The organism is Psychrobacter halodurans (genome assembly GCF_017498075.1).
GTDB lineage: Bacteria > Pseudomonadota > Gammaproteobacteria > Pseudomonadales > Moraxellaceae > Psychrobacter > Psychrobacter celer.
Map to the genome: position 1 here is coordinate 57,672 of NZ_JAGBKN010000002.1, position 115,343 is coordinate 173,014.

Genomic DNA, 115,343 nt, shown 5'->3' on the forward strand with positions numbered 1-115,343 from the left:
TGGCTTGCTATTATACCTAAAGTAGCAAAATCTTCCTAAACATTCGGCCCAATCAAACACTAAATCTACCTAAATAAAGGCAAATACCTCATCAAAACCCTGAGCTAATGTGCGCTTACCCGTATGACTTTTCTATCAAGTTACTGGTATTGCGTATTTAATTATATAGGGCGCGCGCCTTTATCACAGGCCTTCTTACACATGACCAACGTACTGTCAATATAGCTTTACCATCATGCTGTCATCGATGCACGCTAAAAACACATGGCGCTTGCGATGCTGTTTGTAAATGTAGGTTGCGCCGTTAAGAAGCCAACACGCCTTAGTCAATAAAAAACACCACCTAATAACTAGGTGGTGTTTTTTTTACAGTATCTGTAAAAAACCATGCAATTATAAACGATTAACCTGCTTGGTCAATCAACATATTACGCAGATGACCAATTGCTTTGGTTGGATTCAAGCCTTTTGGACAAACTGACACACAGTTCATGATACCGCGGCAACGGAACAAACTAAACGGATCGTCCAAACGTGCAAGACGCGCTTGCGTATCACCATCACGGCTATCAGCCACAAAACGATAGGCGTGTAGCAATGCTGATGGACCTAAGAACTTGTCAGGGTTCCACCAGAATGATGGGCAACTGGTCGAACAGCATGCACATAAGATACATTCGTACAGGCCGTTTAGTTTTTCGCGCTGCTCAGGTGATTGCAGACGCTCTGTCGGCGGTGCTGGCTGATCGTTGATTAAGTACGGGTGTACTTTTTCGTATTGCTCGTAGAACTGGTTCATATCGACGACCAAATCACGAACCACAGGCAGACCTGGTAAAGGACGGACGGTTACTTTTTCTGGCAAGGTGTTCATGTTGATAAGACATGCAAGACCGTTTTTGCCATTGATGTTCATGCCATCAGAGCCACAAATGCCTTCGCGGCAAGAGCGGCGGAAAGTGAGGGTCTCATCTTCTTTCTTTAGGCGTAATAACACGTCAAGCAACATACGATCTGAGTCTAACAGCTCAATCGTATAGGTTTGCATGCGCGGCGCTGCGTCCACATCAGGATCGTAGCGATAGATTTCGATGGTGCGAGTACCTCGGCTCATAATGCTAAACTCCACACATAGGTGATGGCGGGCATACAAAGACTGCAATCTCGTGGCGCTAACGACTGATTTATCGTTAGCGCGGGCAAGTGCATGTAGCTGGCGGTCACCTTTTAATAAATGAATAAGGGATAAAACGTTTGCGCAGTTTATATATCGAGTATATATCAGGCGCGGCGTCCAATATTAGTAGACGCGGACTTTTGGCTCGATATAGTCGACTGTCAACGGCACTTTACGAACTGGCTTATAAATGATGCGGTTGCCTTCAGAATACCACAAGGTATGCTTCATCCACTCGTGATCGTTACGGCCATTTGGTGCGTAATCATCATCCTCTGGGCGATCGTAGTCAGAGACACTGTGCGCGCCGCGGCTTTCGTGACGATGCGCCGCTGAGATCATTGTGGCTTTCGCAACTTCGTATAAGTTTGCCACTTCAAAGGCCTCGATACGAGCGGTGTTAAAGACTTGTGATTTATCAGCCAAGTGGATCTTGTCGATTTTTTCACCCAATGCCAAGATTTTTTCGACACCTTCGTCCATGATGGCTTGGGTACGGAATACGCTGGCATGTTTTTGCATGGTAGCGCGGATTTCATCAGCGACATCTTGCGCGTTGTAGCCTTCAGTAGACTGCTGCAGCTTGTCTAGGCGACGCATGGTGAAGTCAAGCACACGTGGATCTAATGGCTTGTAGTTGTGGTCGGCATGATGGAACTCATCAACGATGTGCTTACCAGCCGCGCGGCCAAATACCACCAAGTCAAGAAGTGAGTTGGTACCTAAGCGGTTGGCACCATGGACACTGACGCACGCACACTCACCGATGGCATAGAGGCCTTTCACCACGTTGCCTTTAGCGTATAGACCGTCTTCATCGGTACCCGCTTCTAGATCTGGTACGATGACCTGACCATGAATCGTGGTTGGAATGCCGCCCATCATATAGTGAATGGTCGGGATAACTGGAATTGGCTCTTTGGTGATGTCGACGTTGGCGAAGTTTTTACCGATCTCAAACACTGACGGTAGACGCTTCATAATGGTATCGACACCTAGGTGCGTCATGTCCATTACGATATGGTCAGCGTTCGGACCACAGCCGCGGCCTTCTTTGATTTCTTGGTCCATCGAGCGCGATACAAGGTCACGAGGCGCTAGGTCTTTGACCGTTGGCGCATAACGCTCCATGAACGCTTCGCCATCTTTGTTACGCAAGATAGCCCCTTCACCGCGGCACCCTTCGGTCAATAGTACGCCGGCACCATGTACGCCCGTTGGGTGGAACTGCCAAAACTCCATATCTTGTAGCGGGATACCAGCACGCACGGCCATACCAATACCGTCACCTGTGTTGATATAAGCGTTGGTAGACGCGGCGAAAATACGGCCTGCACCACCTGTCGCTAGCACGGTGATTGGTGATTGGAAGACAGCAATGGTACCAGTTTCTTGCTCAATCGCCACCACACCGTTGATGTTGCCATTTTCGTCTTTGATCAAATCAAGCGCGATCCACTCGATAAAGAACTCGGTGCCTTGCTCTAGGTTTTTTTGATACAGCGTATGTAGCAAGGCGTGACCTGTACGGTCAGCTGCCGCACACGCGCGTTGTACCGCTTTTTCACCATAGTTTGACGTATGACCACCAAATGGGCGCTGATAAATCGTGCCATCTTCGTTACGGTCAAACGGCATGCCCATGTGCTCAAGCTCATAGACGACTTTTGGCGCTTCACGGCACATATATTCGATCGCGTCTTGGTCACCTAACCAATCTGAGCCTTTTACGGTGTCATAAAAGTGAAAGTGCCAGTTATCGTTACTCATGTTACCCAAACTTGCACCGATGCCACCTTGGGCTGCGACGGTGTGCGAACGGGTTGGGAATACTTTGGTCAAAACTGCAACCTTCATGCCTGACTCAGCCAAATGCAGTGAAGCACGCATTCCTGAACCACCACCACCGACGATGACGGCATCGTAGTTTAGGGTCTTAATATTACTAATGGTATTATCTTGTCTAGTTGCCATTACGGTTTTCCTAATGCCTGTTAATGCTTAGAAGTAAATAAAAAGGCTATCTGTCCTGTGTCTGTACACCAATACTTATTTTCTCAGTGCAGCTTACCTAAAGCATATGACACATCTGGCCTTTAACCACTTAATTTGCATATCTATCGTTATACTGGGCTGAGCGGTATTATGCTCGGCGGCTTATTTATCGAGCGCCCTATCAGCGCATTTGTCTTTTTAAACATAAAATATTAGACATAAAATAAACAAGCAGCCAAACCCAATGCTATGACTATTTTCGGCTATGTATGAATGGCAGTGATAACCAAGCTATCAATCACGTTTACAGCCATCCATTTTTATCGATATTTTGGCGTTACCACCCAATCTGGGTGCTCACCTCATCATTAAACAGCAACGACACCAAAGCCATTACCCCAAAAAATCATGATGCCCCAAAATAGAAAGACTAAAATAGAGATAATCATCAAAGTCTGTAATACCAAACGCAATCTTGGCGCGCTCTCACCCATCTTGCCTGAGGTGATATAGTCAGTGAATACAGTCCACATACCTACCCAAGCATGGCCTGCAAGTGCCACCACAGCGACCAAGCTAAACAGACGCATCGGTAAGCTGGTCATAAATGATGACCACTCAAGATAGGTAACATCGCCATGGGTCAAAAAGAAACCCAGCAACACCACACTATAAACGGCCAAAACGACCGCGCTGATACGCTGGACAATCCAATCACGTGAGCCTGAACCTGTCAGACCAGTTGCGCTTTTGATTCCTGAATCATTTTTAATCATTAGAACATCACCCATACAAATGACGCGACAATTAAAATCGCTGCAATCACAAAACTGACCTTAGATGCGGCGCGGCCAGATTTTAGCTCTTCGTTCATGCCCATATCAGCAAATAAGTGCTTGATGCCCATCACAAAGTGATAAGCAATCGCAGCCACAAATATCCATGCTAAAAAGCGCACAAGTACGTTGTCAAACACGGTCTCAAAACTCTCAGGCGACGCCAATGAGTTCTGTAGTAACCACAGCATGACAGGAATCAATAAAAATAAAATAATGCCAGAGATACGATGCAAGATAGAAGCGATCGCAATCGGTGAGCGATTAACGCTAATCACTTGGCTTAAAGGCAGATCAATAGGTCGGTTGCTTTTCACAGCGGGCATCCTTTTTGCGGTTATACTCCTGTATCTGCTATCAACGCATGACATAGATCGGGATTGTGTCAATTAAGCGTATAGCAACACACGAGACGAATAAAGTAAGGAAGAGCTAGCTGACTTCGTTTAGTTTGTGCTAAAGGTGAAGAAAGAATCATGTGGTAAGGTATTGATACTTTGTCTACGACTGCTCGGTTTACAACTGCTTGGCAAACAGATCGGTCAAACAACCTGTCTATTATACAACAAAGAAAATAAACATGAGTAAGATCGATTAACTAGTCTATTTTTACTGGTCGCACTTATCACAAGATAACCGTGTTTTGTTATCTTGCGATTGTGTTATCTATAAGGGTGCAAACCTGACGCTAAGTGTTTAAAAATAGAACAGTTAACAAGAACATTCAAACCATCGGTTGGGTTTGGGTCTATTGACATTGTCCAGCTGTAACCAAATATGAATACCAGTATGAATAGAGAAGCTCTAGACGACACTATATCATGACCACTTATCAATTCGCACAAAACTCGTGCCAGTTAAGTAGCTGCAATTATAAAATGACTGGGCGATAATTACAAATTTATCCATTATGTGGTAAAAAAGGAACAATCAGTTCACAATACAACAGCGTTTTGTCTTATCAAACATAGCGATACGGCCAGCAATCCTAAAAAAATTTGCCGCACGTACCTTGTCCGCCATATCCATACTGCCAGCTTGCACAGACAAATCATCTCGCCAATCGTGGATACCGAGTCTGATACTTATAAAATCCAAGTGACATCACAGCGCGTCTTTGCCACCAATAAAAAGTAAGATTTGCGGCAAAATAACCAATCAGACATATTTTGATACAAAAATTACAGTGAATAAACACGACTAAACCGTGCCAATTGACGGCATTGATGGTAAAAGTCTTTTCAAATCGCAGGGAATTGCTGCTAATATACCCAGCATATTAAATGCGTTAAATGTATTTTGACCGTTTGACTGAGCATGGCGCGAGGGTAAGCGCCTGTAGTAATCCTGGGCGCGAGGGTATGCGTCTATAGTAATTTTATTCTAACAAGTTAAATCAATGGAGAGCAATTTATGGCTGACACTAATGCCAAACTAACCGTCAATGGTGAAGAATACGAACTTCCTATCATCAAAGGTACTTTAGGGCGCCCAGTTATCGATATTGCTGCTCTACAAGACTCAGGCTTTTGGTCTTATGACCCAGGTTTCAAAGTAACCGCTCCTGTTGAGTCAAAAATTACCTATATCGACGGTGGTAAAGGTGAGCTGTTGCACCGCGGCTACCCTATCGACCAGTTAGCAAACAATGCTGAATACCTAGAAGTGGCCTATGCCTTGATTCATGGCGACTTGCCAAACGCCGAGCAAAAAGCGGACTTTTTTGAAAAAATCCGTAAGCACACAGGCGTACATGACCAATTACGTAAATTCTTTGAAGGCTTCCGCCGTGACGCGCATCCAATGGCGATTATGGTGGGCGTTGTGGGTGCCTTGTCAGCGTTTTATCATGACAACCTAGACGTCAGCAACGAAGAGCACCGCGAAATCACTGCCATTCGTCTGATCGCAAAAATGCCAACGCTTGCGGCGATGAGTTATAAATACTCGCAGGGCGAACCGTTCATGTATCCACGCAACGACTTTAGCTACGCGGAAAACTTCTTGTACATGATGTTTGCCACGCCTGCTGATGTGGACTATGAGCCAAACGACGTGGTCACCCGCGCGATGGACAAAATCTTCACCTTGCACGCAGACCATGAGCAAAACGCCTCGACCTCTACTGTGCGCCTAGCTGGCTCAACGGGTGCCAACCCTTACGCCTGTATCGCCGCTGGTATCGCCGCCCTTTGGGGTCCATCACATGGCGGCGCCAACGAAGCTGTGCTTGAGATGCTAGATGAAATCGGTACTGTCGAAAACGTGCCAGCATTTATGGAAAAAGTGAAGAGCCGTGAAGTGAAGCTCATGGGCTTTGGTCACCGTGTTTACAAAAACTTCGACCCACGCGCCCAAGTCATGAAAGAGACCTGTGATGAAGTACTCGGCGCACTAGGCATCAACGATCCTAAGCTTGAACTGGCCATGGCACTAGAAAAAATCGCTTTAGAAGATCCGTTCTTCGTTGAGCGTAACCTGTATCCAAACGTTGACTTCTACTCTGGCATCATCCTAAAAGCCATCGGTATCCCAACGTCTATGTTTACTGTCATCTTCTCATTGGCGCGTACCTCAGGCTGGATCAGCCACTGGTTAGAGATGCACAGCGCACCGTTCAAAATCGGTCGCCCACGTCAGCTATACACTGGCGAGACGCATCGTGACTTTGTCAAAGTAGAAGACCGCAAGTAATCTGCTTAGATACGGCATGTGTATAAAATAATCATAAAAAATCCCGCTATATGCGGGATTTTTTATGGTCGATAGATAAGCACTTTGATGCTGGCTGTCGCCGTTATAACCTGAGCGATGGATTTTTATTCAAATGCTTCAAGCGTTTTTTCGTACTTGGCAATTTGCTCATCATAACCCTTGATGGTCTCGTTAAACTTGGCCATAAGCGCTTCAAACTCTTGTTGTTGATTGAGCTTCATTTGCTGCATATCGATGACTTGCTGCGCCTCTATCTGCTCCCAAACCTGATGCTGAATGATAAGACGTGCCAGCGCCGGACTTTTGGCACTGAGCCTACCTGCAATCTCAGCATGCTCAAACAATTGCGGCACCAAAGTCGCTATGTTTATCAAGGTATCTACCTCGTCAGCGCTCAGCGGCGTGATCACTGGCTGATAAAGTGCCGCCGTTGCCTGCTGGTAGCTGTCGACGATCTCATCTTCTGTTTGCATGACAGGCTTGCGCGGCTCGAGGCTAATACGTTTGAGGACGGTCAAATCGCGCTCGCCCACTTCTGTGCTGGTATTGATGTCTGCTGCTGCCTCATCGCCACGCTCACTATTTTGAGCCGTCGCGGCGGCATTGGCATTAGCACTGATATTAGTATTAGAGTTAGCATTAGCATCGACGTTGCTATCGTTATCGGCAGGCGCGGCGTCACCGCTATTTGTCGTATTATCGCCTGCTGTCTCCGCACTATTTAACAATAAGTCTTCTGCGCTTTGGGGCGAGTCTGCCGCTTGCAGCGACTCGTACTCGGCTTGTAGCCGGCGCTGCAGCCTTTGCATTTGCGTGACAAAAATTGGCTCAAACTGCTTGATACGCGCCGCCGCCGATTCACTTTGTGGTACAGGCTTGCTGTCTTCGCTAGCTACTTGCTCAGTCGCTTGGCTATCATCGACGACAGGCGCGGTCTCGGTCTGCTGTTGGCAGCCGCCGAGTAGCAATGCACCACTCAACGTCGCAGCCAGTATAGTCGTGGCAGCATATTTACTATTAGGTGATGGTGTTTTATTCATATGACTATCATGAGCGGTATCATGACCCTTTGCTTTATCTGGTAAAAATTTATACATCAGAGTACATATCCTTTGTTGACGTAAAGACGCAAAACAATGAGTTGACGCAAAATAATAAAAGGTAGGCGTATCACCGCTATCCGATGCTGGCGATACTGTGCTAGCGTCTGGCTCATAAACCTCTCATAGCACCATTTAGCATACTTTTATCATAGTGGTTATTGATGCTAATAAGAAGCGTCAATTGTGAACGGAGTGTCGAGCTGGCGACATTGACAGTAGATTGATGACAACAGTAGACTTGTGGCATTAATCATATAACATCAGACTCCAGAAGCGGTCGTCAAAAACGGTATACAGCGCTCAAAATCACGGCAGTCCTGACCACGCTGGCGGCGGACAAAATAGTCCTGCACCATACGCGCCTGCTGCTCGATACCATATTTAAAAAAGGGCTTGCCTACTGTAAATACGTAGTCATAACGCCGATCAACCAACGCCCCGCGTACTACCTTGATACCCTGCTGTAGCTGCCAAACGTGCGTTAGCTCATGTATCAGCCAACTTTGCTTACTTAAGGAGGATTGGCTAAAATCTGTAATCCAGTCTGCTGGGTGAAAGTAAATATGACCATTGGGGCTGACAGCATAATGTCTAAGCACCCACCATGCTGTTTTTAATTGCACATCCTCCAGCCGAATACTGTCACCAAATACCGAGCGTGCCAGCGCAACCTCACCTGCGCTCAGATGGCGCGACCGTCTCTTTGGGCGCTGATGACTTGATAAACGCCGCGCTTGGCTCAATAACTGCTGTATGGTCTCACGTATCATAAACAATCAATGCCGTTATGTAGGTGCATAATATAAGTACCGTATAGGATAAGTGCCGTTATATAAGATATAAGTGCCTAGATAAATACCTAGGAAGTACCAGTGCTTTTATAACTGGTGCTGTCTTATTTGTTTAATAAGGCTTTTGACATAAGAATAAAAGCCGCGAAGACATAAGTTATACATTAGGGTAAGGAGTGCTAGGATAGTGCTACGCGTCATTGATATCCTATGACATATAGTCGATACATTTTAATTTGATACTGAGCCTGTGCTTTTATATTGACTATCCTTTTGCCGCCCCATTGATTAACGATAGAGAGTGTTATGCCGCCAAACTTTCATGCCGATACCCCGCTTGCCCAGCGCATGCGCCCAGCGACGCTCGATGCCATCATCGGTCAAGAGCATCTGCTGTCAGCTGGGGCACCGCTACGACGCTTGGTCGAGCAAGGCCATCTGCCCTCCATTATCTTGCACGGTGAGGCAGGCATCGGCAAAACCACCATTGCTATGCTATTGGCTGATGCCGTGGGCCGGCCGTTTCACGCGTTGTCGGCACTCAATACGGGTGTCAAGCAGTTACGCGAAGTGCTGGAGACTAAAGGCTCGTTGAGCTTTGAGTCGCCGGTGGTGTTTATCGATGAGATCCACCGCTTTAACAAAGCGCAGCAAGATGCCTTACTTGGCGCGGTCGAGTCTGGGGATATTACCTTGATTGGGGCAACTACCGAAAACCCCTCATTTAGCGTCAACAATGCTTTGCTATCGCGTTGTCAGGTTTATCGTTTGGAGCCACTGACACCCGAACAAATCGCCGCCGTATTGCAGCGCGCCATTTCAGAAGATAGCATTTTCAAAGACTTGGCCGTGGATTTGCAGGCACAAGACACCATTAGCCAACTGGCGCACGGCGATGCCAGAAAGGCACTTAACCTGCTAGAGCTGGCCATACAAACGGCGGATACCAGACAATCGCCGCTGATCATCGATGATGCGCTGGTCGCTCGCGTCGCGCAAACGGCGCTGGTACGCTATGACAAAGACGGCGAACAGCATTACGATATTGTCTCAGCCATGATAAAGTCCGTGCGCGGCTCCGACCCTGATGCGGCGCTCTACTGGATGGCGCGGATGCTGGTGGGCGGAGAGCCAGCTGAGTTTATCGCGCGGCGCTTGGTCATCTTGGCGAGCGAAGATATCGGCAATGCTAACCCCAATGCCCTACTCCTCGCTGATGCCGCCCTGCGTAGCGTTCAGTCCATCGGTATGCCAGAGGCGCGCATTATCTTAGGACAAGTGGTGGTGTATCTGGCGACCAGTGCCAAAAGTAACAGCACTTATAAAGCGATAAATGCGGCGATGGCCTTGGCAGAAAAAGACGCCTCTCCCGTACCACTACATCTGCGCAATGGCGTGACCAAATTGATGCGACATCAAGGCTATGGGCAGGGCTACGCCTATCCACACGACTATCCCAATCATTATTATCCGCAGCATTATCTGCCAGATACGCTGCTGGGTACGCGCTTTTATTATTTTGCTGATAATCAGCGCGAGCAGCACAGCAAACAGTTTATGGACTGGCTAAAATCCCAATCTGCCAGTAACTCTTAAAACCTACCCGTTTATTAGTAATACTGAACGCTGTTTTTGACAGACTTCGGGATATAGTTTGGAGATGGGGCAGCACGATAGGATGAAAAGCGTTAAAATGTCCTCATAATGATATATAAGCAATGAGACAATCGTGCCTAGCGTCCGTACCTATAGCCGGGGCGTGCCCATCATCGAATAAATGTAGCCAGCGGCGCGTTGCCTAATCACAACAGCCTATGGCGTCAGCGGCTGTTACAATAGGCGGATCATGCTATATATGTTACCTCACACCTATCTACACATAATAAAATATTGAGACTTACTATGAGTTTAAATACCATTCCTGAGATTATCGAAGACATCCGTGCTGGAAAAATGGTCATCTTGATGGATGATGAAGACCGCGAAAACGAAGGCGATATCATCATGGCCGCCACCCATGTACGCCCTGAAGACATCAACTTTATGATCACCCATGCTCGCGGCCTAGTGTGTCTGACCCTATCGCAAGCGCGCTGCCAACAGCTAGCACTACCGCTAATGTCTGATCGCAACGAAGCAAAGTTTAGCACCAACTTTACAGTGTCTATCGAAGCGGCTGAAGGCGTCACCACAGGTATCTCAGCGGCTGACCGTGCGCGCACTATTCAGGCTGCGGTCTCTGCATCAGCCAAACCCGAAGACATCGTACAACCTGGCCATATCTTCCCTATCATGGCACAAAACGGCGGCGTCCTGCACCGTGCCGGCCACACCGAAGCAGGCTGCGACTTGGCTCGCCTAGCAGGATTGGAGCCTGCAGCAGTCATCGTCGAGATTATCAACGCTGATGGTACGATGGCACGTCGTGACGATCTTGAAATCTTTGCCAAAGAGCACGGCATCAAGATGGGCACAATCGCTGATCTGATCAATTACCGTATCGCCAACGAGCAAACGGTAGAAGAAGTAGAGACGCGTCCTTTTGAGACCGAGCATGGGACTTTTACCTTGCACCGCTTCCGTGAGTTTGGCGCTGAAGAGACGCATTTGGCGTTGGTCAAGGGCGATGTCAGCGAAGGCGTCAGTACTGTCCGTGTCCATGGCTTCCATCCGCTGCGTGACTTGTTTGCCGCCAAAAACGATATGACGGGTCGTAGTGGCTGGAGCGTACAGTCAGCGTTGGAAGAAATCAGCGCCTCGGAGCGCGGCGTGCTGGTTTGGATTGGTAGCAATCAGCCCGTTGATCTAGGCGATGCGCTGGATAAAGCGGCGGACAATCAATCGCAATCAACCATCACCCAGCAGCCGTATCGTAGCATCGGGGTTGGCGCACAGATTTTGCGTCATTTAGGCGTGCGTGATATGCGCTTATTGTCATCACCCATGAAGTTTTATGCACTATCAGGTTTTGATCTAAACGTAGTAGATTTTGTGCATGCACCCAAGCAAGGCTAGGCGCTGTGATCGTTATTTAATCACTATTCGATAGTGATTAAATAGCCTTATCAATCATAAAAAAAGCACGCTTATAAATTGAGCGTGCTTTTTTTATGTGCAAGTAATTTTTATAAAAGTTGACGCTCAAACCTCAGGCGTATGACCAACGGTCGCTTCTAATGCCAATAGGCGCGTGCGCTCGGCGCTGCTCCACGGCAATTTGTCTTTGCCAGCGCTGTCCAAACGCACCACCACCGCCTCAGCCGTCGCCACTACCAAACTTTGCGCCGTACTATAGTAACTATACTCCATCACGATACTGGTACGGCCCAAGCGCTGGCAGCGCACCCCTAATAACAAAGTATCAGGGTAAACCACAGGACGCAAATACTGACAGCTTGACTGCGCCAATACCGTCACCATGCTGCCATCAAACATGCCTAATGCCTGCAGATAAGCAATACGCGCTGACTCAGCATAACGATAAAACACCACGTTATTTAGATGGTTAAAGGCGTCCATCTCGCCCCAGTGAATCGGCTGATGATGGATAACGGGATAGTGAGCCAGCTCAGTCGGCAGAGGCTCATTAACTGTCGGTAAATCGGTTGGTAGAGAGCGGTTCATAAAGTATCCTTTTTTATCATCCTATTTTTTATTATTTGGGTGTGTCTTATCGTCAAGCACCCAGCACTAGCGCTGCGGTTTGGCTAAGACTTGCGTGGTCAATAGCGCCGTGGGCTTGGGTGCTTCGGCAATCAATTGATCTAGCCAATTTATCACCTCTGCCACGTCGTTGGGGGCTTGCATCATCGTGATATTGGCCGTTTGATCTGACGCTTGCGGGTTGACCGTCTGTTTCTGCCGCTCATCAGCGCTTGGTGTGAAGGTTATGAGCTGTTTGCGTGCCTGCGACAGATAACTGATGAGCTGCCCACGGTCGCGCATATTGCTGGCTTGCATGGCCAAATTGAGCGTCATAATGGTCTCGTGGATGGCCAGCTGCCTACGGGTCAGTGCCTCCTTATTTTTAGCTGTGTCTTCAGCTGAGTTTTTATTGTCCTTGCTACCCTCTTTATGATCGTAACGCTCATGGCGCTGCAAAAAGGTTTGGATGTTTTGCATGGCCAAGTTATGCATCTGCCATGGACTTGGCTGCGCGCTTTGTGCTTGTAGGCGCTCAATGTCTTTTAGCAGGCTTTGCTTAATCACCACCGTCAGCGCAGGGGCAATCTCATTACTGCTTTGCGACAGCTGCCAGTGTAACCCCCGCAGCAAATCAATCGCCGCGCTATCGTTGTTATCCACCAGCAGCCTATCCACCGCTTTTATTTGAATACGTAGTAAATCCAGCTGATTTTGCGCTTGGCTACTGGCTGCCACGCGCGGCTCAGGTAGGGTCTGCTGACTCATGGCAAACAAGCGATCATCCATCTCGTTTAAACGGCTGATGACTTGCTCGTTACTTTGCAGACGCTCGTGAACACTCTGCTCAAAACGCTGCTGGCTGATATATAACCAGAGTAAGGCGGCGATAAGCAATAAAATCGTCAGCCATTGCAAGCGTATGAGTAGCATATTTGCTTGCCGGCGCTGCTGAATAGCAGAAGGGTCCTTGGATGAAGACTCAGGGTTCATAGACATAGTACAGCACCGTTACTGGTAGATTGGGTCATGGTTGTCGCAAGCCGTATGAAACATGAAGACGCATCCTGATGACAAAACAGCCATATCCTAGGCGTATCAAGCACTGATCGCAGCCAGTATGGTGGCTGGTGCCAAATCCTCCACCCGCCAGTAGCTCAACTGCTCATCGGCCACCATATTGGCCAAGCGCTCACCTAGCACCACATAAGCAAAGTCCGACAGCTTGAGCTTGGGCAACCCATCAGTCCCTGTACTGTCTGCCAATGGCTGCTTTACAGTATCCTTAGCACTCGTTTCATCAGTTGCTTGTCGCTTACCTTGACTGACCACTTGCCGCCAATGCTCAAAGGCGGTGGCACTACTAATGATAACGACCGGTTTTGACTGTTTGGGTATAGGCTTTGGATGCTGAGCGGTGCTTGGCGCTGCTGGTTCTGCAAGTTCTGGTGCTGATGCTAATGTTGATGATGGAGAGCTAGGCAAAGAAGCGGCCGTAGCAAACTGCTGTAACCACTGGTTGTATTGCCTACAGGCCTCATGAGGCATGATACGCTCGTACCAAGCGATACTATCGATATGGACACCGCGCGCTTGTAACGTGTTGACCAATAAACGGCGGCCACCAAGACCGCGCCATACCAACAGCTTGTCCCCTGCTTGCAAGCTGTCGATCTCTGGCATCGCAAGCATGCCTTCATTATTGGCCACGCGCGGCTGCAGCACGTGATAGCTTGCCGCCTTGATTTTTGCCTCATTTAAGACCGCAGCTGTCGCTTCTCCTACCGCAATCAAGTGACTGGGAGCGCTGAGGGTTTGCAGCTCGGTGGTTTTTTGGCTTTCATCATTTTGGTTATCACCATTCGTCTCAGAGTGCTGGGCATGGCTCTCGCGGGCAAGCGCTTGCCAAACCGCTAGTCCCGCTGCTGCTGCCGTAGGACTGACGATGACCAGTGCCTGATAGTCGCCTGCAAACCACTGACGCATCAGCGCCATGTCCACATCTGTGGTAGGACGCGGCTGTAGCGTCAGCATCGGAATCTCTACCACGCTTAGACCCGCAGCTTGTAGGTGCTGCGTCAGCGGAGCGGCACGCTCTACCGGTCTGGTATTGATGACCACGCGCGTAGGCGCTGATGGGGCCGCACTCTTATGCCGAGCGGTAGATGTTGGATGAGATGAGGTAGATGACATAGACGTACCATGACAAAAATCGAAAGAAATAAAGAAGTCGCAAACCTGTCTTAATTACTGGCTTGCAGCTTAGACGGCGGTATCTGCGTATTATTTGGTATCATAAATCGCTGATAAAATAGCGCCTGCGCCATCTGCAAGTAACATATCAGCCACATCGATACCCAGCTGATTGGCCTGAGCTTCTTGCTCGTCTTGGTTACCAGTTAAGGCAATGCGTTTTTCTGCTTTTAGCAGCTCGCTACCATCGGCCTGCCCCACGCGCCCGCGCAGCCACAATATGTTGCCGTCGTCATTGTTGCCATTTTCGGTATTTTTCGCACGGTCATCCTCGGTCTCGTCTGCCATTTGCAAGACCGCATAGGCTGCGATCGGTACCTGACAGCCGCCTTCTAAATGACGGTTGAGGGCACGCTCAGCAATCAGGCGAATACGCGCTTTATTATCATTTAGCGGCGCCAATAGCTGCAATACTGCATCATCGCCCTCGCGGCACTCAATCGCCAACGCTCCTTGCCCAACCGCAGGCAGACAAGCATCGATATCCAGCTCACCGCGAATACGCTCGTCCAGCTCAATACGCTGCAAACCACTGGTGGCCAAAATAATCGCGTCATACTCGCCTGCGTCCAATTTGCTCAAACGGGTACCAACGTTACCGCGCAGGGTTTTGATTTGTAGATCTGGGCGATAAGCCTTGATTTGACACTGACGGCGCAAGCTTGAGGTGCCAACGACAGCGCCTTGCGGCAACGCATCGATACTATCGTATGTATTGGATACAAACGCATCGGTCGGGGCGGCGCGCTTGCAGTACACCCCCAACGTCAAACCTTCAGGCAGCTGCATGGGCACATCTTTTAGCGAATGCACGGCGATATCTGCGTCTTTATTATAAAGCGCTTGCTCAAGCTCTTTGACAAACAAACCTTTGCCGCCAATTTTTGCCAGTGGCGTGTCCAAAATTTTGTCACCCTTAGTGACGATTTTTAGCAAATTAATCGTCATCTCAGGATATAGCGCCAACAGACGATCGCGGATATGCTCAGCTTGCCATAAGGCTAATGGGCTTTGGCGCGTGGCGATGTTTAAGGTAGTCAAAGCAGGTTGCTGCAGATTGCTCATAAAAGGCCTCAATAAGTTTGATATACAATATCAGTGCGAATCATCTCTATATGAAACGATACGGTCGATTTGCCACAAAAATGGGCGCTATCACTCGTTGATAGTAAACGCTGACGCAAAAAAATACCCCTATTTAAGCATAAATAAGGGTTTGATGATATGGGATGATTATTTCTCTACAAAAACAGTCAGTTACAGACAGCGTTTTACATGCTTTGGATTTTATCACGTAAGGCTGGCAGGTGGCGACGACTCACCGCCAATGTCTCATCGATGCCTTTAAAGCGCACTTGATATTGGCCGGCATCCAAGGTTTCTAAGTAGTCCAAAAAGCTCAGATTGATAATGGCATTGCGATGGACGCGAAACAACCGGTCTTCAAACTCTTGCTCAAGCTCTTTTAGTGTCTCATCAATCAATACGATACCATCCTTGTGACGGACTTTGACGTATTTTTGATCGGCAGTAAAGTAGTAGATGTCTGTGAGTTTAATCAATTCGACGCCGCGATGGGTACGAGCGGCGATATGCTCACGTATTGGCCGCGCTGTCGGGTCCTCAAGCTTACGGATTTCGTTGAGCTGGGCGGCGTTTAGAGTTTTGGCTTTGTTTAGCGCCTCCAGCAGCTCATCTTTGTTGGCAGGTTTGAGCAAGTAGCCGATGGCATTGGCTTTAAGAGCAGCAATAGCATAGTGATCGTAGGCGGTGACAAAGATAATGGCTGGCGGATGCTCAAGCTCGTTTAGCGCTTGCGCACAGCGCACCCCATCCATCTCAGGCATACGAATGTCTAATAATATGATATCTGGCTGCTGGGTTTTGACAGCGACAATGGCTTCTGCCCCTGTCGTGGCTTGTGCCACCACCTGATGGCCTGACTCTTGTACAATTCTGACCAAACGCTCGCGCGCCAATGGCTCATCATCGCAGACTACGATCCGCATGCAAACTCCTGTCTTAGGACATACTTAATACGATTTAGTGAAATAATTCATCAACCTACTATCAATAATAACACTAACGCCCAAGGACTTAGCATAAAAAAATGTTTGATTATTGCAGGTATTTTAAACATTTAATGTAGGTCTGGCCGCGCTTATTGATCGGTCAAATATATAGTAGATATTGACGATTATCGTGCCGATTATAAACTGTATGGTGCAATAATTGTGCCATACTTTATATTAATCGTATTGAACAAAAGTTTGTATTATTAATAAATATCTATTGATAATCGCTAGCTTACAGATAGCTAGATGACAGACCACTATATCCCGACGTCTTGTAGCGGATAATCAATCAAGGTAATGATTTGACTGTTGGTCACTTTGCTTCTGATATCGGCGCTTTGGCCAAAGTACGAGCGCAGACGCTCTGCTTGGATATAAAAATTCATGTGCTGGCGCAAGTCATGATTGATCATCAAAGTTTTTTTGGGGAGCTGGACGCTGATGGTGATGGTGACGCGGTGCTCATACCAAGTGACTTTGATATGAATAAAAATCGTCTCTGTGGTCATTTCCACCACGTTAAGGAGCATTTTTTCTAGCACACTTTGCAGCGTCAAAGCGGTGATGACCATGTCATACATAATGTCTTCATCTGGCAGTTGCCAAGTGACATCAAGCTTGTCAGATAGCCGGCTAGACTCGATGGCCAAATAGTGCTCACACAAAGCGATCTCTTCTTCAAAGCTGATCTCACGCGCGCCACTAAAGCTGGCGCGAAACAGCGCTGAGACGTGCTGTAGTAACTGGGAGGCGCGTTCTGGATTGGACTCAATCAGCGATACCAGAGTGTTGATGGTATTAAAGAAAAAATGCGGCGTGATACGGGCTTTGATTAAGTCGTTTTGGGCGTTTAGTTTGTGCTCAAAGGATTGATTCAGGGCATTCATCTCACGATAACGGCGCAAAAAGTACAACAAAAACACCAAGGTAAAACCGCCTGCAAGGATTAAGTCAAAAATCACTTCTAACACGAAATTTTGTAGGCTGTATTCGTGCCAGCCCATGTTTATCATGACCAGCAAGACCAGCACCATAGAGACAGCAGAGGCCAGCATAAGGATGGCGAGCACATACATACTGACCTTGGGTATGCTCATGCTCTTAAAGACAGGGCGCAGATAATCGATGATATATAAAGAAGGGATGATGCTTAAGGTGTTTTGTATCACTCGGCTGCCAAACTTGATTATAAAGTCAGACCAAGTAGCTAGGTCATGGCGGTCGATCACCGTCACAAACAGCGACCAAAAAAAGATATAAATCAGCCATTGCCAAGGCTTCATGACTTCCATGAGCTTGGGGATAAAAAACTCTAAGCGCTCCGCTAGTAAGGCAACCTCATCATTTGCTATACTTGAGTTCTTATTCTCTTGACTTGTCTTGTATCGATATGAACGCCAACTCTTCAAACCCTAGTAATCCTGAATTAAATAAAAACGTGTCAGTCTCTGATTCTAGCACAGATGACTCTACAACAAATAACACGGCGCAAAACAGTCCTGCCAGCGCGCCAGGCCAGCAGATGTGGGGCGGACGCTTTAGTGAAGCGACGGACAGCTTTGTGGCCGCTTTCACCGCTTCAGTCGGCTTTGATCAACGCTTTGCTCGACATGATATCCAAGGCTCTATCGCTCATGCGACCATGCTCAAAGAATGCGGGATTTTGACCGCTGATGAGGTGGCGACCATCATCGATGGTCTACAGCAGGTATTAGCTGAGATTGAAGCAGGCGAGTTTAATTGGTCTATCACCCTAGAAGACGTACACATGAACGTCGAGTCACGTCTGACTGATATCGTCGGCGCGGTGGGCAAAAAACTACACACTGGCCGTAGCCGTAACGATCAGGTGGCCACCGATATCCGCCTGTGGCTACGCGAAGAAACCGACAACATCATCGCGCTGTTGGTGCGTTTACAAAACGGCTTGCTGGATTTGGCCGAGCAGCATACGGACACCATCATGCCAGGCTTTACGCATCTACAAACCGCGCAGCCTGTCAGCTTTGGCCATCACGTGATGGCATGGTTTGAGATGCTCTACCGCGATACCGAGCGCCTCGTCGACGCCCGTCGCCGTATCAATCAGATGCCACTTGGTAGTGCCGCGCTTGCTGGTACGACCTTTCCGATTGACCGTACCATCACCGCCAGACTGCTAGGGTTTGATGGCATTTGCCAAAACTCACTCGATGCGGTCTCAGACCGAGATTTTGCCATTGAGTTTACCTCGGCGGCCTCTATCCTTATGATGCATATGTCACGCATGAGTGAAGAGATTATCCTATGGATGTCGGCGCAGTTTAACTTTGTACAGATACCCGATCGCTTCTGTACTGGCTCGTCGATCATGCCGCAAAAGAAAAACCCTGACGTGCCAGAGCTGGTACGCGGTAAAGCGGCGCGGGTCTTTGGTCAATTAATGACATTGTTAAGTCTGATGAAAAGCCAACCGCTTGCGTATAATAAAGACAATCAAGAAGACAAAGAGCCGTTATTTGACTGCGTCGATACCTTGACAGGTTCGCTACTGGCATTCGCTGATATGCTACCAAACATCACACCAAATAAAGACAGTATGCGTCAAGCGACCATGAAGGGCTATGCGACAGCGACTGATTTGGCAGATTACCTAGTACGTCAAGGCGTGGCATTCCGCGATGCCCATGAAGTGGTCGGCAACGCGGTGGCTTTAGGCATCAAAGAGGGCGTTGATTTAAGTGACTTATCATTGGCGCAGCTTCAGCAATTTAGCGACGCGATCGGCGATGACGTCTTTGATTACCTAACGCTAGAGGGCTCACTCGCCGCCCGTGATCATTTGGGTGGTACCGCGCCCAATCAGGTCAAACAAGCGGTGGTTAATGGCCGCGCGCGCTTAAAAGCTTTTGCATAATTTGCATAAACAGAGACATGATATTTCGACGCAGAACAGGTATAAATTTTCCTTGTGTGCTGTGCCTGTGCGGACAGATGCTGCGTAAAATTCATCCCAGTCCCACTGTATCTTTTTTATCCTGAACTCACTATACAACACCCGCGCCTAGCACTTATGACTTAGCGCGGGTGTTTTTTGTCATCACATCGCCAAAACTTTCATCAAACAACTTAGCTGTTACCGTCTATACACCCGATAGCCTTTGCTAAATTTACTCAGATCGTTATCATAGGGTGATATTCATAGTTTATAAGGAGCCTCTAATGACTGAGACTTTTAACCCGCAAGCCAATACCGTGTTTTGCCGCAAATACAAGCAAGAGCTGCCAAAAATGCCGCACCCACCCTTCCCCAACCAAAAAGGCAAAGAGCTACAAGAAACAGTCTCTGACAAAGCGTGGAAAGAATGGCTAGAGCAGCAAACCATGCTAATCAACGAAAACCATCTCAGCATGATGGACCCTGAGGCCAAAAAGTTTTTGACCGAGCAGCGTGAGAAGTTTTTGGACAACGAAGATTATGAGCGCGCGCAGGGCTGGACACCAGAAAAATAAAAACTCGGCATCACTTTTATACTTATATCAGTATAGTTAGCTGAATGTAAAACTGTTATGGATTTAAACGCGCTACTGGTGTAAATTTTACTTGCGTGCTGCGTTCCCAGAGGCTGCGCAAAATTCATCCCAGTAGCGCTATGACATTTTTAGAGTGTATCGACTATATGTTAAATATTAGAACGCGCTATCTTTAAATAGCGCGTTTTTTTAGTGCACACTTAGTGCACACAAGGTAGGATTTTTATAAATTCCCTTATCACCTTTAATCCGTATCTGGCAATTCACTGTTAGTGGTTGACATGCTGGCTGACATATTCGCTGACATTGCGCCAACGTGACGCGCCGCCATCCGATCATTGGCTTCTTGCACGGCTTTTTCGACCAGTGCATAGTCTGAGTGGCGTACATCTTGGCCGCTGATATAGTTGATGACCAGCTCGGCGATGTTTTGCGCATGATCACCAATACGCTCGAGCGCGCGCAACACCCACACGATATTGATGACCTTGGAGACGTGGCGCGCGTCCTCCATGATATAAGTCATCAACGCACGCATCGCTGATTGATATTCCTCATTGACCACATCATCATTGCGCATTACCTCAAACGCCTGCTCAGCATTGGACTGACTAAAGGCCTCTAGCGCATTGTGCAGCATCAGACGCACCTGATTGCTCAGGTGCTGCACTTCGGCATAGCCATACGCTGACTTGCCTTGGGCGGCGAGCTTATTGGCCATTTTGGCAATTTTGACCGCTTCATCGCCGATGCGCTCCAGATCCACCACACCTTTACTGATGGACATCACCAAACGCAAATCACTGGCCGCAGGCTGACGCTTGGCGACCAATAACAAGATATGCTCATCGAGCTCGACTTCCTGCCGATTGATTTCAAAATCCATCTCGATGACTTCTTGCGCCAGTGTTTCATTCTTGTCGATAAGGGCATGAATGGCTTTGGCAACTTGGCTAGCCGCATGGTCGCCCATCACCAAAAACAGACGAATGGCTTCATCCAAATCTTGATCAAAACTTTTGGAGATGTGCTTGTCACTTTGCATAAGAGGTATTCCCTGAATATCTGTATATTAATGGCGTGCTGCTGGCATAGCTGTATTGTTGTTATTGAAAATTAACGATAGTTTTAATCTGTACAGCATTAGCCATAACGCCCCGTAATATAGTCTTCCGTGGCTTTTTGCGCCGGCGTGGTAAATACTTGATTTGTCTCGCCCATCTCAACCATATCGCCCAGATACATATAGACCGTATAGTCTGAGACGCGCGCCGCCTGCTGCATGTTGTGAGTGACGATGGCGATGGTGTAGTCGTTTTTTAGGTCTTCGATCAGATCTTCAATAGCGCCTGTCGAGAGTGGGTCAAGCGCCGAAGTTGGCTCATCAAGTAGCAGCACTTCAGGTTTGGTAGCGACACTACGAGCGATACACAGACGCTGCTGCTGACCGCCTGATAACGACAAACCTGAGGCTTTGAGCTTGTCTTTTACCTCCGGCCATAGTGCCGATTTTTTTAGCGCCCATTCCACCCGATTGTCCAGCTCAGCTTTGCTTAGTCTTTCATAAAGACGCACACCAAAGGCGACATTGTCATAGATAGACATCGGAAACGGCGTCGGCTTTTGAAAGACCATACCGACTTGCGCGCGTAGCAAATTGACATCGATGTCTTTGCCTAAGATATTTTTGCCATCGAGGTTGATACTGCCTTCTGCACGCATGCCAGGATATAAATCATACATACGGTTAAAGGTACGGAGCAGGGTTGACTTGCCGCAACCTGACGGGCCGATAAAGGCAGTGACTTTTTTATCAGGAATGTCGATATTGATGTTTTTTAGCGCCTGAAACTCCCCGTAATAAAAGCTTAAATCACGAATCTGCATCTTCGCTGCTGGCATGTCTTTGGGAATATCATGCAGTGTTTGCTTAGTTAAGTTTGCCGAATTTGGCTGCGACAGTTGCGTGGGTGTCGCCATCGATCTATGTAGTAAGCTGGCTGTGGTCGTATCAAAGGTGTTGCTATCTGCTGTGCTACGCGTTTTGCTGATGACGTCATTCATAATGTTATCCAACCTAGCTTGATGAATATAAATTTAAGTAAATGCTGTATGTAAAGTGATTTGGCGGTAGGCGTTATCGACTCTGGCGACTATTTGCTGGAGCTGCGACCACCGATAAACCTTGCCAATACATTTAGTACCAGTACCGAAGCGGTAATCAGCAATGCAGCGGCCCATGCAAGTGCATGCCAGCTGTCATAAGGGCTCATGGCAAACTGATAAATGGTGTTTGGCAAGTTGGCAATCGGCTGGCCCATATCGGTACTAAAGTATTGATTATTCAATGCCGTAAATAGTAACGGTGCGGTCTCACCGGTGATTCTGGCAAAGGCTAACAATACGCCTGTGGTCAGCCCCGCTCGAGCCGCCTTAATCGTCACTTGCGTGACCATCTTCCACTTCGGCGTGCCCAGTGCATAGGCCGCTTCACGAATGCTATTGGGCACCAAATTGAGCATGTTTTCAGTCGTGCGTACCACCACAGGCACTACAATCAGTGCCAATGCTAGTGCACCCGCCCACCCAGAGAAGCTTTGACCTTTGACCATCAGCGCATAAATAAACAGACCAATGACAATCGATGGCGCAGAGAGCAAAATATCATTTAAAAAGCGCGTCACTTTGCCAAGCAGGCTGCCTTGCGCAAACTCAGACAAATAAATCCCTGTCATCAGGCCAATGGGCGCGCCTATAAACAACCCCGAAAACGCCAACATCACCGAACCGACAATGGCGTTACGTAGGCCGCCTTCGCTCATCGGCGGCGGGGTATCAGCGGTAAAGATAGGCATTTGCACCATACCCTGAAAGCCTTCGACAAACAGCGTCACCAGTATCCAAAACAACCAAATTAAGCCAAATACCATCGCTGACATGGCAAAGCCCAAGCCCAGCTTATTGGCCCAGCGCCGTTTGTTATAAAGGCGCTTGTCGTAGCGGCTATTAAAACCAGTCTGCGCAGGTAACGCTGAATTCATAGCATCAGTAGACATAACACTCATTTCCCATATTTTCATCAGTACCAATAATCATCAAAATCTATCAAACCAATCGAATCATTAGCGATTGCCTGCTTTTTGATCCATACGCATCAGCATGAGCTTAGCCAGCGACAGCACAATAAAGGTGATGATAAATAGTATGAGGCCAAGGTGGAGTAGCGAGGCCAGATGCAGCTCACTGGAGGCTTCGGCAAACTCATTGGCCAGTGCTGAGGTAATGGTGACGCCAGAGGTAAACAGACTTGGGCTGATATTGAAGGCGTTACCAATAAGGAAGGTCACGGCCATGGTCTCGCCCAGCGCCCGACCCAGTCCCAAGATAACCCCGCCGACCACGCCTGCCTTGGTATAGGGCAAGATAATCTTAAACATCACTTCCCAAGTGGTCGCACCCATGCCATAAGCTGATTCTTTGAGCAGGTCTGGCACGACAGAGAAAACATCGCGCATGGTAGCTGCAATAAAAGGAATAATCATAATGGCAAGTACCAAGGAGGCGGTAAACATGCCCAGTCCCATTGGCGCACCCGTAAACAGCTTACCGATGATAGGCAGTGGGCCGACGTGTTCGATAAACCACGGCTGAATGTGATCGCCAAAAAACGGCGCAAAGACAAACAGTCCCCACATACCGTAGATGATAGAGGGAATACCTGCCAGCAGCTCAATGGCGATACCAAGGGGCTTTTTTAAGAAGATCGGACACATCTCGGTCAAAAAAATCGCAATGCCAAAGCTGACGGGCACGGCAATTAAAATAGCGATAAAGGACGTCACCAGCGTGCCATAGATCGGCGCTAGCGCACCGTATTCATTGGCGACCGTATCCCAGTTATTACTGGTATAAAACCCGAGACCAAATGCTTGAATACTCGGCCAAGCGCCAATGATCAAAGAGAGCAAAATACCGCCCAAAGATAGCAGCACGAGAATGGCAAATGCCTTGGTGGCATTGACGAATAGTGCGTCGTAACGTTTTTGTTTTGCCAGTTGCGACCTTAAATCATTCATAAGTGTCTCAGCATTAAATAATATTAAATCAAAATCTTGAAAAGACTCATCAGGTCTTATCACAGCAAATGAAACCTTAATAAAGGGTGCTATTAACGGTCATTAATGACGCTATTTTTAAATTTGTTGTGATAAAACCTTTGAGACAACCACCGGAGAATAGGTGTCTCAAAGGGGCTTACAAGTGCTGCTATACATATATAGAAAAACTACTGAGCTGGGGTGTAGACAGGCTGACCATCATGGCCTTTGACCTCATTCCACTTGTCTTTAAACAGTGCCACTGCCGTATCGGAGAAAGGCACATAATCAAGCGCCATGGCACTATCATCACCTTGGGCATACGCCCAATCAAAGAAGTTCAGCACGCCAGCCACTTGCTGCGGGTTTTCTGGCTGCTTGTGTACCAAGATAAAGGTGGCAGCGGCGATGGGCCACGCTTGCTCGGTCTCAGAGTTGGTGATGACTTTATAAAACCCTGCTTGCTGTGACCAATCGATATCACCTGCCGCAGCAAAGGTCTCAGCAGATGGCTGCACGAAGTTGCCCGCCGCATTTTTTAGGGCAGCGTGTGCCATGTTGTTTTGCTTGGCGTAAGCATACTCGACGTAGCCGATAGCGTTTTTCATGCGATTGACATAGCTTGATACGCCCTCGTTGCCTTTACCGCCTGCCCCTGTGGCAGAGGTAGGCCATTTGACGGTTTTATCGACACCCACGCTGTCACTCCAATCGTTTGAGACTTTGGCTAGATAATCGGTAAAGTTAAAGGTCGTGCCTGAGCCATCTGAGCGAAACACGGTGGTAATGGCAGCATCTGGCAGGGTCAAATCTGGGTTCATGGCAGTGATGGCAGGGTCATTCCATTTGCTAATCTTACCCAGATAGATATCGGCTAAGGTTGCGCCGTCCAGCTTTAGCTCACCTGGTCCGACACCATCGATATTGACAATCGGTACCACACCGCCGATGACGGTTGGAAACTGAATAAGGCCTGCCGCGTCCAGCTCTTCAGGAGTCATGGGGGCATCAGAGGCACCAAAGTCAACGGTTTTTGCTTGGATTTGTTTGATACCGCCTGAGGAGCCGATAGACTGATAGTTGACCTGGCCGCCAGTCGCGGCATTATAGTCATAGGACCATTTGGCATAGATAGGCTGCGGGAACGACGCGCCCGCACCAGTGATGTTCATGGCGATGTTTTCAGCTGATTTAAAATCGCTTGCTGGAGAGGATGTCGCTGTGCTGGTGGTTTCGGCCACTGTCGCCGCGCTGGTGTCACTCTGCGCTGCTGACTCTGCGGTGTCGGTGGATTTATTACAAGCGGTGAGTACTAAGGTGCAACTAACGGCGACTGCCAATAACGAATAACGCATGTAGGACTCCTAAAGTTTGACAACGATTGAACAAAGCATGATTGGTGACATGTGTGACATGTTGACAAGTTTTTATGACAGTTTGATGACAACCGCCCAACTCTTTTATGTGCGTGACAAATAGGGTCAAATCAGTCGCCGCTTGAGGCTAACGCTCATTAGCCTGCGTGTCATGATTCACGGTATTTTGCGCACGTTGATTGACATACCGATGGTCAAACACCAGTAGCCCTCATGGCAGAAGTTTGTTAGTATGAGACTGATTTACAACACTGACAGACTCGGGGTGCGGTGTACGAATGGCTGACTGCCTTTGTACATTCGCTGAGAGATCACCCGCCGAACCTGATGCGGTTAGTACCGACGCAGGGAAGTCTTCAGCACTTTATTATGTATGGCAAAGACGGGCAGAAATGCCTTGTTATCCTCATGACTGTTAGCCTAAATACCCGCTTGGTGGTGCTAAGCTTTATAGGGTTAAGTAGTGCTCAATAATGATGAGGGATACCAAGCGTCGCTTACAGGTTGATGACATCCTCCGCGAAGGCAGGTTTTCGCGATGATAGATTTGACAGCCAGTGACGACGACGCAGCAAAAATTGCCTAGATGATAAGTGCTACCCCCGCAGCTTCTGGCGGTGTTGCTTTTATTCAAAAACCAACACGCTAGGACAGCATATGACAACCTCAACCCTACCTCCAAAGACCCAGCAAAACGCTTCTGACAAAAAAACCGACGCGCTAAAAACCCCTGCGCACCGTAGTGCTAAAGACACGCGCTTTGAAGAAGACGCACGCGACCTGCACCGCATTCTCCCCGCCTCACAAAAAGTCTATATCCAAGGCTCAAGACCTGATATTCAAGTGCCGATGCGCAAGATCACGCTAGATCCCACGCCTATTCAGGGCGTGGATGAGTCCGACTGGGAGCAAAACCCGCCGTTTTATGTCTACGACACCTCAGGCGTCTATACCGACCCTGATGCCCAAATTGACCTAACCCGCGGCTTGCCCAAACTGCGTGAGGGCTGGATAGCCGAGCGCGGTGATACAGAGCAGCTAAGCGGTTTGTCCAGCTCATACGGGCAAGCGCGTGCGCGTGATATCACCACAGCCAATCTACGGTTTGCCCATATCGATAAGCCGCGCCGTGCCAAAAAAGTCAATGGTAAAGCAGGCAATGTCACCCAGATGCACTATGCGCGCCGCGGTATCATCACCCCTGAGATGGAATATATCGCCATTCGTGAGACGCAAAAACAGCATGAACTGACCGATATGCGCCAACATGACGGCGAGAGCTTTGGTGCCAATACGCCAAAAATCATCACCCCTGAGTTTGTGCGTAGCGAGGTCGCGGCCGGTCGCGCCATTATCCCAAATAATATCAATCACCCTGAGTCTGAGCCGATGATTATCGGCCGTAATTTTTTGGTAAAGATTAACGCCAATATCGGCAATTCAGCGCTCGGCTCCTCTATCGATGAAGAAGTGTCAAAAATGACATGGGCGACGCGCTGGGGCGCTGACACCATCATGGATTTGTCGACAGGCAATCATATCCACGAGACCCGTGAATGGCTGATTCGTAACTCGCCTGTGCCCATCGGTACGGTACCGATTTATCAAGCATTAGAAAAAGTCGACGGCATCGCCGAAGACCTAACGTGGGAGATATTCCGCGATACACTTATCGAGCAAGCCGAACAAGGCGTTGATTACTTCACCATTCATGCAGGCGTGCTGCTGCGCTATGTGCCACTGACGGCCAATCGCTTGACGGGTATCGTCTCTCGCGGCGGCTCTATCATGGCGCAGTGGTGCCTTGCTCATCATACAGAGAGCTTTTTATACACCCATTTTGAAGAGATTTGCGAGATTATGAAGCAGTACGATGTGGCCTTTAGTCTAGGCGATGGTCTACGTCCTGGTTGCTTGCAAGATGCTAATGACGAAGCGCAGTTCGGTGAGCTACGTACGCTTGGTGAGCTGACAAAAATCGCATGGCAGCACGATGTACAGGTGATGATCGAAGGCCCCGGACATGTGGCGATGAACCGCATCAAAGAAAATATGGACTTGCAGTTAGAGACTTGCAGCGACGCGCCGTTTTATACTTTAGGGCCGCTGACCACCGATATCGCACCCGGTTATGACCATATCACCAGTGCCATCGGCGCGGCGATGATTGGCTGGTTTGGCACCGCCATGCTCTGTTATGTGACACCAAAAGAGCATTTAGGACTGCCGAATAAAAAGGATGTGAAAGACGGTATTATCACCTATAAAATCGCCGCGCATGCCGCTGATCTGGCTAAGGGTCACCCAGGCGCGCAAGCTCGCGATAATGCCTTGTCTAAGGCGCGCTTTGAATTCCGCTGGGATGATCAGTTTAATCTGGCGCTCGATCCTGATACCGCCCGCGAATATCACGATGAAACGCTGCCAAAAGACGCGCATAAATCGGCACACTTTTGCTCGATGTGTGGGCCTAAGTTTTGCTCGATGAAAATCACCCAAAACGTCCGTGAGTACGCCAAGGGTTTGGATGCGGCAGAAAGCTTAGGCACAGAAGCGATGAGTGCAGCTGAGATTGAACAAGGCATGCAAGAGATGACTGAAAAATATCATAGCGAGGGTCGACAGCTGTATAAAGAGGTATAACTTCTCTAATTTGACTGCTGTATATTTAATGACTTTATATAGCAAAAAGCTCGCTTCTACATGCATAAGAAGCGAGCTTTTTTATGATAAGTATTTCTTTATGATAAGTATTTCTTGGCCAAAGAGCTGTTTACACATTTGAGGCCTGATAGATCTCTGCAATCGAGGCATTCATGGTATCAGCAAACTCTTTATCGCTTTGTTGTTTGCTCAACCCTTCGGTAAACGCGCGTGAGAAGCTGGCAATCATACCAGGATTTTGCTTAAGCTTTTCGCAGGCCTCACGACGACTATAACCGCCAGACAATGCCACGACTTTGAGCACTTTTGGATGATCGATCAGCTCTTGATAGAATCCGCCGTCGGTGGGCAAGGTTAGTTTGAGCATCACTTGATGGTCGTTATTTAGACGCTCAAGGTTACGCAAAATATCCGCTTTGAGTATCACTTCACACTCATGCTTTTGGGCGCTATCGATATTAACCTCAGGCTCTACGATAGGCATAAAGCCTTTGGAGAGGATTTGCTTAGCCACATCAAACTGCTGCTGTACCACCAGCTCAATCCCATCGACACTTGGCTCATAAATGACTGAGCGCATTTTGGTGCCAAATACCGGATAGTTTTTGGCTTTATCCAGTAGCGCGTCTAGCTCTGGCATCGGGCGCATGACTTGTACGCCGCTCATTTGCTCGGCCAAACCCTTATCCACCTTCAAAAACGGCACGATGTTTTTATCTTCCCACAGATAGTTTGCCGTTGGCTTGCCATTGACCTCACGCTCCATGGTGTCTTCAAATAAAATTGCCCCCAGCACGCGCTTATTATCAAAGCAGTCGCAGGTCATGATGCGCGCGCGCATCTCGTGCACTAGATCAAACATCGCGTCATCATTGTCATAGGCATCGCTGCTGATGCCGTAGTTTTCTAGGGCTTTTGGTGTGCTGCCGCCACTTTGATCAAGCGCGGCGATAAACCCTGAACCATCCTTTATACGCTGTCGTTGTTTTTGGTATTCCATTGAAAAGGTATCCTATTTTTATTGATTAAAACCAAACATCACCAATCGACTCAATCTATATGAGCCTTGCTATTTGTAGACAACCTTACCATAGGATGCTTTATCTGCCTATATAGGATGCGTGACAGCGCCGCCAATTTTTATGATATATCAGTTGAAAATAGCCAGTTGAAAATAAAACGGTTATATAAACTTAAACGCGCTACTGGTATAAATTTTACTGGCGCGCGGCGTTCTCAGAGGCTGCGCAACTTACGTTTAAAAACAGCATCCCAGTAGCGCCATGCTCTTTTAAAGTGCATCGACTATAAATATAAGAGTTTTATGCCAAACCACGTACATCAAACTCTTATGCTAAAAACAGTACCGCCACACAGCCAATCGCCAGCAGCAAGCCTAGCACATTGATACGACCGAGCCGCTCTTTAAACACAGCCACACCGATGAGCGTCGCGACGGCGATGACCCCGACGTTCATCCCAGTAAAGACAATACTAGGAGAGTCAGACAATACTTGGTGGGCGCGCACATACGCATAGATATTGCCCATGTTTAGAGCACCCAGCAATAGCCCTGCTGCCAAGGCATTACCCTGCCAACGCACGCGTGTCACAAGCAAATAAATCAGCAATAACAATCCTGCGACGCCAAAGCTGACAAACAGCGTCAGTGGAAAGGCTGTGCCTTGTTTGGCGACTTGTTTAAACAAGATATCGACGATGCCATAGCCTGCCCATACGCCAAATAGCCATAGCGAGGTACGCGCGGCGGGCGGGCTTATACTAGCGTGCGCGCCGCTGCCGGTATGTTTGGGCCGGTAAACCAAAGCCCCCAACGCCAAAAACCCTAAGACCAAACCAAGCACTCGCGTACCCGTCAGCACCTCACCAAATAATAAAAAAGCGGCGATAATGGGAATAATCAACGACAAACGCTGGGCGGCATCGGTTGCGACCATGCCAACCGATGCAATCGCACGGCCCAAGACAATAAAAACCGTCGGCAGCAGTATCCCAAGCGCCAGAATAATGCCCCAAGCGTTGCCAAGCGTGCTGATGCCGCTGACATCTGGCGTTAATAAAAACCATGTCAGCAAAAAAGCCACAGGATAACCTGCGACGATGGTCTGGCGAATATCGATATTTTTTTGCCGCAGGATTTTGAGCAGTACCGAGACGGCCACACTACACAGTACTGCTATCACCAAATACATCATAACCCCTACCTCTACCCTTGATTTATGTCAAACCAACACCGCACGTCAGCAATACAAAACCATGGTAAACACTATAAAACCACTGAATGTAACAAAACATTTCCAATACAACAATGGCTTTTTGGTGTTTTATTGTGCTGATATTCATGGCATCTATATGCACGCAATTACAATTAGCCTGCAGGTCTGACAGGGAATTTTGCTAAAATAGCCAGCACTCCCAATCACAAAGTAAAGATTCAAAATAACGACTGTCATCGTTTGTTTTGGCGTACTGCTATTGATGTTTTATCACTGCCTATGAATGCTCTATTTCGCTTTTTTGAAAACCGCTTACCGGCCTTCCCCACCACCCCCATGCCGCTGCCCTCGCCTCGTGACGGTATGCTGCAGTTTTTGTGGGCTTGTACAAAGGGACTGCGCGGCTGGCTGCTGCTGTTTATGGTGTTGTCAGCAGGCATCGGTATCTATGAAGCGATGCTGTTTGCGTGGATTGGCGATATCGTCGACTGGCTTGGCGTCTATACGCCGCAGAACTTATGGCTAGAAAAAGGCGATATGCTGCTGCTGATGCTGGCGGTGATGATTGTCAGCCCGTTTTGGATTGCCTTATCCTCGTTTATTCATTTTCAGACCTTGCAAGGCGTGTTTCCCATGCAGATGCGCTGGCGTTTTCATCAGCGTATGCTTGGGCAGTCCATGCAGTTTTATCAAGACGAATTTTCTGGACGCGTCTCGGCCAAGGTCATGCAGACCGCACTTGCGGTGCGTGATACGGTGATGACCGTCACAGATATGTTTATGTATGTCACCGTATATTTTGTGACCAGTGGGATTATTTTATTTAATTTAGACAGCTTGTTATTGATTCCCTTTATCCTGTGGTTTGGGTTGGTGGCGCTGGCGATATGGTATTTTATTCCAAAGCTCAAACAAACCGCCATCGTACAAGCAGACGCGCGCGCGTTGATGACGGGGCGTATCACCGATGCCTATGCCAATATCATGACTGTCAAGCTGTTTAGCCACTCACGCCGTGAGCTTGGTTATGCCAAAAACGCCATGGGGCAGTTTTTAGGAACGGTACATGCGCAGATGCGCTGGGTCAGTTATTTAGAGATCTTCACCCACCTTATCAGTGTAATTTTGGTCAGTAGTACCGCAGGGATTGGTCTGTATCTATGGCAACAAAGCGCGGTCGGGGTCGGGGCGATTGCCGCGGCGACGGCGATGGCGCTACGGCTCAATGGTCTGACGCGCTGGATCATGTGGCAGACTGCCAGCCTCTTTGAGAGTATCGGCACGGTACAAGACGGCATGCGCACGCTATCCGCGCCGCAGACGATCGTCGATAAGCCAAACGCAGCTGCACTAAGCGTCACCGAGGGACATATCGTCTTTGATCATGTCGACTTTAGCTATGAGAATGAAGACCACGATACCCATCACGCCACCGATAAAACGTTTAAACCGTCGGTAGCGACCACTGACATGGCGCAAGACAACTCGGTCAAGCTGCTTGATGACTTTTATTTGGATATCAAACCAGGAGAAAAAATCGGCTTGGTCGGGCGCTCAGGAGCGGGCAAATCCACGTTGGTCAACTTGCTGCTGCGCTTTTTTGATGTCGATCGCGGCAAGATATATATCGATGGTCAAGCGATCGATGACGTCACACAAGACTCTCTGCGTCAGCAGATCGGTATGGTGACCCAAGACACCTCACTGCTGCATCGTACCGTACGTGAAAACATCGCTTATGGCCGTCCCGACGCCTCTGACGAAGAGATTATCCATGCCGCCAAACAAGCCCAAGCATGGGACTTTATCAAAGACTTATATGACGATAAAGGCAATACAGGTCTTGATACCCAAGTGGGTGAACGCGGCGTCAAACTCTCCGGCGGTCAACGTCAGCGCATCGCCATCTCTCGTGTTATGCTAAAAAACGCGCCGATCTTATTATTGGACGAGGCCACCAGCGCGCTTGACTCTGAGATTGAGTTTGCCATTACCGAAAGCCTCAACGATATCATGACCGGCAAAACTGTGATTGCCATTGCCCATCGCCTCTCTACCATCGTCGCGCTCGATAGGCTGGTGGTGATGGAAAAAGGCCGAATCATCGAGCAAGGTAGCCATGACGAGCTGTTGGCACAAGGCGGCGTCTATGCGCGCTTGTGGCAGCGTCAAAGCGGCGGGTTTTTGGGCGAAGACACCCCCTAGACCGCCATCATCATAAAAATAAAACATAAGGAAGTGGGCAGTTTATGGAAGCCTTTACCCATCGTATCAACCTAAGCGGCAAACAAGCACGCTACTACGACCTTGGCAGTCTCAACCCATCAGTAGCAGCAGAGCATAACAAACGTGCGCCTGCGCACTTTTATGGGGGCAACAGCTTTACGGTCGGTACTTATACGCCGCTGCTGCATGAGCTGGCAGCAGTGTTTGATATCAGTGCGCTTGCCCTACGCGGCTACTGGTACGATAAGCCGCAAAAACGCCGCCTCACTCGTGAGCAAGACGCTGAGCTATTGATTGAGTTTTTGGAGCGCACCCAAGATCGGCCTGTGGTGGGTATCGGTCATTCGCAAGGTGCCACTGCCACCGCCATGGCCGCCGCCAAACGTCCAGATTTATTCTCCCAGCTGTATCTGATAGAGCCGGTCACCTTTACCAAAAACCAAGCGCGGCTATATAACTTATTGCCGCGGCGGTTTTTGCTCAGTCGAGAACCTTTTAAAAGTACGCTGACCAAACCCGCTATTTGGACGAGCGTTGATGCGTACTATCAAGCCCTACGCGCCAACCGAGCCTACAAACGCATCAGCGATGCGCATTTATACGTGTTTGCTGAGCAAAGCTTGAGCGTCAATGTCGATGGTAGCCACACGCTGATGTTTGCTCCAGAGCAAGAGCTTGCCAACTATTTTGGTGCGCCGCATATCGACACCGCTCTAAAAAAACTCCGCTGCCCTTATACACTGATCACGGGCAAGCCAACCTTATTTATCAGCAATAAAGTCCGTAAGCAGTGGCAAAAATTCGTCCCTGCCGACAGTATCATCTCTTTGCCAGATTACGGCCATCTGTTGCCAATGGAAGCGCCCAAACTGTGCGCCCAAATTATCAATGAGCATTATGAAAACAGTCACTAAGCTGAGCAATGTAAGCCATGAGCGACCTTTTTGCCCCTGCCCCAACCGATAACTTATTGCCTTATGATGGCAGGGTAAATGACTTCGGCCGTATCATCGAGGATGACTGCCAGCTCTACGATGCATTATTGACCGAGCTACCATGGCAGCCTGATAGGGTGACCTTATTTGGCAAGACGCACGTCACCACTCGCCAAGTGGTATGGATGGGTGAAAAAGATCTGAGCTATCAGTACTCAGGACATACCCGTCACAGCCTGCCATGGTCAGATACTGTGTTTCACGTGAAACATCATATTGAACAGCAACTATCAAGCATCGGTATTGTTACCAATTTCAATTCTTGTCTGCTCAATTATTATCCGACAGGTCATGATGGTATGGGCTACCACGCCGATGATGAAAAAGAGCTGGGCGCGCAGCCTGTGATTGCTTCTTTATCACTGGGTGCCACACGCAAATTTGTTTTTAAGCACAAAAAAACTCAAGAAAAAGTCGCGCTTTATCTTGAGTCCGGTCAGCTAATCGTCATGCATGGCGAGACGCAGCGCTTTTGGAAGCACAGCATCACTAAGACAAAAACCGTCGCCGATGGGCGCATCAGCCTAACCTTTCGGCACATACAGTCAATTTAACGAATATAACTGCATGGGTATGGCTAATCGGTCTTTTATTTTACTTGTAAGACTATCTTGCCAAAGGCATCGCCTTTTTGTAGTTCATGATGCGCCGCCACCACTTCCGAGAGTGGGTAGACGCTTTGAATCTTTAAGCGTAACTTTCCATCAGCGATGAGCTGTAAAACGCGTGCCATATCATCACCGCTGCGCTGTGCTTTGTAGCCTGTGACTGTTAGCTGCTTTTGCTCACCTGCTGCTTTGAGTTTATCAACCCAGATAGTCGGCAACACAAAAACCCGAGCCGCAGGCTTGAGCACGCTCAGCGCTCGTACGCCTGCCTCGTCACCGACCAGATCCAGTAGCACATCAGCTTGTAGATCAGGAAAGGCCGCGTCTTTGGTATAGTCAATCCAGCCTGCCAGCTTGTCTTTATCGATTAAGTCTGCAAGCTTGTCATACTTCTCAGGTGAGCAAATGACCGTGACCTTGATATCGTCGTTGTCTACTTTATCCATCAATAGCTGTATCGCTAGGTGCCCCACCCCGCCTGCGGGTGCATTGATGACAACGTGCTGGCCTTTTTTGATATCAGCAAACTCAACAAACTGTAGCGCGGTTTGGCCAATACAAGGCAGCGCGCCTGCTTGCTTTAGTGTGACAGGGTTGGGCACTTTGGCCAGCAGTTTGGCATCCACTGCCACATATTCAGCGTAGCAGCTGCCCTCAAAGCTCAAAGCCGCCACCTGGTCACCGATGGCAAACTTATCACTACGGCTATCTACCACCGTACCTGCGACATCGAAACCCAAAATTGCTGGCTCGTTTTTATCAAACCTATTGTTTTGAATAGCCTCTGCACCCCAGCCTTTGCCTTGACGCGTCTTATAATCGACGGGGTTTATCCCTGCATACGCCACTTCGATCAAAACTTGCTCGTCTGCCAACGATGGCATCGCCACCCCGTCTTGATACTGCATCACTTCAGGTGCACCAAACTCTTTGATGAGGACAGCGTGCTGTGTGGTTGGCAGTGGTTTTTCGGTTGTTAAATTAGACATGGTATATATCCTTATTCGTCTATTGATTAAAGTATTTTTGGCTTTTTATACATACGTTTATACACGTACTCATACATCAGGGTCGGTGTCGTAATTCTCATAAGCTGCACCCGCTATAAGGTCAGCTCAGCACTGAGCGGCAGATGATCAGATAGGGTCGACCAAGGCTTGCCCGTGTGCACCCATGCGTCTTTGACCGTCAGATTGCGCACATAGATGCGATCTAAGCTGAGGACTGGTAGCTTGGCTGGAAAGGTGGGCAAGAGCTTGCCATGACAGTGCTTAAAGGCTTCTGTCATGCCGAGGCTGGCCGCCAGCTTATCACAAGACATTTTCTTCCAGTCATTAAAGTCCCCGGCCAAAACCAGAGGTTGGTCGTCATCGATTTCGTTACGTACATAGTTGGCGATGGCCTCGTACTGTTTGATACGGTCGCGCTCAAACAAGTTTAGGTGTGCGCACAATACCACCACTGGCCGCTCCCAGCCGACGGGTTGTACTTCACAGTGGAGAACGCCGCGCTGCTCTAGCTTATTGACGGTGATATTGACGTTATGCTTTGGGTCTAAGGGGAAGCGGCTGAGCACCGCGTTGCCATGATGGCCATTTTCATACTCTGAGTTTTTGCCGTAGCTGTTTTGTAGTTTTAGGTACTCGCCAAACCACTCGTGCTGAGACTGGTCAGGGTACTCATTGTATTGCATATTGCGCTTTAGGTTTTGACCCTGCACTTCTTGCAAACACAGCACATCAGAACCTATGATATCGAGCGCTTGCGCGATGCCTTGTATTTTGACTTGACGGTTCATCGGCGACATGCCTTTATGAATGTTATAGCTGGTTAAAACAAAAGAAGTCGTGGTAGTCATAGGTTTGGTCATAAACTCAGTATGTAAGATAAGGGTGGCCTGGTCTGCAGTGAGCCAAAACCGACGTAAAAAGAGCATTGATTCGTTGTGAACCAATGCTCTTATGTTATACCTAACTGCCGCCGATGGCTAATGCGTCATCGTATAACGCCAGTATCTGGCAGCCCCGGTTTAGTAGCGCGTCACCAGAGCAATCGGTTGGTCTTCACCCATGATATCTTGTGGCATAAACACCGCTTTACCACCATTATGAATGACATGCTCAATGATTTCACCGATGGCATCATCCGTCACGCCATCAGCAGCTGGGTCGTCTGCGAGGCTCAGGGTCTGCGCTTGTTCATCTATCTTTGCAGGCTGGATATAACCACGGCGGACATAGAGGGTCTCGCCTACGCCTTGATAGGCACTGCGATAGACTTCTTGCAAGTCAGTCTGGAGCATACTGGCGCCACGTGCTTTATCTATCTCACCGAGGGCTTCTTGATGTAGCGACGAGCGATAGCCCTCGACCGCTTCTTGTACGCTATCGATGATATGCTGAGCGCTGCCATCTTCTAGGTTGGTCGCATTGGTGACGGTAGCAATGATATTGTCAGGACGGTCACAGACTTCTTTATAGTAGCCGATGTTTTTGGCATCACCCACGATGACCAGCGGCATTTTATTATCGCCCCACAGCTCTTGCACGCTTTTATCGACTTGATTAAAGAACTCTTTAAGATAGCTGCTTTCGTTGTTTGATGAGCGATCTGAGCCACCATCGCCTGTGGTATAGGGGCCATTATTTTCTACAGGAAATGGGATATTTTCCATGTTGTTTTGAGCATCGTCATCTTTATCAAACTCTCTGATGACACGATCGTTCGAGGCTTCGATGAGACGCGCATGTTCGCGGGTCAGCACCACGGTGTAGTAGTGGACGGCACTTGCCATATCACGTACTAGATCACGGGTGGCAAAGCGATCTGAGATAACGACGCGCTCTTGGGTATCGATCGGCATACGGATGACTTTTACATCATCGGTGCTGGCAAATATCGCTAAGGTGTCAAGGTTATAATTATGATTAAGCTCTTTGGTTTTTGCGTAGATATTGTCCAAAATAGTAGTAGCCGTACGCTTATCATACTCACTATTTAAGCGCTCTTCGACGACTTTTAATTGGTTTTTTAGGGCAATAGGGTCTTGATCGTTGGCAGGGTGCTCACGATGCGTTTTGACAAAGATACTGACCGCAGGGTTGGCTTTGGTTTCACGTAAGCTCTTTAGAGTTGCTTTCATATATTGCTCCTTGTTTTATTATGGTTTCACGGTTTTTTAGTATTTATTAAACCTAATGTTTATTACACTTATTGTTTATTAAACGGTGTCTTCTATTAAAAAAACCGCTTAGAAAAACATCCATTTAAAAGACAGCGCTGTTTATTTTTAATATTGTACTGTCTGTCATGTCTGTGCTGATAGTCCATTACCTTGATGCTAACAGCTAAACCTCACGCTCTATAGGGTGAATTTGCAAGCAAATGATAGCGCTTTGTAAGCGAAGCACTCTTTATTGTATAAATCATTGTATATAAAACCACTTGACTCAAAAAATGCCGCCCTGCTTACACCGTTTGCGATTTTGCACTGTTTGCGGTATGACTGGCGCGTAGGTTGTATTTTTGGCAAACGAACCCATCTTTTATACAGCTTATAAATAAAACAATAAGGCCGCCTACACCACCTCATGCCAAACGCATGATTGTCAATTATTCATATCAGATATCGGACGCCACTATGACAGCCATTTCTCCAGCATTACACCTTGTCGATTTTGACAACGTCTCACCCGCCACTCTACAAGACCAAGTCCGCAGCGCCATTGATGCGGCCAATGCTTTTTTAGATACGATGCCAGCTTTAGACTCCTTGCCAGCTGACCGCCAAATCAGTGCTGAGCAAGCACTGGCAGATGTGATGAGCTTTGACCATATCAATCTGGCATTGGACCGCAGTTGGGGGATTTTGTCGCATCTAAATAGCGTGATGAGCAATGATGATATCCGTCAGGTACATCACGAGCTGCTCCCCAAGCTCTCCGCTTATGGCACGCGTGTCGGACAACACCAACCGCTCTTTGGCCGTTATCAAGCCATCAAAAATGACACAGCTTTTTTTGCAGCGCTTGAGCCTGCGCGCGCACGGGCGATTGAGCTGGCACTGCGTAGCTTTGAGCTATCAGGCGTGGCATTACCAAAAGAGGAGCAAGCGGCTTTTGCTGATATTCAAAGCAAGCTCTCAACTTTATCTGCGACGTTTTCAGACCATATTTTGGACGCCACTCAGGCCTATGCCCTACCGCTTAGCCAAGCGCAGTTGGCAGGGCTAACCGACAGTGGCTTAGCACTGCTAGCAGATGCAGGTGAACAATATAAAACGCGTGAGCTGGCTCGTGGTACGCTCTCACAGGCCGATGTCGATGCCCTACCGACGCCTTATTATGTGGCCAGCTTAAACATCCCTGTATATTTGGCCATTATGACCCATGCCGACGACCGCGATTTGCGCGAGACGCTATACCGCGCGTATGTGACCCGTGCCTCAGAGTTTGACACGCATACCAATGCCAAAGGCGAGTCGCTAAATAACGCGGATATCATGAGTCAGATTTTGCAGCTGCGTGAACAAAAAGCCAAGCTGTTGGGTTTTGATAATTATGCAGAGGTTTCTTTATCGACCAAGATGGCGGACAGTGTGACAGAGGTCGAAGACTTTTTGCGCAACTTGGCCACGCAGGCCACGCCAGCGGCGCAACAGGACTTAGCGCAGCTACAGACATGCGCCCAAGACTACGGCATTGATGAGCTACAGCCCTGGGACAGCGCTTATATCGCCGAAAAAGTCAAACAAAGCAAGTTTAGCTTGTCGCAAGAAGAGATCCGTCCATATTTCCCCTTACCAAAGGTCATCAGCGGCTTGTTTGCAATCGTTGAGCGCTTATATGGTATCAAGGTACAAGAGCACAGCGAGTCGGTATCGCGCTGGCACGATGACGTGCGTTTTTATCAGTTGTTTGATGCCGATGATACATTGCTTGGAGGGTTTTACTTCGACTTGTTTGCTCGTAGTGGCAAGCGCGGCGGCGCATGGATGAGTGGCTTTCAGTCGCGCTATCGTCATGAGGCCACAGAGCATCAGCAGCTACCAGTTTGCTTTATGGTCGGCAACTTCACCCCTGCCTTAGATGGCAAGCCAAGCCTATTGACCCATGATGAGGTATTGACCTTATTTCATGAGTTTGGTCACGGTCTCCATCATTTATTGACTCAAGTGACGGTCGGCGATGTGGCTGGGGTCAATGGGGTTGAATGGGACGCCGTCGAGCTGCCCAGTCAGTTTATGGAAAACTGGGCATGGGACAGCGAGGGCATCGCGCTAATTAGTAGTCACGTCGATACTGACGAGCCACTACCAACCGATAAGCTTGATGCTCTACTGGCGGTAAAAAACTTCCAAAGCGGCATGCAGACCTTACGTCAAATCGAGTTTGCCTTGTTTGATTTGCTGATTCATGCACACACGCCAGCACTTGATTATGAGGGTATTTTGGCGACACTAGATGCGGTACGTCGTGACGTCGCTCTCATGCATACCCCCGACTACAACCGTTTTGCCAATGGCTTTAGTCATATCTTTGCAGGCGGCTATGCGGCTGGCTACTATTCGTACAAATGGGCAGAGCTACTCTCTGCCGATGCCTTTAGTAAGTTTGAAGAAGACGGTATCTTTAACCCAATCACCGGTAAGGCGTTTCGTGAGACGATTTTGTCGGTCGGTGGTAGCTTCCCTGCCAAGACCAACTTTGAAAACTTCCGTGGTCGTAGTGCCAGTATTGATGCGTTATTGCGCCATAGCGGTTTTGTCGCGACTCAAGGCATGCAAAACACCGATACTACTCACAGCACGCGCGAGGGCATCTAAATGCGTTATCAATCATCAACCCCCAAGCGCCGATTTTTAGCAGGCGTTCGTTGCCCTAAATGTCAGGCGATGGATGCGGTGGTGCAGGTAAATATCGTCACGCCCATAGCTGATGAATATATCGAGTGTACCCAGTGCGGGCACACAGAGCGCCGCCCAGACCCTGACGCCATCAGTGCCAAAAACCATGCCGAAGACCAGCTCGCTCGCGATGCCATGACGACAGGCACCAGCGGGACAGTGAAGTTTAAGCCCTAAACGGCACATATCGCTATTTGATGATAGCGACGTGTTTTATTCTTTAACGGTGTTTTAAGCCTATCTTTTAATAGATAGGCTTTTTATTTTGAGTTTGCTATAGTATGGCCTCTGATATCTTTGACATAAATCGACCAAAGTATGAAAAACAAAAAACCGCACCCTTTATTAAATAAGCATCTAAACAACAAGCCCTCTAAATCGCACTCAAAAGCCGCAGTCGCTGTGATATTGGTTTTGCTTGTTGCAGCTTTTGGTTACTTTATTTGGACGCAGTCTCAGCCTAAAGTAAGCGAGCCTATCGACCAATCCTCGTCGGCCTTAGCTGAACAGACTAAAACAACAAATACGGTAGCGTCTCCCAATGTCTCATCAGATGATATAAAGAGCGATATAGAAAAGAGTGATGTAGAAGGTAGTATAGATGACACGGCTGATGATGGCACCAGCCGTGATAATGATACGATAAATACCGAAAACAATAGCACTGCGATGGCCAGCAGCCAAATACCAGATCCAAAAGCCATCCTACAAGCACCGCTACCACAGAATAATAGCTTAGCCAAAGAAGAGATTGATCGGTTAGAAGATGAGCGCCAACGTCTCGCCGAGCAAGAAAAACTCGCCGCTGAGCAATTAGCAATGAATAAAAAACTTGCAGATATGAAGGCAGAGCAAATCGCTCTACTCGAACAGCAAATCGCCCAGCTAGAAGCGGATAACGCCAGCAAAACCACTGAGCAATAAACATTGGATTTTTTAAGGGGCTGATCATGGCAAGCATCCAACTCACTCACGCCCCTATCTTAAATAGTAGCGCGCAGCTGCTTATCCTGCCTGTCAATACTGCTGGCATTTTGTTAGACCCTATTCTCACGCGCGCCAAAACGCTGTTTCCTGACAACTACCAGCGCTATCATCGTGCCTGCCGCGACGGTAGCTTGCACGTGGGCAGCTGTCTTTTGCATAAGCGCATGCGCGAGCAAGCGGGACTTGCAGCCAGTAGTAATGGCAATCAGCCAAGCCACATTGCCAATCTTGTGATATCAGACCATCCCTACCATTCGGCTCGTATGCGCTGGCTGACTGCCGCGTTGATACAGCTACGTGAGCAGCTGATACCACTGATACGCTATCACGGAATGCGTAGGGCCGCTCTTCTGGCCCGTCCCCTAATTTATGATACTACGACGCGGCAGCACTCACCTGCTACCGCGCATTTAGCAAATGCCGTACCGCCGGATTGGGCTACAGAAATATTACCGCTTTTGATGCAGCATTTACAAGATCTGCCCAAACTGCGTATCAATGTACACGTCCCCAAGCATTTTGACATTTAAGCATCCATTAAAACAATCTGCCAAATAGCATCCGTGCTTGCTTAAGTCTAACCGACACACCAGTCGACACCAGCAACATGTATATTGCTTGTGTTGCATGACCTATCGGCTTTATAACGGCCAAAAAAAACCGCCTTAAGCATTCATAAAGAACAACTTAAAGCGGTTTTGGGTGTTTATAAAATGCATCACACGTTTATAACGACAGCTTAGTTTTGCTCAACACCCTTCATGGTTAGCTTGATGCGACCACGGTTGTCGACGTCTTGAACCAAGACATTGACTGACTGACCTTCGCTCAGATAGTCTGATACGCTCTCGACGCGCTCTTCTGCGATTTGTGAGATATGCACAAGGCCATCGGTGTTTGGCAATACATTGACAAAGGCACCAAAGTCTACGATACGGGCAACCGTACCGGCATACGTTTTGCCTACTTCCACTTCAGCCGTCAACGCTTCGATTTTGCCAATTGCCGCTTTGGTCGCTGCTTTATTTTCACCAAAGATACGAATCGTACCACCGTCATCGATATCGATGACTGCGCCAGTCTCTTCAGTCAACTGACGAATCATAGCGCCGCCTTTACCGATGACATCACGGATCTTGTCTGGGTTGATCTCGATGACCGCGTAGTTTGGTGCATGCGCGTTGATTTCAGTGCGGCTTTGCGGCAAGACTTTATTCATCGCCTCAAGGATATGAATACGACCAGCATGCGCTTGCTTTAGCGCTTGCTCCATGATGTCAGGGGTGATGCCTTCGATTTTGATATCCATCTGCAGCGCAGTGATACCGTCTTTTGAGCCCGCCACTTTAAAGTCCATGTCGCCCAAATGATCTTCGTCACCTAAGATATCTGATAGAACAGCAAAGCGATCGCCTTCTTTTACCAGACCCATGGCAATACCTGCCACAGGGGCTTTTAGAGGCACGCCAGCATCCATCAATGCCAAGCTAGCACCGCACACAGACGCCATAGAAGACGAACCATTTGACTCAGTAATCTCTGATACCACACGAATGACGTACGGGAAGCGCTCGCTGTCTGGTAGCATGGCTTGAACACCGCGGCGCGCTAGGCGACCATGACCGATCTCACGGCGCTTAGGGATACCTTCACGGCCTGTCTCGCCGACAGAAAAGTGCGGGAAGTTGTAATGCAGCATGAAATGATCACGAATCGTACCGCTTAGTGAATCAATCATATTGACATCACGGCTGTTACCCAACGTCGTGGTTACTAGCGCCTGCGTCTCACCACGCGTAAACAGCGCAGAGCCGTGGGTATAAGGCAATACGCCAACTTGCACGTCTAACGCACGCACGGTCTCAAGGTCACGGCCATCAATACGCGGCTTGCCTGATAAGATATTGTCACGAACGGTGCGGTATTTCAGATCTTCGTAGATGTCTTTTATCTCAGAGACTTTGCTGTCGTAGTCTTCTGATTCGCTATCCCCTGCCAGTGCTTCGATGGCAGCATTTTTGATATCATCGAGTTTGCTATAGCGATCTTGTTTGTTGGTGATAGTATAGGCATCAGCCACTTGCTCACCAAACTGCGCTTTCATGCTACTCTCAAGCGTCTGATCTCGCTCAGGTGCCGCAAACTCTTGCTTGGCTGTGCCGACTTCTTCTGCCAAAGAGGCGATATTGTCGATGACGATTTGCTGCTGCTGATGACCGTATAACACAGCGCCCAACATCTGATCTTCTGACAGCTCTGCGGCCTCAGACTCTACCATCAACACTGCTGACTTGGTACCAGCAACCACCAAATCCAGATCACTGCTCTCTAGCTGCTCAAGCGTTGGGTTGAGTACATATTCACCATTGATAAAACCAACACGCGCTGCCGCGACAGGGCCATTAAATGGCGCATCAGAGATAGCAAGCGCCGCTGACGCACCGATAAGCGCTGCAATATCAGCAGACTGAGTCTTGTCTGATGACACCACGGTGGCGGTAATTTGGATTTCGTTTACATAACCTTCAGGAAACAACGGGCGAATCGGACGATCGATAAGACGCGAGGTAAGAGTTTCAAACTCGCTAGCGCGGCCTTCACGTTTGCCATAAGCACCTGGGATTTTACCCGCGGCATACATTTTTTCTTGATAGTTTACGGTAAGCGGAAAGAAGTTTTGACCTTCTTTGGCTTCTGATTTTACTACCGCTGCTACAAGGACAGTCACCCCGCCCATATGAACCAAAATAGAGTTGGCTTGACGAGCCACGCGTCCTGTTTCGATGACAACCTGCTGGTCGCCATACTGAAATTCGCGCTTAATAGTATTAAACATTGTCATATAATCTTCCTAATGTTGACTGACAAAAACTAATATCAGCATCGTATAAAGCTGATATCTGTCATTAAAATTCTTTGAATATAGCCGCCCGCTGACTGACATCGTTTGCTATGTCATCGCCGCGGCGACATATCTCATTACGATCTTTGTATCCATGCCTGCCACAGATATTTTGCTGGTATGTATATGTGGCTGTGCAGATGTGGTCTTACTATCGTTTGATCGATCTATTATCTAAAACCGATGCAGCGCGCTTAGCTACCTGCATCTTATGCTACCTTGTGCAATATATTTATGATGACTGCCTTATTGGCACTCCCTGCATAAACACCCTACCCACTGGCAAGTCCTCTATCTAACAATCGCTAAGCCATCAAGTTAACAATGCATTATTTTACAGTGATTTGTGGCTATTGACCAATCAATTACAAAACGGTACGTCCACCGCTGATGATCGACCATTATCACTATAACAGACAGTAAGAATAACACACAGCACACGTGCCACACGCATCACCGATGCAAACAGTATTACTTATTAACTTCTTATAAATAAGCATAAAAAAACGGCGTGAAACTATTCCACACCGTTTTTAGAAAAATCTATTGTATCGATATCAGCAAGTAAGTGTGACGCGCTCTGCTAGAAGCTTGACAGTTAGCGCCTAAAGGGGCGTCACTTATCTGAATGAGCGCTCGTACTATCGTCGCTGTATTAACGACGTAGACCTAACTGGCTAATAAGAGTGGTATAGCGACCAAGATCTTTACCTTTTAGGTAATCAAGCAATTTGCGACGCGTGTTCACCATACGGATAAGGCCGCGGCGGCTATGATGGTCAGCTTTGTGCTCTTTAAAATGGTTTTGCAAATCATTGATACGTGCACTTAACAACGCTACTTGTACTTCTGGAGAACCCGTGTCGTTTTCGCTGCGCTGGTATTGGGCAATGATTTGTTCGCGATCAGTATTGGTTAGCATAAATATCTCCGGCAATGCTAAAAGCTCTAAATACACTCGAATTTGAGCGGTATATAGAGCAGTAAAATAAAAAGTAAAACAGCTTATACGGCATTCAGGACAACCCTGCATTACTAGAGTTGACCTAGTGTCGCTAAGCTCAATCACATAAGGTCATCATCTAAAAAGGCAGATAAGTAACGGCTCTATCTCGCTCCTTATGAGCGCAATAATTTAAGCCTAATGCTATCTTCAAACCAAATTTAAATGTGGCGCCAATTATAACAAAAAACTGCTGAACCCGCAGCAGTTTTTCATATTAGTTTGTGATAAAAAGCGTAAGATACAAACCGACTCAAACGCGTCAAAGGGTGACAGTAGATCTATAAGTTATTAGACCAACTATAATGCTTCTATTTTTTTGCGTCTTTTTGTGTCGCATGCGCGCCCAACTCGTTGTCCTCTAAAGGCACCGTGGTGGCTTCCGCTAAGCTATCTGGCGTCGCATCTTCACGTGGATTGATATCCTCAGCCAGTTTTTCAATTTCTTGTTCTTGTTGATCCATATTATCTGTGGACTGACTCATAATCCCTCCTATTTTTATTATTTCCATTTAGTTACAGCTAAACTCAACTATAAATAAGCTGTATTGATTACTGATCTTTTTTTACATTTTCTAAATTATCAGCAATTCTATCAGCCGCTGCTTTAGAGTCCTCTGTGTGGTTGTCTTCAGTTTGGCTTTTTAGTGCCGCCTTTGCTGATTCTGAGCGTTGTTGCTCTAGCTTTGTATCGTTTGGATTTGAATTGGCCATGATAGTTTCCTCTTGATAATAAAACTTGATTGTAAAATAAGTGTAAATGTTAGCTGTTGAATCTTTTTAAACAGAACAAGTAATAGACAAAATACTGCACATACAAAGTTACGATAATGCTTTGTCAATAGCAGCAACAAAATTGTCAATATCGTCTGGATTACGCGAGGTAATCAAATTACCATCGACTTGTACGGTCTGGTCTACAAAGTCTGCCCCAGCATTTTGCAAATCTGTCTTTAGCGAATGATAAGCCGTAAGCGTCTTACCTTTTGCGATACCGGTATTAATAAGCACCCAAGGCGCATGGCAAATCACCGCTAAAGGCTTACCAGCATCATTAATAGCATGAATCAGCTGATGGGCGTCTTGCTTGCCGCGTATGGTGTCAGCATTGACGGTACCGCCCGGCAAGACCAACGCGTCATAGTTGTTCGCGTCTGCTTCGCTAGCAAAAATATCAGCAGTAAACGTATCTGCTTTATCGACGTCTTGCTGCATCGCTTGGACTTGCTTGTCTTTGTTGGTAGTAATCAACACTGTCTGATAACCCTTATCTTTTAGCTGGTTATTGACATCTTCATACTCGGCTTGTTCAAAGTGATTATGTAATAAAAAAGCAATGGTCTTCATCGTTATCCGTATCCTTATCGTTGTCTCTGTTAGGAACTACTTTTTATCGATTTATAGCCACGTATTTATTATTTTATTTTTAGATAGCAAAATCATAATCCATTATTTTTATTTGCTTATATTTTTATTAATAATTATTACTATGTTCCTTCTCAATCCTCTATAGTAAAACTACAATGCGTTTCTAATTTTTCTTATAATTTATGATTATTTTTATAATCCATTCAAACGTCCTGTTTTTTCTTATCTTAATAGAACTCTTAATTATTATCTTTATTATGAGTATTTTTATTATTATGATGTCACGTTTCCCTCGCTGACTTAATCAATGTACAAAAAAAACAGGTCTCACCATAGGCAAAACCTGCAATAAAATGTGACGATATGTGATTAGTGTAAACTGTTAGTAAGCCAACTGGGCAATAAGCTGCTGATCAACCAAAACGGTAACATTAACGTTGAATAAGCTTTTTCGGTTGTAGCCTACCGTTTAGACTGACAGCACCCAAACCCAAAAACTGACCTTGCTCATCTAGCAGACGAATATCTACTGGTACGTCAGAGGCGAGAGCTGTGTTGCTGACAGTCGTTTCGTGAGCCGCAGTAGCTTCTACTACTTGGCTGCTGGCAGACTGGCGAATGTTTTGGGATATATAAGCCTGTAGCTCATCTGTCAATTGTGCAGACACATTTAGACGCTGTCCCATATGGACACGCTGACATTGCTCGGCCGTCAGCGTCATTTGTGCAGGTATCTCGATACAGGCATCTATCGGCATCAGCTGCGTGAAACGCTCGGCCAATGGCAGATCTTCTAGAGCAGATAAAGTGATGGCATTATCAACCTTAAAGCTACCAACTTGTAAGCGGCGCAGGGCGGTGAGATGGCCGAGTGTGCCGAGCGCTTTAGCGATGTCTTCACCCAGCACGCGCACATAAGTGCCTTTGCTACAAGTGACGGTTAGCTGAATCTGCTCATGATCGAGCGCTGTTAGGCGAATAGAGCGGATAATAATATCTCGCGGCTCACGCACGACGTCGATGCCAGCGCGGGCATATTCGTAGAGCTTTTTACCGTCTTTTTTTAGAGCAGAGTACATCGGTGGTATCTGCTGCTGCGCGCCTAAAAACTGCTGGGCAAGCTGCTCTAAAGCGGCAGCATCAAATGTCGGCACAGAAGCCGTTGCAACTACTTGACCTTGAGCATCTCCTGTATCTGTCTGGCCGCCAAGCAAAATGGTGGCTTGATAAGATTTGTCGGCATCTAGCTGATAGTGGCTAAACTTGGTGGCCTCTCCCAGACAAATCGGCAACAGACCGGTGGCCATGGGGTCGAGCGTCCCCGTATGGCCTGCTTTTTTGCTGTCATGGTTTGGGGATTTAAACAAATACTTAACCTTGGACACTACTTGCTGCGAGGTCAGACCATAGGGCTTATCCACCAAGATAACCCCTGAGACTTTTATCTTGTCATTTTGCTTCGCTGGGATAGACATAATATAGGCTTACTCGTCATGCTCGTTTTTTTCGGTTTTGCTGACGACCTGATTGATCAAATCCATCATATAATTACCATGCGCTGTCACTTCATCATAGTGAAAACGCAAACGCGGGGTCGTACGCGTTTTTAGGCTGTGGCTAAGCTCGGTGCGCAAAAATCCTGCTGCTTTATTGAGCACACTGATGCTCTCTTCATGATTGGTCTTGGTCATCGCATCATCGAGCCCTGGCTCCATGATAGTGACATAAATGTCAGCGTAACCCAAATCAGGACTGACTTTGACACTAGAGATGGTGACAAAACCGGTCAAACGCGGATCATTGACTTCGTCGCGAATAAGGACGGCAAGCTCACGCTGGATTTGATCGGCTAAGCGTTGTAAACGTTGATTCATGTTATTACCTTAATATGAGTATGGCTTAGTTAATATGGCTTATTTTTATTGGTTAAGTGACTTGGTTATGAGGACTTATCTATGGTAAAAAAGGCCTAGCAGGATGTACCTGTTAGGCCTCTGTACTACGGTCTATCCACCACACCTTTCAGACTTGGCTGATAGAGCCAATGTTCTGATAGGCGCTTGTATCTAGCTTTGTTTTTAGATAGTACGAGCGAACTCTTGGATTTCAAAGACTTCGATCTTATCACCCGCTTCGACATCATAACCACGAACCGCAAGACCACACTCCATACCAGTACGTACTTCATTGACATCTTCTTTATAGCGACGTAATGACTGCAACTGACCTGTAAAGATAACCTTGTCATCACGCAAGACGCGAATAGGCTTGTTACGGTAGATTGTACCTTCAACCACCATACAACCAGCGGCGGCACCAAACTTACTAGAGCGGAAGACTTCGCGAACCTCAGCGATACCAAGGATTTTTTCGCGATGTTCAGGCGCTAGCATACCGCTCATTGCCGCTTTGACATCATCGATTAGACCATAGATGACGCTATAGTAGCGGATATCGATATTGGCGACATCAGCTTTGCGGCGTGCTGTCGCATCGGCGCGGACGTTAAAGCCTAGCAATACCGCTTCGCTAGATTCAGCAAGCGTGACATCAGATTCAGAGATAGGGCCCACACCTGAGCTGATCACTCTGACTTTGACTTCATCCGTTGATAATTCGTTTAAGGCGGCCAGTAAGGCTTCTAATGAGCCACGAACATCCGTTTTTAGCACGATGTTTAAGGTCGATACATCGCCTTGTTCCATCTGATCAAACATGTTCTCTAAACGCATTTTGTTCTGACGCTCGAGTTGACGCTCGCGCTCACGATTGGTTCTAAAGTCCGCAACTTCACGTGCTTTTTTCTCATCGGTGACGACTAAGAACTCGCTACCAGCGGCTGGCGTTTCAGGCAAACCTAAAATCTCGACAGGAATAGAAGGGCCAGCTGACTTGATACGCTGACCGTGCTCATCTGTCATGGCGCGCACTTTACCGTAGTATTCACCTGCCAATACCAAGTCGCCTTGCTTGAGTGTGCCTTTTTTGACCAACACGCTCACCACAGGACCACGACCTTTTTCTAGTCTTGACTCGATGACCACACCTTGCGCTGAACCATCAAGTGGTGCTTCTAGCTCCATCAGCTCAGCTTGCAATCCGATAAGCTCTAATAACTCGTCGATACCGTCGCCTGTCTTAGCAGAGATACGTGCCATCGGGGTATCGCCGCCCCAATCTTCTGACACCACTTCTTTGGTCGTCAGCTCATTGAGAACGCGATCTGGGTCAGCACTTGGCTTATCCATTTTGTTGATAGCAACGATAATCGGCGTACCAGCAGCGCGCGCATGGTCGATGGCTTCTGCTGTTTGTGGCATCATACCGTCGTCAGCGGCCACGACCAAGACGACGATATCAGTCGCTTGCGCGCCGCGCGAACGCATGGCACTAAATGCTGCGTGACCTGGGGTGTCAAGGAAAGTAATCACACCGCGGTCAGTCTTAACATGATAAGCACCAATGTGCTGAGTAATACCGCCTGCTTCGCCAGTCGCTACTTTGGTCTCGCGAATCTTATCGAGCAATGAGGTCTTACCATGGTCAACGTGACCCATGATAGTGACGACAGGTGGACGGGTTTGCACGTTACTGCTGCGCTCATCGACAGCATCTTGTAGATCGTCTTCGACCTTGGTATCACTGACAGGGACAGGGTTGTGGCCCATCTCTTCAACGAGCAGACTTGCTGTCGCTTGGTCGATGGTGTCTGATTCGCGAGCGATTTCACCCATTTTCATCAGTAATTTAATGACTTCACGAGCCTTGACTGCCATACGCTGCGCAAGATCTGCAACAGTGATATGCTCACTGATTTCGACGTCATAGATGATTTTTTCGACAGGTTTTTCAAACTTGTGCTGTGAGGCTTGCGTTGAACGTAAACCGTTTTTGCGGTTTTTGAATTCACGCTCATCTTGGTTTTTACGGCGGCGGCCACGAGCGCCCGTGCTACTAGCACCACGCTTGATCTCACGGCGCTCTTTTTCAAACGACTCTTCTAGAGCATCACCGACCAGACCTTCGGCCAACGGCTCATCTTTACGCACTTCTGCCACAGGCTCACGATCGGTATATTTGCCTGCCATTTTACGCATTTGCTCAAGCGTACGCTTTTGCGCTTCTTCTGCTTGCTTACGGCGTGTTTCTGCTTCAATTTCACGCAGACGCGCTTCCTCGGCTTCGCGCGCTTCACGAGCTTTACGCTCAGCAGCGGTTTCTACCTTTGGTTTGGTCGTAGCGGCTTTTTTCTTCGGTTGCTCTTTTGGCTTCACTTCAGCGGCTGCTTTGCCACCTTTTTTTACCACCACAGAGGCTGAAATATCGTCGTTTTTATCGTCAGACTTTTTGCTTGAACCTAGGCTTGCACGCATAGCGGCCAGCGTTGCCGCTTGACGCTCTTCTGCTTTTTTCTTAGCAGCAGCACGTTCTTCTGCTTCTTTAGCAGCACGAGCTTGGGCTTCGATTAAGGCTTGCTCACGAGCAGCCAACTCTTCAGCCATCTTTTCTGGATTGGGTTTTTCAAAGACTTTCTTTTTACGCACTTCCACATTGACGCTCTTAGACTTACCTGAAGAGCCGGTCACACGCGCGGTGCTAGTCGTCTTAGACTTCAGACTAATACGGCGCTTTTCTTGCTGACCATGACTTTGCTTTAAATACGTCACCAACTTCTCTTGCTCAAGCTCGGTGACTGGGTCATCCTCTGCGCGAGCAGGCAGCCCAGCATCCACCAGTTGCTGTCTTACAGCACTTGCGGTTTTGCCTACCATATCTGCCAGTTCTTTGACGGTCTTATCTGCCATTTATTATCACCTACTGTCTATTATTTGCTATATGTTCAATTCAGTTGTTGGCTACAAATGATTGGGGTAAGGCTGATATAGATGCTGCTTATATCAGCACTTTATTATCAATAGCATATCACCAAAAGACAGCGATATGCAGTTACCGCTTATTCATCGAACCAAGATTCCCGAGCTTTCATGATGAGTTGTCCTGCAGTTTCAGAATCTAATCCTTCGATATCTTCTAAATCGAAGACGGCTTGTTCTGCCAAGTCATCTACGGTAATGATGTCTTTTTGTGCCATTTTATAGGCCCAGCTGACCGTCATCCCTTCAAGCTCTTGCAGCTCTTGACTTGGCTCTTTCATGTTTTGTTGTTTGACCAGCTCATCTGCGATGACCACTTCTTTTGCACGCTCTTGAATGATGTCAATCGCTTCGTCGTCCAAACCTTCGATATCATAAAAAGTCTCTACAGGTACGTAGGCGACTTCTTCGATACTGGTAAAGCCAATATCCACCAGCGCTTGTGCCAGATCATGATCGACCTCCAAACGCTCATAAAACAGCTCAATAAAGGCTTTGGATTCGTTTTCTTGACGCTGCTGATACTCTTCTTCTAGCATCATGTTGAGCTTATAACCAGTCAGCTCTGAAGCCAGACGGACGTTTTGACCTTGTGAGCCAATCGCACGCGCGAGCTGGTCGTTGGTGCTAAAGATAATATCAGCGGTTTGGGTATCTTCATCGAGGATGATACTGCTAACATCGGCTGGCTCTAGCGCACTGATGATAAATTGGGCTGGGTCATCTGACCACACCACCACATCGATACGCTCACCATCGAGCTCTTGCTGCACCGCTTGGATACGCGTACCACGCATACCAATACAAGCGCCAACTGGATCAATACGATGGTCGTTGGTCTTGACTGCTATTTTAGCACGAGTCCCAGGCAAGCGAGCGACGTTACGGATTTCGATGATTTGCTCTGCAATTTCAGGCACTTCTTTTTGCATCAAGGCTGAGAGCATCTCAGGGTGCGTGCGTGATAAAAGCAGCTGCGCACCACGGTTTTCACGGTTAACATGATATAAAATAGCGTTGATACGTGATTTTGGACGTAATTGCTCACGAGGCAACATCTGATCGCGTGACAAATAGCCTTCGGCATTGTCACCTAAGTCGATGATATAGCCATCACGAGTTTGTTTTTTTACTTCGCCATACATCATCTCACCGATACGTGGCTCAAAAGCGTCTGCAACCAGTGCACGCTCCGCTTCACGGATCTTTTGAATAATGACCTGTTTGGCTTGTGTGGCAGCGATACGGCCAAATTCAATCGACTCGATCTGCTCTTCTTTGATGTCACCGATGGACCACTCGTCTTGATCTAAGTCACTGATGGCCAACTGACAAGCAGGCATTTCGTGATCTTCATCGGCAACCACTGTCCAATAACGATAAGTATCATAGTCGCCAGTTGCACGGTCGATTGATACGCGCACCGCCACTTCTGGCTGCTCGGTATATACTTTTTTCTTGGTTGATACCACCAAAGCATCTTCTATAGCTTCAAAGATATCTTCAGGATTTAAGCCCTTTTCATTACTGACAGTTTCTACTACCGTTAAGATTTCACGACTCATGCTATACCTGTCCTATCATTTTTTAATTGACTTAAATTTTATCATTAATGTATTAACGTTGTTTTTCACCATAAACCATCTAGGTCATTTGTGCAGTCGCTCAGGTAGGCCACCTAAGCATCTTCGTATACCAGATTGGCTTTATCAATATTACTTAACGCAATATCAAACTGCTCGCCATCAGCGGCCGTCAACTTCAATGAAGTGGCATCGATACTGTCTAGCGTACCTGTCACTTTGCGGCGTTTTTGCTCACCTGTCCCGATCGCTTGGATCAAACGTAGGCTGATGGTTTGACCAACATACGCATGCATTTGCTCATCTGAGAAAAACGCGCGATCAAAACCAGGCGATGACACCTCTAAGACGTACTCACCTGCGATGGGATCATGCACTTCAAGAATACCGCTGACTTGATGGTTCACCGCCGCACAGTCTTCGATAGTGACGTGTTTGCCCTGAGCCTGCTCTTCTGGCAGTGCTTCGATATAAATACGCAGCAATGAGCGACGGCCTTGCGGCGCAAACTCTATGCCCCATAGCGCCACATCACAAGCAGCAACTGCAGGCGCGATGATATTGGTCAGTTCTGCAACTTTGGTCGAAAGTTTCATAATTTATTTATATTTTCCTGTTCACTTATCTATCATACTCACAAACTCTATTAAAGTTATGCTGATCGTTTACCGATGATAATCACTCACCGTGATGAGTCATACTCATATACTGTAAACCAAGACAGATTGTTATATGTATGCGCGTTTATATAAGGCTGAGCAAAAAAAACATCAAGCTCAGCCAAACATTGCTTTTATTATTCATAAAGCAGTACTATCGATAAAGGAGTGGGGAATAAAAGATAGTGTGCTTACGAAACAATCGTGCCAATGGCGGCAAGTGACGACCCGTATCGTGCTCTATAGACATAGAGCTTAGCATAAGTAGGATAGATACCGCGATAACACTGACCTTCAGATACAAAAAAACCCACAAACATTATGGTGGGTTAATCGTTACTGACAAATTTAGTGTACAAAACATCAGTATAAAAAGTGGTAGCGGGGGCTGGATTTGAACCAACGACCTTCGGGTTATGAGCCCGACGAGCTACCAGACTGCTCCACCCCGCATCAATCTAGAACGCATATTATAGGGAAGGTTTGTATGATTGTCAATACTTATTTTAAATAAAATTTAAACAAGCCTTTTATCATCAATCAATCTGCCCTGACGTCATGCTGCGTCATAAAACTTGGTGCGATTGGGGGGACTTGAACCCCCACAGCTTGCGCTACCACCCCCTCAAGATGGCGTGTCTACCAATTCCACCACAATCGCGTTTTTTACTGCTTTTATTTGCCATTCAGCTTATCAAGTGTCTATATAAGCAACTCTAAAGCCAGACTGCGAAAACAGAAAAGGCATTGTAAATCTAACGTCTAAAAATAGCAAGTACTGCTGGAAAAAAGACCGTCATTCAAACCCTAATCCATAAAAAACCAGCCATTTACTACTCTACTGCCTACAAGGCTTCCCCTGTAGGCCGACAGTGAGCCAGCCGTTATTGAGGGTTTTGGGTCAAGGGGCGCGGCGTTTGCGGCGCTGACACCGGTGCATCTAAGCGAAACTGATCTTCTGCTTGCTTACGCGCATGTACTGCTAGTGTCATACTGGTGATAAAAAATATCACTGTCAAAACAGCAGTCGCTCGCGTCAAAAAGTTTGCGGAGCCTGCCGCCCCAAAGACGGTACCAGACGAGCCTGCACCAAAAGAAGCCCCAGCGTCTGCCCCTTTACCATGCTGTATCAAAATCAAGCCAATCATGGCAATCGCCACAATAATATGCAGGGCTAATATAAACGTAAACATGCTGGCCTCTTTTGCCGCGTAATGACGACTGATAACGGAAAATAAATCTAAGAATCAATATATAAGCTGACTTGAATCTAACAAAGCGACAATCTAACAAGGCGACTTCAAAGTCCGGACCATTAGCAAATAACAATGTTAACTTTCTATTGCTAACCTTTTACGTTACCTACTAACTCTACTTTACCTACTATGAAAGCACAGAGGCGACTTCACGCAAAAGTCACTGCCCGATCGCTTATATATGAGATTATATAAATAAGGCGCATTGTACACGATTACAAGGGCACTGTTAAACCCACTTTTATCAACTGATAAAGACATTTTGTATACAAATGATGACCTTACCATAACCGTATGTTTATAGTGCCCGCATCAGTACCAGCATCACTATACATACCAGTGAACCAGTTGCGATGTTAGGCGTAATGTCAGACGCCTTAGGCTCGCCCATTGCCAAAAGCTTGCGCAATTGCCAAAAAGCTGGCAGCTTTTAATGAAGCGCCGCCGACCAGTGCGCCATCAATCATAGCATCTGCCGCAAAACTATCGGCATTGTCAGCATTGACGCTACCTCCATATAAGACTGTGATATTGTCCAATGCTTCCCCGTAGCCTGCGACCGTCTGCTTGATATGCTGATGCGTCGCGCTGACCTCGGCCACGGTAGGCACTTTACCTGTACCGATGGCCCATACTGGCTCATAAGCGATGATAAGGCGATCGAACAAGGTGTCAGCAAGCGCAGGCTGCTGCGTTAGTATGTCTTTTATGACGGTGAGCTGCTCATCGATAACTGCAAGTGTTTGTCCAGCGTCATACTGTGCTTGTGTCTCTCCGATACAAAACACCACGCCTAGGCCTTGGTCAAACGCATGGGTCATTTTACTGAGTAAACAAGCATGCGTCTCTTGATGATACTGACGACGCTCAGAGTGACCAAGTAATGTCCAAGTTGCGCCAGCATCGGCCACCTGCTGCGCTGAGCAGTCCCCTGTATAGGCACCTGTAGTGCCACTATGTGCGCTGATATCTTGCGCAGCACACAATACTGGGCTGTCTTGTAGATGGTCGCTGACACCGGCCAAGTGGATACAGCTAGGAGCCACCATTAACTGGCAGCCAGCGCTATTGGCACCGTCATTTTTATCAGCAGTCGCCAATAAATCGCTTAATAATGTCTGGACATCATCGCTCGTTGCAGGATTTTGTTTCCAATTACCAATTACCCAAGCTTGCATCTGTAGTTACCCTGTCTTAAGTATTTATGCCAATTCGGCTAATGTGCGCGCCAGTATAACAAATAATTCACAACTGCTATAGTATGGTGCTGCATCGGCTGTCATGGCTGGATATGGCTGCAGCGGCTGACCGCACTAAGCCATCTGGCGCTCTTTATTGATCTCTTATTATCTTTTTGGTGTCGTCAATAAACAGTTTAATAGTTGCCATAAGTTCTTTAAACTAAAGTAATGTTCTATATTATTACCCTAATACCCAAAAAAACTGCATAGTAGCATTCGTTTACTACCTATTTATTCGTGCAACAGCAGATAACGATACAAACGTTTGTTATTGAGGAGAGGTCGTCATGTCTATCACAACCAGCAAATATGGTGGTTTAGCGCAGCAGCTGATTAGCGAAGGTATCGTTAGCGAAGCAAATATGAAAACCGCACAGACCGAGTCGCAGCAGCAGCAAATAGGACTGGTGTCATACTTGGTAGACAACAAGCTGGCCGACGCCTATCACTTGGCACAAATGCTTTCACAAGCTTTTGGCGATCCTTTGTTTGATCTAGACGCTCTGAGCCTCGATGTCATCCCTAAAGACTTGGTCGATGAAAAAATCGTCCGTAAGTTTAATGCCTTGCCTTTGTTTAAGCGCGGCCAGCGTTTGTTTGTCGCCTTAAGTGATCCAACACGTATCGATGCCATTGATGCCATTGCATTTAACTCACGCCTATCTATCGAAACGGTGGTGGTCGAAGAAGATAAGCTCAAAAAACGCATCGAAGCGCTTTATGCAGACAGTATGCAGGGGCTTGATAGCTTTTCTGATAGCGATTTAAACGTCGGTTTTGAAGACGGAGATGACGCGGCTGATGAGGGCGAGACCAAGCTCAGTGATAGCGTCGATGAGGCCCCTGTCGTTAAGTTTGTCAATAAGATGCTGGTGGATGCCATTCGTATGGGAGCTTCAGATCTGCATTTTGAACCCTATGAAAAGACCTACCGCGTACGCTTTCGTGTTGATGGGGTCATGCAAAAAATGGCCAGCCCGCCTGTCCAGCTTGCCGGTAAGATCGCAGCACGCCTAAAGGTCATGTCACAAATGGACATCTCTGAGCGCCGTATCCCGCAAGATGGCCGTATCAAACTAAAACTGTCAAAAAACAAAGCCATCGACTTTCGGGTAAACTCCTTGCCGACGCTGTTTGGCGAAAAAATCGTACTACGTATTTTGGACCCCTCATCGGCCATGCTCGGGATTGATGCCTTAGGTTATGAGCCAGATCAGCAAGAGATGTTTTTAGAAGCTCTTCATAAGCCGCAGGGCATGCTGTTGATCACCGGTCCGACAGGGTCTGGTAAAACCGTATCGCTATATACTGGTATCAACATCCTCAACACGGGAGCAACCAATATCTCCACTGCCGAGGATCCAGTGGAGATCAACCTTGAAGGCATCAATCAGGTCAACGTCAACCCAAAAGTTGGCCTAACCTTTGCCAATGCTTTGAAGTCGTTTTTGCGTCAGGATCCCGATATCGTCATGGTCGGTGAGATTCGAGATTTAGAGACTGCGGAGATTGCAATAAAAGCGGCGCAAACAGGCCACATGGTACTCTCAACCCTGCACACGAACTCTGCCCCTGAGACGTTGACGCGTCTACGCAATATGGGTGTGGCTTCTTTTAACATTGCCACCTCTGTCAACTTGGTCATTGCTCAGCGTTTGGCACGGCGCTTGTGTAAAAACTGCAAAAAAGCCATCAATGTACCGCGGCAAAGCTTGCTTGAGCTTGGCTTTACTGATGCCGATCTAGATGATCCAGACAACGTCATTTATGAGCCTGTCGGCTGTAATGAATGCCGTGAAGGCTATAAAGGCCGAGTGGGTGTTTATGAAGTCATGAAGGTCAGCCCAGACATCTCTCGCATCATCATGGAAGATGGCAATGCCATGGATATCAAAGACGCTGCGCTCAAAAACGGCTTTCGCGACCTGCGCCGCTCTGGCATTTTAAAGGTATTACAAGGGGTGACCAGTATTCAAGAGATGATGCGAGTAACGTCTGAATAGCACCAACTCTCATCGCGTCAAAGAGGAGCATACTGCGTCATTGCTAAATGATGTTTTTATCAAAGACACTAGCAGTAATTTTGGTCATCATTTGCCAGTCATAAGTAGGTATGGCTTTTCTTTTATAAACTAGCAATAATATCTACCAGATATATTTCAAAATAAAACAGATGAGCACTGGTTTTTTAGGCTAAAATAAAGTAGGGAATGCAAAAGGTTATGCTATCGCTACTACGCTATGCCCAGTTGTATTTACAAGAGCAGTGCCATAAAACCACTGTTATAAAAATGGCTAAAGTCAACGTTATTGGCGAACCATCGTTTATATATTTGCAATATCTAATAAGACAATTTTTGAGGGTAGAAACATGGCAAAAGCGAAGACCGACATGCTGTCAGACTTTGTCTACGATGGCGTAAACCGGCGCGGACAAAAGGTAAAAGGCGAGACCACCAGTCGCAGCTTAGAGCTGGCCAAAGCCACCTTGCGCAAACAGGGTATTACGGTTAAGGGCATCAAGAAAAAACCTAAGCCGCTTTATACGTTTAAAAAAGCCATTAAACCCATCGATATCGCGATTTTTTCTCGTCAATTGGCCACCATGATGAAAGCTGGGGTGCCTTTGACGCAGTCTTTTGAGATTGTCGCTGACTCATTAGACAATCCCAGTATGAAAGATTTGGTATTGCAAATAAAATCTGATATCGAATCTGGTGGAACCTTCGCCTCTGCCCTACGCAAGCATCCGCGCTACTTTGATGACCTGTTTTGCTCGTTGGTTGATTCTGGTGAGCAATCAGGCTCGCTTGAAACCATGCTCGAGCGGGTGGCTACTTATAAAGAAAAAAGCGAGATGCTCAAAGCCAAAATCAAAAAAGCGGTCAAATACCCGATTGCCGTTATTATCGTCGCCGTCATCGTGACCATGATTTTGCTCATCAAAGTGGTACCCGTGTTCTCTGATCTTTTTGAGTCTTTTGGCGCTGAGCTGCCCGCCTTTACCCAAATGGTGGTGGGTATGTCTGAGTGGATGCAGTCATGGTGGTTTGTTTTGATTGTGCTCATCGGCGGCGCCATTATCGGGTTTTCAGAAGCGAAAAAACGCTCCAAAAAATTCCGTGACTTTTTGGACCGCGCTGTTTTGAAGGTACCTGTATTTGGTAATATTGCTTATCAAGCGATTATCGCCCGCTTTGCTCGCACCCTCTCAACGACTTTTGCCGCGGGGGTACCGCTCATCGATGCGCTGGACTCCACAGCAGGCGCGACCAACAACGTGGTGTTTTATAATGCCACTCAGCAGATCAAAAACGACGTCTCTACCGGTCAGCAGTTACAGTTTTCGATCCGTTCTACCAATTTATTTCCCAGTATGGCCATACAGATGGTCGGTATTGGTGAGGAGTCTGGTAGCTTAGAGGAGATGCTAGACAAGGTGGCGGTCTATTATGAAAGCGAAGTCGATAACGCGGTTGATGGCCTGACCAGTTTGATGGAGCCTATGATTATGGCGGTGCTTGGGGTATTGGTCGGTGGCCTCGTGATTGCGATGTATCTACCGATCTTCCAAATGGGCTCAGTGGTCGGCTAATACCTCACTCAAGGACTGCGATTTCATGCAATTTATACAGTTATTACAAGACAATACGATTGTGGCTTTGGTCGTATTTGGGTTATTAGGGCTTTGTGTCGGTAGTTTTTTAAATGTGGTCATTCATCGGCTCCCGCTGATGATGTTTGCAAGCTGGCGACAAGAATGTAGTCAGTTTCTGGCTGAGCAAGCAGACATGCCGCGCGAGCATACGCAGCCACTGTCCCGTATCGTCGCAGGCGACAGCGCGATTACCTTGAGTCGGCCGGCATCGCGCTGCCCGCACTGCGCTCATAAAATCACCTGGTATCAAAACATCCCTTTGATCAGTTGGCTGATGCTGCGCGGGCGCTGCGCTGCTTGTAACGCCGCCATCGGTATTCGCTATCCACTGGTGGAGCTGATCACCGCCCTACTCTCTGTGCTGATTATTTATCAATTTGGGGTGAGTGCAACAGGCTTATCGGCATTGGTCTTAGTATGGACGCTAATCGCCTTAACCGGTATCGATTTTGATACTCAGCTCCTCCCTGATCGCTTAACCTTCCCTTTGGCGGGGCTAGGTCTAGCAGTCAACAGTCAAGGCTGGTTTGTCTCACCCAGCCAGTCGATTTGGGGGTTGCTGTTGGGGTTTTTGTCGTTATGGGTGGTGGTAAAGCTGTTTTATTTGATCACCAAAAAACACGGCATGGGTCAGGGCGACTTTAAGTTGTTGGCCGTATTGGGCGCTTGGCTGGGACCTATGATGCTCCCGCTTATCATCTTACTCTCCTCCCTGCTAGGCTCCATCGTCGGGCTGGTCTTAATAAAAAAACAAGGCGAGAGCAGACCCTTTGCCTTCGGCCCTTATATTGCTATTGCCGGTATAGTCGCCTTATTATATGGCACAGATATCGTCAGTTGGTACTTAGGCATGTATACTTACTAAAACAGGCGTGAGTTTTACCATACGTTCTAAAAAACATACTGTAAAAGTAGCAGGGTAAGTGGCAATGGCGCTTATCTCTCTCATCTTTGTGCCAGCCTCAAATCATCAGCACAGATGGGGCAAAACAGCTGCGCACGTTTTCCTCTCTATCATATCGGTCAGATAAGTCATTATTATGTCAAACTCTAACGCTTCACCTTATTCTCACAAGCCGCAAACCCGCCAAAAGCAAAACAAGACACTGGTGGTCGGATTGACAGGCGGTATCGGTAGTGGCAAATCTGCTGCTAGTGACTGGTTTGCGCAGCAAGGCATCGATATTATCGATGCCGATGTGATTGCCCATGAGGTGGTGGCAAAAGGCAGCGCGACATTGCGCAAAATCCAAAGAAAATTTGGCGATTGGGTGTTAAATGGCGACGGCTCGATGGACAGAGCGGCGGTGCGTACGCACGTTTTTACCCATCCCGAAGCGCTCATCGAGCTTGAAGCCATTACTCACCCAGCGATAAGAGAAGCGGCAAAAGCACAGTTAGCCGCCAGCACCTCGCCTTATGTGGTGCTGTCCGCGCCGCTACTCATAGAGGCGGCAGAAGCGGGGCTGGCAAACTTGTGCCAACGAGTACTGGTGATTGATGCCAGCGAAGACACCCAGCTTGAGCGCGCCAGCCAGCGTGATGAGCAAAGTGTCCAAAAGATCAAAGCCATCATGGTCAATCAATTAAGCCGCGAAGCGCGCAACCGTCACGCTGATGATGTCATCTTAAACGATCGCGACCTAGCGGCTCTATATGCACAGCTGGAGCCGCTACACCAAAACTATCTTACGCTTGCCCAGCAGCTAAAGTACGCTGCCGATTGACTTCATATAGCGCCATACCGGTGGCCACGCTGACGTTTAGGCTTTGTAAGTTGCCATGCTCATTGCCTGACATCGGGATATAGACCAGCTCATCACAGCGCTCTGTGGTCAACCGGCGCATGCCCTCTCCTTCTGAACCCATGATAATGGCCGTTTTGCCGGTCAAGTCCGCTGCATGTATGGGCTTGGCCGCATCACTAAGCGCCGTACCAAACACAAATACACCAGCATTTTTGATGTGATCAAGCGTACGAGCCAAATTGGTCACACTGACAATCGGCATCAACTCAGCGGCGCCGACAGAGACTTTTGCCACTGTTGGGGTGAGGCTGGCGGCGTGATGTTTTGGACAAACCACCGCATCCACGCCCATCGCAACAGCCGTACGCAGACATGCACCGAAGTTATGCGCATCAGTGATTTGATCGAGTATCAGCAACAAGCACTGCTCGCGCCCCGCGATGGTGTCTAGCAGCGCTTCGTCCGCGAAACCTAGAGGGCGGGCATTAAGTACCACACCTTGGTGCTGCGGGCTGCCGCACAGCTGGGTCAGCTTGTCTTTTTGTGTGGGCTGAATGCTGATGCCATTGGCTTCGGCTTCGGCCATGATTGCTTGCACGTGAGGGTCGCTGTCACGACCTTGTTGGACAAACAAGCTAAGACCATCGAGCGGACGATGTTTGAGTAAGGCATCAATTGCGTGAATGCCATAAAAATAAATGGGTTTTGCCATAATAGGCCTACTTAAGTATCAAATGGATATCGCCAAAGCGATAAAAAACAACAATAAAAAAACAGTGTAACCTCATCAAAAACAAATAAACCATACCGACTGATATGGTTTATCCGCGATCGATTGAGATTTTTATTTGGGGTGACGCTTGATGAGTACGTAATTTGGTTGATTTTGCTAAGAAGACTATATGCAGACTATCTAGCAAAATGCAGATAATAGGCGGTGGCCTGCGCCATTGCCGAGTGTATGCGTCTTTAGCCTTCTAAATGACAGATATACTGTACGATCTCTTCGGTTCTGAGGTTAAAGCCGCTGTTGCCTTCGACCACAAATGACTGGCCTGCACGGTAGTAGCTAAACGCTTCCTCACCATTGATTTTGACCTCGCACTCCCCGCTGGTGATCTCGATACGCTCAGAAGTATTGGTACTAAAATGATAATGCTCCACCAAATTATCACAAGGTAAGATGATGCCTAGCGTCTTATGACGTCCATCCTCAAACATAATGGTATGGCTTGAGCAACGACCATCATAAGAGACCGTCGCATGAGCATTGACTGTTACATTGGTAAATTGCGCCGCTGTCATAGTGGCTTCCTTATCAAATAATTATGGTAAAACTAAAAAATAAGTACAGATGAAATGACTTTATGAATCAGCATTGCAAGCGGCCTAGCCTACTATAAATGTGCTGTATTCGATCGAGTGACAGTCTTTGCCCAATCGCGGACACAGACTCTCGCACACATACTGACATTAGCCTTAATATCTAGTTGATATCTGGTTGACAGCTTAAGATGCCTACCCGCGTGTACCGACTATGGTATCGATGAGATATTACGATAAGATGACTTATCATTATCAGACGCCAAGCATAAAACAAGCTAGCAAGCGTTTGTCATTATGTGAGATTATGCTACCACATTATATCTATAAAGTTTGTTACAGGGGCAAGGAAAATATTGCGGCAGGCGCAAGAGGTGCCACCGATGGCCGCTGACTTTATCCAAAGCGGGCTGCAAAGATTTATGTTATTGCGCGGCTTTATGATTTGTATTTAGCGGCGTTTGCCACCATAATATTTGCCAATCACTATAGTCTATTGAGTACCATAAAAGAGCCATTTTATCGTTGTATTTATTCTATTTTAGCGATGACTTCATCTAAATAATCGGTGAAACTCATTGTCTGTCATGAGAGGCGTTGATGCTAGTATCACTCACTTTACATCAGTTTGCATTGATCGCTCAGCATGAGCTGAGTATGGCGGAAGGCTTTAACGTCATCACCGGCGAGACAGGCGCCGGTAAGTCGCTGCTGCTCGATGCGCTGTCTTTGTGTGCAGGTGAGCGAGCCGACAGCGCAATGATCAGACATGGGGCGGCACATGCCGATATCTATGCTCAGTTTGATGTGGCAAACAATGCGCTCATCGCAGAATGGTTTGCCGAACATGATCGCGCCTTAGATGAGCCAGATGTGTTGATTCGTCGCCAGCTTAGTCAAACAGGGCGCTCAAAGGCTTGGTTAAATGGTACGCCCGTCAGCTTAGCTGAGCTAAAGAGCCTCGGTACACTGTTGGTCAATATTCATAGCCAGCACGCCCAGCAAGCACTGCTAAAGCCGCAGTTTGTGGTGCAGTGGTTGGACGCCATGGCACAAACCACCACGCTGGCTGCGCAAACCGCGAGCAGCTATCAACACTATCAGCAGCTAAAACGCCGCGCTGATGAGATTGCCAGTCGCGAAGCGCTGCGCCATGACCGTATCCAGCTGTTACAAAGCCAACTGGCAGACATCGAGCCGCTCCTCGCTGTGGATTATACCGACATCGAAGCGGAGCACGAAGAGCTGTCTAATATCGAAGCTTTGATGATGGAAGCCAGTCATGGTCTGCATCTGCTCGACAACGATACCGATGAGCCAGACGTCATGACCCTGCTTGGGCAAGCGATCAAGCTGTGTGATAATCAACTGGGAGTCAGTCAGACGTTTGAGCAAGCCTCAGAGCAGCTACATCTGGCTCAGCAGCAAATCACCGAAGTCACAGGATTGCTATCAGATTATGCCGAACAACAACTGCCCGACCCTGAGCGCTTGCAAACATTAGACAATCTCATCGGCCTCAGTCATCGCCTCTCGCGCAAGCACGGCTTACCCGCTGTTGATTTGATTGAGGAAGCCAACCACTGGCAAGCGCAATTAGAACAATTAGAAAACGAACCAAGTAGTGATGCCATGGCCGCGCAAATCGAGCAAGCGTGGCAGCAATATCTGCTGCTGGCCACCAAACTCCAGAAAGCACGCGAAAAAGCCGCGCCACATATCAGCGAACAACTGGTCCAGCAGCTGCAGCCACTAGCGCTACCCAATGCGCGCTGCGAGTTTGTCTTTACCAAAAAACCCGACCCAAGCCAATATAATGCGCAAGGCTGTCATGATATCGATTTGTTGTTTAGCGCCAATGTCGGTATGCCCATGCAGCCGCTGCATAAGATCGCCTCAGGCGGCGAGCTGTCGCGGATGGCACTGGTGATGCAAGTGCTACAAGCCACCAATGCGGACAATGATGCCGCCAAGCCCATGTTGGTCTTTGACGAGGTCGATGTCGGTATCAGTGGCGGCACCGCGCAGGTGGTCGGTGAGCTTCTGCGTAAACTGGGGCAGACTCAGCAGCTACTGGCCATCACGCACCAAGCACAGGTCGCCGCACAAGCGCACCAACATATCTTGGTACAAAAACATCATGACGAGCAAACCGAAAGTGAGCTGGTCATCTTGACAGATAGCGCGCAAGTCGATGAGCTGGCACGCATGTCGGGCGGCGTGACCATCACGGAGGTCACTCGTGATCACGCTCGTAGCTTGCTAACGGATGTCAAATAAGGCATTTGCTATCCTGCATAGTAATCCTACGGCTCTGTATAGATGGATATCATTAGCCTACTTTAAAACAGCGAGCGCAGGGCTAAAAAACCATTGCGAGCGAGACCACTAAAGTCAAACCGCTGATAAATATTTGCTTTGGTTGATTTTTTTGGTCATCATCGCCATATAACCTTCTCTTACTTGCGTGGTTGTGTTTTTAATGCAGTAATGTCTTTATCCTTTTATTGTTGATTGTATTATTAGGTTGCAGTTGCTTCTATGTCTAAAGCCAATTTGACCCATCATTTCTTAATCGCGGCACCAGAGCTGCCAGACCCACGGTTTGAGCAGGCGCTGATTTATATCTGTCGTCACGATGCGCATGGCGCGCTTGGTCTGATGGTCAATCGTCCCTTGGAGCAGTCGCGCGTGGGCAAGCTATTAGAGGATCTGAGCATCGAAGTGACAGACCCGCAAGTGATGGAAGACGTGGCCTTAGAAGGCGGGCCGATGTATCCTGAGGTCGGTTTTGTGCTGCATACTGGCCAGCCGGAGTGGGCATCGTCGTTTGCTATTTCAGAGAATGTCTGTATCACCACCAGCCAAGATATCCTCAAGCGTATCGCTGCAGGCCAAGGCGTTGGTCACTATCATCTGTGCTTGGGGCATGCCAGCTGGGCCAAAGACCAGTTAGAGCGTGAGCTTGCAAGTGGTGACTGGCTGGTGTGTCCGGCGGATCTCAACTTGTTGTTTGATACCCCGTTTGCGGAGCGCTGGCAGATCGCCGCTGACAAAATTGGCGTAAATTTCGACTACTTAAGCAGCGATATCGGCCATGCTTAATGGCAGTGACTCAGCCAAACCCAGACACCAAAGCTCGCTACTAAGCTGCAACACAGGAAAATTTTTTGATTATGGTAGACCGTTCTTTTATGAATGATAATGCAGAGATGAGAGACGATGAGGGCGCTCAAGCACCCCATGTCGCCACCGATATCGATAACGATACAGCCGAGCCGAGCGCTACCGAACCGAGTGTCAAACCGCATCTGATCTTAGCGCTAGATTATGGTGTCAAAAAAATGGGCATGGCTTTAGGCAATACCATTACTGAGACGGCGCGCGCCTTTGATATCTTGGCGATGAACAATGGTCAACCTGACTGGGACAACTTACTGGGTATCATAAAAGTATGGGGCGTGGCGAAGGTGGTGGTCGGCTTACCACTCAATATGGACGGTAGCAGCTCCATGCTCTCTAAACGGGCGCACAAATTTGCGCGGCGGCTGGCGCATAGAGTCATGGAGCAGCGCCTACCAGTGACTGTGACGCTGTGTGATGAGCGTCTGACATCGGTAGCAGCGCGCGAAATCGCGTGGGAGAATGGCTGGATCCAAAACGAGCGCGACCCGATTGATGATATCTCTGCGTGTATTTTGATGTCGACGTATTTTGCCGATCCAAATAGCAGCTTGGCTATCGATGCGATCAAGCCTGACTAGGGTGTGTCCTCAAGTAATGTCGCGCAGATAGTCGCGCACAAACGGACGGCTAGTATTTAACGCTTAGGTATTGCCACGCCCATCCTCTAAACCAATATATACGACTGATGATTATGACCACCGCTTTAAACCAACCTGTATCCAATAAGTCGCGGCATGGTTTTGCGCCGCTTGCTATCGCTCGTATCAAAGGCGCACAGCGAGCCAACCAGCTGGCGATTTATCTGATTTATGCGGCCATTTTTGCTTTTGTGGTCTTTGGTACCATCGCTAGTATCAAGGCCTTTCATGACAATCAGCTGCTTTATCAGTTATTTTATAACCTGCCTTATGCCTTGGTGGCGCTGACCATTCCTGCCAGCCTTTATGGTGCCTTTATTATTTATCGTTATCGCCTAAACCAAGCATCAATGGTAATCATGACCATCGGCGTCTCAAGCATCGTGCTACTCGGCGGTTTGTTATTTGCTGATACGGCTTGGCTAGGACTGTCTTGCTGGGTGGGCGTGGCGTTTTTGTTTAAAGTTAGCTTTACGCGCTTTTTTAACTTTTTGGCGGCGCAAGAACAAACCGGCAGCCCTGAAGGTACCACTAAAAAACCATAACACCCGCTCTCGTTTTCAATCACACACCACTTTCACCTTATTTTATTGACTCAACACCAAGACTATGACAACTTCCATACCAGATACCATGACACAGACGGCGGTTCACCATCATTTAGACACTCAAGGATTAATCTGCCCTGAGCCGGTCATGATGCTGCATCGCACCATACGCAACGCTGATGCAGGCGAAGTGATAGAAATACTGGCCACGGACCCTGCGACGACGCGTGATATTCCTAATTTTTGTCGCCATCTTGGCCACACTCTTGTACAACAAGAAACGCTGGCTGAGAATATCCATGTAAACGCCGATGCCGATGAGATTACGGTGTCAGACGATGATGACGCCCCGACGAGCGCCACGCTATATCGCTATTTGGTCAAGAAAAAAAGCGCGTAAACCGACGTGCTGACGTTACGCGTCCTAGGCATGCCCTCATCACATAAAGATATCTTTGCTTTGTACGAAATATATCATTCACAAATTAAAGGTAGATCGTGTGTTAACACCTGAAAAACAGTACGTACAGTGGTATGAAAACCAAACCTTGCGTCACGCGCGCTGGCTGTCTGAAAGCAATCATGGGCCGCCTGCGCGCATTATGATAGTTGATGACAAAACCACAGCAGATGAGGCCTATCGCTTAGCGTGCGAGGGTACATCCTTGCTATGGCGCGGTGACTTTTATAATGCCCAGCAACTACTGCAAGCGCTTGGTCGGCGCATCGAGCGTACCGAGGAGCGCGCCGCGCTTCGCAAAACAAAAAAAGCCGCTAAGGCTAATAAACGGGCAACCTCCGAGCCATCGACTGATGCTACTGTATTGATACCCAATTTGTTTCATCAGCAGCGCCAAACCCAAGCTCAGCGCGCTCGTATATTGGGCCGTTTGCTCCTAGAACTCGATACCGACTATGTCAGTCAATTACGCCGTGCTCCTGATATGAGCGCCGCCTGCATAGCGGCGTTTGGCCAGCTAGAAGGAGCCGCAGATCACTCTTGTGTCCTATCGCTTCGTGACATACAAGGCGCGCTTGGCGCGGCGCAGTGGCGCGCAAAAGGCGTGCCAATCGACACTCTGGGTTTATCGATATATCCGCACTACGGTGTCTTTGCCCCTACGCGTCATGAGTATGTATCGCTACTGCTCAAGGCACCGCTACCCAAGACTTGTGATGTCGCCTACGACATCGGCACTGGCACAGGGCTGCTGGCGATTATTTTAGCCAAGCGCGGTGTCAAAAACGTCATAGCCACCGATCTCAATCCACGGGCGCTGGCTTGTGCTGATGAGAATTTTACGCGGCTAGGATTGTCTAGCATAGCGTTACAGCAAGTGGATTTATTTCCCGCCGATGCGCCACCTGCCAATCTGATTGTCTGCAATCCACCTTGGCTACCTGCCAAGCCCAGCTCGCCGCTTGAGTACGCCGTCTATGATGCCAATAGCGCGATGCTGCGTGGCTTTTTGCAAGGCGTCCGAGATCATTTAAGCGAGCACGGTGAAATTTGGCTGATCTTATCGGATTTGGCTGAGCACTTACAACTACGCACCCGAGAGGAGTTATTAGGCTGGTTTGCTGCTCACGAATTGACCGTAAAATATCGCCTCGATACCAAACCTACCCATGGCCGCAGTCAAGACGACTCTGACCCACTCTATGCGGCGCGCCGTGCTGAGGTCACCTCGCTGTGGTGCTTGACACCTAATAAATGCTAGCCTGATGAATGATAAATAACTGAGTAACATGCCATGAGCCGTGACCGTGCCGTACAACAGCGCCAACCCAAAGCATTGGCTGTCGATGACGAGCCTGCCTATATCACCGAGTTTCGCCAAGCCATGCTGGCGCGCGGTCTGGCAACGCGGACGCGTAACGCTTATGTCCGCGACCTACGTACCTGTGAGCTGACCAATACCGCGCCATTGACCAAATGGCAAGCGGATGACGTGTTACACTGCCTATCTACCCTCGCTATAGAAAACAAAACCCCGCGCACCCAAGCGCGCATGCTCTCAAGCCTGCGCCAGTTCTATCTATGGATGATTGCCAGCAACCTGCGCGAGGACAATCCGTGCGAGCGTATCAAAAGCCCCAAGCTTGGTCGTCCATTGCCAAAGGATTTGAGCGAAGCCGATGTCGACAATCTATTGGCTGCCCCCGACACTAGTACCACGCTTGGCCTACGGGACAAGGCCATGTTAGAGGTGCTCTACGCCTGCGGCCTGCGCGTCAGTGAGCTGATTAATTTATCGCTTGAGCAAGTCAACCTAAACTCAGGCTGGTTGCAAATCACAGGTAAAGGCAATAAGACCCGACTGGTGCCCCTTGGTGAATATGCAAGCGATGCGCTAGAGGACTATCTGTCTCACGGGCGTGGCGAGCTGATTGCGCATCTCAAGTCAGGCAATTGCCAAGCAGTGTTTTTGACGGCGCAAGGCGGCTATATGACGCGGCAAAACTTTTGGTACTTATTAAAGAAATACGCCAAAGTCGCCAGTATTGATAAAGAATTGTCACCGCATACCCTGCGTCACGCCTTTGCGACCCATTTGCTCAATCATGGTGCCGATCTTCGCAGCGTGCAGTTATTGCTTGGGCATAGTGATCTGTCCACCACGCAGATTTATACGCATGTGGCGACAGCGAGACTGCAAAAATTGCATGCCGAACATCATCCACGCGGCTAGTATTGAACGGTTAACATAAAAACTGACTATTTATTGAAGATTGTAAGAGGAATATCACGTGTCGCAAGCTCAGCCATCTTTACAGCCTACGCTCACCAAAGGGCAGCATGCTGCCCTCAAAAACTTGACCATAACGGGTTATTTAGAAGGCACGTCTTTTTTATTGTTGCTTGGTATCGCTATGCCACTAAAATATATGCTCGGCATTTCTGAGGCGGTGACATATATCGGTATGGCGCATGGGGTACTATTTATCGCTTATATCCTGATGCTGCTGCTCACAACCAGCAAAATAAAGCTGCCGCTATGGGCCATGCCGGCTGGCGTGCTCGGCTCGTTTTTGCCGTTTGGCCCGTTTGTGTTTGATTACTTTTTAAAAAAGCGTTTGCGAAAGTAAGATTAAAGAACTTTATGACTCAAACCTATACTTATGTGGTGAAAGCGAGATTGTAGATTTGATATGCAGAGCACAATCTGAGATAGAGGCGGCAAGGTATAGAGTCTGCTCTATCAATCCCTAGCTGCAAACTAACCCTTTTCTCGCTACAATACCTGCCATAGCTTATTAACCTTTTACCTATCTATTATTTGAGAATCGCATGAGCCACTCTACAAACCACCGTCCCCCTGCCGACCTGCTAAAAAATGCTGAACACTGGCGTGAAGACATTCATTTTCGCCAAGAGGTACTGGGTAAGCCGTTTGATTTTTCGACCACTTGGGGTATTTTTTCACCGCAAAAGCTCGATGACGGTAGCCTAATGCTGCTCGATTATGTGGATTTTCAGGCGGATGATGACTCGATCGACTTAGGCTGCGGCTATGGCGTGCTCGGAATGACGGCAGCGCGTGAGTGCCCGAACGGTCAGCATACACTCATTGATAAAGACTTTATGGCGGTAGAATATGCGCGCCGTAACTGCGTGCAAAACGGTCTAAAAAATGTCGATGTGCATTTATCAAATGGCTTCAATCATGTGGCAGCGGACAAAGACTTTAGCCTTGTGATGTCAAACTTGCCAGCCAAGGTCGGCAAAGAGCAGCACTATCTATACTTCCTCGATGCCTATGCGCGTATGCGTCAAGGTGGGCGGTTTTATGTGGTGACCATCAATGGTTTGCGCCAGTTTATGAAGCGCTCGTTTACCGAAGTATTTGGTAATAGCGAAAAGGTCAAACAGGGCAAAACCTATACCATTACTATGGCGACCAAAGAATAAGCTTCAATAACTTAAAAGCTGCACAAACAAAAATCCCGCTAACATGCTGATGTGTTGGCGGGATTTTGTTTTTTTATTCTCTTGCTGAGGGCAGTAAAGATGGCATACCACCTACCACATTGTCTTACATCTGCCGTTTTATCAGATAAAAACCCAAGGCGGCGCTACCAAGTATCGGTAATAGCACCATCAATAATGGCGAAAATCCTGTCGCTAATGAGACAAAGCCGACCAAATCTTGCACATAGCTAAATAGCAAACCAAACAGTAGCGCGACGACGATACGCAGACCCAAGCTGTGCGTACGCAGCGAGCCAAAGACAAATGAGCAAGCAACGATCACCAGCGATAAAATCGATAGCGGCGACAGCAGCTTTTGCCAAAATGCCAGCTCATGCTCTAAAGAGCGATTGCCCTGCCCTCGCATAAACTGACGATGCTCATATAGTTGCGTCAGAGACAAATCCTCTGCCTTACGCGTCAGTAGATAAACCGACTCTGGGGCAAATGGCAAACTGAGCGTATCGGAGGCGAATACAGCTTGACTGCTCTCGAAGCCTTGGTTGATACTAAGCGTGGTCATGTCATTGAGCTGCCACTCGTAACGATACTGTCCGCTCGGTGTGCCGCTGCTACTATCTAGAGCTTGCCGGCCGACATATTGCCCATCTTTGGCATGAATAGCGGTTTGCAAATTGCCATCATTGTCCAAATGCCAGCGCTTCACCTCGCCGATGTTGCCTTGTACGTCGGCATAATCGATATATAAAATATCGCTGCCAGCAGGCTTTGCACTACCATCTTGTGCATTTTCAAAGCGTGGTTGCACCGTCCAATAGCCACGTACCGAGGTCACAAGCGAGCGGCTGCCCTCATCATTGATGTCTTTTGCCAACTGATTGGAGTGTGGCAAGACAAACTGATTGATCGCTAAGGCAAGCAGCACAAAAATTAGAGCGGGTTGTAGCACCCAACCGACGATGCGATAGATACTGACGCCAGCGGCGCGCATGACGACCAGCTCGCTTTTGTTGGCCAGCAGCCCCAAACCTACGACCGCCCCAAGTAGCGCCCCTGTCGGAATAAACTGCTCTAAAAAGTAAGGCGATCGATAAAAGATATACTTAATCGCCTCACTCATCGTATAGCTATCATCGAGCGAATCAAGCTCGGATAAGTAAGAAAAAATAAGCTGCAAGGCCCATAGACCGACAACGGCCCCGATGATAGCAAGCAGCGCATTGCGTCTGACATAGCGGCCGAGCACTTTTAGTTGACCGGGTTTTTGGGCCAGTGGCTCAGCGCTTGGGGTTTTGGCAAATAAGGAGCGCATTATGATTGCCCTCCTGACGTGTTGTCATTTGGATTGGCGCGACTGTCGGCCACTGTTTGCGGCGGCTGAGGTTGGCGAAAGCGCAGGCGATGCTGCACGCGGCTGCCCCAGTTCATATACAGCGCCAACGCCATAAACCCTAAGATTAGCCACGCATACGCCCACACGCTGACGCTGCCTTTACTCACCGCGTTTTTGAGCGAAATGATACCCAGCGCGCAGCTGACAAACAATAAAATCGCGGGAAACAAACGCAGCCAGCGACCTTGACGGGGACGCACTTGTGCCAGCGGTACCGCCAGCATCGGCGCGATAATCATCAGCCAAGGCAACGCAAAACGATAACCGAGCTCACCTTGCGCAGCGCGCTTGGCCTCGACCGTGCTCACTTGTGCACTGCCGCTACCGGTTGCCGCTTGCCACAACGGCCCGATGGCTTGGGTTTCGATATTGTCTTCGGTGACGACGTCTTTGGCAGACTCAGTCAAACTGATACGGTAGCGATCAAAGCCTACTTGATTGTACTTTAGACTCCCTGCGCCGACTTCGTATCGTCGGCCTTGAAACAAATCCAATTGCGTCACGCCGCGGCTCCCTGTATCGACCTGCTCGGCACGTTTGGCTAAGGTGATGGTGTCTTTGCTGATATCATGATTGACAAATGTCTCTGGCAGCTCTGGAATATCTAACTGCTCAGCGGTTTTGGGATCGATGCGATTATCGACAGAGACCGCGGCGCTTTGATCACGCTCATTTTTTGCTGTATTTGCCGCCGCGTTTTTGGGCTGACTGCCCTTTTCTGATTTTTCTGATTTTTCTGATTTTTCTGATTTTTCTGATTGAATCAATATCACATCTTGCAGCTGCTTTTTGTCCTCGCTCAGACTGCCGACATACAGATGATAATTACCACTACTGATAAACTCTTTTGGGCGAATCAAATCAAAGGCGCTGGTCAAGGCTTGCTGTTGCCACACCGCCTCAGATGAGCGCACCCCCCACGGCTTACCAACGATAGACAACGCCGCCTCGCCGACAAACAGCGCGAGGATAAATGGCGTCATCAAGCGTGCCAACTTACCACGCGACACACCGCTGGCATTGATGACTGCCATTTCTTGATCGACATATAGACGGCCAAATACCAGCATCAGCGCAATAAAAAACGCCAATGGCAGGATAAGCTCTAAGAAGTACGGCAGATTGTAGCCGATAATAGTAAATAACAAACTGATATCTAAGCGACCTTCAGCAGCTATCCCAAAGTAACGAATCAAGCGCCCACCGAGCATCATTACCACTAAAAACCCCAACACCAAAGCGGTGGTCGAGGCAACTTGTTGGGTCATGTAGCGGCGTAATATCACAATAGGGACTCTTAAACAGTTGGTATGCGCGTGCTGTATGATAGAGCGCTGGCTCAGGCGTGGCGCTTATTTGGCTATTATAACGGCTTTTTTTGGGCGGCAGGTTTGTACCGCTCGCCGATAGTTAACGGATAATAACAACTAACAGTAGTAGCGTTAGCTATACTACACAAATACAAGCCATTAATATAACCGTTAATGCTAGCATGTTTTGGCAAAAAATGGCTGTGAAAAATGTGCTAAAACATTACCTAACCCTTGCTAAGATTGAGGCGGTGGTTTATGCAGCATTCGCTCTTAAGATCGCGCAGCAAATATATACGAAAACATTACTTAACCGATGCCGACAGCACGCTGATTACCTGATATGCTACACTACAACAAGCGCCCAACCTTCCAATGCTTTGACTGAAGCTTTGACTGAACCAATGGCTTAATCTTGGATTTTATCGTTGGTTTGAGCATAGCGGTCAGATATCGGCTGGGCAAGATGACTCTATGTTTTTATCACCTTATCACCTCGAACCATACACATAATCTCAGGCATCGTCTGGCAGTCACTTGTCATGCGGCTATTGCACTGAGTCTGTGCGGCATTAAGCTTACGAAAAATTAAGCTGGTGATAAACAGCCGCTTGGCTCGGTGATTATTGATTTAACTGATTGAAAAGCTTAGCCATTTAGCAACCCAGTTGTTAAACAATTTGGTTGTTTAACAATCTGATTATGTAACAACCTGATTGTTTAGTACCCCGATTAAAAGGCGGCATCTATTGACCATTCAAATAAGGATAACTATATGAATATCAAATTAACTCAGCAGCTCCCCAAAACCCATACCCAAAAAATCCTCAAAAAAGAAGCGAAGAGCAAAGACGCGGCTTGTTTGGTGGTGTTGGTGGATGACAAAAAAAACCTCTTCGCTGAGTCTGCGCTAGCTGACTATAGCGCTCGTATTGAGCAATTGATGGAAGTGTCACACTTTAGTGGTAAGGCCTGCGAAACCGTTGCTGACTTGGCATTGGCCGGTGACAAAAAAACCACCAAGCAAAACCCAGTTCAGTTATTGTTGGTCGGTGTTGGTAATATCGACAAGCTTAACCACACTGCCCTACAAAAAATCGCCAAAACCATCTATAGCAATACGCAAAAACGCGTCGCCTCTATCACGGTCGCGCTCGGCGATGACCTAGAAGAAAACCACTTTGGCCAATTTGCGCTAAATCTACTAGCGGCCAGCTATCGTTTTGATAAATACAAGTCTGAGCAAACCACACCGGTACTCACGGATGTGTATTTGTTGGCCGATGCAGCATTGCAGCCAGCGCTAGACTTCGCGCAAGCGGTGTTCGCCGGTCAAAGCTTGACTCGTGACGTCGCCAATGAGCCAGGCAATATCTGCTTCCCAGCGTATATGGCAGAACAAGCCCAAGCGCTTGCAAAGACCTATCCTGACCTCCTAAAAGTGACGGTGCTGGGCGAAGAGGAAATGTCGGCGCTGGGCATGAACTGCTTTTTATCGGTGGCTAGAGGTTCTAGCAAAGAAGGCAAATTGGTACTACTCGAGTATCGCGGCAAGTCTAACTTTAGTGCCAAAGCAGGCGCGACTGATACTTATCCAGCCGGCAATAGCAGTGCAAAAGTCACCGGTGGCCTAAAAGCGTTGGCTGATAAGCTCCCCACCAAACTGCCTAGCAAAAAATCAGACAAAAACACTGATAGCAGCCATGACGATGCGCCTATCGTGTTGGTCGGTAAAGGCGTGACCTTTGACTCAGGCGGTATCTCTATCAAGCCAGGTGCGGCCATGGATGAGATGAAGTTCGATATGGGCGGCTCAGCGTCTGTATTAGGTACCATCAAAGCGCTGTGTGAGGCGCGTCTACCAATTAATGTCGTGGGGGCACTCGCTTGTGCAGAAAACATGCCATCAGGTGAGGCCACGCGTCCTGGTGATATCGTCAAAGCCATGAACGGCAAATCGGTTGAAATCTTAAACACCGATGCGGAAGGTCGCTTGGTGTTGGCCGATACCTTATGCTACGTCCAGCGCTATCAGCCAAAAGCCATCATCGATGTGGCGACGTTGACGGGCGCTTGCGTGGTGGCCTTAGGTCATGTACGCTCAGCGGTCTTTAGTAATGATGAAGATGTATTGTTTGAATTAGAAAACGCCAGCTACTCATCAGGTGACCTCATCTGGCACATGCCATTAGATGACGACTATCAGGCGCAGCTTGACTCACCCATCGCCGATATGCAAAACATCGGTGGTAAAGGCGCAGGCGCTGTGACCGCAGCTTGCTTCTTATCACGCTTCGTCGAAGAAGGTCAGCCATGGGCGCACCTAGACATCGCAGGCACCGCATGGAACTCAGGCAAAGATAAAGCGGCAACCGGTCGCCCTGTGCCTTTATTTATGCAGTACTTAAAAAACAGTGCAAACGACGCTTAATACAATGATGACGACCAATTTATGAACGTAAGTTTTTATGTATTAAGCGAGCGTAAAGCCCAAGAAATCTTGGGCTTTATTTGTCAGCTGACCCAAACGGCGCTCAATAAAAGCAGCCAATCGCTACTGATTTTGTCTCAAGATGAGGCATTACTCAGCTCGCTTGATGAAGCGCTATGGACGCACGACGCGACCAGCTTTATCCCGCACCAGCGCCTTTTGGGCCGCGATCCTCACTCCATAGAACCTGATACGATGGAGCCTGATGCCGCAAAGCCTGATACCTCCGATATCGAGGAGGCAGTATCAGCACCCGTCATGCTCGGCAGTTATATGCCAGCGGACTTCTCAGGTATCGTTCTCAATACCACATTGCAGCCTGTCAGCGATTTTATAGCCGCGACCAGTCCTGCCAAACCCACTCGAATACTTGAGCTGATAAAACCTGATGCCAAAAGTATGCAAGAAGGCCGTCATAAATATAAGCATTATAAACAGCTCGGCTATGAGCTAACGCACTATAAGGTATAGCTTATACAGTCGATTTGTTCTAAAGACGACATAGCGCTACTGCTATACACGTTACTTGCAGACTGTCTGCTGGTTTATTTTCCAGCTTTGTCATCTTAGCTTTGTCATCTTAGCTTTATTCCATCAGCTTTGTCATATCAGTCACCTCGCTATTCCATCAGCTTTATTTTATCAGTCACCTTGCTCAGTTTTCCTCGCGCGCTTGCCTGTCTTTCCTTTATTCTACTTACCATTTTTGTGGTTTTTACAGCGTGGTTTGGTGCTGTCTGATTTGCCGCGTCCAGTATGACTGGTAGGCGAGTATCCGAAAAAATGCTACCATCCTCCGACTGTTTTTCTATTTTTATGATTCATTTACTTCTGACTGACTAACTCGAGGGTGTACAAATGCGTTCATTGATTGCGATGTACCAGCGTATAGGGCTGGTACCGCTCATTATTATCGGTTTAATATTAGGGGTGCTAATAGGCTGGCTAGCACCAAGCGTTGGTATCGCCTTAGGATTGTTGGGGACGCTATTTGTCGGTGCGCTAAAAGCAGTCGCGCCGATATTGGTCTTTGTGCTGGTGATGGCGGCCATTAGTCAGCATCGTAGTGGCAACGAAGTGTATGTCAAACCGGTGCTCATCATGTATATGTTTGGCACATTTTTGGCGGCATTGACTGCTGTCGGCGCCAGCTTTTTATTCCCAACTGAGCTGGTACTCGTCAACGCAACTGTCGAGCAAGTGCCACCGGCCAACCTCAAAGAAGTACTCACCAACTTGCTGATGAATCTGGTGGCAAACCCTGTCAATGCCATCGCTGAGGCCAACTATATTGGTATCTTGGCTTGGGCAATTATCATCGGTTTTGCACTGCGTCAAGCCAGCGACACCGCGCGTACGGTCGTCGGCGACTTTGCCAATGCCATCTCACAAGTGGTGAAATGGGTCATCGCTCTCGCGCCATTTGGTATCTTAGGTTTGGTTGCCAATACGGTCGCTGAGACAGGCTTTGCATCATTGGCAGGTTATGCTCGTATCTTGATGGTATTGGTCGGCTGTATGGTATTTATTGCCCTCGTTGCCAACCCTATTATCGTCTTACTCAAAACCGGCAAAAACCCTTACCCTCTGGTATTTACTTGCCTGCGTGAGTCAGGGATTACAGCATTCTTTACGCGTAGTTCGGCGGCCAACATCCCTGTAAACATGAACCTTGCACGCAAACTGGGCCTACACGAAGACACTTACTCTGTCACCATTCCACTTGGTGCAACTATCAATATGGCAGGGGCGGCGATTACCATCAACGTCTTGACGCTGGCGGCAGCGCATACGATCGGTATCGAGGTGAGCTTTGCCTCTGCGCTCTTATTGAGTTTGGTCGCGACCATTAGTGCTTGCGGTGCCTCTGGGGTCGCTGGTGGGTCGTTATTGCTGATTCCTCTGGCCGCAAGCCTCTTTAGTATCCCCAATGACATTGCCATGCAAGTGGTTGCCATCGGCTTTATCATCGGCGTGATTCAAGACTCGGCCGAGACCGCGCTCAACTCATCAACTGACGTCTTATTTACTGCGGCAGCCGACCCTAAATACGCGCGTTAATCCGGCGCAATCCGTATCTGTACATCACACACTGTAAAATAAAAGGCCTCAATGATCGCAATGAGGCCTTTTTTATGAGCTGTGTTTTATCACTGGTTTGGTTACTTTAGATGCTCGGTATCTACTTCAATGATTGGCGTCTGTCCTTCTAGCTGGCGTTTGAGCTGACGCAGCTGTTCGACTTCTTCTAATAGCTCTAGTATCAGGCCGATCGCTGGCACACTGGCATCAAAATCACGGCTCAGACGAGAGGCGCGGCGCACCGTGGTGAGCTGATAGCCGGTAAACTGCTCACGCTCTGGCACATCGTACTCGATGATGTTTTCTTCCATCAGCTCGATGACCCATTGACGCTCTTGACCACAGGCAGATACCAGCTCATCCAAGCTCATGATAATATCGGTAAATTCAGGCGAGTGTTTCATTATTATTATCCTCTTTTGGTTGCTATCCTTATTTGTGCTTTATGTCATCGTGATAGTTTTCATCTCTCCCCGTTATCGCTTTTCGCTGACCTCTGTCGATAGCAGCGCGGCAGATATCAGCGATTGATACTGGTATCAGCAAAGGCTTGCTTTAGCTGCTCATAGGCTTTTGTCACAGCCTCGCTATTGCTATCAGTGATATCAGGGTTGACGATATTGAGGGTTAAGTATAAGTCGCCCGCTTGTTTGGCAGGGATACCCTTACCTTTTAGACGTAAATTGCTGCCAGATTTACTGTTTTTGGGAATGGTCACGCCAAGGGTACCAGCGGGCGTGCTGACATTGATTTTGTCACCCAATGCCGCTTCCCATGGCGCGATATTCACCGTCTGATAGACATCAGCGCCCTCGATACGGATATTGGCGTCGTGGCGGATTTTCACCTTTAAAAACAAATCACCGTTTTTGCCGCCACCCATGCCAGCTGAGCCTTGACCTGCTAGGCGGATTTGCTTGCCATCAGTGATGCCTTTTGGGATTTTAATCTTAAGGGTTTTATTTTCATAATCCACGCTGCCATTGGGCTGGCGTACCGGCACGTTTAGTTTGATACTATAGTCGTCACCGCTATAGACTGAGGCCAAGTCCACCGCAATCTCGGCATGCTGATCTTGGCCTTTATTATCCTGCGCGCCAAAGCCACCCCCAAACTGCTCGAAGCCGCTACCTTGCGTGCGGCCCCCTGCCTGTCCACCAGCTGAGCCACGCGCGCCGCGACCAAATGCCGAAAATATATCATCAAAGCGAAAGCCGCCATCGCCAAAGGCTTGTCCATCACCAAACTGATCTTTAATATCTTCCCAGCGAAAACCACCCTGTCCGCCCGCCGACTGACCACCAAACCCGCCAAAGCCTCCAGCGCCGCCTTGACCGGCAAATGGGTTGTCGAGCATGGCATCATATTGCGCACGCTTGTCTTTCTCTCTAAGCGTCTCATAAGCGTTGTTGATTTCAGCGATTTTGTTATCCGCGTTTGGGTCGTCGCTCACATCGGGGTGATACTGACGAACCAGCTTACGATATTTTTTTTTGATATCAGCGTCTGAGGCGTCTTTTTTGACCCCCAAAACGTCGTAGTAGTTTTTTTCTGCCATATTATTTTTCCTTATCGCATTTATTATTAACGATTTACTTAATACATAATATAGGGATGATGCGGCAATATTTCAGTGTTTACCATACCATAGCCACATAGTGACTGGTCAAAATTTACACTTGTCCACTTTATCTATACCAATTCATATAGTCGATCCGCTATAAAATAAATATAGCGCCACTGGACGTAATTTTTCTTGCTCTCTTATTTGGCCTATTTACTACCTGTACTTATTATTGGAATAATGAGTCATTTGATAAAAAACAGCACATATTTTTTAATAAGCGAATCAAGTAAAAACACATTTAATTACATAATATTAGCATTACAGCAATAATCTTTACATTACTATCGATACTGGCTAACTACTACTATCCTGCGGCGACCCGCTGGCTTAGCCCTTATATTTTAACGCTCCGGCTCATATCTCTTTATTATGGTCGCTACTTTCTCATATGACCCAAACAAAACCACTGCCTATATCATCACTAGCCAAACGTCTAACCCTCTACTTATTTACTCACCTGAACAAACCACGCTCAGCGCAGACGTGATATCTAGCAATGCTTTCAAGATATTTAATAAAGAGCATTATCCAACTGATTTTGTTGAAAAAAGCAGTGGTTTTTTATGAATGCTGATATTTGAACTGGGGCGTTTTTTAACAGAGCCGTAAGGATACGACAATTTACGTGCTATAAAATGAATATAACTTTGATACTCACAGGGAGTATCGATGATATAGGCAAGGTTATCTGTCTATTTTATAAACTGTATAAAGGTATTGAATGTCGTATTTAATCAAGTCTTTGGTTATCACCTTGTCACTGCTACTAAGCACCAGCGTTTTTGCAGGTAACACCAGTTATTATGGTAGCAAGTTTCATGGAAAGCGTACTGCCAGTGGCAGTATTTTTAATATGAATGCCTTGACCGCTGCGCATCGTACGCTGCCCTTCGGTACTAAGGTACAAGTGACCAATCAAAAGACAAAGCAAAGCGTGATCGTCAAAATCACGGATAGAGGGCCTTTTATACGAGGCCGTATTTTAGATTTGTCGAAAGCCGCTGCTGGTCAAATCAACTGCCAATTGTGCACCACCACCATGGAAATACTGTCTTATGGTGATGGTAAATACCGTAAAGAATAACGTGAAACAAAAGGGAGAGCCTATGCTCTCCCTTTTTTTATGTGCGGCGCTCCGTCTAGGTACGGCTCTATTCAAAACCCGCTTCCATTTCTTCCAGCGTTGTCATGGCCAGCAGTAATTTTTCTTCATTAGCGCTTTGCTGCTGCTGTAGGATGCTTTGCTCATCCAGCAGTTTTAGCAAGTCCGCTTTGCGGCTTTCTTTATACAGACTGGTATCGGCAAGCTTTTCTTCTATGGCCGTCAGCGCCGTTTCAGTCTTAGCCAATGCTTTTTCGGTATCTTCAATCTCGCGGCGAACCGGTGCAGTCAGTTTACGCTGTTCGGCGGCCATTTTGCGCTGCTCTTCTTTGCTCAAAGCAGGCGACGTAGGGTTGTCTTTGATTGCTTTCGTAGGCGCTGCTGTATTTGCTAGGCTATCGCGCGTTTCACGTGAAACAAACTTTTTACTCTCTTTTTTGCTTTTTTTCTTGCCTGCTACTTTATCTGAGCTATTTTCTTGTTTGCGCTTCTCGCTCAGCCATTTTCCATAGTCACTGATATCACCATCGAACGCATCGATTTGCCCGTCATGCACCAGATATAGCTCATCACAGACATTGGCAATCAGCTCACGATCATGCGAGACCAGCACTACCGCTCCCTTAAAGCCTTGTAAAGCTAGGGTCAGCGCCTGACGCATTTGTAAGTCCAAATGGTTGGTCGGCTCATCGAGGACCAGCACGTTTGGACGCTGCCAGACAATCAAAGCCAGCGTCAGACGAGCGCGCTCGCCACCAGAGAACAGCTCACTTGGCGTATCGATACGATCACCACGAAAATCAAAGCTACCGAGGAACGAACGCAAATCGGCGTCTGATGTCTTACCAGCTAGGCGGCGCATCATCTGTAGCGGGGTAGCCGCCGCATCCAGTGCATCCATTTGATGCTGGTTAAAGTAACCAAGCTTGAGTGTGTCGGACACGCGGTAAGTACCTGACAAAATTTTCAGCTCGCCGACCAAGGCTTTAATCAAGGTCGACTTACCAGCGCCATTCATACCCAGTAGCCCAAGACGCGTATCAGGCGTGACCTGCACATTGGCGTTACGAAGCAAAGGCGTATCGCTATAACCAATATCGGCGTGCGTCATCTCAATCAGCGGCGAGCTCATATGGGCTGGCTCATAAAAGCGAAAAGAGAACGGGTTGTCCGCCATCATCGGCGACAGCTCTGCCATACGCTCAAGCTGCTTGATACGGCTTTGTGCCTGTTTGGCTTTACTGGCTTTGGCACGGAAACGGCGAATAAAGTCATCCAAGTGGGCGCGGGTCGCTTGCTGTTTTTCAAACACTTGCTGCTGCTGCGCCATGCGTTCGTGACGGGTACGGATAAACTGCTGATAATTACCGGTATAAAGGGTGATTTTTTGTTGTTCGACGTGCAAGATATGACCGACCGTGGCATCCAAAAATGCTTGGTCATGTGAGATGACGATGACCAGTCCGGTATAAGCATTGATCCAAGTCTCAAGCCAGAGAATAGCATCTAAGTCCAAATGGTTGGTCGGCTCATCGAGCAGCATCAAATCGGCGCGGCTCATCAAGGTTTTGGCGAGGTTTAAGCGCATACGCCAGCCACCCGAAAACCCTGAGACAGGCAGCTCGTGCTGACTGGTGTTAAACCCAAGGCCTGCCATGATTTGTGCCGCTTTGGTCGGCGTACGGTAGCCATCGATTTCATCGAACTGCTGATGCAACACCCCAATTTGCTCGTCACTGACAGCGCTTAAATCACTGAGCGCGGCATTAATCTTGTACCACTGCTCATCACCGCTCAACACGTAATCAATCGCCGTCTGATCACTGGCTCCGACCTCCTGCGCCATGTGCGCCACTTGCCAGCTATCAGGGATACTCACCTCGCCTTTGTCCAGCGTGACCTCGGTGTCCCCCATACCCATCTGCGTAAGCAGTAGCGCAAACAAAGTAGATTTGCCAGTGCCATTATTGCCCGTTAGGCCGACTTTATGACCCGGATGGAGCTGAAAGCTTGCCCCTGCAAACAACTCTCGACCATCACGGCGTACGCTTACGTCTTTAAATTCGATCATATAATCTCTTCATCTCAACAATAATATAAAACTCAAAGCAATAAAAAACACACGTCTGGCATGTTTACTGGCGGCTATTATTTCAAACGCCTCGCCGATAGGCAAACGATTAAATCACTATTTTACAAGCAAATCTTGATTGCTATGATGGCCATCATCGCTAAACAGAATCGCTAAACGTGGTCAGTTAACATAGTCGGTAAACATAGTCGCCTCGGTGAAACCGTACGGCAGCATCACGAAGGCAGTTTTGCTTATTAATAGCGCATAACCAAGCGTCACTCTTGACAAACGAATCCACACCCCCATTATGATATACTGCGATACCATAAGTGCCTATGGCCGAGCATGTATTTAGCGCGTGAGTGATGACACTCATATCATATTGATAACAAGGATTGATAACGCGCGCATCGCTTTGCCATAATGACAGCATTCCATTGAATCAAACGCCGTGCGTATCTTTTTTTGCAAGACTGTGCTTGCAAACCCAAACAGGACGACAGCCTTTGATCCTAGTAACTGAGGTAGATATGAACGAATCAGCCAATCAATTTAACCCAAGCGCCACCCAGCCTGTAGACCCAACGGTTTTAAACCTAACAGACAGCGCCGCTCAAAAAGTGCGCCGCCTGCGCGAAGAAGAAGGCGATGACACATTGATGCTGCGCGTCTATGTCACCGGTGGCGGCTGCTCAGGATTTTCTTATGGCTTTAATTTTGCCAATGACCTAAACGAAGACGATGCCAACTTTAATAATGGCGATGTGACCTTGGTCGTCGACTCGATGAGCTATCAATACCTGCAAGGCTCTACCGTTGACTACACCGAGGGCTTAGAGGGCGCGCGTTTTATCGTGACCAACCCCAACGCCACCACGACGTGTGGCTGCGGCTCGTCCTTCTCTATCTAAATGACGCTTTTTTGCGGTTTGAGAACGACGGTTCAAGCACCTATGGATAAGGCTCCTATCTTATCTATAGGTGCTTTTTCGTCTCGTGCCTGCCCATTCGCTAAATGGGCAGTAAGCCAGACTGCTTTTTTCTGTGATTTGTGTGTCAATTTTTTTAGTAAAACCAGCCAAAACCGCCTTGGATAAAGCTTATCGTATTTGTAATTGTCCGTGGTTTTCAGGACTGCTTTGAGCTAAACTGACCAAATTCTTCATCCTTATATTTACCTCTTTTATGGTCAAACGCCCGTCGTGTTTTGGTCTACCATAATCAATAACAATAGATGCCTATTATGAGTAATTTTGCGAGTAGCTTTGTGAACTTTGAAATCCCCAATTGGTTTGACCATCAGCATCTGACTGGGATGCTCCGCGGTATCGAAAAAGAAGGCTTGCGTGTTAAACCTGATGGTTTTTTGGCACAAACCCCGCATCCAGCCAAGCTGGGCTCCAAACTTACTCATCCGTTTATTACCACAGATTACTCAGAAAGCCTGCTTGAGCTGATCACTGACCCAAAAACCTCTCCCAAAGAAACCTTAAACATGCTGCGCCAGCTGCATTTGCTGGTCTATCAAGGTATGCCTGAGGGTGAGCTGATGTGGCCGTTATCCATGCCGTGCATGCTGTCATCGAACGATGAAGATATTCCGCTGGCCGACTATGGCAGCTCTAATACGGGTAAGTTAAAAACACTGTATCGCAGCGGGCTTGGTATCCGCTATGGTCGCCGTATGCAGACCATCGCAGGCTTGCATTATAATTTATCGTTTGGTGACGATTTGTTTGCGGCTTGGCAAGCAAAGACGCCAGCGGCGCAAAACCTGACGCTGACGGCGTTTAAAAACGATAAGTATCTTGGACTGATCCGTAATTTTAAGCGCCTAACCAGCTTGGTGCTGTATCTATTGGGAGCCAGCCCCAGCGTTTGTCCTTGTTTTTTGGCGGGGCGCGAGCATGACCTAGAGCGCCTCAATGACTCGACCTACTACAGACCTACCGCCACCAGCCTACGGATGGGCAAGCTTGGCTATACCAACAGCGTACAAGAGCAGCTCGACATCCGCTACAACAACTTGCCTGAGTATATCAAAGGACTGCGCCGCGCGATTCAGACGCCGCATGAGAGCTTTAAAAAACTGGGTTTGGATGATGCAGATGGCAATCCTATTCAGATTAACAATCATATTTTGCAAATAGAAAACGAATACTATAGTCCTATCCGCCCCAAACAAATCGCCATGAGCGGTGAGACACCAACCGAAGCACTAGAGCGCCGCGGTATCGCTTATGTCGAGTTTCGCGCCATCGATCTCGACCCGTATAGCGATGTCGGCATTCGTCTCTCTAGCGCTTGTTTTTTAGAAGTCATGGCGCTGTACTGTCTGCTAAATGACTCGCCTGACTTGCTCCCTGAGGAAGAAGAAGCACTGGCAATCAACCTTGAGCGCGTGGTAAACGAAGGTCGCCGCGAGGGCTTACACATCATCAATAATGGCGAAGAGCAATCGCTTGAGAGCTGGATGCTCATGCATTTAGATCGTATGCAGCCACTTGCCGAGCTATTTGACGCGCACTACGGCGGCAATGACTACCGAGCAGCCGTGGCCTTGATGCAAGGCAAAGCCAGTCATCCAGAATCGACAATTTCGGCGCAAGTCAATGCCGATAGCAAACGCTTGGGCAGCTTATGGCAACTTGGCTTTACCTTGGCAGAGCAGCATCGTGACGCGTTGTTGCAGCAGACCTTGAGCCCCAACACCCAAGCCAAATATGAGGTATTGGCAGAAAAGTCTATTTTGCAACAAGCAGAGATTGAGTCAGCCGAAACAGAAGATTTTATGGAATTTTTACAACAATACCGCCAGCAACCAACTTAACCGTTGGTTTGATGCCTTAGACAACGACCTAATAAGAGTGACTGCCCCATGCTACCGCTGACCACTTACCGCAATCTACAAGTATTTTTGGTCGTTATGGCCGTGATAGGTATGAGCTTTGCGCTGTTCTTTTTACAGCGCTATATGGGGTTTACCCCTTGCCCGCTTTGTGTTTTTCAGCGTATCGGGCTGATTGTGATGGGCGTGTTTGCCCTGATGGCGGCTTTATTTCACCCCAAATCTATGGCGGTGCGTCTGGTATTATGGCTAGGTAGCTTGGTGGGTATTGGCTGGGCGACTGTGGTTGCAGGCCGTCACGTCTGGCTACAGCACCTACCTGCCGATCAAGTGCCTTCTTGTGGCCCGGGGCTAGACTACTGGCTAGATACCTTACCTATTTTGCAGGTGTTTAAAGAAGTTTTTGCAGGCTCTGGTGAGTGCGCCGCTATCGACTGGACGTTTATGGGACTGAGTATCCCTGAGCAGTCTTTGATTTTATTTAGCCTATTGCTGGTCGTCCACGGTTTGGTGTTGTGGCGTATCGTACGTCCTATCGCCTCTAAATAGTCCTCTTTATCCCCATATTATCCCCATACCATACTGATACATCTATCGGTATGGCATGATTTTATAAAAATAACCAATAACAAAAACGCTACAAAGATATTCTAAACCTTTGATATCTTGTCACAGCTTATTCTATTTGCTGATAAGCAAACCTGCATGATATACGCCGCTTTATAGAATTGCCAAGCGATTGAACGCTGTTTATCTACCTCAAAACCAACGATGAGTCATATGATAATCGCCTCATAAAAATCATGGTTTTTGATGGTTTGTCTGGTTTTTTCATTATTTCTCGATTTTGACAATACCCTGAACTTGCCGATATGATAGGCAGTCTTTTCAGATGTTGTATAAAAAACTGTTTTTGGTGTGACCATGATATACCGTGCGCCTAGTTGCTCTTTTATTGTATCGACGATCAGACGCTTTCATCGTCTGCTCTTAGGTATACCGCTTTGCGTGTTGGTGATTGGTTGCGATAGTGCCTCTTCTAATACCAATAAAGAAGTGAGTACTAAGGTTGCGCCGGTCAATAACGCTGCAGACAGCAGCCCATCTACCGTCGATCTAGCAGACAGCCTATCCAAATCTAAGGCTGATGCCGACGAGCTCGACGCCGTAGAAGGTCGCTCTCTGATCATGGCAGCGCAAGCAACTGCCGATAGCAGCATTGACACTGTAGATAGTGACGAGGGCACCGCCGATTATGGCTCGCTACAAGCCACGCTAATAGGCGACTACGGCGGTATGGTGCCCTGCTCTTTTTGTGACAGTATCGATATTACCCTAAACCTATTTGCCGATGGCTCCGTTCTAAAAACCAGTCTGTATAACAACCCTTCCCAGCCCAAAGTCCCGACGATTGAGTCTGGCATTTATCGTCAAGATAACGACCTCATTACCATCGTTTATGAGCAAGAAAACATAGAGACCTACCGTATTCAAGACAATCATCTGATATTGATGGACGATGACAAACAGCTGGATGACGATTATATTTTATCGCGTAAATAGCGTATCCGTTTGTTGCTGCCTCATGCCTGTTATGATAAAACCTTGATACCGCGCCTACTCGTTAGGCGTTTTTTATTGGTCATCGAACGACGTTTACTTTACAATGAATCCCACTCTTGGGCACCAAACGCTTGCGCATCCAACCTTGCGGACGAGCTCTAACAAGCAAGTCTAGCCAGCAAGGTTCAGCCAGTCAGTTTGCCCCCGATAGATCTTATGTCTTTGGATCTACCAGCTTGAGAGTCTACCCTTTTACTTCAGCACGTACGGAACGTCTATGCATATTCATATCCTTGGCATTTGTGGTACTTTTATGGGGTCGCTGGCATTGCTGGCGCGGGCGCTTGGGCACAAGGTTACCGGCTCAGACGCCAATGTCTATCCGCCGATGTCGACCCAGCTGCAAAATGCCGGCGTCGTCATCGAAGAGGGATACCTGATCGAGCATTTACAGCCCGCGCCAGACTTGGTGGTGGTAGGCAATGCCATGAAACGCGGTATGGATGTCATCGAGTACCTGCTAAACGAAGGACTGCGCTATACCTCAGGTCCGCAGTTTTTGTCTGAGCAAGTATTGCAGTCGCGTCACGTCATCGCGGTAGCCGGTACGCACGGCAAGACCACGACCACGACGATGCTGGCTTGGATACTGCACTATGCCGGTATCGATGCAGGGTTTTTGATCGGCGGTGTGCCACTGGTCGATACGCCTGATACGCACTTGCAGCAAGTGTTTGCCCACAGCAGTTATCTTGGTGCAGACAAACTTGCTGCGAATAAAGACAGTGAGGATAAAAACGGCGGCTATTTTGTCATCGAAGCCGATGAGTATGACTCTGCATTCTTTGATAAGCGCTCTAAGTTTGTCCATTATCGTCCGCGTACGGCTATCTTAAACAACCTTGAGTTTGATCATGCCGATATCTTTGCCGATCTCAATGCGATTCAAACGCAGTTCCATCATATGGTACGCATGATTCCTAGTACGGGTAAAATCATCATGCCCGCCGCCACAGCCAGCCTAGAAGATACCTTGGCAAAAGGCGTCTGGACACCTGTCTGGCACACCGCGATTGATGATACAAATATCACTGCCTCAGACAGCGCCACGGCTCGTAGCGACTGGCATGCTAAGCTATTAACCGCTGACGGTAGTCGTTTTCAGATCAGCTATCCTGCCGATAACGCAGCAGCGATTGTAGAGTGGTCGATGAGCGGTATGCATAATGTCAACAACGCCCTCGTCGCAGTCGCCGCCGCCTACGATGTGGGCGTGAGTGTAGAGACCGCGTGTGCTGCTCTATCAGACTTTGCGGGTATCAAGCGCCGTATGGAGCTGATTGGTAATGTCGATGATATCTTGGTTTTCGATGACTTTGCTCATCATCCAACTGCGATCACCACCACCTTAGACGGTGCCAAAAAGAAGCTGGCGGACCGACGCATTTGGGCCATCATCGAGCCGCGTAGCAACACCATGAAGATGGGCATTCATCAAGACAGCCTTGCACAGTCAGCGGCGCTAGCCGACGATACGCTCTGGTATGAGCCGTCTGGTCTGGAGTGGGGGCTTAAAGAAGTTATTGATACCGCGATGGCCGAGGATAGTACCATCGGTCATCAGCAAGTACTTTGTAGTATTGAGGGTATTATTGAGTATCTCTGTGCGCATGCGCAGTCAGGTGATGCGATCGTCATTATGTCTAATGGCGGCTTTGAAGGAATTCATCAGCGACTACTCACCGCCCTACGCGAGCGATAAGCGCAGCACGTAAGAAAAACAGCCTTCCATTGAGCGACTTGATAGCCACGTATCTGATTTTTAGATGCGACGCTATTATCAGTCGCCTATTACATACCCAAAGCGCCGTTTATGGATGATAAACGGCGCTTTTTTGTCTAATGTTTATCGTTTTTTACTTCAGCACATATCTTCGCCACCCGTTAGCGACTTTACTACCTTTGTAACCTTCCGTTTACCTATTTCCTCTGCTTGATAGCAAATAGCGGTTTTTCCTCACATAGCCCATACACAGATAACATTTTGTGCTTACTCTTCAATCCTTAGAATGACTACAATAAATTCATCAAAGCACAGCACGCAATTATAAATGATAAAAAATTAGGAGAATAATATGAGCTTTATTTGGATGATTATCGTCGGTTTGGTCGCAGGGTTATTGGCACGTGCTATCAAGCCAGGTAGCGATCCCATGGGCTGGATTATGACGATTGTATTAGGTATCGTCGGAGCGATGCTCGGTGGCTTTATTGCAGGGCTTATCGGTATCAACGCTGACGGCGGCTTTATGGGTCTTATCTTCTCTGTCATTGGTGCCATCATCTTACTGTTCTTGTATGAGATGATCGTCAGTAAGCGCCGCGTATAAGAAACACGTCTTAGCTAATTTGGTAGAGATAACTTGATAAAACCGCATTGATAAAAAAGATAGTGTTGAGCAAAATCAATCAAGCAAAACCTATCCAGCAAAAGCACGCTATCTTACCCAAAAGCCTTGCGATCAGCAGGGCTTTTGTATGTATAGGCACAAATTCTAACGCCCGCGAACCTAAGGGGAAAGTATTGATAAGCATTACTTTTGTCCCCATTTACCTTATAATATATACCCTATTTTATCCTTAGCATTGAGGTAAGCATTATGGCATTACTCCCTATTTTAAACTATCCAGATCCGCGCTTGCGTACGATCGCCGAGCCTGTCAAGGAAGTGACTGCTGAAATCAAAACCTTGATCGCCGATATGATTGAGACCATGTACGATGCTCAAGGTATCGGCTTGGCAGCCAGTCAAGTGGATCGCCATATTCAGCTAATCGTCATGGATTTATCTGAAGATAAAAGCCATCCTCGCGTGTTTATCAACCCAAAAGTGACGCCACTGGTTGAAGAAAAACAACCGTACGAAGAAGGCTGTCTGTCAGTGCCAGATGTCTATGACAAAGTCGAGCGTCCCACCAAGGTTCGTATCGAAGCCCTAGACGAAAACGGCGACAAGATAGACGAAGAGGTCGAAGGCCTGCTCGCAGTATGTATCCAGCACGAAATGGATCACTTAAATGGGGTCATTTTTGTCGATTACTTGTCTCGTCTCAAGCAAACACGAGCACGCGATAAAGTACGTAAAGTAATCAAAATCCGCGAAAAACAAGGCGCGCATGCGGCTGAACAACAGCCGCAAACCACTAACGCATAAGCCAAGCATATTTGCTATTCGCTTTTACCAAAGGTTTTTTATATGACGATGATCAAAATTGACCAATATTTTGACTCTGCCGCTTGGCAGAAATTTACCAAAGCTGCTGAAGGTCGCGAAACCCCATTTTTGGTGGTGGATCTTAGTCGTATCAAAGCCAAGTATCATGAGATGGTCAGTCTGTTTCCAAAAGCAAAAATCCACTATGCCATGAAGGCCAGCCCAGCGGTTGAAGTCATCGAGCTATTGGCAGAGCTGGGTTCAAACTTTGACTGTGCTTCCATCTATGAGCTGGACCGCGTGCTTGATTGCGGCGTTGAGCCATCACGCATCTCGTATGGCAACACTATCAAAAAAGCCGAGCACGTCAAATACGCCTTTGATAAAGGCATCGAGCTATATGCTACTGACTCAGAAGCGGATCTAAAAAACATCGCCAAGCATGCACCTGGTGCTAAAGTGTTTGTACGTATCTTAGTACAAGGGTCAGAAACCGCTGAATGGCCGCTGTCGCGCAAGTTTGGTTGCCATCCCAATATGGCGATTGATCTACTCATTCAGGCGCGTGAGCTGGGTTTGGTGCCTTATGGCATCTCGTTCCATGTCGGCAGCCAGCAAAAAGACGTGGCCGCTTGGGATGATGCGCTGGCTAAGGTCAAATATATGTTTGACTGGATGAAAAACGAAGAAAATATCAAACTGCAAATGATCAACCTAGGCGGCGGGTTTCCGACCAATTATATCAGCGAGGTCAACCCGATTCGGGTATATGCCGAAGAGATCACGCGTTATCTCACCGATGACTATAACGAAGACGAGATGCCTGAGATTATCCTTGAGCCAGGCCGCTCGTTAGTCGGCGGCTCAGGCGTGTTGGTCAGTGATGTGGTACTGATTTCGCGTAAGTCGCATACGGATCTCACTCGCTGGGTATATACCGACGTGGGATTGTTCCAAGGTCTGATTGAGACGTTGGGCGAGGCCATCAAGTATCCTGTGTATACGCCAAAAATGGAAACATCAACAAGCGAAGGCACCGTGGTACTGGCAGGCCCGACGTGCGACTCAACCGATATCATGTACGAAGAAGCGGGCTATCAGCTACCAGAAGAGCTGGAGATTGGCGATAAAATCTATTGGCTGACCACAGGCGCTTATACCAACTCGTATTCTTCGGTCGAGTTTAATGGCTTTCCGCCGTTAGACGTGGTTTATATTGATTAACTTTTAGACCGTTGGTATCCATCATAAAGCGCGGCACTGTGATAAGCAGTGCCGCGCTTTTTTGTACTGGTTTGATCATGGTTAAAATATCAGAAACACGACCGAGCGTTAGCACTACCGAATATGTTGATGATGACCACTCATTGTATTAATAATGAAATCGGCATGTTGTTGCTGCTATCTCGCGTACTATGACTGCCATAACCTGAGCGTCGGGTTTGATTGTTTTGTGAGATTTACCCGATAGTGACCCACTGCCCACGCGGGACGATCATCGTGCTATCAAGCCTTTGGCCGTGCATGCGATGATGGTAATCGTTGTCTCGGTTATCAGCAGAATGGTCGCGCTCGAGCTGCTCTGCAACTTGGACTAATCTTACTTCGATTTGCCCGCTTGGTAATAGCCTTGGCGTCACTTCAATGCCTTGCGTCGTTGGTAGTAGTACCTGCTGCTGAATCACAATCTGCCCTATAGGACGATGATAATTCGGATAGCCATTGACCATATAGGTTTGGTTTAATGAATACAGAATAGCTGTGCTAATACTGGCCGCACTGCCCGACAGCGTTTGGATTTGATATAAGTTGTTATCTTGCTGTCGACTGCTCTGCTGGTGAATAACACCTACACCTTGAATACCGCGATGATTAATAACAACCTGACCTTGCTGGATGCTACCTTGTGACTGGCGGTCATTACCAACGCGTACCGTCACCGTGAGCGCTTGCGGCTGACGATCAATCAAAGACAGTAGCTGCTGCAGCTTTGGGTAATTGGCAGGCGTGGTGCGAATGACCAGCTTGTCTTGATAACTGGTCACCGTACCACCGTCACGGCTACTCTCTAGCTGCTGGCGTACCGCTGGTATGAGTGCCTGACCACCATAGGTATCAATGACATAAGTCTCATAAGTCGCCGCTTGGACAGCCACCAGCGGCACCATCATACCAACAGCCGTGGCTAGTAGGCTTTTATAAATAGCATGGCTATAAAGGACACGGCGACTGTGTTTGACTGCCATCACTCACAGTCGCTACCGCACAACTGAGCGCTTTAAGATAAGCACGGGCAGAGCTATTCATTTAAACCCAGTACATCTTGCATATCATATTGCCCAGCGCTCTGCTCAATGACCCAAGTTGCGGCGCGTATTGCACCAGCGGCAAAGGTCATACGTGCACGGGCGCGGTGGGTAATCTCGACCACTTCACCATCAGCGATAAACATCACCGTATGATCACCGATGATCTCACCGCCGCGTATCGCATGAATGCCAATGCTACCCGCTTCGCGCTCGCCGGTCTGCCCTTCGCGGCCATAGACAGCGACGTCTTTTAATCTCTGTCCGCGCGCGCCTGCCACTGCTTCTGCCATCATGTAGGCGGTGCCCGATGGTGCATCGATTTTGTGCTTATGATGGGCTTCGATGACCTCAACATCGGCGTCATCACCAAAGGCTTTGGCTGCCATGCCGAGCAGCTTTAGCGATAAATTCACACCAGTCGAATAGTTGCCTGCGTAGACGATAGCGATTTGCTCGCTGGCGGTTTTTAGCACTTGCTCTTGCTGCTCATTAAACCCTGTGGTGCCAATCACCATCGCAACGTCATTTGCCGCACAGACTTGCATATTTTTCTCAGTGGCATCGGGCAAGCTAAAATCAATCAGCACATCGATGTCATGAATCACTGCCTTTAAATCATCGACGATTTGCACCTCTAAATGCCCAATCGCCGCGACCTCGCCCGCATCTGCACCGACAAGGCTTGAACCTTGGCGTTCAATCGCGGCGGTCAGGATCGTTTGTGAGTTTTCTTGTACCGCTTCGATGAGCATGCGTCCCATACGGCCACCAGCACCGATGACGCCGACTTTGATGGTTTGTTCTTGTGTTTGTTTTTTGGTTTGTTGAGTCATGTTTTATCCTAGATATTTATGTTTTTAGCACGGTGGTATTTATAGGCCATTTATCCTAAGTTTAGCAAATATCCCTACGTGGGTGGTTTTTTATACACCCATTAAAAAGCCCCTAGTGTTTCACGTGAAACACTAGGGGTCTGTTATTGATTCATTAAGCCACATGCGTGATCAACGCGATGGAAGCCCTTTGATCAATCAAATAGATCGCCAATCTTTTTAAAGAAAGACTTTTTGTGCGGCGATTGTTGATGCTTGCTATCACCATCTAGTGTGTCTTGGAATTGACGCAATAGATCTTTTTGCTCACGCGTTAGGTTCACGGGCGTCTCGATGACCACACGGCAGATCAGATCACCTTTCATGGTGGTGCGTACTGGCGTCACGCCTTTACCGCGCACGCGTAACAGCTTGCCACTTTGCGTACCTTCAGCGACCTTGATTTTGACCTTGCCATCCAAGGTTGGGATTTCCACTTCTTTACCCAAAGCGGCATCAGTGATGCTGACGGGCACATCCATATACAGATCCGCGCCTTGGCGAGTAAAGACGTCATGAGGTTTGACGCGTACCTCGACATACAGGTCACCATTTTGTACGCCAGCGCCGCCCGCTTCGCCTTCGCCTGCGAGACGAACTCGGTCGCCATCATCGACGCCAGCTGGGATAGAGACTTCCAGCGTGCGTGACTTATCCTTGACGCCGTTACCATGACAGTCAGGACATGGGTTTTTGATTTGCTTACCTGATCCGCCACACTGCGGGCAGGACTGCTGTACAGCAAAAAAGCCTTGCTGCATACGTACTTGGCCTTGACCATGACACATCTGGCACGTCACCACGTCAGAGGCGTCTTTTGCGCCTTTACCATCACAAGTGCCACAAGGCGCAGGCGCGGTAAAGCTGATTTCTTTTTTAGTACCGCGTACCGCTTCTTCGAGGGTGAGCTCGATCACATAACGCAAGTCCGAGCCGCGACGCGAGCGACCACCGCCGCCGCCGCGCGACTGACCAAAGATATCGCCAAAGTTGCCAAAGATATCACCAAAGATGTCTTGGAAGTTACCGCCGCCACCAAAACCGCCGCCGCCCATACCGTTTTCAAACGCCGAATGCCCCATACGATCATAGGCTGAGCGCTTTTCTTCATCGCTCAACACCTCATACGCCATCGATGCTTCTTTGAATTTGTCTTCGGCATCAGGGTCATCAGAGTTGCGATCTGGATGGTATTTCATGGCCAGCTTGCGGTAGGCTCGCTTAATTTCTTTGCTGTCAGCGGTCTTACTGACACCTAATACTTCATAAAAATCGCGCTTACTCATGGGCTCTCCTATCGTCTTCGCAGGGCCGCCGATCGATCGATTCATCAACCCATAGCAATTATCGTTTGTTGCTATTCAGACTCGCGGTAATGTTTCACATGAAACATGGCGAGACAATAAAAAGCAAAGAAGAGAATCGTCTGAATCGTACAAGCGAATGCGGCGGGGTGCTGCTTAGCCAAATCAATTATTAAAAGTTTGCGCTATTTATGGAGATGGCAAGGTGATTTATCAAGCGCATTAGGGGTGAAATTGTCGGACAGAGGATGATGGATGCCCAAAACAGAGTTCGTTAAGAATAGCACAAAGGTTTTTATACCTTTTTGGCAGGCCTTCATGCTAGTATTTATCGCCATATTCGTACGCATTTAAATTTAGGCTTTTAGATTGGCGATAAGGTAGTATTTTTTATGAAAAAGCTGTTGGTTTTATTGGTTGTCATTGCGGTGACAGTTTATGCAGGCTCGCCTTACTACAGTGCCTATCAGCTCAAAAACGCCTATGATACCAACGACGGTGCGGCGATTGCGGCCGCCATCGACTACGAGCAAGTCAGGCCAAGCGTACAAACCCAGCTCACCAATCAATTTGCGACCACCATACGCAGCTATCCGTTGGTGGCCGAGCTCGGCGGCGAGCCATTAATACAAGCGGCCAACACCTTTATCATAAAGGCCGTCAATGGTGCCATCACCGCACAAAATATCGAAACCGTCATCAACACCCAAGGTCAAGCCAATATCGCGACCAAAGAGCTGGCGGCGGCGTGGGCCATCGCCAGCAATCAGGTCAACCTAAAAAACTTGATTCAAAACCTCATCATTCATCGCGGTGATATCGATGCGGTGGTCAAAGATCAAATGCAACAGGTCATGCAAAAACAAGCGGCTGAGCTAGAAAAACAAGCCGTGCAAGGCAATGATAGTGACAAGCCAGCGCTGAGCTATTGTGGCATCAACTGCTTTACCATCAGTGGACAGATCAAAGGCTATCCGCTGACCATCGAGATGCAGCGGCAAGGTCTGATTGAATGGAAAATCGTCGATATTGTGTTGCCATAAGCGGCTTTTTATCAGTATGGGATAAGCGCCGTGTCATTATTGGTTGAGAGCACTAGCGCTACAACACGTTTGCGCTAAATCCAGTAGATAAAACAAACACCAAAAAACCGCCTTATGAGCCATATCATAGGGCGGTTTTTATGATTATTGTCGATTATAAGTCAAAAGCGCACAGCGTTTATGGCGTGCGACCGCTCATCTATTTAATCCACGCCCAAAAACTCTAAAAACTCCGGACTCTCAAAACTTGCTTGATACAGCACGCCGTCTTCGCGGTAGATAGCTGGCGTCGCCATCACGGCCAGCCCTGCTGCTTTTTCGCGATTGGGGGTCAGATGGTCGGCTTGGCAGCTTGCTGGGGCAGGTGTCATCTCTCCTTGCAGCATGGCTTTGTCAAACGCTTGACGGCGGCTATCTTCACTGCCTTGACACCAGATAGCACGCATCTGCTCAGGCGAGGCTTCATATATCGGATAACCAATAATATGCACCGTGACGCCTTTGTCATTGAGCATCGGTAGCTGCTGATGGAAGCGGCGGCAATAAGGACAGTTGACATCGTCCGCCACATAAATCACCGCTTTTTCGGTGGTGATGGCAGGATAGGTGATCAGCTGCTGACGGTCTAACCCCTGAAAAACTGACTGGTTTTTGCGCTGCTCAAAGGTTTCATCTAGCCCCATAAACCGACCGTTTTCGATGACAGATATCTCGCCATCGGTGATGTACTGCGCATCATCGGACAATAAAAACGGCACGCCCTCTAGCGTCGCGCCCCAGATCACCCCTGGCACCGCGGTATAAAAAAACGGCGTCTTGGCACTCATGTGTTTGAGCGCGCTCATATTGGCGAGAATGGCCGACTTGGTCTCGGCGCTTACCGGCTGCCCTGCTTGCTCACTACGGCTGCGGGCAGGGGTTTTGGTTACCACCTGCTTACTGGGATTTTTTTGTAGCTCGCCTTGGATGACGTACTTGCCATCTTCGGTGATATGTAGTGGCGGCTGGCCGGCGAGACCGACCTGATACATATTGGGCAGCTGCGATGGCACAATCGCCGTAATCTGAGCTTTAATACCCGCTTGGGTCAAGCGCTCACGCAGCTGACTGTCGAGCGTTTGGCTCACACTGCCTGCTGATTGCATTTGATTGGGCGTTTTTTTGCTGACGTCGGTGGCGCTCGGCTGCGCACAGGCGGTGGCAGTAAATAACATGGCCGCCATCAAGCTGGTAAATTTTAATACAGGGAGTTTCACAAAGACCATCCTATTTGGTGGATTGATAGCAAGCGTTTATCAAACAAACGGCGATAGGCATCACTATCAAATCGCTGCTAATAAGGCATCGGCACGTATTACTTATGTGTGCTGCCACAGGCGCTATCAAAACAGTTTTATCAAAAACGGCTATCAATAAAGACAACGATATTATGTAAAAAAAACAAAGTAAAAAGAATAAAAAGACTTTAGCACAAGAAGGGTATTTGCAAAGCGCTCAGGGCGCAAGTTTGCAAAATTGCTACCCAGCTTTAAGAGATAGGCAACACACAAGCGGCCATAGATGATCTTTTCATAAAAAAAGCAGCACACATGACGTGGCTGCTGATGAGGTGTCTTTAGTGACGTGTTATCACTTCGACCAATCGGCACTCAAACTCAATGTTAGAATTTGGCCACTTCTTCTGCGCTCAAAAAGCGGCTGTCGCCTTTTTCTAGTCCATCAAGCGTGATATGGCCGATACTGGCGCGGTGCAGCTCAACAACTTTATTGCCAAAATATCCCATCATGCGTTTGACCTGATGATACTTACCCTGCTCAAGCGTCAGACGCGCATGAGTTTCATCGATGAACGCTAGCGTAGCAGGTTTGGTCGGCTCGTAGTCACCGTCGAGCAAGATGCCCTCTGCTACTTTTTTGACAGCGGTTGCTTGCGCGTCGCTGTCCATAGGATCGGCCAGTGTCAGCTCGTAGACCTTGGCGTGCTCATGCTTGGGACTGGTCACGCGGTGTAGCCAGCTGCCATCATCACTCAGTAGGAGTGCGCCTGTAGTATCGACATCGAGGCGGCCTGCGATACGCAAGCTGGCAAGCTCAGGCACAGCGATCAGCTCGGTGACAATCGGATGCTCTTTGGCTTTTAGCGTACACTCAAAGCCTTCAGGCTTGTACAATAAGATATAACGGTTGCCTGTCGCCACAGATAGCGACTCACCGACCCACATCACCTCATCATTGAGTACATCAACGTGTAGGCCTGGGTCTTTGACCACTTCATCATTTACCGTCACCTCGCCGGCGTGCAAGATCTTTTTGGACTCTTTGCGCGACAGCTCAGTGGCTTTACTTAAAAATTTATCTAAACGCATGTATTTGCTACCATCAGTTTTGTATTACCAATCCCAGCTTTCGTAAGCCCCGTCTATCAATCCTGTGCGCTTTGGCGTCAAGATATTTAGAATAAATCGCTTAGCACGCAAGCGCGAGCGGCTCGTTATCTTCTTAGCTGAGACATGGTACTATAATGAAAATTAATTGCACACTGTGCTAGAGCGTGTTTGATCATTCACAAACAAGCACTGACAGTACAAGTGTCACCAGTTTATCATATCCAACCTAAACCTGATGAAATATGAGCTATCAAACGCTAAAACACGCCGTCACTGCGCGTTTAGAAATCAAAAAATCTGAGTTTATCGCTCATGCCTATCCTGTCAGCTCGCGTGAGCAAGCGATGTTTCACGTGGAACAACTGCGCGAGCAATATCCCGATGCGCGCCATTGGTGCTGGGCCTATATCATCGGCGACCCTGACAACACCACCAGCGCAGGCTTTGATGACGATGGTGAGCCAAATGGCACGGCGGGCCGTCCGATACTGGGCGTACTACAGCACAAATCTATCGGCAACGTCATCATCGTGGTGGTGCGTTATTTTGGGGGTATCAAGCTCGGGGCAGGCGGCCTGACTCGCGCCTATGCTGGCTCAGCACAAGCGGCCGTCGACCAAATGACACTAAGCCCTTATATACCGATGGCGAAGGTGCAGATAGTCGCGACGTTTGCCACTGAAGCCCAGTGCCGCTATGTGATTGAGGACTTGGGCGGGCAGGTTGAGGATGTTGCTTATAGTCAGCAAGTCATGCTGACCGCGACGCTTGCCCAAGCAGATATTGCCGACTTAAAAGAACGGCTAGCGATGGATGGGCGCGTCTTAGAGTCATCATAAATTTTGAGTAATCATACGTTCACTGAGCGTTCACTGAAAAGCATTGGTTTTGGCCACGGCCGTCGGTATGATAAGGCATTGATTGTTAAAGATGATTTTAACGATAATTTTAATAACTGTTAAATAAGAAGCCTTTATGCCCACATCTAGTAGCCCTGATACCGTGTTTTCTCCTACCCCGTTTAAGCCGCCATTTTGGCTAAGCAACCCTCACTTACAAAGCATTTTACCGAAGTTTTTTGCGCCCAAGCCCCCTACCTATCGCCGCGTCATCAAACCTGACTCACTGGGCGAGACAGACATCGCTTATGACTTTTATGATGCGCATGCGCTCACAGAGTCAGCGGATCAGACGCCTCACCAGACCCCATTGATTGTCCTGTTTCATGGCATGGAGGGCAGTAGTGACAGTCACTATGCGCGCGCGCTGGCGTATCAGATACACGCGCAAGGCTGGCATTTCGTCGTCGCCCACTTTCGTAGCTGCGGCGGCATTCCAGCAAAAGGTCGCGTGTTTTATAACGCGGGTGACACAGATGAAGTACATCATATGCTACAAACGCTACGCGAGCAGTATGCCAATGTCTATGCCGTCGGCGTCTCACTTGGCGGTAATGCCTTGGCAAAATACCTAGGCGAATATGGCGACCAAGCGCTATGTAAAGGCGCTGCTGTGATCTCAGCACCAGTCGATATGTCGTCAGCGGCGCTTAGTATGCACAGTTTTTTGAGCCATCGCATTTATACGCCATATCTGCTCAACCCCATTATCAAAAAAGCCCTCGCCAACGACATCAGCCCAGAGGAGATGGCATCGATCAAAGCGGTCAATCGTATCAGCGATTTTGATGATATCTTCACCGCACCGCGTCACGGCTACCGCTCAAACAATCACTATTACTATAGTGCCTCTGCCCTGCCGCACCTTATCAATGTCACCCGCCCACTATTGCTCATCAGCGCCAAAGACGATCCTTTCTTGGGCTTTACCGCCACAGAAAATGACGTATCGGACACTGTCACTATCTTGGACACCGAGCACGGCGGGCACGTGGGCTTTATTCGTTATCGCACGAGCAAAGACAAATCGACACCTCTGTATACACAGTCCCGATTTGATATTAATTGGTTACCCGAAACCGTCTGCGCTTACTTCAAACACATTGGCGTGCCTTCTGCAGCGTGATAGTCGAGCGGGCAGCGTTTTATCGCATCCCGCCAGCGTTACCTTTTACCTGACTCTCTGTCTTTTGAGACTACTGGCTTTTTAAGACTACTGACCCTTTGAGACTGTCCTATGTATCCATTTATTCGTTATGCCAGCACCATCGCGCATGCCGCGCTACAAGCAAAAAGAGGCCGCACCTTAACGTTTAAAGATACCAGCGAAATCCATTTTCGCTGTCGTCTGTCAGATATCGACAACTTCCTTGAGATGAATAATGGCCGCGTCCTCACTCTGTATGATTTGGGTCGTACGGACTTTGCAGTACGGAGCGGGCTGGGTCGTCAACTGCTCAAGCAGCGTTGGGGCTTGGTGGTCGCTGGCAGTACCATCCAATACCGCAAGCGTATTCGCGCCTTTGACAAAGTCACGCTCAAGACCAGAGTGGTGGGCTTTGATGAGCGCTGGATCTATATCGAGCAGTCAATGTGGGTCAAGGGCAAACCCTGCTCCTCCGCCCTACTGCGTACTGGCGTCACCGAAGGCGGCAAGGTAATAAAAACCGCACGCATCCTAGAGGTGATGGGGCAATCAGACTGGCAGCTACCGCCGACAGGCTACGTGGCAGAGTGGATTGTCAGTGATGCCGACCGTCCATGGCCGCCGCAAGCGTAGCGCCCAGATAGTCAATCCTCAATAAAAGAGCATGCAAGATACTCTGTATGACATGGTGTCGCGTGGTGCCACCTGCTACTGGTGTTTATATTGCGTAGCATCTGTCGGCGTCAGCACAGCACGCGAGACAAATAAATACCAATCGCGCGGTACCTGTTTGTGAATATTCAATGCCCCTTAACTGTATCTAAGCGGTAGCGTAAGTCACCATAGAGTAACTTTATGACTACTATTTGCCAACACGACATTATATAAATAAGTATAGTAATTGCTATAGTGATATCTAATCATAGGTTACTATAATCAATTGAAAATAAAACTGTTATATAAGTTTAAACGCGCTACTGGTATAAATTTTACTTGCGTGCTGCGTTCCCAGAGGCTGCGCAAAATTCATCCCAGTAGCGCTACACTCTTTTTAGAGTGCATCGACTATACTTAACATCGTCCATAAGGAGAATAACATGGCAAATAATACGGACTATCGCACGGACTACGTGGGCACGTTATTTGATAACGCAGAGTCCAATCCCAGCAAAATCACTCTCGCCTTTACCATGGCGGGCAAAGCGCTTGAGCAAGGTCACTCAGCCTCAGTCATCCTAATGGTCGATGCGGTGCACTTGGCACTGCCCAATGCACTAGATAACGTCGATATCGGCGCGCCATTTAAACCTGCTAAAGAATTGCTAGAAGCTTTTATCGACAAAGGCGGCAATGTGCTTGTGTGCGGTGCGTGTATGGAACATAACCGTATTGAAGACACCGCCATCGATACCCGCTTTACCAAGATTAGCGGCGATGATGTGGTGGCGCTGCTGATGCATGCCAAAGGCTCTCTGCAGTTGAATTAAGCGATTTTTTGTCCCTACAGGTCAGGTTTTAGAGGTTTAAAATCTGACCTTTTTTTGCATCAAGCTTTATGTTTTATATCGTTTTTCCTTGAGCTCGTTTGACGACGATTTACGGTGCCTCTGCTATCCTTATTTAGCAACTAAATAAACACTATCTCACCCACCGAGCACCCAGCTTTGCTACAGTAAGTCATGCTATCTCATAACCACACCACCAAAAAAGCCGAAGTGGCCGAGCAAACGAGCGCAGTTACCTTATTAGATGGCTGGCTAGGTAGCTGGGCGATTTGCCGCCATTTATCGTGCTTTTTTGGTTTGGTATAAAATCAACAGGAGACCCGTCATGTCCTTACTAGATACTCTGCAGTTGACCCATCCAATCGTCCAAGCACCAATGGCAGGAGCGACCACACCTGAGCTGGCGCTGACAGTGAGTGATTTTGGTGGGCTTGGCTCATTGGGCGCTGGCACCACATCGCCTGAGGTATTACACGAGCAAATCAATACCATCAAATCGCGCACCGACCGTCCTTTTATGATTAATTTAATGGTGTTGTCTGAGCATGAGTCTAATACCTTTACTAGCGACATCCCTGCTTGGTTAGATGAGTATTATCAAAAAAATCAGATAGACATCTCATTGCCAGAGCGGCCAGCGCTTAGGTTTGCAGACCAGCTACAAGTGCTCTATGACAACCCCGTGCCTGTCGCTAGCTTTACCTTTGGCATTATCAGTGCCGAGCAAGTGCAGCGCTTACAGAATCTAAGCACATGTGTCGTCGGTACGGCCAATCATCCTCACGAGGCAAAAGCATGGGCGGATATTGGCGCGGACGCCGTCTGCGTACAAGGCGTCGAAGCGGGCGGCCATCGCGGTGGCTGGCTACCACAAAGCGCAAATGACCCCATGGGGCTGCTGACATTGATTGGTCAAACGCGCGCTTGCACCGATATTCCACTGATCGCCGCGGGCGGCATCATGACGGGGCACGCCATCAAAGCAGTACAGACGGCGGGGGCTGAGCTGGCGCAAATTGGCACGGCATTTTTGACGACAGATAAATGCGGAATCAATGATATTTATAAGCAAGCCTTACTGGATGCCAGCACGGGCAAGCGCAGTAGCGAAACCCGCTTAACCCGTCTGTTTTCAGGCAAGCAGGCACGCGGTTTGTTAAATGACTATCTGCGCGACTTTGCGCCGTTTGAAAGCACTGATACGCTACCGCCTTATCCACAATTAAACGCCATGACCAAAGCGCTGCGCGCGCATGCAAAGAAAAATGACGATGCCGAGCATCAGTCTTTATGGGCAGGTCAAGGGGTGGCGCAGGTCAGACAAGAAAGCACGATTGAATTGTTAGAGCGCCTCATAGCAGTAGGATAAGTGTGGTCGGTGCCGCTAGGCTTTGTCGTGAATCGTCCTTATAGTTAACTCACTTTAAAAACGATACAGTGCAGCTGGTATGAATTTTGCGCCGCATCTGTCAGCGTAGATACAGCAAGCGAGGAAAATTTATACCAGTTGCCCGCTCATATGAGCGTACCGATTTTATTTCGAACGGACTTATTACAAATGATGTTTTTTATGGCGCACACTCATTAAGATATAACGAACTTGGTCATTAGTAATAACGATTTTACCCACATTTGAGCACGCGATATAATCTGCTAAAAATTCAGTGTCGTAGCGTCATCGCGTTTTTGACTGTTATCGACATCGCGTAGGACACCCAATACTATGGCAAACTTTCCTATCATCAGAATACGCACACGGCGCAAATACTACCGTTTGATATTTACCGGCCTGATGGCAATGATGATGTCGCTTATTATCTCAACTGCCCTACTACTGGTAAAAGTCGGCTTGGTCGATGGCTTTTTTGGCGAGCTGCTGCACTCGTGGGGGTTGGCCTTTGTTTTTGCATGGCCAAGTGCATATATCTGCGCCTATCTTATCCAAGAGCATGTCCTGAGCCGCATTGAGTTTTATTAAAACCATGAGCACAATGAGGCGACGACAACACTCCTTAACCAAAAAAGTACTGATAAAACGCTGCTAGAGTTGCTAGTGTTGATGCCTGTACAGATATTCGCTCGTTTAAAAACCGTTAAAACGACAATAAAGGAATGCTTATGCGTAGCGCAACTTATAACGAATTTGGCAAACCCACTGAAGTCCTCAGCCTCGGCGATCGCCCTATCCCTGAGCCACAGGCCAATGAGGTACGCGTCAAAACCATCCTCGCCTCTATCCACAACCATGACTTGCTCACCGTGCGCGGTCAGTATGGCTTTAAACCCGAGCTGCCGGCGATCGGCGGTAGTGAAGCGCTGGGTATTGTTGACGCCGTTGGTAGTGACGTTAAGGAGTTAAAAGTCGGGCAACGCGTGGCGGCGGCCAGCGTGCAAGCGACATGGGCGGAGTATTTTGTCGCTGACGAGGACATGGTGTTTGCCATCCCTGAGAGCCTAGATGATGAGATGGCCGCGCAATTGATCGCCATGCCGCTCAGTGCCTTGATGCTGCTGGAGTTCTTAGAAATAAAAAGCGGGCAATGGCTTATTCACAATGCCGCCAATGGCGCAGTCGGCAAGTCACTTGCCATGCTGGCGGCGGCGCGCGGCGTCCATACCATCAACGTCGTACGGAGTGACGAGGCCATAAAAGAGCTAGCAGCCCTCAACATTAAACACAATATCAACACCGAAGATGACGACTGGAAAGACCAAGTCCGACAAATCATCGGCGATGATAGCATTAGCGCAGCGGTTGATTCTGTCGGCGGCGACGCCAGTGGCGACTTATTATCACTGCTCGGTCATGGTGGCACCTTGGCGTCCTTTGGCATCATGTCAGGCCAGCCCATGACGCTCAATCCGACGCATCTTATCTTTAAACAAGCCATCTTAAAAGGATTTTGGGGCAGTAAAATCAGCCAAGAGATGAGCGTGGAGAATAAACAACGCTTAATCGATGAGCTAATCGAACGTGCGACCAGTGGCAAGCTCCATCTGCCTGTGGAGGCTGTGTTTGATTTGGCAGATATCAAAAAAGCGGTCGATGGCAAATTGCAGTCTGGCAAAAACGGTAAGGTGCTAGTAAAGCCATAAGATGTTTTTTACAAATACCTGCCTACCTATATTAAACCGCTTAACCTAGAGAGTTATGCTAAAGAGATTACCTTTGAGCAGACACCTGAGTACTTAGATCGCTTTATGGCGAGTCAGACGGTTGGGCGTTATGTGGTGAATGTGCGGGGTTAAGGTTTTGGTTTAGAAGCTCAAGCTTAATAGAGAATGGCAGTGCTCTTTTGGGGTGCTGTCATTTTTTTAAAGTATTTACGAGATCTTAAGCGCTTGAGCAGCATCTGAAAACATACTTACGTCGTATAATAGAAATACCAACCATCATGCAGCTCCGTGAGAGATATGACGGTAAGGGCATAGGACGGTATCATATAACCAACTTCAATATCATTATTCGGCGCTTTTAGGTAGCCAAATTCATTATCCAAAAAGCCACCCATCGTTAGCACGATATAACCGTCCTCTCGTGCCATACTTACGATATCTGAGCGATCTAGCTTCTTACGCAGTAAAGCGACTTTTTCTACCTCTAAGTTATCTGCTCTAATTTTTCCAGCATAAGCTGCCGCTATCTCTCGCTCAGTTGTATAGCTATCATCATTGGAGATAAGCTGATCATTTAGTATCTTATGGTGACGCCGCATATTACTTATTTGATAGACGTTGGCCTCTTGGCTGAGGGTATCTATAGCTTGTAAATTACTTTTATTCAGCAAAAAATGTACTTGATTACCCATACCGATTGCTGAAAGATAAAATGCAATCACAGTAACTATGGGAAATATCGCTAAAGGCATATAAGAAGATGGCTTTTTATATCCTTTGATAAATATATTTAACACCGAAAATAATAACCCAGCAATGAGAAAAAATAGCAGAGTCAGCAAACTCAAAATCGGTCCAAAACTGCCAAAATAGGGAGAGTTAAGTAAGCTTACCGAGAGAATAAATAGGACAAGATATGTGACGTATTTTTTATTTTTTGCGGTCATAACAGTCTCACACTGGGTTTGATTATTGCTATATCTTAACGTGAGTCTGTTATGAGTAAGATGAAATAAAGATGGAGCGAATGACTTTCAAATGCAGCCATTTTTACATTATCAACAACTAGCCACACGCCCAATCAAACTCATTATTCAGCAAATCGATTTGACCATTACCACCGCCCATATTGGCATCACCAAGCATTTCTTCAAACTCAATATAAAAAGGACTAAATTCTGGCATCGCTTGAATGGGGTTGGCCGTACCACCAAAATGGGTTTTTGCATGAAACCTATCAAGCTTTAACACCTCCCCTTTTTCAGAAAACATAGGAATATAAGCATCCTCATCGTCTTCATCTGGCCATTCGTTTAGCGATTTGCCAATATTTGGATCATTAATACGGACTGTCTGTTGCACAAACTTGGCAGGCTGATCTTTGACAAAGCAAGTGCTACCCCATTCTTCAACCTCATAGTCTGGATATATACCATCTTCTTTATTAGGCAGTGCTGTCGTTTCACCTTCAAACTCTTCTTTAGTTAGCCAAATCAATGCCCAGCCACCGCCAATAATGTCTTCAAGATAGATTTCTTGAGGGTGACGATTATTAGCGTAACGATTTAGTGACGACCAAAATGTTGTAGCGCCTGAAGCATTTGCCTCAGCTGATTTATTAATAACACCCTCAACACCGTCTACGCTATCTTCAACATGATCATCCGCTTGAAAAAGCGATATTGCCACAAGATCTTTCCCTTTTACGCGATACGCTTCAGGCACTAATATCGTCCATAAATGCGCCATTGGTAGCCCGTTAATCCTGCTTCGCGGCCATTGTTCTGTGCTAATACCGACAGGGCAACCAAATGCCCAACCACACCCATGATCATTATCCGTTAGTTCCAAATCATATGCTTGCTTTAATGGTTTCACCGCTCTTGTCTCACCTTATTAGATTAATTTTATTTATTAGACCTACTACACCAACCAAAACCAATCTGGGGCAAACAAGTAGCTCAGACCCATTGATAATAATACCACCAAGATACTACCCACAATTGCGCCAACCCATGTCGTACCGCCTTTTTTTGCTAACTCCTGCTCACGCATAGCTGGGTCTATATTATCGCCCATGACTTCTTTTATATTTTTGATGCTGTGATTAAAGTAAAAATAATTACCTAACATACCTGTTAATACTGCCCACGCGATAAAAAAACTGGTTTGACCTATAGCGCTATACATTTCCATACCGAGCAGATGCATCAAAACCAAATCAACCGCGTTAATACCAATGACAATACATAGAGCTACTAAGTACATTTTGCGATAACACAACCAAGACGTTCCCAAAAGCAGCCCAGCAAAATTAAAACTATGAATGCTCGAACCATTATTGTTAATTTCTAAACAGGGCTCACTGTCCTTAAACCATTTATTACGGTAAAAATCATCATATTTTTTGCCAACGAAGGCCGCGAGCAACGTGTCAGCTGCCTCAGAGTCAGAAGTCGACTGGTTTTTTGAGATTTGTGTATCTTTTGCGATATTGATAGTCGTGAGCGGTGGCGGTGTTTGTGCTTGAGCCTCAGAGAGCTGGTGGCCACATTTTGAGCAAGACCCTGCGTCATTTGAGTTTTCTTGATTACAGTAATTACAAAACATCTTATCCCTTATTTTTACTGAATGGTTGCTGACCTTATTTCAACTCACATCTTAAACAACCAATTAAAGTTGATTACATTATAGTTAATAAAAACAAATGTTCAATAAAAATTAGGGCTTTACCACTATTTGCTGATTTCAAATAAAAAAACACCCAACCAAGTTGAGTGTTTTTTATACCTATAGCGAGACGATATGATTGTTGATAAGTTGTATATCAACTCAAAAAATTTGAGTAGCGAGGAAAACGAGTGATAGCGCTACATCAAGTAGGCTGAACGAGTTTGACAACGCTAATCAGATTTTTAGTTTGATATTACTCCCACTCAATAGTCGCCGGCGGCTTACTCGACACATCATAAGTCACCCGTGAAACCTCAGCGATTTCATTCATGATGCGATTACTGACCGTCTCGATCAAATCATACGGCAGATGGGCAAAGCGCGCGGTCATAAAGTCGACAGTTTCAACCGCACGTAGTGCAATTACCCACGCATAGCGGCGGCCATCGCCGACCACGCCGACTGATTTGATCGGTTGGAATACCGCAAAGGCTTGCGCAGTTTTGTCGTACCAACCTGAACGCTCCAGCTCTTGCATAAAGATCGCATCGGCAAGGCGTAAGATATCGGCATATTCTTTTTTGACTTCGCCAAGGATTCGCACGCCTAGACCTGGGCCTGGGAACGGATGACGGTAGATCATTTTCTCTGGCAGACCTAAAGTGATACCGAGTTTACGCACTTCATCTTTAAATAAGTCACGTAACGGCTCAACGAGTTCAAACGCTAAGTCATCTGGCAGACCACCGACGTTATGGTGGCTCTTAATGACGTGCGCTTTGCCTTGGTGCGATTTGGCTGATTCGATGACGTCAGGGTAAATCGTCCCTTGTGCTAGGAACTCAATGGTTTTGCCATCGCTTTGTGCGCTGATTTCACGGGCGCTATTGGCAAACACATCGATAAAGGTTTTACCGATAATTTTACGTTTGGCTTCGGGATCAGACTCGCCTGCTAAAGCATTTAAGAATAAATCTTCGGCATCGACACGGATGACCTTGACGCCCATGTTTTCGGCAAATACTTGCATCACCTGATCGCCTTCGTGCAAACGCAAGAGGCCATTATCGACGAATACACAGGTGAGCTGATCGCCAATGGCTTTATGCAGTAGCGCGGCGACCACTGAGCTATCGACACCGCCTGAGAGACCGAGCAATACTTGTTTGTCACCGATTTGCTCTTTGAGCTGTGCCACGCGCATATCGATGATGTTATCTGGTGTCCAGTCACCGGCGCAGTCACAGATTTGATGGACAAAGCGGCCGAGTAGCGCCTGACCTTGTAAGGTATGCGTCACTTCCGGATGGAACTGCAGACCATAGTATTGCTTGTTGTCATTGGCCATAATGGCAATCGGGCAGCTTGGTGTGCTGGCGATGATATCAAAGCCTTGCGGCGCTTCGATGACCTTGTCACCATGGCTCATCCAAACGTTTAGCGTGGTCGATTTGTCTTCACTGACCTGATCTTCGATGCCACTAGTAAGCTTTGAGTGGCCATTGACATTGATGGTCGCCGCGCCAAATTCATGGATATCACTGGCATGAACCTGCCCGCCGAAGCGATCTGCCATCGCCTGCATACCATAGCAAATACCCAGCACTGGTACGCCAAGCTCAAACACAGCGTCATTGATACGCGGGCTGTTTTCCGCATGCACGCTCTCAGGGCCGCCCGATAGGATGACACCTTTGGCACCAAAGTCCATGATGCGCTGAGTGTCGATATCATAAGGGAACATCTCACAAAAAACGCCAGAATCGCGCACACGGCGAGCGATGAGCTGGCTATATTGCGAGCCAAAATCAAGAATAAGAATACGATCTTCTTTGATAGTAGGGATAGCAGCGGCAGTGGTCATAAATCGATGTCCATCAAGAAAAAATTAGTACCCTATTTTAACAAGTTTGCGCCCATTAATGGCTATTAGATGATGAATTATTCACGATTATTGACTGTTATAGGTAAATACCATTAAAGATTGAAACCATCAAACAACAGCATGATAAAAAAACAAGCAGCAGCAGGGCCAAATCAATCAACAAACGGCGCAAATTAAGCCGCACTGCTATAAGCCATAGTCAGTTGCAAACGAAACTGTCATAAGTTCCAAAGCGCGACTGGGATGAATTTTTGCAGCCTCTGTGTATACAGCATACAAGGAAAATTTATACCAGTAGCGCTGTAACATACACACTATAAGTTTTTCTTATACAAATGACGCATACCTATAAAACATTTATTTATATTATGCTATGCTTTCATCATCATTACTTTCGCTTTACTGCTATAGCTTTAGCAGCAGACACTCTCACATCATACTTAAATTATGGTCATGTAAAAATATTGGACACAGGGCTGATAAGCCTACTTACTATCCTCTCGTATTATCTCGATATGTTGTTAGGACGGATAGTAGGTAAATGGCGTCGGCTCTGAGTGATATAGGACATGACGATAGCGTTATAATAAATGGATAGGTTATAACTTCTATGAGCACACGTAACTCACTTTTTCGCAAAGCGGCTAACGCAGCTGCAACCTCACACGATGAGCATGCTAATCCAGATTTAGCGGCCACAAACAACACCCCTATCGAGCAGACACGCTGGAATGGCTGGGGCAATATCAATATCAATAAAAAAGTCTCCCCGCACGGCGCAAAGCTGATCAAATCGCATATCGGTAAGAGCACAAAGCTACCTTCTGTCAGCCTCAAAGACGTGCTAAAAACCGTGCCAAAATCGCGCCTGCCTGCCGCTATTACTGACCTTGATATCGTCTCTACAGACCGAGAGGTCAGACTCAGACACGCACGTGGGCAGAGCTTCCCTGATTGGATCGCCATGCATAGCGGCGATTTTGAGACCTTCCCTGATGGCGTGGCACATCCGCAATCGACCGCTGATGTCGAGCAACTACTCAAGCTGGCACGCGAGCACGATCTGATTGTTATTCCATTTGGCGGCGGTACCTCGGTGGTCGGGCATATCAATCCACAAAAGGGCGCGCGGCCTGTTTTGACCGTCGCCATGAGTAAAATGGATCGGCTAATCGACTTGGATTTTGATAGCCAAATCGCCACCTTTGGCGCAGGCACCCAAGGGCCAGCGGTCGAGGCGCAATTAGGCGAACACGGTTACCGTCTAGGTCATTACCCGCAGTCTTGGGAGCTATCGACGCTCGGCGGCTGGATTGCGGCGCGCTCAAGTGGCCAGCAATCACTCGGCTATGGACGCATCGAGCAGATGTTTGCAGGCGGCACTCTAGTGACGCCGCAAGGCGTGCTAGAGATTGCTGATATCCCCGCGTCATCGGCAGGGCCAGACCTGCGCGAGATGATGATGGGTACTGAAGGCCGCGTAGGTATCTTTACCGAAGTGAAGATGCGCGTGCAACCGCAACCTGAGCAAGAGGTATTTAAAGTGGCCTTCCTGCCAAACTGGGCAGCAGGCAAAGCGGTGCTCAAACAAGCGGTACAAAGCAATATTCGCCTGTCTATGCTGCGTCTCAGCAATGCCGTCGAGACTGACGCGCATCTGCATTTGGGTACATCGCCAAGTCAGTTTTTAGCGATTAGTACCTATCTAAAAGCGCGCGGGCTTAATTCAGACAAAGTCATGCTCACCTACGGCGTCTCAGGCGATAAAGCGCAAAATAAACTGGCGCTGATGCAGTTTAATAAGTTATTAAAACAGCACGGTAGTGTCACCGGTAAGATCACCAATATCATGGGTAGCGTATGGGCGCATGGGCGCTTTAAGTTCCCGTATCTGCGCGGTACGCTGTGGGAGCGCGGCATCATGGTCGATACCTTTGAGACCGCCACCAATTGGGGGCGCATCGATGAGCAAATGGCGCAGATGCAAGAGGCGGTAAGAACGGCCTTAGCGAGCGAAGGAGAGGAAGTAATGGCCTTTACTCATATCTCACATGTCTATAAGCAAGGCGCGAGTCTATATACCACTTACTTTTTCCGCGCGGCCAAAGACCATGCAGCAACACTAAAGCGCTGGCAAAAAATCAAACACGCCGCCAGTATGAGCCTTGCCCATGGTAAAGCCACCATTTCACATCAGCATGGCGTTGGCCGTGACCATGCCCCGTACCTTGCGGCTGAAAAAGGCGAGCTGGGACTACAAGTGACTCATGATATACTCAAAAGTCTAGATCCTGAGCAGCGCATGAACCCGGGTGTGTTGCTTGAAGATTAATTTTAATTAAGAGCTTTGTTTATAGACAGTTTAGTGGAAGAGCGCTACAGCGTGACTGATATTTGTTTTGCGCCGCCTCTGTCGGCGTAGGCACAGCACGCAAGAAAAATGAATATCAGTCGCGCGTCATTATTCAACGTATTTATTTCATTGGGTGTCAAAGTAAATTGTTATTAAGAAGAAAATCTTATGAACCAAAGCAAACAACGCCAGCAAGCCCTTGCGCCTTTAGCGCGGTCTAAACCGTGGGATATGCTCATTATCGGTGGCGGTATCACAGGTGCCGGCATTGCCCGCGAGGCGGCTCGCCGAGGTTTATCTGTATTATTAATTGAGCAAAAAGACTTTGCGTGGGGCACCTCCAGCCGCTCGAGCAAAATGGTGCATGGCGGCCTGCGCTACATTGCCTCAGGCGACTATAAAACAACACTGCTTAGCGTACGCGAGCGCGAGCGGTTGCTTGACGAGGCAAGCGGTCTGGTCAATGAGATGCACTACGTCATGCCGCACTACAAAGGCAAGTTTCCGCCGCCGTGGATATTTAACACCTTGCTGCGCGTCTACGACAAGATAGCGGGCAAGCGCTATTTTAAATACTTTAAAAAAGACGCTTTTTTACGGCTAAATCCTAATATCAAGCAAGATAAGTTTTTGGGTGCCAGTCAATTTAGCGATGCGATCACCGATGACTCGCGGCTGGTGATGCGCGTACTCGATGAAGCAGTACATGACGGCGCGCAGGCGATTAATTATCTCAAAGCCGAATCATTACTCACTAATGAGCAAGGCTTAGTCGTCGGTGCAACGCTTAAAGACACGGCTTCTAACAATAGCAATCAGACTTTTGACATCCATGCCAAAGTGGTGGTCAGCGCTACCGGTGCTTGGGCCGATACCCTGCGCAGGCAGGCGCGCGCCCAGAGCGGGCACAGCTTTCATCAGCAAATCCGTCCCTCACGCGGTAGCCACTTGGTCGTCAGTCAAGAGCGTCTGCCAATTCAGCAAGCCTACACCTTTTTACATCCTGCTGATAAACGAGCGGTGTTCGTCTTCCCGTGGGAGAACCGCACGGTACTTGGTACCACCGACTTGGATCATCCGCCACTTAATGACCAAGAAGTCGGCATTACCAATGAAGAGGTCGATTATTTATTAGACGCGACTAATTCGCTATTTAATGAAACTGACTTGAATCGTGAAGATATCATCAGCACGTGGGCCGGCGTGCGTCCGCTGATCTCTGATGGCGGTGATGGTAAGCGCGTTAGCCCCAGTAAAGAAAAGCGCGATCATAGCGTCTGGCTGGATAATAATCTGGTGACCGTCAGTGGCGGCAAGCTCACCACTTTTCGCCTGATTGCGCTTGATGTGCTGGCAAAATGTCAAGAAGTGCTCGACCTTGATGACTCTGCTACTCAAAACTTAAACACGAATAGCGATCAAGTCTTTAACAATCCTACGCCGACTCATGCCAAATTTGCCACTTTACCAAAACTCTTACAGCAGCGCTTGCAAGGATTTTATGGTCTGCAGCTCGATAACTTATTAGCGCTAGCACATGACGATGATTTGGCTTACGTGACTGATAGCAACACCATTTGGGCGGAGATTCGCTTTGCCGCGCGCTATGAGCAGGTCATCCATTTAGATGATTTGCTGCTACGGCGTACACGCTTAGGCTTAATCCTCCCGCATGGTGCGATGACGCCGCTGATTAGCGCCAGACTGAAGCAAATCTGCCAGCAAGAGCTGGGCTGGAATGAGCAAAAGTGGCAGCAAGAAGTCGCTCGCTATAGCGAGTTATGGCAGCGTTATTATCATTTACCCGCGGCTTAGTGCCTTGGTTACCTCAAAGACTATATATCTCCCATAGTAAAGGACTACTATGACCACCTCTCACGACCCCATCTATTTCTTAGCCATCGATAACGGCACGCAAAGCGTGCGAGCGCTGATCTTTGATGAGTTTGGCAGCGAGATCGCCAAAGCCCGCGTGCCTATCGAGCCGTATTTCTCCGAGCAGCCCAATTATGCCGAGCAGCACGCCGACTACTATTGGCAAAAGCTGACAGAGGCCTGCCAAAACCTGTGGCAAAGCTGCGATATTAAACCTGAGCAAATCGCGGGCGTCAGTCTCGCCACCCAGCGCTATACCATGATTTGCCTTGATAAAGACAAGCAGCCGCTACGTCCTGCTATCGTTTGGATGGATTTACGCCGCGCTGACACTCATGATATCGGCTTTCTTGACTCGCTGACTAAAATCATCGGCATGGGCGAGCTGGTTAAGGACGCCCAGCAAAAAGCGCGCTGTAATTGGCTGGCGCAAAACGAGCCTGAGATATGGGCGCAGACCGCGCACTACGTCAATCTCTCCGCCTACCTCACCTATCAGCTAGTAGGTGAACTTATCGACTCAAATGGTCATTCGGTCGGCTATTTGCCGTATGACTACAAAGCGCAAACATGGCTCAAACCCAACACCCTGAAATGGCGGCTGTTTAGCTGTACCCCCGAGCAAATGCCCAAAATTGTCCCACCAGGCCAAACCCTCGGTGAGATAAGCGCCAAAGCTGCCAAAGCCACCGGCATCCCAGAGGGCACGCCGATGATTGCCGCCGCCAGTGACAAAGCCTGCGAAGCTCTAGGCGCAGCGGGGCTTGCCGCCGATACTGCGTGTCTTAGCTTTGGTACCACCGCCACTATCAATACCATCTCCCCCGACTATGTCGAGATACTCAAACACATGCCCGCCTACACCGCCGCCGCCCCAAATTACTACAATCACGAATACATGATTTATCGCGGCTTTTGGATGGTCAGCTGGTTTAAAGAACAATTCGCCCACTACGAGCAACAACTTGCCAAAACCCAAGGCATCGACACCGAAAAGCTCCTCGATACCGCCGTCAAAGGCATTCCAGCCGGCAGCATGGGACTTATCATGCAGCCGTACTGGTCACCGGGCGTCCGTCATCCTGGGCTTGAGGGCAAAGGCGCACTTATTGGCTTTGGCGATGTGCACACCCGCGCGCACGTGTACCGCGCT

The 115,343-nt window shown here is 48.0% G+C and carries 100 protein-coding genes, 2 tRNA genes and 1 riboswitch (1 of these 103 only partly in view); of the genes, 50 read left to right on the plus strand and 52 right to left on the minus strand.

Features of this window, described 5'->3' with window-relative positions; translation table 11 throughout:
* Positions 1–403: 403 nt before the first annotated feature.
* The 4 genes from J3491_RS01425 to sdhC form a co-directional block, all read right to left on the minus strand.
* The gene (locus tag J3491_RS01425) at positions 404–1,114 is read right to left on the minus strand and encodes a succinate dehydrogenase iron-sulfur subunit (protein ID WP_207968967.1); all 711 of its coding nucleotides are present in this window, start codon (positions 1,112–1,114) and stop codon (positions 404–406) included.
* A 186-nt stretch (positions 1,115–1,300) separates the two neighbouring features.
* The gene (gene sdhA, locus J3491_RS01430) at positions 1,301–3,151 is read right to left on the minus strand and encodes a succinate dehydrogenase flavoprotein subunit (RefSeq protein WP_207968968.1); all 1,851 of its coding nucleotides are present in this window, start codon (positions 3,149–3,151) and stop codon (positions 1,301–1,303) included.
* Between the two features lie 389 nt (positions 3,152–3,540).
* Entirely contained in the window at positions 3,541–3,945 is a 405-nt protein-coding gene (gene sdhD, locus J3491_RS01435) for a succinate dehydrogenase, hydrophobic membrane anchor protein (RefSeq protein WP_075101435.1), read from the minus strand.
* A gap of 2 nt (positions 3,946–3,947) precedes the next feature.
* On the minus strand, positions 3,948–4,334 hold the full coding sequence (gene sdhC, locus J3491_RS01440; RefSeq protein ID WP_075101402.1) for a succinate dehydrogenase, cytochrome b556 subunit: 387 nt from the start codon (positions 4,332–4,334) through the stop codon (positions 3,948–3,950).
* A 1,087-nt stretch (positions 4,335–5,421) separates the two neighbouring features.
* Here sdhC and gltA point away from each other — a divergent pair.
* Positions 5,422–6,702 (plus strand): citrate synthase, encoded by a 1,281-nt coding sequence (gene gltA / locus J3491_RS01445; RefSeq protein WP_100748689.1) that lies wholly within the window; start codon positions 5,422–5,424, stop codon positions 6,700–6,702.
* A 125-nt stretch (positions 6,703–6,827) separates the two neighbouring features.
* On the opposite strand, the gene J3491_RS01450 is transcribed toward gltA, so the two are convergent.
* Positions 6,828–7,820 carry a hypothetical protein gene (locus J3491_RS01450; RefSeq protein WP_207968969.1) on the minus strand — a complete coding sequence of 331 codons (993 nt, stop codon included), beginning with the start codon at positions 7,818–7,820 and terminating at the stop codon, positions 6,828–6,830.
* 266 nt (positions 7,821–8,086) lie between these two features.
* Positions 8,087–8,596 (minus strand): type IV secretion protein Rhs, encoded by a 510-nt coding sequence (locus J3491_RS01455; RefSeq protein ID WP_207968970.1) that lies wholly within the window; start codon positions 8,594–8,596, stop codon positions 8,087–8,089.
* Positions 8,597–8,923: 327 nt separating this feature from the next.
* On the opposite strand from J3491_RS01455, the gene J3491_RS01460 reads away from it, so the two are divergent.
* Positions 8,924–10,213 (plus strand): replication-associated recombination protein A, encoded by a 1,290-nt coding sequence (locus J3491_RS01460; protein ID WP_207968971.1) that lies wholly within the window; start codon positions 8,924–8,926, stop codon positions 10,211–10,213.
* 306 nt (positions 10,214–10,519) lie between these two features.
* Complete coding sequence (ribBA, locus tag J3491_RS01465) at positions 10,520–11,632, plus strand: bifunctional 3,4-dihydroxy-2-butanone-4-phosphate synthase/GTP cyclohydrolase II (RefSeq protein ID WP_075101396.1); 1,113 nt, start codon at positions 10,520–10,522, stop codon at positions 11,630–11,632.
* Positions 11,633–11,758: 126 nt separating this feature from the next.
* Here the strand turns inward: ribBA and J3491_RS01470 are convergent, their stop codons facing one another.
* The 6 genes from J3491_RS01470 to J3491_RS01495 all read right to left on the minus strand — a co-directional run bounded on the left by J3491_RS01470 (position 11,759) and on the right by J3491_RS01495 (position 17,870).
* Entirely contained in the window at positions 11,759–12,241 is a 483-nt protein-coding gene (locus J3491_RS01470; RefSeq protein ID WP_207968972.1) for an acyl-CoA thioesterase, read from the minus strand.
* Positions 12,242–12,307: 66 nt separating this feature from the next.
* The gene (locus J3491_RS01475; protein WP_207968973.1) at positions 12,308–13,258 is read right to left on the minus strand and encodes a hypothetical protein; all 951 of its coding nucleotides are present in this window, start codon (positions 13,256–13,258) and stop codon (positions 12,308–12,310) included.
* A gap of 99 nt (positions 13,259–13,357) precedes the next feature.
* Complete coding sequence (locus tag J3491_RS01480) at positions 13,358–14,452, minus strand: uroporphyrinogen-III synthase (protein WP_207968974.1); 1,095 nt, start codon at positions 14,450–14,452, stop codon at positions 13,358–13,360.
* A 90-nt stretch (positions 14,453–14,542) separates the two neighbouring features.
* Complete coding sequence (gene hemC / locus J3491_RS01485; protein ID WP_207968975.1) at positions 14,543–15,577, minus strand: hydroxymethylbilane synthase; 1,035 nt, start codon at positions 15,575–15,577, stop codon at positions 14,543–14,545.
* Positions 15,578–15,783: 206 nt separating this feature from the next.
* Positions 15,784–16,521 (minus strand): LytR/AlgR family response regulator transcription factor, encoded by a 738-nt coding sequence (locus J3491_RS01490; protein WP_100748681.1) that lies wholly within the window; start codon positions 16,519–16,521, stop codon positions 15,784–15,786.
* 323 nt (positions 16,522–16,844) lie between these two features.
* Positions 16,845–17,870 carry a histidine kinase gene (locus tag J3491_RS01495; RefSeq protein WP_243456024.1) on the minus strand — a complete coding sequence of 342 codons (1,026 nt, stop codon included), beginning with the start codon at positions 17,868–17,870 and terminating at the stop codon, positions 16,845–16,847.
* 239 nt (positions 17,871–18,109) lie between these two features.
* Here J3491_RS01495 and argH point away from each other — a divergent pair, with 239 nt between their 5' ends.
* Both argH and J3491_RS01505 read left to right on the plus strand, forming a co-directional pair.
* Positions 18,110–19,483 (plus strand): argininosuccinate lyase, encoded by a 1,374-nt coding sequence (gene argH / locus J3491_RS01500; protein ID WP_075101434.1) that lies wholly within the window; start codon positions 18,110–18,112, stop codon positions 19,481–19,483.
* Between the two features lie 305 nt (positions 19,484–19,788).
* Positions 19,789–20,079: an oxidative damage protection protein gene (locus J3491_RS01505; protein ID WP_075101388.1), complete on the plus strand. Its 291-nt coding sequence runs from the start codon at positions 19,789–19,791 to the stop codon at positions 20,077–20,079.
* A gap of 265 nt (positions 20,080–20,344) precedes the next feature.
* Here J3491_RS01505 and phoU read toward each other — a convergent pair whose 3' ends face one another.
* The 5 genes from phoU to pstS form a co-directional block, all read right to left on the minus strand.
* Positions 20,345–21,145: a phosphate signaling complex protein PhoU gene (phoU, locus tag J3491_RS01510; protein ID WP_100748678.1), complete on the minus strand. Its 801-nt coding sequence runs from the start codon at positions 21,143–21,145 to the stop codon at positions 20,345–20,347.
* Between the two features lie 98 nt (positions 21,146–21,243).
* Entirely contained in the window at positions 21,244–22,164 is a 921-nt protein-coding gene (gene pstB, locus J3491_RS01515; protein ID WP_207968977.1) for a phosphate ABC transporter ATP-binding protein PstB, read from the minus strand.
* An 89-nt stretch (positions 22,165–22,253) separates the two neighbouring features.
* Positions 22,254–23,156 carry a phosphate ABC transporter permease PstA gene (gene pstA / locus J3491_RS01520; protein WP_424108336.1) on the minus strand — a complete coding sequence of 301 codons (903 nt, stop codon included), beginning with the start codon at positions 23,154–23,156 and terminating at the stop codon, positions 22,254–22,256.
* A gap of 66 nt (positions 23,157–23,222) precedes the next feature.
* The gene (gene pstC / locus J3491_RS01525) at positions 23,223–24,176 is read right to left on the minus strand and encodes a phosphate ABC transporter permease subunit PstC (RefSeq protein ID WP_207968978.1); all 954 of its coding nucleotides are present in this window, start codon (positions 24,174–24,176) and stop codon (positions 23,223–23,225) included.
* 209 nt (positions 24,177–24,385) lie between these two features.
* The gene (gene pstS, locus J3491_RS01530; protein WP_100748674.1) at positions 24,386–25,552 is read right to left on the minus strand and encodes a phosphate ABC transporter substrate-binding protein PstS; all 1,167 of its coding nucleotides are present in this window, start codon (positions 25,550–25,552) and stop codon (positions 24,386–24,388) included.
* A 272-nt stretch (positions 25,553–25,824) separates the two neighbouring features.
* Positions 25,825–25,941, plus strand: a riboswitch (TPP riboswitch).
* Between the two features lie 289 nt (positions 25,942–26,230).
* Between pstS and thiC the strand changes: the two genes are divergently transcribed.
* Positions 26,231–28,216 (plus strand): phosphomethylpyrimidine synthase ThiC, encoded by a 1,986-nt coding sequence (gene thiC / locus J3491_RS01535; protein ID WP_207968979.1) that lies wholly within the window; start codon positions 26,231–26,233, stop codon positions 28,214–28,216.
* A 130-nt stretch (positions 28,217–28,346) separates the two neighbouring features.
* Here thiC and J3491_RS01540 read toward each other — a convergent pair whose 3' ends face one another.
* Both J3491_RS01540 and J3491_RS01545 read right to left on the minus strand, forming a co-directional pair.
* Complete coding sequence (locus tag J3491_RS01540) at positions 28,347–29,237, minus strand: fructose bisphosphate aldolase (protein ID WP_207968980.1); 891 nt, start codon at positions 29,235–29,237, stop codon at positions 28,347–28,349.
* Positions 29,238–29,586: 349 nt separating this feature from the next.
* Positions 29,587–30,453: an EamA/RhaT family transporter gene (locus J3491_RS01545; protein ID WP_207968981.1), complete on the minus strand. Its 867-nt coding sequence runs from the start codon at positions 30,451–30,453 to the stop codon at positions 29,587–29,589.
* 300 nt (positions 30,454–30,753) lie between these two features.
* On the opposite strand from J3491_RS01545, the gene J3491_RS01550 reads away from it, so the two are divergent.
* The 3 genes from J3491_RS01550 to J3491_RS01560 are packed head-to-tail and all read left to right on the plus strand — an operon-like array spanning position 30,754 to position 34,249.
* Positions 30,754–32,679, plus strand: coding sequence for an ABC transporter ATP-binding protein (locus tag J3491_RS01550; protein WP_207968982.1), 1,926 nt, complete (start codon positions 30,754–30,756; stop codon positions 32,677–32,679).
* A gap of 44 nt (positions 32,680–32,723) precedes the next feature.
* Positions 32,724–33,614: an alpha/beta fold hydrolase gene (locus J3491_RS01555; RefSeq protein WP_207968983.1), complete on the plus strand. Its 891-nt coding sequence runs from the start codon at positions 32,724–32,726 to the stop codon at positions 33,612–33,614.
* A gap of 17 nt (positions 33,615–33,631) precedes the next feature.
* On the plus strand, positions 33,632–34,249 hold the full coding sequence (locus J3491_RS01560) for an alpha-ketoglutarate-dependent dioxygenase AlkB family protein (protein WP_207968984.1): 618 nt from the start codon (positions 33,632–33,634) through the stop codon (positions 34,247–34,249).
* A gap of 35 nt (positions 34,250–34,284) precedes the next feature.
* Here J3491_RS01560 and J3491_RS01565 read toward each other — a convergent pair whose 3' ends face one another.
* The 3 genes from J3491_RS01565 to J3491_RS01575 all read right to left on the minus strand — a co-directional run bounded on the left by J3491_RS01565 (position 34,285) and on the right by J3491_RS01575 (position 37,445).
* The gene (locus tag J3491_RS01565) at positions 34,285–35,292 is read right to left on the minus strand and encodes an NADP-dependent oxidoreductase (RefSeq protein WP_207968985.1); all 1,008 of its coding nucleotides are present in this window, start codon (positions 35,290–35,292) and stop codon (positions 34,285–34,287) included.
* 113 nt (positions 35,293–35,405) lie between these two features.
* A complete protein-coding gene (locus J3491_RS01570) occupies positions 35,406–36,161 on the minus strand; it encodes an endonuclease/exonuclease/phosphatase family protein (RefSeq protein ID WP_075101430.1) in 756 nt (251 codons plus the stop codon).
* A gap of 171 nt (positions 36,162–36,332) precedes the next feature.
* On the minus strand, positions 36,333–37,445 hold the full coding sequence (locus tag J3491_RS01575; RefSeq protein WP_207968986.1) for an AOC03_06830 family ribosome hibernation factor: 1,113 nt from the start codon (positions 37,443–37,445) through the stop codon (positions 36,333–36,335).
* A gap of 498 nt (positions 37,446–37,943) precedes the next feature.
* Between J3491_RS01575 and J3491_RS01580 the strand changes: the two genes are divergently transcribed.
* From J3491_RS01580 to J3491_RS01595, 4 genes are all read left to right on the plus strand, one after another.
* Positions 37,944–40,127: a M3 family metallopeptidase gene (locus J3491_RS01580; RefSeq protein WP_207968987.1), complete on the plus strand. Its 2,184-nt coding sequence runs from the start codon at positions 37,944–37,946 to the stop codon at positions 40,125–40,127.
* Complete coding sequence (locus J3491_RS01585) at positions 40,128–40,385, plus strand: YheV family putative metal-binding protein (RefSeq protein WP_207968988.1); 258 nt, start codon at positions 40,128–40,130, stop codon at positions 40,383–40,385.
* A gap of 141 nt (positions 40,386–40,526) precedes the next feature.
* Positions 40,527–41,132 carry a hypothetical protein gene (locus J3491_RS01590; RefSeq protein ID WP_207968989.1) on the plus strand — a complete coding sequence of 202 codons (606 nt, stop codon included), beginning with the start codon at positions 40,527–40,529 and terminating at the stop codon, positions 41,130–41,132.
* A 26-nt stretch (positions 41,133–41,158) separates the two neighbouring features.
* Positions 41,159–41,725, plus strand: coding sequence for a macro domain-containing protein (locus tag J3491_RS01595; protein WP_100748662.1), 567 nt, complete (start codon positions 41,159–41,161; stop codon positions 41,723–41,725).
* A 209-nt stretch (positions 41,726–41,934) separates the two neighbouring features.
* Here the strand turns inward: J3491_RS01595 and pnp are convergent, their stop codons facing one another.
* The 14 genes from pnp to tpiA all read right to left on the minus strand — a co-directional run bounded on the left by pnp (position 41,935) and on the right by tpiA (position 56,018).
* Complete coding sequence (gene pnp / locus J3491_RS01600; protein ID WP_100748661.1) at positions 41,935–44,037, minus strand: polyribonucleotide nucleotidyltransferase; 2,103 nt, start codon at positions 44,035–44,037, stop codon at positions 41,935–41,937.
* A gap of 715 nt (positions 44,038–44,752) precedes the next feature.
* On the minus strand, positions 44,753–45,019 hold the full coding sequence (rpsO, locus tag J3491_RS01605; protein ID WP_075101373.1) for a 30S ribosomal protein S15: 267 nt from the start codon (positions 45,017–45,019) through the stop codon (positions 44,753–44,755).
* A 392-nt stretch (positions 45,020–45,411) separates the two neighbouring features.
* Positions 45,412–45,585: a hypothetical protein gene (locus J3491_RS01610; RefSeq protein WP_198336164.1), complete on the minus strand. Its 174-nt coding sequence runs from the start codon at positions 45,583–45,585 to the stop codon at positions 45,412–45,414.
* Positions 45,586–45,652: 67 nt separating this feature from the next.
* Positions 45,653–45,814: a hypothetical protein gene (locus tag J3491_RS01615; protein WP_207968990.1), complete on the minus strand. Its 162-nt coding sequence runs from the start codon at positions 45,812–45,814 to the stop codon at positions 45,653–45,655.
* A 108-nt stretch (positions 45,815–45,922) separates the two neighbouring features.
* A complete protein-coding gene (locus tag J3491_RS01620) occupies positions 45,923–46,447 on the minus strand; it encodes a type 1 glutamine amidotransferase domain-containing protein (RefSeq protein WP_207968991.1) in 525 nt (174 codons plus the stop codon).
* A gap of 452 nt (positions 46,448–46,899) precedes the next feature.
* Positions 46,900–47,943, minus strand: a complete 1,044-nt coding sequence (truB, locus tag J3491_RS01625; protein ID WP_207968992.1) for a tRNA pseudouridine(55) synthase TruB — start codon at positions 47,941–47,943, stop codon at positions 46,900–46,902.
* Between the two features lie 9 nt (positions 47,944–47,952).
* Complete coding sequence (locus J3491_RS01630) at positions 47,953–48,342, minus strand: ribosome-binding factor A (RefSeq protein WP_207968993.1); 390 nt, start codon at positions 48,340–48,342, stop codon at positions 47,953–47,955.
* Positions 48,343–48,546: 204 nt separating this feature from the next.
* Entirely contained in the window at positions 48,547–51,273 is a 2,727-nt protein-coding gene (infB, locus tag J3491_RS01635) for a translation initiation factor IF-2 (RefSeq protein ID WP_207968994.1), read from the minus strand.
* Positions 51,274–51,422: 149 nt separating this feature from the next.
* Complete coding sequence (gene nusA, locus J3491_RS01640; protein WP_100748657.1) at positions 51,423–52,907, minus strand: transcription termination factor NusA; 1,485 nt, start codon at positions 52,905–52,907, stop codon at positions 51,423–51,425.
* A gap of 113 nt (positions 52,908–53,020) precedes the next feature.
* Positions 53,021–53,521, minus strand: coding sequence for a ribosome maturation factor RimP (gene rimP, locus J3491_RS01645; RefSeq protein WP_075101367.1), 501 nt, complete (start codon positions 53,519–53,521; stop codon positions 53,021–53,023).
* 439 nt (positions 53,522–53,960) lie between these two features.
* Positions 53,961–54,037, minus strand: a tRNA-Met gene (locus J3491_RS01650).
* Between the two features lie 123 nt (positions 54,038–54,160).
* Positions 54,161–54,245: transfer RNA gene (locus tag J3491_RS01655), tRNA-Leu, on the minus strand.
* Positions 54,246–54,468: 223 nt separating this feature from the next.
* The gene (gene secG / locus J3491_RS01660) at positions 54,469–54,777 is read right to left on the minus strand and encodes a preprotein translocase subunit SecG (protein ID WP_075101365.1); all 309 of its coding nucleotides are present in this window, start codon (positions 54,775–54,777) and stop codon (positions 54,469–54,471) included.
* 440 nt (positions 54,778–55,217) lie between these two features.
* Positions 55,218–56,018, minus strand: a complete 801-nt coding sequence (tpiA, locus tag J3491_RS01665) for a triose-phosphate isomerase (RefSeq protein ID WP_100748655.1) — start codon at positions 56,016–56,018, stop codon at positions 55,218–55,220.
* Between the two features lie 350 nt (positions 56,019–56,368).
* Between tpiA and pilB the strand changes: the two genes are divergently transcribed.
* The 4 genes from pilB (at position 56,369) to coaE (ending at position 61,466) form a co-directional block, all read left to right on the plus strand.
* Positions 56,369–58,084, plus strand: a complete 1,716-nt coding sequence (gene pilB, locus J3491_RS01670; protein ID WP_100748654.1) for a type IV-A pilus assembly ATPase PilB — start codon at positions 56,369–56,371, stop codon at positions 58,082–58,084.
* A 368-nt stretch (positions 58,085–58,452) separates the two neighbouring features.
* The gene (locus tag J3491_RS01675) at positions 58,453–59,676 is read left to right on the plus strand and encodes a type II secretion system F family protein (RefSeq protein WP_075101362.1); all 1,224 of its coding nucleotides are present in this window, start codon (positions 58,453–58,455) and stop codon (positions 59,674–59,676) included.
* 25 nt (positions 59,677–59,701) lie between these two features.
* Positions 59,702–60,604 (plus strand): prepilin peptidase, encoded by a 903-nt coding sequence (locus J3491_RS01680; protein ID WP_207968995.1) that lies wholly within the window; start codon positions 59,702–59,704, stop codon positions 60,602–60,604.
* A gap of 175 nt (positions 60,605–60,779) precedes the next feature.
* Positions 60,780–61,466, plus strand: a complete 687-nt coding sequence (gene coaE / locus J3491_RS01685; protein ID WP_100748651.1) for a dephospho-CoA kinase — start codon at positions 60,780–60,782, stop codon at positions 61,464–61,466.
* On the opposite strand, the gene rlmB is transcribed toward coaE, so the two are convergent.
* Positions 61,429–62,199 (minus strand): 23S rRNA (guanosine(2251)-2'-O)-methyltransferase RlmB, encoded by a 771-nt coding sequence (gene rlmB / locus J3491_RS01690; RefSeq protein WP_100748650.1) that lies wholly within the window; start codon positions 62,197–62,199, stop codon positions 61,429–61,431. The two genes, coaE and rlmB, sit on opposite strands and share 38 nt — an antisense overlap.
* Before the next feature lie 257 nt (positions 62,200–62,456).
* On the minus strand, positions 62,457–62,792 hold the full coding sequence (gene ppnP, locus J3491_RS01695) for a pyrimidine/purine nucleoside phosphorylase (RefSeq protein ID WP_075101358.1): 336 nt from the start codon (positions 62,790–62,792) through the stop codon (positions 62,457–62,459).
* A 618-nt stretch (positions 62,793–63,410) separates the two neighbouring features.
* Between ppnP and recN the strand changes: the two genes are divergently transcribed.
* The 9 genes from recN to J3491_RS01740 all read left to right on the plus strand — a co-directional run bounded on the left by recN (position 63,411) and on the right by J3491_RS01740 (position 71,095).
* Positions 63,411–65,090 (plus strand): DNA repair protein RecN, encoded by a 1,680-nt coding sequence (gene recN / locus J3491_RS01700; RefSeq protein ID WP_207968996.1) that lies wholly within the window; start codon positions 63,411–63,413, stop codon positions 65,088–65,090.
* A gap of 261 nt (positions 65,091–65,351) precedes the next feature.
* The gene (locus J3491_RS01705) at positions 65,352–65,915 is read left to right on the plus strand and encodes a YqgE/AlgH family protein (RefSeq protein WP_100748648.1); all 564 of its coding nucleotides are present in this window, start codon (positions 65,352–65,354) and stop codon (positions 65,913–65,915) included.
* Positions 65,916–66,022: 107 nt separating this feature from the next.
* Positions 66,023–66,574, plus strand: coding sequence for a Holliday junction resolvase RuvX (gene ruvX, locus J3491_RS01710; protein ID WP_424108337.1), 552 nt, complete (start codon positions 66,023–66,025; stop codon positions 66,572–66,574).
* A gap of 113 nt (positions 66,575–66,687) precedes the next feature.
* On the plus strand, positions 66,688–67,179 hold the full coding sequence (locus tag J3491_RS01715) for a hypothetical protein (RefSeq protein ID WP_100748647.1): 492 nt from the start codon (positions 66,688–66,690) through the stop codon (positions 67,177–67,179).
* A gap of 64 nt (positions 67,180–67,243) precedes the next feature.
* The gene (gene tusA, locus J3491_RS01720) at positions 67,244–67,582 is read left to right on the plus strand and encodes a sulfurtransferase TusA (protein ID WP_100748646.1); all 339 of its coding nucleotides are present in this window, start codon (positions 67,244–67,246) and stop codon (positions 67,580–67,582) included.
* Positions 67,583–67,682: 100 nt separating this feature from the next.
* Complete coding sequence (locus tag J3491_RS01725; protein WP_100748645.1) at positions 67,683–68,903, plus strand: methyltransferase; 1,221 nt, start codon at positions 67,683–67,685, stop codon at positions 68,901–68,903.
* Positions 68,904–68,936: 33 nt separating this feature from the next.
* Positions 68,937–69,875, plus strand: coding sequence for a site-specific tyrosine recombinase XerD (xerD, locus tag J3491_RS01730; protein ID WP_100748644.1), 939 nt, complete (start codon positions 68,937–68,939; stop codon positions 69,873–69,875).
* Positions 69,876–69,933: 58 nt separating this feature from the next.
* Positions 69,934–70,272: a DUF3817 domain-containing protein gene (locus J3491_RS01735; RefSeq protein ID WP_207968997.1), complete on the plus strand. Its 339-nt coding sequence runs from the start codon at positions 69,934–69,936 to the stop codon at positions 70,270–70,272.
* Between the two features lie 202 nt (positions 70,273–70,474).
* On the plus strand, positions 70,475–71,095 hold the full coding sequence (locus J3491_RS01740; RefSeq protein WP_100748642.1) for a class I SAM-dependent methyltransferase: 621 nt from the start codon (positions 70,475–70,477) through the stop codon (positions 71,093–71,095).
* Positions 71,096–71,219: 124 nt separating this feature from the next.
* On the opposite strand, the gene lptG is transcribed toward J3491_RS01740, so the two are convergent.
* Together lptG and J3491_RS01750 are read right to left on the minus strand one after the other, a co-directional pair.
* Positions 71,220–72,428, minus strand: a complete 1,209-nt coding sequence (gene lptG, locus J3491_RS01745; protein WP_207968998.1) for an LPS export ABC transporter permease LptG — start codon at positions 72,426–72,428, stop codon at positions 71,220–71,222.
* Entirely contained in the window at positions 72,428–73,777 is a 1,350-nt protein-coding gene (locus J3491_RS01750; RefSeq protein ID WP_100748640.1) for an LPS export ABC transporter permease LptF, read from the minus strand. Before J3491_RS01750 ends, lptG begins: the two co-directional genes overlap by 1 nt.
* 817 nt (positions 73,778–74,594) lie before the next feature.
* On the opposite strand from J3491_RS01750, the gene J3491_RS01755 reads away from it, so the two are divergent.
* From J3491_RS01755 to sstT, 3 genes are all read left to right on the plus strand, one after another.
* On the plus strand, positions 74,595–76,250 hold the full coding sequence (locus J3491_RS01755) for a leucyl aminopeptidase (protein ID WP_100748638.1): 1,656 nt from the start codon (positions 74,595–74,597) through the stop codon (positions 76,248–76,250).
* Between the two features lie 21 nt (positions 76,251–76,271).
* Positions 76,272–76,781, plus strand: coding sequence for a DNA polymerase III subunit chi (locus J3491_RS01760; protein WP_207968999.1), 510 nt, complete (start codon positions 76,272–76,274; stop codon positions 76,779–76,781).
* A gap of 387 nt (positions 76,782–77,168) precedes the next feature.
* Complete coding sequence (sstT, locus tag J3491_RS01765; protein ID WP_100748636.1) at positions 77,169–78,371, plus strand: serine/threonine transporter SstT; 1,203 nt, start codon at positions 77,169–77,171, stop codon at positions 78,369–78,371.
* A 101-nt stretch (positions 78,372–78,472) separates the two neighbouring features.
* Here the strand turns inward: sstT and J3491_RS01770 are convergent, their stop codons facing one another.
* Positions 78,473–78,796, minus strand: a complete 324-nt coding sequence (locus J3491_RS01770; RefSeq protein ID WP_075101342.1) for a chaperone modulator CbpM — start codon at positions 78,794–78,796, stop codon at positions 78,473–78,475.
* 116 nt (positions 78,797–78,912) lie between these two features.
* A complete protein-coding gene (locus J3491_RS01775; RefSeq protein WP_207969000.1) occupies positions 78,913–79,950 on the minus strand; it encodes a DnaJ C-terminal domain-containing protein in 1,038 nt (345 codons plus the stop codon).
* 790 nt (positions 79,951–80,740) lie between these two features.
* On the opposite strand from J3491_RS01775, the gene J3491_RS01780 reads away from it, so the two are divergent.
* On the plus strand, positions 80,741–81,103 hold the full coding sequence (locus J3491_RS01780; protein ID WP_100748633.1) for a septal ring lytic transglycosylase RlpA family protein: 363 nt from the start codon (positions 80,741–80,743) through the stop codon (positions 81,101–81,103).
* 67 nt (positions 81,104–81,170) lie between these two features.
* Here J3491_RS01780 and J3491_RS01785 read toward each other — a convergent pair whose 3' ends face one another.
* Complete coding sequence (locus J3491_RS01785; protein WP_207969001.1) at positions 81,171–83,192, minus strand: ABC-F family ATP-binding cassette domain-containing protein; 2,022 nt, start codon at positions 83,190–83,192, stop codon at positions 81,171–81,173.
* 533 nt (positions 83,193–83,725) lie between these two features.
* Between J3491_RS01785 and erpA the strand changes: the two genes are divergently transcribed.
* From erpA to J3491_RS01825, 8 genes are all read left to right on the plus strand, one after another.
* The gene (gene erpA, locus J3491_RS01790) at positions 83,726–84,106 is read left to right on the plus strand and encodes an iron-sulfur cluster insertion protein ErpA (RefSeq protein WP_100748631.1); all 381 of its coding nucleotides are present in this window, start codon (positions 83,726–83,728) and stop codon (positions 84,104–84,106) included.
* Between the two features lie 332 nt (positions 84,107–84,438).
* Complete coding sequence (gene gshA / locus J3491_RS01795) at positions 84,439–86,025, plus strand: glutamate--cysteine ligase (RefSeq protein WP_207969002.1); 1,587 nt, start codon at positions 84,439–84,441, stop codon at positions 86,023–86,025.
* Positions 86,026–86,073: 48 nt separating this feature from the next.
* A complete protein-coding gene (locus J3491_RS01800) occupies positions 86,074–86,592 on the plus strand; it encodes a disulfide bond formation protein B (protein WP_207969003.1) in 519 nt (172 codons plus the stop codon).
* Between the two features lie 375 nt (positions 86,593–86,967).
* On the plus strand, positions 86,968–87,606 hold the full coding sequence (locus J3491_RS01805) for a copper resistance protein NlpE N-terminal domain-containing protein (protein WP_207969004.1): 639 nt from the start codon (positions 86,968–86,970) through the stop codon (positions 87,604–87,606).
* A gap of 277 nt (positions 87,607–87,883) precedes the next feature.
* Positions 87,884–89,368: a UDP-N-acetylmuramate:L-alanyl-gamma-D-glutamyl-meso-diaminopimelate ligase gene (gene mpl / locus J3491_RS01810; protein WP_207969005.1), complete on the plus strand. Its 1,485-nt coding sequence runs from the start codon at positions 87,884–87,886 to the stop codon at positions 89,366–89,368.
* A 373-nt stretch (positions 89,369–89,741) separates the two neighbouring features.
* Entirely contained in the window at positions 89,742–89,996 is a 255-nt protein-coding gene (locus J3491_RS01815; protein WP_100748626.1) for a GlsB/YeaQ/YmgE family stress response membrane protein, read from the plus strand.
* A 270-nt stretch (positions 89,997–90,266) separates the two neighbouring features.
* A complete protein-coding gene (gene def, locus J3491_RS01820) occupies positions 90,267–90,821 on the plus strand; it encodes a peptide deformylase (RefSeq protein ID WP_075101330.1) in 555 nt (184 codons plus the stop codon).
* A 48-nt stretch (positions 90,822–90,869) separates the two neighbouring features.
* Positions 90,870–92,045 carry a type III PLP-dependent enzyme gene (locus J3491_RS01825; protein ID WP_100748950.1) on the plus strand — a complete coding sequence of 392 codons (1,176 nt, stop codon included), beginning with the start codon at positions 90,870–90,872 and terminating at the stop codon, positions 92,043–92,045.
* 236 nt (positions 92,046–92,281) lie between these two features.
* On the opposite strand, the gene J3491_RS01830 is transcribed toward J3491_RS01825, so the two are convergent.
* From J3491_RS01830 to dnaJ, 3 genes are all read right to left on the minus strand, one after another.
* Positions 92,282–93,067: a hypothetical protein gene (locus tag J3491_RS01830; RefSeq protein ID WP_207969006.1), complete on the minus strand. Its 786-nt coding sequence runs from the start codon at positions 93,065–93,067 to the stop codon at positions 92,282–92,284.
* Between the two features lie 53 nt (positions 93,068–93,120).
* Entirely contained in the window at positions 93,121–93,963 is an 843-nt protein-coding gene (gene dapB / locus J3491_RS01835; protein ID WP_207969007.1) for a 4-hydroxy-tetrahydrodipicolinate reductase, read from the minus strand.
* A gap of 194 nt (positions 93,964–94,157) precedes the next feature.
* The gene (gene dnaJ / locus J3491_RS01840) at positions 94,158–95,288 is read right to left on the minus strand and encodes a molecular chaperone DnaJ (protein WP_075101327.1); all 1,131 of its coding nucleotides are present in this window, start codon (positions 95,286–95,288) and stop codon (positions 94,158–94,160) included.
* A gap of 410 nt (positions 95,289–95,698) precedes the next feature.
* Here dnaJ and J3491_RS01845 point away from each other — a divergent pair, with 410 nt between their 5' ends.
* Positions 95,699–96,349, plus strand: a complete 651-nt coding sequence (locus J3491_RS01845) for a DUF2939 domain-containing protein (RefSeq protein ID WP_207969008.1) — start codon at positions 95,699–95,701, stop codon at positions 96,347–96,349.
* A gap of 203 nt (positions 96,350–96,552) precedes the next feature.
* Here J3491_RS01845 and J3491_RS01850 read toward each other — a convergent pair whose 3' ends face one another.
* Together J3491_RS01850 and J3491_RS01855 are read right to left on the minus strand one after the other, a co-directional pair.
* Positions 96,553–97,605 carry a disulfide isomerase DsbC N-terminal domain-containing protein gene (locus J3491_RS01850; RefSeq protein WP_207969009.1) on the minus strand — a complete coding sequence of 351 codons (1,053 nt, stop codon included), beginning with the start codon at positions 97,603–97,605 and terminating at the stop codon, positions 96,553–96,555.
* Positions 97,606–98,010: 405 nt separating this feature from the next.
* A complete protein-coding gene (locus tag J3491_RS01855; protein ID WP_100748618.1) occupies positions 98,011–98,715 on the minus strand; it encodes a pseudouridine synthase in 705 nt (234 codons plus the stop codon).
* A 263-nt stretch (positions 98,716–98,978) separates the two neighbouring features.
* Between J3491_RS01855 and J3491_RS01860 the strand changes: the two genes are divergently transcribed.
* The 8 genes from J3491_RS01860 (at position 98,979) to J3491_RS01890 (ending at position 105,383) form a co-directional block, all read left to right on the plus strand.
* A complete protein-coding gene (locus J3491_RS01860) occupies positions 98,979–99,575 on the plus strand; it encodes a YigZ family protein (RefSeq protein ID WP_207969010.1) in 597 nt (198 codons plus the stop codon).
* Positions 99,576–99,711: 136 nt separating this feature from the next.
* On the plus strand, positions 99,712–100,761 hold the full coding sequence (locus J3491_RS01865; protein WP_207969011.1) for a YheT family hydrolase: 1,050 nt from the start codon (positions 99,712–99,714) through the stop codon (positions 100,759–100,761).
* 111 nt (positions 100,762–100,872) lie between these two features.
* Positions 100,873–101,415, plus strand: a complete 543-nt coding sequence (locus tag J3491_RS01870; protein ID WP_207969012.1) for an acyl-CoA thioesterase — start codon at positions 100,873–100,875, stop codon at positions 101,413–101,415.
* A 464-nt stretch (positions 101,416–101,879) separates the two neighbouring features.
* The gene (locus J3491_RS01875; RefSeq protein WP_207969013.1) at positions 101,880–102,269 is read left to right on the plus strand and encodes a DsrE family protein; all 390 of its coding nucleotides are present in this window, start codon (positions 101,880–101,882) and stop codon (positions 102,267–102,269) included.
* A 192-nt stretch (positions 102,270–102,461) separates the two neighbouring features.
* Positions 102,462–102,593: a hypothetical protein gene (locus J3491_RS12025; protein ID WP_279380980.1), complete on the plus strand. Its 132-nt coding sequence runs from the start codon at positions 102,462–102,464 to the stop codon at positions 102,591–102,593.
* A gap of 19 nt (positions 102,594–102,612) precedes the next feature.
* Complete coding sequence (locus J3491_RS01880; protein ID WP_207969014.1) at positions 102,613–103,656, plus strand: NAD(P)H-dependent flavin oxidoreductase; 1,044 nt, start codon at positions 102,613–102,615, stop codon at positions 103,654–103,656.
* Between the two features lie 354 nt (positions 103,657–104,010).
* On the plus strand, positions 104,011–104,265 hold the full coding sequence (locus tag J3491_RS01885; protein ID WP_075101317.1) for a DUF2798 domain-containing protein: 255 nt from the start codon (positions 104,011–104,013) through the stop codon (positions 104,263–104,265).
* A gap of 140 nt (positions 104,266–104,405) precedes the next feature.
* Positions 104,406–105,383 (plus strand): zinc-binding dehydrogenase, encoded by a 978-nt coding sequence (locus J3491_RS01890; protein ID WP_207969015.1) that lies wholly within the window; start codon positions 104,406–104,408, stop codon positions 105,381–105,383.
* Between the two features lie 269 nt (positions 105,384–105,652).
* Here the strand turns inward: J3491_RS01890 and J3491_RS01895 are convergent, their stop codons facing one another.
* The 4 genes from J3491_RS01895 to guaA all read right to left on the minus strand — a co-directional run bounded on the left by J3491_RS01895 (position 105,653) and on the right by guaA (position 109,941).
* The gene (locus tag J3491_RS01895; protein ID WP_207969016.1) at positions 105,653–106,351 is read right to left on the minus strand and encodes a hypothetical protein; all 699 of its coding nucleotides are present in this window, start codon (positions 106,349–106,351) and stop codon (positions 105,653–105,655) included.
* A 118-nt stretch (positions 106,352–106,469) separates the two neighbouring features.
* Positions 106,470–107,282 carry a hypothetical protein gene (locus J3491_RS01900; RefSeq protein ID WP_207969047.1) on the minus strand — a complete coding sequence of 271 codons (813 nt, stop codon included), beginning with the start codon at positions 107,280–107,282 and terminating at the stop codon, positions 106,470–106,472.
* 45 nt (positions 107,283–107,327) lie between these two features.
* Positions 107,328–108,014 (minus strand): DUF2628 domain-containing protein, encoded by a 687-nt coding sequence (locus tag J3491_RS01905; RefSeq protein WP_207969017.1) that lies wholly within the window; start codon positions 108,012–108,014, stop codon positions 107,328–107,330.
* Positions 108,015–108,330: 316 nt separating this feature from the next.
* Positions 108,331–109,941, minus strand: coding sequence for a glutamine-hydrolyzing GMP synthase (guaA, locus tag J3491_RS01910; protein ID WP_207969018.1), 1,611 nt, complete (start codon positions 109,939–109,941; stop codon positions 108,331–108,333).
* A gap of 631 nt (positions 109,942–110,572) precedes the next feature.
* Between guaA and J3491_RS01915 the strand changes: the two genes are divergently transcribed.
* From J3491_RS01915 to J3491_RS01925, 3 genes are all read left to right on the plus strand, one after another.
* Positions 110,573–112,294: an FAD-binding oxidoreductase gene (locus tag J3491_RS01915; protein ID WP_207969019.1), complete on the plus strand. Its 1,722-nt coding sequence runs from the start codon at positions 110,573–110,575 to the stop codon at positions 112,292–112,294.
* Positions 112,295–112,483: 189 nt separating this feature from the next.
* On the plus strand, positions 112,484–114,130 hold the full coding sequence (locus J3491_RS01920; protein ID WP_207969020.1) for a glycerol-3-phosphate dehydrogenase/oxidase: 1,647 nt from the start codon (positions 112,484–112,486) through the stop codon (positions 114,128–114,130).
* Between the two features lie 49 nt (positions 114,131–114,179).
* On the plus strand, positions 114,180–115,343 hold the 5' portion of the coding sequence (locus J3491_RS01925) for an FGGY-family carbohydrate kinase (RefSeq protein WP_207969021.1). Its footprint extends 402 nt past the window's final position; 1,164 of the gene's 1,566 nt are visible here — the first part of the coding sequence; the start codon lies at positions 114,180–114,182; its stop codon lies beyond the right edge, outside the window.

Excerpts from the sequence above, each read along its gene's own strand:
- J3491_RS01590 (WP_207968989.1), top strand. The coding sequence starts at position 40,527 with ATGAAAAACAAAAAACCGCACCCTTTATTAAATAAGCATCTAAACAAC.
- secG (WP_075101365.1), bottom strand. The coding sequence starts at position 54,777 with ATGTTTACGTTTATATTAGCCCTGCATATTATTGTGGCGATTGCCATG.
- J3491_RS01470 (WP_207968972.1), bottom strand. The coding sequence starts at position 12,241 with ATGAACCGCTCTCTACCAACCGATTTACCGACAGTTAATGAGCCTCTG.
- J3491_RS01755 (WP_100748638.1), top strand. The coding sequence starts at position 74,595 with ATGAATATCAAATTAACTCAGCAGCTCCCCAAAACCCATACCCAAAAA.
- nusA (WP_100748657.1), bottom strand. The coding sequence starts at position 52,907 with ATGAGTCGTGAAATCTTAACGGTAGTAGAAACTGTCAGTAATGAAAAG.
- mpl (WP_207969005.1), top strand. The coding sequence starts at position 87,884 with ATGCATATTCATATCCTTGGCATTTGTGGTACTTTTATGGGGTCGCTG.
- J3491_RS01540 (WP_207968980.1), bottom strand. The coding sequence starts at position 29,237 with ATGGAATACCAAAAACAACGACAGCGTATAAAGGATGGTTCAGGGTTT.
- J3491_RS01830 (WP_207969006.1), bottom strand. The coding sequence starts at position 93,067 with ATGGCAGTCAAACACAGTCGCCGTGTCCTTTATAGCCATGCTATTTAT.
- J3491_RS01760 (WP_207968999.1), top strand. The coding sequence starts at position 76,272 with ATGAACGTAAGTTTTTATGTATTAAGCGAGCGTAAAGCCCAAGAAATC.
- J3491_RS01555 (WP_207968983.1), top strand. The coding sequence starts at position 32,724 with ATGGAAGCCTTTACCCATCGTATCAACCTAAGCGGCAAACAAGCACGC.
- rpsO (WP_075101373.1), bottom strand. The coding sequence starts at position 45,019 with ATGCTAACCAATACTGATCGCGAACAAATCATTGCCCAATACCAGCGC.
- pnp (WP_100748661.1), bottom strand. The coding sequence starts at position 44,037 with ATGACAATGTTTAATACTATTAAGCGCGAATTTCAGTATGGCGACCAG.
- J3491_RS01565 (WP_207968985.1), bottom strand. The coding sequence starts at position 35,292 with ATGTCTAATTTAACAACCGAAAAACCACTGCCAACCACACAGCACGCT.
- pstA (WP_424108336.1), bottom strand. The coding sequence starts at position 23,156 with ATGTCTACTGATGCTATGAATTCAGCGTTACCTGCGCAGACTGGTTTT.
- J3491_RS01550 (WP_207968982.1), top strand. The coding sequence starts at position 30,754 with ATGAATGCTCTATTTCGCTTTTTTGAAAACCGCTTACCGGCCTTCCCC.
- pstS (WP_100748674.1), bottom strand. The coding sequence starts at position 25,552 with ATGCGTTATTCGTTATTGGCAGTCGCCGTTAGTTGCACCTTAGTACTC.
- J3491_RS01495 (WP_243456024.1), bottom strand. The coding sequence starts at position 17,870 with ATGAAGCCTTGGCAATGGCTGATTTATATCTTTTTTTGGTCGCTGTTT.
- lptG (WP_207968998.1), bottom strand. The coding sequence starts at position 72,428 with ATGCGCTCCTTATTTGCCAAAACCCCAAGCGCTGAGCCACTGGCCCAA.
- J3491_RS01805 (WP_207969004.1), top strand. The coding sequence starts at position 86,968 with ATGATATACCGTGCGCCTAGTTGCTCTTTTATTGTATCGACGATCAGA.
- J3491_RS01680 (WP_207968995.1), top strand. The coding sequence starts at position 59,702 with ATGCAATTTATACAGTTATTACAAGACAATACGATTGTGGCTTTGGTC.
- J3491_RS01610 (WP_198336164.1), bottom strand. The coding sequence starts at position 45,585 with ATGAGTCAGTCCACAGATAATATGGATCAACAAGAACAAGAAATTGAA.
- hemC (WP_207968975.1), bottom strand. The coding sequence starts at position 15,577 with ATGAGCAATCTGCAGCAACCTGCTTTGACTACCTTAAACATCGCCACG.
- J3491_RS01920 (WP_207969020.1), top strand. The coding sequence starts at position 112,484 with ATGAACCAAAGCAAACAACGCCAGCAAGCCCTTGCGCCTTTAGCGCGG.
- xerD (WP_100748644.1), top strand. The coding sequence starts at position 68,937 with ATGAGCCGTGACCGTGCCGTACAACAGCGCCAACCCAAAGCATTGGCT.
- J3491_RS01425 (WP_207968967.1), bottom strand. The coding sequence starts at position 1,114 with ATGAGCCGAGGTACTCGCACCATCGAAATCTATCGCTACGATCCTGAT.
- J3491_RS01815 (WP_100748626.1), top strand. The coding sequence starts at position 89,742 with ATGAGCTTTATTTGGATGATTATCGTCGGTTTGGTCGCAGGGTTATTG.
- recN (WP_207968996.1), top strand. The coding sequence starts at position 63,411 with ATGCTAGTATCACTCACTTTACATCAGTTTGCATTGATCGCTCAGCAT.
- J3491_RS01775 (WP_207969000.1), bottom strand. The coding sequence starts at position 79,950 with ATGGCAGAAAAAAACTACTACGACGTTTTGGGGGTCAAAAAAGACGCC.
- J3491_RS01865 (WP_207969011.1), top strand. The coding sequence starts at position 99,712 with ATGCCCACATCTAGTAGCCCTGATACCGTGTTTTCTCCTACCCCGTTT.
- tpiA (WP_100748655.1), bottom strand. The coding sequence starts at position 56,018 with ATGCAAGCTTGGGTAATTGGTAATTGGAAACAAAATCCTGCAACGAGC.
- J3491_RS01915 (WP_207969019.1), top strand. The coding sequence starts at position 110,573 with ATGAGCACACGTAACTCACTTTTTCGCAAAGCGGCTAACGCAGCTGCA.
- J3491_RS01595 (WP_100748662.1), top strand. The coding sequence starts at position 41,159 with ATGGCAAGCATCCAACTCACTCACGCCCCTATCTTAAATAGTAGCGCG.
- J3491_RS01845 (WP_207969008.1), top strand. The coding sequence starts at position 95,699 with ATGAAAAAGCTGTTGGTTTTATTGGTTGTCATTGCGGTGACAGTTTAT.
- guaA (WP_207969018.1), bottom strand. The coding sequence starts at position 109,941 with ATGACCACTGCCGCTGCTATCCCTACTATCAAAGAAGATCGTATTCTT.
- J3491_RS01480 (WP_207968974.1), bottom strand. The coding sequence starts at position 14,452 with ATGTCATCTACCTCATCTCATCCAACATCTACCGCTCGGCATAAGAGT.
- J3491_RS01575 (WP_207968986.1), bottom strand. The coding sequence starts at position 37,445 with ATGAAAGCAACTCTAAAGAGCTTACGTGAAACCAAAGCCAACCCTGCG.
- ruvX (WP_424108337.1), top strand. The coding sequence starts at position 66,023 with ATGAGAGACGATGAGGGCGCTCAAGCACCCCATGTCGCCACCGATATC.
- coaE (WP_100748651.1), top strand. The coding sequence starts at position 60,780 with ATGTCAAACTCTAACGCTTCACCTTATTCTCACAAGCCGCAAACCCGC.
- pstB (WP_207968977.1), bottom strand. The coding sequence starts at position 22,164 with ATGAATGACGTCATCAGCAAAACGCGTAGCACAGCAGATAGCAACACC.
- J3491_RS01895 (WP_207969016.1), bottom strand. The coding sequence starts at position 106,351 with ATGACCGCAAAAAATAAAAAATACGTCACATATCTTGTCCTATTTATT.
- J3491_RS01825 (WP_100748950.1), top strand. The coding sequence starts at position 90,870 with ATGATCAAAATTGACCAATATTTTGACTCTGCCGCTTGGCAGAAATTT.
- argH (WP_075101434.1), top strand. The coding sequence starts at position 18,110 with ATGTGGGGCGGACGCTTTAGTGAAGCGACGGACAGCTTTGTGGCCGCT.
- gltA (WP_100748689.1), top strand. The coding sequence starts at position 5,422 with ATGGCTGACACTAATGCCAAACTAACCGTCAATGGTGAAGAATACGAA.
- gshA (WP_207969002.1), top strand. The coding sequence starts at position 84,439 with ATGAGTAATTTTGCGAGTAGCTTTGTGAACTTTGAAATCCCCAATTGG.
- J3491_RS01615 (WP_207968990.1), bottom strand. The coding sequence starts at position 45,814 with ATGGCCAATTCAAATCCAAACGATACAAAGCTAGAGCAACAACGCTCA.
- J3491_RS01460 (WP_207968971.1), top strand. The coding sequence starts at position 8,924 with ATGCCGCCAAACTTTCATGCCGATACCCCGCTTGCCCAGCGCATGCGC.
- J3491_RS01785 (WP_207969001.1), bottom strand. The coding sequence starts at position 83,192 with ATGATCGAATTTAAAGACGTAAGCGTACGCCGTGATGGTCGAGAGTTG.
- J3491_RS01860 (WP_207969010.1), top strand. The coding sequence starts at position 98,979 with ATGAGCTATCAAACGCTAAAACACGCCGTCACTGCGCGTTTAGAAATC.
- rimP (WP_075101367.1), bottom strand. The coding sequence starts at position 53,521 with ATGAAACTTTCGACCAAAGTTGCAGAACTGACCAATATCATCGCGCCT.
- sdhA (WP_207968968.1), bottom strand. The coding sequence starts at position 3,151 with ATGGCAACTAGACAAGATAATACCATTAGTAATATTAAGACCCTAAAC.
- J3491_RS01800 (WP_207969003.1), top strand. The coding sequence starts at position 86,074 with ATGCTACCGCTGACCACTTACCGCAATCTACAAGTATTTTTGGTCGTT.
- tusA (WP_100748646.1), top strand. The coding sequence starts at position 67,244 with ATGACAACTTCCATACCAGATACCATGACACAGACGGCGGTTCACCAT.
- J3491_RS01855 (WP_100748618.1), bottom strand. The coding sequence starts at position 98,715 with ATGCGTTTAGATAAATTTTTAAGTAAAGCCACTGAGCTGTCGCGCAAA.
- J3491_RS01890 (WP_207969015.1), top strand. The coding sequence starts at position 104,406 with ATGCGTAGCGCAACTTATAACGAATTTGGCAAACCCACTGAAGTCCTC.
- phoU (WP_100748678.1), bottom strand. The coding sequence starts at position 21,145 with ATGCAAAGTGACAAGCACATCTCCAAAAGTTTTGATCAAGATTTGGAT.
- dapB (WP_207969007.1), bottom strand. The coding sequence starts at position 93,963 with ATGACTCAACAAACCAAAAAACAAACACAAGAACAAACCATCAAAGTC.
- pilB (WP_100748654.1), top strand. The coding sequence starts at position 56,369 with ATGTCTATCACAACCAGCAAATATGGTGGTTTAGCGCAGCAGCTGATT.
- J3491_RS01570 (WP_075101430.1), bottom strand. The coding sequence starts at position 36,161 with ATGACTACCACGACTTCTTTTGTTTTAACCAGCTATAACATTCATAAA.
- pstC (WP_207968978.1), bottom strand. The coding sequence starts at position 24,176 with ATGAATGATTTAAGGTCGCAACTGGCAAAACAAAAACGTTACGACGCA.
- J3491_RS01545 (WP_207968981.1), bottom strand. The coding sequence starts at position 30,453 with ATGATGTATTTGGTGATAGCAGTACTGTGTAGTGTGGCCGTCTCGGTA.
- J3491_RS01885 (WP_075101317.1), top strand. The coding sequence starts at position 104,011 with ATGGCAAACTTTCCTATCATCAGAATACGCACACGGCGCAAATACTAC.
- J3491_RS12025 (WP_279380980.1), top strand. The coding sequence starts at position 102,462 with ATGCTATCTCATAACCACACCACCAAAAAAGCCGAAGTGGCCGAGCAA.
- J3491_RS01455 (WP_207968970.1), bottom strand. The coding sequence starts at position 8,596 with ATGATACGTGAGACCATACAGCAGTTATTGAGCCAAGCGCGGCGTTTA.
- J3491_RS01560 (WP_207968984.1), top strand. The coding sequence starts at position 33,632 with ATGAGCGACCTTTTTGCCCCTGCCCCAACCGATAACTTATTGCCTTAT.
- ribBA (WP_075101396.1), top strand. The coding sequence starts at position 10,520 with ATGAGTTTAAATACCATTCCTGAGATTATCGAAGACATCCGTGCTGGA.
- J3491_RS01505 (WP_075101388.1), top strand. The coding sequence starts at position 19,789 with ATGACTGAGACTTTTAACCCGCAAGCCAATACCGTGTTTTGCCGCAAA.
- def (WP_075101330.1), top strand. The coding sequence starts at position 90,267 with ATGGCATTACTCCCTATTTTAAACTATCCAGATCCGCGCTTGCGTACG.
- J3491_RS01875 (WP_207969013.1), top strand. The coding sequence starts at position 101,880 with ATGGCAAATAATACGGACTATCGCACGGACTACGTGGGCACGTTATTT.
- J3491_RS01870 (WP_207969012.1), top strand. The coding sequence starts at position 100,873 with ATGTATCCATTTATTCGTTATGCCAGCACCATCGCGCATGCCGCGCTA.
- J3491_RS01620 (WP_207968991.1), bottom strand. The coding sequence starts at position 46,447 with ATGAAGACCATTGCTTTTTTATTACATAATCACTTTGAACAAGCCGAG.
- J3491_RS01770 (WP_075101342.1), bottom strand. The coding sequence starts at position 78,796 with ATGAAACACTCGCCTGAATTTACCGATATTATCATGAGCTTGGATGAG.
- infB (WP_207968994.1), bottom strand. The coding sequence starts at position 51,273 with ATGGCAGATAAGACCGTCAAAGAACTGGCAGATATGGTAGGCAAAACC.
- J3491_RS01705 (WP_100748648.1), top strand. The coding sequence starts at position 65,352 with ATGTCTAAAGCCAATTTGACCCATCATTTCTTAATCGCGGCACCAGAG.
- sstT (WP_100748636.1), top strand. The coding sequence starts at position 77,169 with ATGCGTTCATTGATTGCGATGTACCAGCGTATAGGGCTGGTACCGCTC.
- erpA (WP_100748631.1), top strand. The coding sequence starts at position 83,726 with ATGAACGAATCAGCCAATCAATTTAACCCAAGCGCCACCCAGCCTGTA.
- dnaJ (WP_075101327.1), bottom strand. The coding sequence starts at position 95,288 with ATGAGTAAGCGCGATTTTTATGAAGTATTAGGTGTCAGTAAGACCGCT.
- J3491_RS01740 (WP_100748642.1), top strand. The coding sequence starts at position 70,475 with ATGAGCCACTCTACAAACCACCGTCCCCCTGCCGACCTGCTAAAAAAT.
- J3491_RS01630 (WP_207968993.1), bottom strand. The coding sequence starts at position 48,342 with ATGAATCAACGTTTACAACGCTTAGCCGATCAAATCCAGCGTGAGCTT.
- rlmB (WP_100748650.1), bottom strand. The coding sequence starts at position 62,199 with ATGGCAAAACCCATTTATTTTTATGGCATTCACGCAATTGATGCCTTA.
- J3491_RS01750 (WP_100748640.1), bottom strand. The coding sequence starts at position 73,777 with ATGACCCAACAAGTTGCCTCGACCACCGCTTTGGTGTTGGGGTTTTTA.
- J3491_RS01475 (WP_207968973.1), bottom strand. The coding sequence starts at position 13,258 with ATGTCTATGAACCCTGAGTCTTCATCCAAGGACCCTTCTGCTATTCAG.
- J3491_RS01585 (WP_207968988.1), top strand. The coding sequence starts at position 40,128 with ATGCGTTATCAATCATCAACCCCCAAGCGCCGATTTTTAGCAGGCGTT.
- J3491_RS01675 (WP_075101362.1), top strand. The coding sequence starts at position 58,453 with ATGGCAAAAGCGAAGACCGACATGCTGTCAGACTTTGTCTACGATGGC.
- J3491_RS01780 (WP_100748633.1), top strand. The coding sequence starts at position 80,741 with ATGTCGTATTTAATCAAGTCTTTGGTTATCACCTTGTCACTGCTACTA.
- thiC (WP_207968979.1), top strand. The coding sequence starts at position 26,231 with ATGACAACCTCAACCCTACCTCCAAAGACCCAGCAAAACGCTTCTGAC.
- ppnP (WP_075101358.1), bottom strand. The coding sequence starts at position 62,792 with ATGACAGCGGCGCAATTTACCAATGTAACAGTCAATGCTCATGCGACG.
- J3491_RS01450 (WP_207968969.1), bottom strand. The coding sequence starts at position 7,820 with ATGTATAAATTTTTACCAGATAAAGCAAAGGGTCATGATACCGCTCAT.
- J3491_RS01905 (WP_207969017.1), bottom strand. The coding sequence starts at position 108,014 with ATGTTTTGTAATTACTGTAATCAAGAAAACTCAAATGACGCAGGGTCT.
- J3491_RS01490 (WP_100748681.1), bottom strand. The coding sequence starts at position 16,521 with ATGCGGATCGTAGTCTGCGATGATGAGCCATTGGCGCGCGAGCGTTTG.
- truB (WP_207968992.1), bottom strand. The coding sequence starts at position 47,943 with ATGTCTATCCCAGCGAAGCAAAATGACAAGATAAAAGTCTCAGGGGTT.
- J3491_RS01715 (WP_100748647.1), top strand. The coding sequence starts at position 66,688 with ATGACCACCGCTTTAAACCAACCTGTATCCAATAAGTCGCGGCATGGT.
- J3491_RS01880 (WP_207969014.1), top strand. The coding sequence starts at position 102,613 with ATGTCCTTACTAGATACTCTGCAGTTGACCCATCCAATCGTCCAAGCA.
- J3491_RS01580 (WP_207968987.1), top strand. The coding sequence starts at position 37,944 with ATGACAGCCATTTCTCCAGCATTACACCTTGTCGATTTTGACAACGTC.
- sdhC (WP_075101402.1), bottom strand. The coding sequence starts at position 4,334 with ATGCCCGCTGTGAAAAGCAACCGACCTATTGATCTGCCTTTAAGCCAA.